General features: G+C 74.5%; 105 protein-coding genes and 1 riboswitch (1 of these 106 only partly in view). Of the genes, 56 read left to right on the top strand and 49 right to left on the bottom strand.

The window, feature by feature from the left end:
• The 5 genes in view from pgl to tkt are tightly spaced (at most 35 nt apart) and all read right to left on the bottom strand, a layout consistent with a single transcriptional unit that may run on beyond the window.
• A protein-coding gene (gene pgl / locus ACFW6A_RS00525; protein ID WP_351842316.1) for a 6-phosphogluconolactonase crosses the window boundary here: on the bottom strand, positions 1–649 show its 5' portion. Its footprint begins 104 nt before the window's first position; the window shows 649 of its 753 coding nt (coding positions 1–649); the start codon lies at positions 647–649; its stop codon lies off the left edge, out of view.
• Entirely contained in the window at positions 646–1704 is a 1059-nt protein-coding gene (gene opcA / locus ACFW6A_RS00520) for a glucose-6-phosphate dehydrogenase assembly protein OpcA (protein WP_351842314.1), read from the bottom strand. Before opcA ends, pgl begins: the two co-directional genes overlap by 4 nt.
• Positions 1701–3233, bottom strand: a complete 1533-nt coding sequence (zwf, locus tag ACFW6A_RS00515; RefSeq protein ID WP_351842312.1) for a glucose-6-phosphate dehydrogenase — start codon at positions 3231–3233, stop codon at positions 1701–1703. The genes opcA and zwf overlap by 4 nt, the downstream gene beginning before the upstream one ends.
• Before the next feature lie 5 nt (positions 3234–3238).
• The gene (tal, locus tag ACFW6A_RS00510; protein WP_386637985.1) at positions 3239–4357 is read right to left on the bottom strand and encodes a transaldolase; all 1119 of its coding nucleotides are present in this window, start codon (positions 4355–4357) and stop codon (positions 3239–3241) included.
• A gap of 35 nt (positions 4358–4392) precedes the next feature.
• Positions 4393–6495 (bottom strand): transketolase, encoded by a 2103-nt coding sequence (gene tkt, locus ACFW6A_RS00505; RefSeq protein ID WP_351842308.1) that lies wholly within the window; start codon positions 6493–6495, stop codon positions 4393–4395.
• Between the two features lie 343 nt (positions 6496–6838).
• Between tkt and ACFW6A_RS00500 the strand changes: the two genes are divergently transcribed.
• From ACFW6A_RS00500 to ACFW6A_RS00490, 3 genes are all read left to right on the top strand, one after another.
• Positions 6839–7792, top strand: a complete 954-nt coding sequence (locus ACFW6A_RS00500; protein WP_351842347.1) for a heme o synthase — start codon at positions 6839–6841, stop codon at positions 7790–7792.
• A gap of 102 nt (positions 7793–7894) precedes the next feature.
• Complete coding sequence (locus ACFW6A_RS00495; protein WP_351842306.1) at positions 7895–8239, top strand: hypothetical protein; 345 nt, start codon at positions 7895–7897, stop codon at positions 8237–8239.
• Between the two features lie 95 nt (positions 8240–8334).
• Entirely contained in the window at positions 8335–9414 is a 1080-nt protein-coding gene (locus tag ACFW6A_RS00490; RefSeq protein ID WP_351842304.1) for an amidohydrolase family protein, read from the top strand.
• 35 nt (positions 9415–9449) lie between these two features.
• Here the strand turns inward: ACFW6A_RS00490 and ACFW6A_RS00485 are convergent, their stop codons facing one another.
• The 3 genes from ACFW6A_RS00485 to ACFW6A_RS00475 are packed head-to-tail and all read right to left on the bottom strand — an operon-like array spanning position 9450 to position 12188.
• Positions 9450–10439: a heme A synthase gene (locus ACFW6A_RS00485; protein ID WP_386480202.1), complete on the bottom strand. Its 990-nt coding sequence runs from the start codon at positions 10437–10439 to the stop codon at positions 9450–9452.
• A 52-nt stretch (positions 10440–10491) separates the two neighbouring features.
• Complete coding sequence (locus ACFW6A_RS00480) at positions 10492–11256, bottom strand: ABC transporter permease (protein WP_386480199.1); 765 nt, start codon at positions 11254–11256, stop codon at positions 10492–10494.
• Positions 11253–12188, bottom strand: a complete 936-nt coding sequence (locus tag ACFW6A_RS00475) for an ABC transporter ATP-binding protein (protein WP_386637982.1) — start codon at positions 12186–12188, stop codon at positions 11253–11255. The genes ACFW6A_RS00480 and ACFW6A_RS00475 overlap by 4 nt, the downstream gene beginning before the upstream one ends.
• 112 nt (positions 12189–12300) lie before the next feature.
• Between ACFW6A_RS00475 and ACFW6A_RS00470 the strand changes: the two genes are divergently transcribed.
• The 9 genes from ACFW6A_RS00470 (at position 12301) to ACFW6A_RS00430 (ending at position 19774) form a co-directional block, all read left to right on the top strand.
• On the top strand, positions 12301–13110 hold the full coding sequence (locus tag ACFW6A_RS00470; RefSeq protein WP_386480196.1) for a DUF72 domain-containing protein: 810 nt from the start codon (positions 12301–12303) through the stop codon (positions 13108–13110).
• Between the two features lie 103 nt (positions 13111–13213).
• Positions 13214–13939 carry a metalloregulator ArsR/SmtB family transcription factor gene (locus tag ACFW6A_RS00465; protein WP_351842296.1) on the top strand — a complete coding sequence of 242 codons (726 nt, stop codon included), beginning with the start codon at positions 13214–13216 and terminating at the stop codon, positions 13937–13939.
• Positions 13936–15351 carry a Fe-S cluster assembly protein SufB gene (gene sufB / locus ACFW6A_RS00460; RefSeq protein ID WP_351842294.1) on the top strand — a complete coding sequence of 472 codons (1416 nt, stop codon included), beginning with the start codon at positions 13936–13938 and terminating at the stop codon, positions 15349–15351. The genes ACFW6A_RS00465 and sufB overlap by 4 nt, the downstream gene beginning before the upstream one ends.
• 66 nt (positions 15352–15417) lie before the next feature.
• Positions 15418–16599 (top strand): Fe-S cluster assembly protein SufD, encoded by a 1182-nt coding sequence (sufD, locus tag ACFW6A_RS00455; protein WP_351842292.1) that lies wholly within the window; start codon positions 15418–15420, stop codon positions 16597–16599.
• Complete coding sequence (locus tag ACFW6A_RS00450; protein WP_030492833.1) at positions 16599–16916, top strand: bifunctional 3-phenylpropionate/cinnamic acid dioxygenase ferredoxin subunit; 318 nt, start codon at positions 16599–16601, stop codon at positions 16914–16916. Before sufD ends, ACFW6A_RS00450 begins: the two co-directional genes overlap by 1 nt.
• A 7-nt stretch (positions 16917–16923) precedes the next feature.
• Positions 16924–17688, top strand: a complete 765-nt coding sequence (sufC, locus tag ACFW6A_RS00445) for a Fe-S cluster assembly ATPase SufC (protein ID WP_200428196.1) — start codon at positions 16924–16926, stop codon at positions 17686–17688.
• Positions 17685–18953 carry a cysteine desulfurase gene (locus tag ACFW6A_RS00440; protein WP_351842289.1) on the top strand — a complete coding sequence of 423 codons (1269 nt, stop codon included), beginning with the start codon at positions 17685–17687 and terminating at the stop codon, positions 18951–18953. Before sufC ends, ACFW6A_RS00440 begins: the two co-directional genes overlap by 4 nt.
• A gap of 12 nt (positions 18954–18965) precedes the next feature.
• Positions 18966–19439, top strand: a complete 474-nt coding sequence (sufU, locus tag ACFW6A_RS00435; RefSeq protein WP_351842287.1) for a Fe-S cluster assembly sulfur transfer protein SufU — start codon at positions 18966–18968, stop codon at positions 19437–19439.
• Positions 19436–19774 (top strand): metal-sulfur cluster assembly factor, encoded by a 339-nt coding sequence (locus ACFW6A_RS00430; RefSeq protein WP_351842284.1) that lies wholly within the window; start codon positions 19436–19438, stop codon positions 19772–19774. Before sufU ends, ACFW6A_RS00430 begins: the two co-directional genes overlap by 4 nt.
• 69 nt (positions 19775–19843) lie before the next feature.
• Here the strand turns inward: ACFW6A_RS00430 and ACFW6A_RS00425 are convergent, their stop codons facing one another.
• Complete coding sequence (locus tag ACFW6A_RS00425; RefSeq protein ID WP_386484980.1) at positions 19844–20905, bottom strand: oxidoreductase; 1062 nt, start codon at positions 20903–20905, stop codon at positions 19844–19846.
• Between the two features lie 63 nt (positions 20906–20968).
• Between ACFW6A_RS00425 and ACFW6A_RS00420 the strand changes: the two genes are divergently transcribed.
• Genes ACFW6A_RS00420 through dapD form a run of 3 tightly spaced genes read left to right on the top strand, consistent with a single transcriptional unit; the run spans position 20969 to position 22901 of the window.
• The gene (locus tag ACFW6A_RS00420) at positions 20969–21289 is read left to right on the top strand and encodes a multidrug efflux SMR transporter (protein WP_351842280.1); all 321 of its coding nucleotides are present in this window, start codon (positions 20969–20971) and stop codon (positions 21287–21289) included.
• On the top strand, positions 21289–21870 hold the full coding sequence (locus ACFW6A_RS00415) for a TetR family transcriptional regulator (protein ID WP_351842278.1): 582 nt from the start codon (positions 21289–21291) through the stop codon (positions 21868–21870). The genes ACFW6A_RS00420 and ACFW6A_RS00415 overlap by 1 nt, the downstream gene beginning before the upstream one ends.
• Before the next feature lie 44 nt (positions 21871–21914).
• The gene (gene dapD, locus ACFW6A_RS00410) at positions 21915–22901 is read left to right on the top strand and encodes a 2,3,4,5-tetrahydropyridine-2,6-dicarboxylate N-succinyltransferase (protein ID WP_351842275.1); all 987 of its coding nucleotides are present in this window, start codon (positions 21915–21917) and stop codon (positions 22899–22901) included.
• 26 nt (positions 22902–22927) lie between these two features.
• Here the strand turns inward: dapD and ACFW6A_RS00405 are convergent, their stop codons facing one another.
• Complete coding sequence (locus ACFW6A_RS00405) at positions 22928–24154, bottom strand: PQQ-binding-like beta-propeller repeat protein (protein ID WP_386637976.1); 1227 nt, start codon at positions 24152–24154, stop codon at positions 22928–22930.
• A 200-nt stretch (positions 24155–24354) separates the two neighbouring features.
• Between ACFW6A_RS00405 and ACFW6A_RS00400 the strand changes: the two genes are divergently transcribed.
• Positions 24355–24573, top strand: coding sequence for a hypothetical protein (locus ACFW6A_RS00400; RefSeq protein ID WP_351842271.1), 219 nt, complete (start codon positions 24355–24357; stop codon positions 24571–24573).
• Here the strand turns inward: ACFW6A_RS00400 and dapA are convergent.
• The gene (dapA, locus tag ACFW6A_RS00395) at positions 24552–25436 is read right to left on the bottom strand and encodes a 4-hydroxy-tetrahydrodipicolinate synthase (protein WP_386484974.1); all 885 of its coding nucleotides are present in this window, start codon (positions 25434–25436) and stop codon (positions 24552–24554) included. The genes ACFW6A_RS00400 and dapA overlap by 22 nt on opposite strands.
• 85 nt (positions 25437–25521) lie before the next feature.
• A complete protein-coding gene (locus tag ACFW6A_RS00390) occupies positions 25522–25965 on the bottom strand; it encodes a GNAT family N-acetyltransferase (RefSeq protein ID WP_386637973.1) in 444 nt (147 codons plus the stop codon).
• Positions 25966–26058: 93 nt separating this feature from the next.
• On the opposite strand from ACFW6A_RS00390, the gene ACFW6A_RS00385 reads away from it, so the two are divergent.
• On the top strand, positions 26059–26772 hold the full coding sequence (locus ACFW6A_RS00385; RefSeq protein WP_351842265.1) for an antibiotic biosynthesis monooxygenase: 714 nt from the start codon (positions 26059–26061) through the stop codon (positions 26770–26772).
• 13 nt (positions 26773–26785) lie between these two features.
• Here ACFW6A_RS00385 and ACFW6A_RS00380 read toward each other — a convergent pair whose 3' ends face one another.
• The gene (locus ACFW6A_RS00380) at positions 26786–28624 is read right to left on the bottom strand and encodes an endonuclease/exonuclease/phosphatase family protein (protein WP_386637969.1); all 1839 of its coding nucleotides are present in this window, start codon (positions 28622–28624) and stop codon (positions 26786–26788) included.
• Between the two features lie 255 nt (positions 28625–28879).
• Here ACFW6A_RS00380 and ACFW6A_RS00375 point away from each other — a divergent pair, with 255 nt between their 5' ends.
• The 4 genes from ACFW6A_RS00375 (at position 28880) to ACFW6A_RS00360 (ending at position 33827) form a co-directional block, all read left to right on the top strand.
• Positions 28880–30328, top strand: coding sequence for a hypothetical protein (locus tag ACFW6A_RS00375; protein WP_386637966.1), 1449 nt, complete (start codon positions 28880–28882; stop codon positions 30326–30328).
• A gap of 152 nt (positions 30329–30480) precedes the next feature.
• On the top strand, positions 30481–31926 hold the full coding sequence (locus ACFW6A_RS00370; RefSeq protein WP_386637963.1) for an alkaline phosphatase PhoX: 1446 nt from the start codon (positions 30481–30483) through the stop codon (positions 31924–31926).
• 115 nt (positions 31927–32041) lie between these two features.
• Positions 32042–32737, top strand: a complete 696-nt coding sequence (locus tag ACFW6A_RS00365) for a GntR family transcriptional regulator (RefSeq protein WP_351842257.1) — start codon at positions 32042–32044, stop codon at positions 32735–32737.
• Between the two features lie 73 nt (positions 32738–32810).
• Positions 32811–33827, top strand: coding sequence for a 1-aminocyclopropane-1-carboxylate deaminase (locus ACFW6A_RS00360; RefSeq protein WP_351842255.1), 1017 nt, complete (start codon positions 32811–32813; stop codon positions 33825–33827).
• Positions 33828–33845: 18 nt separating this feature from the next.
• Here the strand turns inward: ACFW6A_RS00360 and ACFW6A_RS00355 are convergent, their stop codons facing one another.
• Entirely contained in the window at positions 33846–35072 is a 1227-nt protein-coding gene (locus ACFW6A_RS00355; protein ID WP_351842343.1) for a TerD family protein, read from the bottom strand.
• Between the two features lie 45 nt (positions 35073–35117).
• Complete coding sequence (locus tag ACFW6A_RS00350; RefSeq protein ID WP_351842253.1) at positions 35118–35357, bottom strand: hypothetical protein; 240 nt, start codon at positions 35355–35357, stop codon at positions 35118–35120.
• A 55-nt stretch (positions 35358–35412) separates the two neighbouring features.
• On the opposite strand from ACFW6A_RS00350, the gene ACFW6A_RS00345 reads away from it, so the two are divergent.
• Positions 35413–36387 (top strand): AraC family transcriptional regulator, encoded by a 975-nt coding sequence (locus ACFW6A_RS00345; protein WP_386485006.1) that lies wholly within the window; start codon positions 35413–35415, stop codon positions 36385–36387.
• A gap of 276 nt (positions 36388–36663) precedes the next feature.
• Here the strand turns inward: ACFW6A_RS00345 and ACFW6A_RS00340 are convergent, their stop codons facing one another.
• Positions 36664–37485 (bottom strand): NAD(P)-dependent oxidoreductase, encoded by an 822-nt coding sequence (locus ACFW6A_RS00340; protein ID WP_351842249.1) that lies wholly within the window; start codon positions 37483–37485, stop codon positions 36664–36666.
• A gap of 208 nt (positions 37486–37693) precedes the next feature.
• Between ACFW6A_RS00340 and ACFW6A_RS00335 the strand changes: the two genes are divergently transcribed.
• The 3 genes from ACFW6A_RS00335 (at position 37694) to ACFW6A_RS00325 (ending at position 42207) form a co-directional block, all read left to right on the top strand.
• Positions 37694–38845, top strand: a complete 1152-nt coding sequence (locus ACFW6A_RS00335; protein ID WP_351842247.1) for a hypothetical protein — start codon at positions 37694–37696, stop codon at positions 38843–38845.
• Positions 38846–39457: 612 nt separating this feature from the next.
• The gene (locus ACFW6A_RS00330) at positions 39458–40744 is read left to right on the top strand and encodes an amidohydrolase (protein WP_351842245.1); all 1287 of its coding nucleotides are present in this window, start codon (positions 39458–39460) and stop codon (positions 40742–40744) included.
• Positions 40741–42207: an APC family permease gene (locus ACFW6A_RS00325; protein ID WP_351842243.1), complete on the top strand. Its 1467-nt coding sequence runs from the start codon at positions 40741–40743 to the stop codon at positions 42205–42207. The genes ACFW6A_RS00330 and ACFW6A_RS00325 overlap by 4 nt, the downstream gene beginning before the upstream one ends.
• Before the next feature lie 62 nt (positions 42208–42269).
• Here ACFW6A_RS00325 and ACFW6A_RS00320 read toward each other — a convergent pair whose 3' ends face one another.
• From ACFW6A_RS00320 to ACFW6A_RS00290, 7 genes are all read right to left on the bottom strand, one after another.
• Positions 42270–43472 carry an amidohydrolase gene (locus ACFW6A_RS00320; protein ID WP_386637957.1) on the bottom strand — a complete coding sequence of 401 codons (1203 nt, stop codon included), beginning with the start codon at positions 43470–43472 and terminating at the stop codon, positions 42270–42272.
• Positions 43473–43549: 77 nt separating this feature from the next.
• Complete coding sequence (locus ACFW6A_RS00315) at positions 43550–46330, bottom strand: SpoIIE family protein phosphatase (RefSeq protein ID WP_351842239.1); 2781 nt, start codon at positions 46328–46330, stop codon at positions 43550–43552.
• Entirely contained in the window at positions 46327–48339 is a 2013-nt protein-coding gene (locus tag ACFW6A_RS00310; RefSeq protein WP_351842341.1) for a SpoIIE family protein phosphatase, read from the bottom strand. The genes ACFW6A_RS00315 and ACFW6A_RS00310 overlap by 4 nt, the downstream gene beginning before the upstream one ends.
• Before the next feature lie 492 nt (positions 48340–48831).
• A complete protein-coding gene (locus ACFW6A_RS00305; protein WP_386637954.1) occupies positions 48832–50043 on the bottom strand; it encodes an MFS transporter in 1212 nt (403 codons plus the stop codon).
• A gap of 50 nt (positions 50044–50093) precedes the next feature.
• The gene (locus ACFW6A_RS00300) at positions 50094–50480 is read right to left on the bottom strand and encodes a hypothetical protein (protein WP_351842339.1); all 387 of its coding nucleotides are present in this window, start codon (positions 50478–50480) and stop codon (positions 50094–50096) included.
• A 147-nt stretch (positions 50481–50627) separates the two neighbouring features.
• Complete coding sequence (locus ACFW6A_RS00295) at positions 50628–52076, bottom strand: penicillin-binding transpeptidase domain-containing protein (protein ID WP_351842235.1); 1449 nt, start codon at positions 52074–52076, stop codon at positions 50628–50630.
• A gap of 98 nt (positions 52077–52174) precedes the next feature.
• On the bottom strand, positions 52175–52945 hold the full coding sequence (locus tag ACFW6A_RS00290) for an IclR family transcriptional regulator (RefSeq protein ID WP_386478974.1): 771 nt from the start codon (positions 52943–52945) through the stop codon (positions 52175–52177).
• A gap of 122 nt (positions 52946–53067) precedes the next feature.
• Here ACFW6A_RS00290 and ACFW6A_RS00285 point away from each other — a divergent pair, with 122 nt between their 5' ends.
• Positions 53068–54561 carry an aldehyde dehydrogenase (NADP(+)) gene (locus tag ACFW6A_RS00285; protein ID WP_386478972.1) on the top strand — a complete coding sequence of 498 codons (1494 nt, stop codon included), beginning with the start codon at positions 53068–53070 and terminating at the stop codon, positions 54559–54561.
• 67 nt (positions 54562–54628) lie between these two features.
• Here ACFW6A_RS00285 and ACFW6A_RS00280 read toward each other — a convergent pair whose 3' ends face one another.
• Positions 54629–56098 (bottom strand): MFS transporter, encoded by a 1470-nt coding sequence (locus tag ACFW6A_RS00280; protein WP_386637951.1) that lies wholly within the window; start codon positions 56096–56098, stop codon positions 54629–54631.
• 70 nt (positions 56099–56168) lie between these two features.
• Between ACFW6A_RS00280 and ACFW6A_RS00275 the strand changes: the two genes are divergently transcribed.
• From ACFW6A_RS00275 to ACFW6A_RS00265, 3 genes are all read left to right on the top strand, one after another.
• A complete protein-coding gene (locus tag ACFW6A_RS00275) occupies positions 56169–57299 on the top strand; it encodes a GlxA family transcriptional regulator (RefSeq protein ID WP_386478966.1) in 1131 nt (376 codons plus the stop codon).
• A 138-nt stretch (positions 57300–57437) separates the two neighbouring features.
• The gene (locus ACFW6A_RS00270; protein ID WP_351842227.1) at positions 57438–58154 is read left to right on the top strand and encodes a DsbA family oxidoreductase; all 717 of its coding nucleotides are present in this window, start codon (positions 57438–57440) and stop codon (positions 58152–58154) included.
• 383 nt (positions 58155–58537) lie between these two features.
• The gene (locus ACFW6A_RS00265; RefSeq protein ID WP_386637948.1) at positions 58538–59596 is read left to right on the top strand and encodes an aminotransferase class V-fold PLP-dependent enzyme; all 1059 of its coding nucleotides are present in this window, start codon (positions 58538–58540) and stop codon (positions 59594–59596) included.
• A 61-nt stretch (positions 59597–59657) separates the two neighbouring features.
• Here the strand turns inward: ACFW6A_RS00265 and ACFW6A_RS00260 are convergent, their stop codons facing one another.
• A complete protein-coding gene (locus ACFW6A_RS00260; RefSeq protein WP_351842223.1) occupies positions 59658–60161 on the bottom strand; it encodes a MarR family winged helix-turn-helix transcriptional regulator in 504 nt (167 codons plus the stop codon).
• Between the two features lie 133 nt (positions 60162–60294).
• Between ACFW6A_RS00260 and ACFW6A_RS00255 the strand changes: the two genes are divergently transcribed.
• Positions 60295–61362, top strand: a complete 1068-nt coding sequence (locus ACFW6A_RS00255) for an alkene reductase (protein ID WP_386637945.1) — start codon at positions 60295–60297, stop codon at positions 61360–61362.
• A gap of 66 nt (positions 61363–61428) precedes the next feature.
• On the opposite strand, the gene ACFW6A_RS00250 is transcribed toward ACFW6A_RS00255, so the two are convergent.
• Positions 61429–62526, bottom strand: coding sequence for an aminotransferase class V-fold PLP-dependent enzyme (locus ACFW6A_RS00250; protein WP_351842335.1), 1098 nt, complete (start codon positions 62524–62526; stop codon positions 61429–61431).
• 86 nt (positions 62527–62612) lie between these two features.
• Between ACFW6A_RS00250 and ACFW6A_RS00245 the strand changes: the two genes are divergently transcribed.
• Positions 62613–63698: an amidohydrolase family protein gene (locus ACFW6A_RS00245; protein ID WP_351842219.1), complete on the top strand. Its 1086-nt coding sequence runs from the start codon at positions 62613–62615 to the stop codon at positions 63696–63698.
• 78 nt (positions 63699–63776) lie between these two features.
• On the opposite strand, the gene ACFW6A_RS00240 is transcribed toward ACFW6A_RS00245, so the two are convergent.
• Both ACFW6A_RS00240 and ACFW6A_RS00235 read right to left on the bottom strand, forming a co-directional pair.
• A complete protein-coding gene (locus tag ACFW6A_RS00240; RefSeq protein WP_351842217.1) occupies positions 63777–64343 on the bottom strand; it encodes a GNAT family N-acetyltransferase in 567 nt (188 codons plus the stop codon).
• Complete coding sequence (locus ACFW6A_RS00235; protein WP_386637941.1) at positions 64340–66415, bottom strand: penicillin acylase family protein; 2076 nt, start codon at positions 66413–66415, stop codon at positions 64340–64342. The genes ACFW6A_RS00240 and ACFW6A_RS00235 overlap by 4 nt, the downstream gene beginning before the upstream one ends.
• Before the next feature lie 79 nt (positions 66416–66494).
• Here ACFW6A_RS00235 and ACFW6A_RS00230 point away from each other — a divergent pair, with 79 nt between their 5' ends.
• Positions 66495–67238 (top strand): siderophore-interacting protein, encoded by a 744-nt coding sequence (locus tag ACFW6A_RS00230; RefSeq protein WP_386478952.1) that lies wholly within the window; start codon positions 66495–66497, stop codon positions 67236–67238.
• Positions 67239–67557: 319 nt separating this feature from the next.
• Positions 67558–68568: an SCO1860 family LAETG-anchored protein gene (locus ACFW6A_RS00225; protein ID WP_386637937.1), complete on the top strand. Its 1011-nt coding sequence runs from the start codon at positions 67558–67560 to the stop codon at positions 68566–68568.
• A gap of 101 nt (positions 68569–68669) precedes the next feature.
• Here ACFW6A_RS00225 and cobC read toward each other — a convergent pair whose 3' ends face one another.
• Positions 68670–70247, bottom strand: a complete 1578-nt coding sequence (gene cobC / locus ACFW6A_RS00220) for an Rv2231c family pyridoxal phosphate-dependent protein CobC (RefSeq protein WP_386478948.1) — start codon at positions 70245–70247, stop codon at positions 68670–68672.
• A gap of 30 nt (positions 70248–70277) precedes the next feature.
• Between cobC and ACFW6A_RS00215 the strand changes: the two genes are divergently transcribed.
• A complete protein-coding gene (locus ACFW6A_RS00215) occupies positions 70278–71006 on the top strand; it encodes a ZIP family metal transporter (RefSeq protein WP_351842207.1) in 729 nt (242 codons plus the stop codon).
• Between the two features lie 2 nt (positions 71007–71008).
• Here ACFW6A_RS00215 and ACFW6A_RS00210 read toward each other — a convergent pair whose 3' ends face one another.
• From ACFW6A_RS00210 to ACFW6A_RS00180, 7 genes are all read right to left on the bottom strand, one after another.
• Positions 71009–72349, bottom strand: coding sequence for a cobyrinate a,c-diamide synthase (locus tag ACFW6A_RS00210; RefSeq protein ID WP_351842205.1), 1341 nt, complete (start codon positions 72347–72349; stop codon positions 71009–71011).
• Positions 72343–72951: a cob(I)yrinic acid a,c-diamide adenosyltransferase gene (cobO, locus tag ACFW6A_RS00205; protein WP_189950455.1), complete on the bottom strand. Its 609-nt coding sequence runs from the start codon at positions 72949–72951 to the stop codon at positions 72343–72345. Before cobO ends, ACFW6A_RS00210 begins: the two co-directional genes overlap by 7 nt.
• The gene (locus tag ACFW6A_RS00200; protein ID WP_386637933.1) at positions 72951–75020 is read right to left on the bottom strand and encodes a putative cobaltochelatase; all 2070 of its coding nucleotides are present in this window, start codon (positions 75018–75020) and stop codon (positions 72951–72953) included. The genes cobO and ACFW6A_RS00200 overlap by 1 nt, the downstream gene beginning before the upstream one ends.
• 256 nt (positions 75021–75276) lie before the next feature.
• Positions 75277–76785 carry a cobyric acid synthase gene (locus ACFW6A_RS00195; RefSeq protein WP_351842201.1) on the bottom strand — a complete coding sequence of 503 codons (1509 nt, stop codon included), beginning with the start codon at positions 76783–76785 and terminating at the stop codon, positions 75277–75279.
• Positions 76782–77771 (bottom strand): cobalamin biosynthesis protein, encoded by a 990-nt coding sequence (locus ACFW6A_RS00190; RefSeq protein WP_386637928.1) that lies wholly within the window; start codon positions 77769–77771, stop codon positions 76782–76784. Before ACFW6A_RS00190 ends, ACFW6A_RS00195 begins: the two co-directional genes overlap by 4 nt.
• A gap of 54 nt (positions 77772–77825) precedes the next feature.
• A riboswitch (cobalamin riboswitch) is annotated at positions 77826–77908 on the bottom strand.
• Positions 77909–78066: 158 nt separating this feature from the next.
• Positions 78067–78288, bottom strand: coding sequence for a hypothetical protein (locus ACFW6A_RS00185; protein WP_351842197.1), 222 nt, complete (start codon positions 78286–78288; stop codon positions 78067–78069).
• 28 nt (positions 78289–78316) lie between these two features.
• Positions 78317–79594: an inorganic phosphate transporter gene (locus ACFW6A_RS00180; protein WP_351842195.1), complete on the bottom strand. Its 1278-nt coding sequence runs from the start codon at positions 79592–79594 to the stop codon at positions 78317–78319.
• 349 nt (positions 79595–79943) lie between these two features.
• Between ACFW6A_RS00180 and ACFW6A_RS00175 the strand changes: the two genes are divergently transcribed.
• Both ACFW6A_RS00175 and ACFW6A_RS00170 read left to right on the top strand, forming a co-directional pair.
• The gene (locus ACFW6A_RS00175; protein ID WP_386637924.1) at positions 79944–81053 is read left to right on the top strand and encodes an alpha/beta hydrolase; all 1110 of its coding nucleotides are present in this window, start codon (positions 79944–79946) and stop codon (positions 81051–81053) included.
• Between the two features lie 87 nt (positions 81054–81140).
• Positions 81141–82577, top strand: a complete 1437-nt coding sequence (locus ACFW6A_RS00170) for a hypothetical protein (protein WP_386479529.1) — start codon at positions 81141–81143, stop codon at positions 82575–82577.
• Positions 82578–82607: 30 nt separating this feature from the next.
• On the opposite strand, the gene ACFW6A_RS00165 is transcribed toward ACFW6A_RS00170, so the two are convergent.
• On the bottom strand, positions 82608–82868 hold the full coding sequence (locus ACFW6A_RS00165) for a hypothetical protein (protein WP_351842189.1): 261 nt from the start codon (positions 82866–82868) through the stop codon (positions 82608–82610).
• Complete coding sequence (locus ACFW6A_RS00160) at positions 82850–83743, bottom strand: neutral zinc metallopeptidase (RefSeq protein WP_351842187.1); 894 nt, start codon at positions 83741–83743, stop codon at positions 82850–82852. The genes ACFW6A_RS00165 and ACFW6A_RS00160 overlap by 19 nt, the downstream gene beginning before the upstream one ends.
• 279 nt (positions 83744–84022) lie before the next feature.
• Between ACFW6A_RS00160 and ACFW6A_RS00155 the strand changes: the two genes are divergently transcribed.
• The 3 genes from ACFW6A_RS00155 (at position 84023) to ACFW6A_RS00145 (ending at position 87097) form a co-directional block, all read left to right on the top strand.
• Positions 84023–85621 carry an ABC-F family ATP-binding cassette domain-containing protein gene (locus tag ACFW6A_RS00155; protein ID WP_386637921.1) on the top strand — a complete coding sequence of 533 codons (1599 nt, stop codon included), beginning with the start codon at positions 84023–84025 and terminating at the stop codon, positions 85619–85621.
• A 321-nt stretch (positions 85622–85942) separates the two neighbouring features.
• The gene (locus tag ACFW6A_RS00150; RefSeq protein WP_006123601.1) at positions 85943–86164 is read left to right on the top strand and encodes a helix-turn-helix domain-containing protein; all 222 of its coding nucleotides are present in this window, start codon (positions 85943–85945) and stop codon (positions 86162–86164) included.
• Positions 86165–86296: 132 nt separating this feature from the next.
• On the top strand, positions 86297–87097 hold the full coding sequence (locus ACFW6A_RS00145) for an enoyl-CoA hydratase/isomerase family protein (protein WP_386479534.1): 801 nt from the start codon (positions 86297–86299) through the stop codon (positions 87095–87097).
• A gap of 20 nt (positions 87098–87117) precedes the next feature.
• On the opposite strand, the gene ACFW6A_RS00140 is transcribed toward ACFW6A_RS00145, so the two are convergent.
• The gene (locus tag ACFW6A_RS00140) at positions 87118–87789 is read right to left on the bottom strand and encodes a hypothetical protein (RefSeq protein ID WP_386479537.1); all 672 of its coding nucleotides are present in this window, start codon (positions 87787–87789) and stop codon (positions 87118–87120) included.
• Positions 87790–87882: 93 nt separating this feature from the next.
• On the opposite strand from ACFW6A_RS00140, the gene ACFW6A_RS00135 reads away from it, so the two are divergent.
• The 5 genes from ACFW6A_RS00135 to amaP are packed head-to-tail and all read left to right on the top strand — an operon-like array spanning position 87883 to position 90208.
• The gene (locus tag ACFW6A_RS00135) at positions 87883–88338 is read left to right on the top strand and encodes an Asp23/Gls24 family envelope stress response protein (protein WP_351842179.1); all 456 of its coding nucleotides are present in this window, start codon (positions 87883–87885) and stop codon (positions 88336–88338) included.
• Between the two features lie 48 nt (positions 88339–88386).
• Positions 88387–88578: a hypothetical protein gene (locus ACFW6A_RS00130; protein ID WP_190224429.1), complete on the top strand. Its 192-nt coding sequence runs from the start codon at positions 88387–88389 to the stop codon at positions 88576–88578.
• A 6-nt stretch (positions 88579–88584) separates the two neighbouring features.
• Positions 88585–88944, top strand: coding sequence for an Asp23/Gls24 family envelope stress response protein (locus ACFW6A_RS00125; RefSeq protein WP_386637916.1), 360 nt, complete (start codon positions 88585–88587; stop codon positions 88942–88944).
• A complete protein-coding gene (locus ACFW6A_RS00120; protein ID WP_351842175.1) occupies positions 88941–89603 on the top strand; it encodes a DUF6286 domain-containing protein in 663 nt (220 codons plus the stop codon). Before ACFW6A_RS00125 ends, ACFW6A_RS00120 begins: the two co-directional genes overlap by 4 nt.
• A gap of 5 nt (positions 89604–89608) precedes the next feature.
• A complete protein-coding gene (gene amaP, locus ACFW6A_RS00115; protein ID WP_351842173.1) occupies positions 89609–90208 on the top strand; it encodes an alkaline shock response membrane anchor protein AmaP in 600 nt (199 codons plus the stop codon).
• A gap of 12 nt (positions 90209–90220) precedes the next feature.
• On the opposite strand, the gene ACFW6A_RS00110 is transcribed toward amaP, so the two are convergent.
• From ACFW6A_RS00110 to ACFW6A_RS00085, 6 genes are all read right to left on the bottom strand, one after another.
• Positions 90221–90976, bottom strand: a complete 756-nt coding sequence (locus ACFW6A_RS00110; RefSeq protein WP_386637913.1) for an SDR family oxidoreductase — start codon at positions 90974–90976, stop codon at positions 90221–90223.
• Positions 90977–90980: 4 nt separating this feature from the next.
• Positions 90981–92765, bottom strand: a complete 1785-nt coding sequence (locus tag ACFW6A_RS00105) for a glycoside hydrolase family 15 protein (RefSeq protein ID WP_386479548.1) — start codon at positions 92763–92765, stop codon at positions 90981–90983.
• 34 nt (positions 92766–92799) lie between these two features.
• On the bottom strand, positions 92800–93654 hold the full coding sequence (locus tag ACFW6A_RS00100; RefSeq protein ID WP_351842168.1) for an SURF1 family protein: 855 nt from the start codon (positions 93652–93654) through the stop codon (positions 92800–92802).
• Positions 93655–93750: 96 nt separating this feature from the next.
• Positions 93751–93984 (bottom strand): hypothetical protein, encoded by a 234-nt coding sequence (locus ACFW6A_RS00095; protein WP_351664993.1) that lies wholly within the window; start codon positions 93982–93984, stop codon positions 93751–93753.
• A 63-nt stretch (positions 93985–94047) separates the two neighbouring features.
• Positions 94048–95022, bottom strand: a complete 975-nt coding sequence (locus ACFW6A_RS00090) for a DEDDh family exonuclease (protein WP_386637909.1) — start codon at positions 95020–95022, stop codon at positions 94048–94050.
• Positions 95019–95717 (bottom strand): TetR/AcrR family transcriptional regulator, encoded by a 699-nt coding sequence (locus tag ACFW6A_RS00085; RefSeq protein ID WP_386637906.1) that lies wholly within the window; start codon positions 95715–95717, stop codon positions 95019–95021. The genes ACFW6A_RS00090 and ACFW6A_RS00085 overlap by 4 nt, the downstream gene beginning before the upstream one ends.
• Before the next feature lie 153 nt (positions 95718–95870).
• Here ACFW6A_RS00085 and ACFW6A_RS00080 point away from each other — a divergent pair, with 153 nt between their 5' ends.
• The 8 genes from ACFW6A_RS00080 to ACFW6A_RS00045 all read left to right on the top strand — a co-directional run bounded on the left by ACFW6A_RS00080 (position 95871) and on the right by ACFW6A_RS00045 (position 103529).
• Positions 95871–96668 (top strand): acetoacetate decarboxylase family protein, encoded by a 798-nt coding sequence (locus ACFW6A_RS00080; RefSeq protein ID WP_351842164.1) that lies wholly within the window; start codon positions 95871–95873, stop codon positions 96666–96668.
• Entirely contained in the window at positions 96668–97552 is an 885-nt protein-coding gene (locus ACFW6A_RS00075) for an SDR family NAD(P)-dependent oxidoreductase (RefSeq protein ID WP_351842162.1), read from the top strand. Before ACFW6A_RS00080 ends, ACFW6A_RS00075 begins: the two co-directional genes overlap by 1 nt.
• A 20-nt stretch (positions 97553–97572) precedes the next feature.
• The gene (locus tag ACFW6A_RS00070) at positions 97573–98868 is read left to right on the top strand and encodes an amidohydrolase family protein (RefSeq protein WP_351842160.1); all 1296 of its coding nucleotides are present in this window, start codon (positions 97573–97575) and stop codon (positions 98866–98868) included.
• On the top strand, positions 98865–100112 hold the full coding sequence (locus tag ACFW6A_RS00065) for an amidohydrolase family protein (protein ID WP_386637903.1): 1248 nt from the start codon (positions 98865–98867) through the stop codon (positions 100110–100112). Before ACFW6A_RS00070 ends, ACFW6A_RS00065 begins: the two co-directional genes overlap by 4 nt.
• Before the next feature lie 24 nt (positions 100113–100136).
• Positions 100137–100847: a VIT family protein gene (locus ACFW6A_RS00060; protein WP_386637900.1), complete on the top strand. Its 711-nt coding sequence runs from the start codon at positions 100137–100139 to the stop codon at positions 100845–100847.
• A 112-nt stretch (positions 100848–100959) separates the two neighbouring features.
• Positions 100960–101841, top strand: a complete 882-nt coding sequence (locus ACFW6A_RS00055; RefSeq protein ID WP_351842154.1) for a sterol desaturase family protein — start codon at positions 100960–100962, stop codon at positions 101839–101841.
• Entirely contained in the window at positions 101838–102470 is a 633-nt protein-coding gene (locus tag ACFW6A_RS00050; RefSeq protein ID WP_351842152.1) for a lysoplasmalogenase, read from the top strand. Before ACFW6A_RS00055 ends, ACFW6A_RS00050 begins: the two co-directional genes overlap by 4 nt.
• A 15-nt stretch (positions 102471–102485) precedes the next feature.
• The gene (locus ACFW6A_RS00045; protein ID WP_351842150.1) at positions 102486–103529 is read left to right on the top strand and encodes a zinc-dependent alcohol dehydrogenase family protein; all 1044 of its coding nucleotides are present in this window, start codon (positions 102486–102488) and stop codon (positions 103527–103529) included.
• Here the strand turns inward: ACFW6A_RS00045 and ACFW6A_RS00040 are convergent.
• Positions 103519–104817, bottom strand: coding sequence for a CoA transferase (locus ACFW6A_RS00040; RefSeq protein WP_351842148.1), 1299 nt, complete (start codon positions 104815–104817; stop codon positions 103519–103521). The genes ACFW6A_RS00045 and ACFW6A_RS00040 overlap by 11 nt on opposite strands.
• Positions 104818–104907: 90 nt before the next feature.
• Positions 104908–106452, bottom strand: a complete 1545-nt coding sequence (locus ACFW6A_RS00035; RefSeq protein WP_351842146.1) for a S8 family serine peptidase — start codon at positions 106450–106452, stop codon at positions 104908–104910.
• 274 nt (positions 106453–106726) lie between these two features.
• Here ACFW6A_RS00035 and ACFW6A_RS00030 point away from each other — a divergent pair, with 274 nt between their 5' ends.
• The 3 genes from ACFW6A_RS00030 to moaA all read left to right on the top strand — a co-directional run bounded on the left by ACFW6A_RS00030 (position 106727) and on the right by moaA (position 109938).
• Positions 106727–107101, top strand: a complete 375-nt coding sequence (locus tag ACFW6A_RS00030; RefSeq protein ID WP_351842144.1) for a DUF485 domain-containing protein — start codon at positions 106727–106729, stop codon at positions 107099–107101.
• Positions 107098–108750 carry a cation acetate symporter gene (locus tag ACFW6A_RS00025; RefSeq protein ID WP_351842142.1) on the top strand — a complete coding sequence of 551 codons (1653 nt, stop codon included), beginning with the start codon at positions 107098–107100 and terminating at the stop codon, positions 108748–108750. Before ACFW6A_RS00030 ends, ACFW6A_RS00025 begins: the two co-directional genes overlap by 4 nt.
• 186 nt (positions 108751–108936) lie before the next feature.
• The gene (moaA, locus tag ACFW6A_RS00020; protein ID WP_351842140.1) at positions 108937–109938 is read left to right on the top strand and encodes a GTP 3',8-cyclase MoaA; all 1002 of its coding nucleotides are present in this window, start codon (positions 108937–108939) and stop codon (positions 109936–109938) included.
• On the opposite strand, the gene ACFW6A_RS00015 is transcribed toward moaA, so the two are convergent.
• Together ACFW6A_RS00015 and ACFW6A_RS00010 are read right to left on the bottom strand one after the other, a co-directional pair.
• Positions 109921–110151, bottom strand: a complete 231-nt coding sequence (locus ACFW6A_RS00015; protein WP_351842138.1) for a hypothetical protein — start codon at positions 110149–110151, stop codon at positions 109921–109923. The two genes, moaA and ACFW6A_RS00015, sit on opposite strands and share 18 nt — an antisense overlap.
• A gap of 228 nt (positions 110152–110379) precedes the next feature.
• Entirely contained in the window at positions 110380–110724 is a 345-nt protein-coding gene (locus ACFW6A_RS00010) for a DUF3099 domain-containing protein (protein ID WP_351842136.1), read from the bottom strand.
• A 169-nt stretch (positions 110725–110893) separates the two neighbouring features.
• Here ACFW6A_RS00010 and ACFW6A_RS00005 point away from each other — a divergent pair, with 169 nt between their 5' ends.
• Positions 110894–111169 carry a GlsB/YeaQ/YmgE family stress response membrane protein gene (locus ACFW6A_RS00005; protein ID WP_351842134.1) on the top strand — a complete coding sequence of 92 codons (276 nt, stop codon included), beginning with the start codon at positions 110894–110896 and terminating at the stop codon, positions 111167–111169.
• Positions 111170–111303 lie beyond the last annotated feature (134 nt).

The raw sequence follows: 111303 nt of genomic DNA, 5'->3' as shown, positions 1-111303 counted from the left end.
GCGCGAGGGCCGCGGCCTTCGCCTTGTCCTCGCCGGCCGCGAGCAGCCAGACCTCCCGGGCCGCCCGGATCGCCGGGAGGGTCAGGGAGATCCGGGTCGGCGGCGGCTTGGGCGCGTCGTGCACCCCGACCACCGTCCGTCCGGTCTCCCGGACCGCCGGGAGCTCCGGGAAGAGCGAGGCCACGTGGGTGTCCGGGCCGACGCCGAGCATCAGCACGTCGAAGGCCGGCACCCGCGCCCCCGGGCCGGCCGCGGCGGCCAGTTCGGCCGCGTAGGCCGCCGCGGCGGCGTCGGCGTCGTCCCCGTGGGGGCCGTCCGAGGCCGGCATGGCGTGCACCCGGGCCGGGTCCAGCGGGACCCGGTCGAGCAGCGCCTCGCGGGCCTGGGTGACGTTCCGCTCGGGGTCGCCCTCGGGCAGGAACCGCTCGTCGCCCCACCACAGGTCGAGCCGCGACCAGTCGATCGCGTCCCGGGCGGGCGCCGTGCCGAGGGCGGCGAGCAGGCCGTTGCCGTTGCGGCCGCCGGTCAGCACGACCGAGGCGGTGCCCCGGTCGGCCTGGGCGTCCACGACCGCGGTGATCAGCCGGGCCGCGGCGGCCTCGGCCATCAGCTCCTTGGACCCGTGGACCACGAGCCGGGGGGCGCTCATCCGGCCGCCTTCTTCGCCGGGGCCTTCTTGGCGGGAGCCTTCTTCGCGGGCTCGGGGGAGGACTCCGCGGCGGGCTCCGCCGTGACGTCCGGGGCGGGATCCGACGGCGCGGGGGCGGTGACGGCCGCCTCCTCGTCGAGCCGCTCCAGGCCGTACTTCAGCGCGGCCGCGTAGGTGTCGTCCGGGTCGAGCCTGCGCAGCTCCTCGGCGATCAGCTCGGCCGTCTCGCGCCGCTTGAGCGCCACCGCGCGGTGCGGCTGCCCCTCTATGGAGAGGGTCGCGAGCGAACCGTCGGGCCGGTCGAGCACGATCGGCCCGGCGCTGGTCTCCAGCCGTACGGAGGTGAGGCCGGGCCCCGCCGACTTCGAGCGCCGCACCGGCACCTTGAGCCGTTCGGCCAGCCACATGGCGAGCAGTTCGACGCTCGGGTTGAACTCCTCGCCCTCCACGTCGGCCGAGGTCACCTTGCAGTGGACCTGGTCGAGCGCGGCGGCCAGCATCGAGCGCCACGGCGTGATCCGGGTCCACGACAGGTCCGTGTCGCCGGGGGTGTAGGTGTCCGCGCGCGCGGTCAGCTCCTCGATGGGCTGCTCGGCGGCGTACGTGTCGGTCACCCGGCGCTGGGCGAGGGCGCCCAGCGGGTCGTTCGCCGGGTCGGTCGGCGCGTTCACCGGCCACCAGACGACGACGGGGGCGTCCGGGAGGAGCAGCGGCAGCACCACCGACTGGGCCTGGTCGACGACCTCGCCGTACAGCCGGAGGACCACCGTCTCCCCGGAGCCGGCGTCGGCGCCGAGGCGGACCTCGGCGTCGAGCCGGGTGTTGGCCCGGTCCCGCGGCGAGCGCGAGACCCGCTTGATCACCACGAGGGTCCGCGAGGGGTGCTCGCGGGAGGCCTCGCTGGCCGCCTTCAGCGCGTCGTAGGCGTTCTCCTCGTCGGTGACGATCACGAGGGTGAGCACCATGCCGACGGCCGGGGTGCCGATCGCCCGCCGCCCGAGCACCAGCGCCTTGTTGATCTTGGAGGACGTGGTGTCCGTCAGGTCGGTCTTCATGGCCGGCGCCAGCTCCTGCCGTCTCGTGCGAGCATCTCGTCCGCCTCGACGGGACCCCAGGTCCCGGACTCGTACTGGGCGGGCTTGCCGTGCTTGTCCCAGTACTGCTCGATCGGGTCGAGGATCTTCCAGGACAGCTCGACCTCCTCCACGCGCGGGAAGAGGTTGGAGTCGCCGAGGAGGACGTCCAGGATGAGCCGCTCGTAGGCCTCGGGGCTGGACTCGGTGAAGGACTCGCCGTAGGCGAAGTCCATCGACACGTCCCGGATCTCCATCTGGGTGCCCGGCACCTTGGAGCCGAAGCGGACGGTGACGCCCTCGTCCGGCTGGACCCGGATGACGATCGCGTTGCGGCCCAGCTCCTCCGTCGACGTGTGGTCGAAGGGGGAGTGCGGGGCGCGCTGGAAGACCACCGCGATCTCGGTGACCCGGCGGCCCAGGCGCTTGCCGGTGCGCAGGTAGAAGGGGACGCCCGCCCAGCGGCGGTTGTCGATCTCCAGCTTGACCGCCGCGTAGGTGTCGGTCTTCGACTGGGGGTCGATGCCCTCTTCCTGGAGGTAGCCGACGGCCTTGGCGCCGCCCTGCCAGCCGGCCGCGTACTGCCCGCGGACGGTGCTCTTCGCCAGGTCCTTGGGCAGCCGGACGGCGCCCAGCACCTTGGTCTTCTCGGCGGCGAGCGCGTCGGCGTCGAAGGAGGCGGGCTCCTCCATCGCGGTCAGCGCGAGCAGCTGGAGCAGGTGGTTCTGGATGACGTCACGGGCGGCGCCGATGCCGTCGTAGTAGCCGGCGCGGCCGCCGATGCCGATGTCCTCGGCCATGGTGATCTGCACGTGGTCGACGTAGGACCGGTTCCAGATCGGCTCGAAGAGGGTGTTGGCGAAGCGGAGCGCCAGGATGTTCTGGACGGTCTCCTTGCCGAGGTAGTGGTCGATGCGGAAGACCGCCTCGGGCGGGAAGACCTCGTGGACGACCTCGTTGAGCTCCTTGGCGGAGGCCAGGTCGTGGCCGAAGGGCTTCTCGATGACGGCGCGGCGCCAGGAGCCGTTCTTCTGGTCGGCCAGGCCGTGCTTCTTCAGCTGCTGGACGACGAGCGGGAAGAACTTCGGCGGCACGGACAGGTAGAAGGCGAAGTTGCCCCCGGTGCCCTGCGCCTTGTCCAGCTCCTGGATGGTGTCCTTGAGCTGCTCGAAGGCCTCGTCGCTGTCGAAGTCGCCCTGGACGAAGCGCATGCCCTGGATCAGCTGCTGCCAGACCTCCTCGCGGAAGGGGGTGCGGGCGTGCTGCTTGACCGCGTCGTGGACCTCCTGCGCGAAGTCCTCGTCCTGCCACTCCCGGCGGGCGAAGCCGACGAGCGAGAAGCCCGGCGGCAGCAGGCCGCGGTTGGCCAGGTCGTAGACGGCGGGCATCAGCTTCTTACGGGACAAATCGCCCGTGACGCCGAAGATGACCAGGCCCGACGGCCCCGCGATGCGCGGGAGCCGTCGGTCTGCGGCGTCACGGAGCGGGTTGGCTCCGTGGACGGTGCTCACTGTGGTCAGCCCTCCGAGGGGGCGAGGCGCTTGAGCTCCGCCTCGGTCGAACCGAGCAGGTCGTTCCACGCGGCCTCGAACTTCTCGACGCCCTCGTCCTCCAGGAGCTGGACCACGTCGTCGTAGCCGATGCCCAGCTTCGCGACGGCCTCCAGGACCTCGCGGGAGGAGTCGTACGTGCCGCGGACGGTGTCACCGGTGACCTCGCCGTGGTCGGCGGTGGCCTCCAGGGTGGCCTCCGGCATGGTGTTCACCGTGCCGGGGGCGACCAGGTCCACGACGTACAGCGTGTCCTTGTAGGCCGGGTCCTTGACGCCGGTCGAGGCCCACAGCGGACGCTGCTTGTTGGCCTGCGCCTTGTCCAGGGCGGCCCAGCGCTCCGAGGAGAAGACCTCCTCGTACGCCTCGTAGGCCAGGCGCGCGTTGGCGAGCGCGGCCTTGCCCTTGAGCGCCTTGGCCTCGTCGGTGCCGATGCCGTCCAGGCGCTTGTCGATCTCCGTGTCCACGCGGGAGACGAAGAAGGACGCCACCGAGTGGATCTTCGCCAGGTCGAGGCCGCGCTCGCGGGCCTTCTCCAGGCCCGCCAGGTAGGCGTCCATGACCGCGCGGTAGCGCTCCAGCGAGAAGATCAGCGTCACGTTGACGCTGATGCCGAGGCCGATGACCTCGGTGATCGCCGGCAGGCCGGCCTTCGTCGCGGGGATCTTGATGAGGGTGTTGGGCCGGTCCACCAGCCACGCCAGCTGCTTCGCCTCGGCGATCGTGGCGACCGTGTCGTGGGCGAGCCGCGGGTCGACCTCGATCGACACCCGGCCGTCCTGGCCGTCGGTCGCGTCGAAGACCGGACGCAGGATGTCGGCGGCGTCCCGGACGTCCGCCGTCGTGATCATGCGGATGGCCTCGTCCACGGTCACCTTGCGGGCGGCCAGGTCGGCGAGCTGCTGGTCGTAACCGTGTCCCTCGGAGATCGCCTTCTGGAAGATCGAGGGGTTGGTGGTGACGCCGACCACGTGCGACTGGTCGATCAGCTCGGCCAGGTTGCCGGACGTGATCCGCTGACGCGACAGGTCGTCCAGCCAGATCGCGACGCCTTCGTCGGAGAGGCGCTTGAGAGCGTCTGTCATGAGAATTCCATCTCCAAAAGTCGTACGTATCCGCGTCAGCGCGCGGCGGCGGCGATCGATTCCCGGGCGGCGGCGGCGACGGCCTCCGGCGTGAAACCGAACTCACGGAAGAGGACCTTGGCGTCGGCCGAGGCACCGAAGTGCTCCAGCGAGACGATCCGGCCCGCGTCGCCGACGTACCGGTGCCACGTGAGGCCGACACCGGCCTCGACCGCGACGCGCGCCTTCACCGACGGCGGCAGGACCGAGTCCTTGTACGCCTGGTCCTGCTCCTCGAACCACTCCACGGACGGCATCGAGACGACCCGGGTCGGGACGCCCTCCGCCTGGAGGGCCTCACGGGCCTCGACGGCCAGGTGCACCTCGGAACCGGTCGCGATGATCACGACCTCCGGGGCCGTGTTCTGCCCGGAGGGCCCTTCGGCGTCGAAGAGCACGTAGCCGCCCTTGGCCGCGTCCTCGTTCGGCGCGTAGGTCGGCACGCCCTGGCGGGTCAGCGCCAGACCGTGCGGCGCGCCCTCCGGGTACGCGCGGGTGTGCCGCTTCATGATCTCGCGCCAGGCGATCGCCGTCTCGTTGGCGTCGGCCGGGCGGACCACGTTCAGCCCCGGGATCGCGCGCAGCGAGGCCAGGTGCTCCACCGGCTGGTGGGTCGGGCCGTCCTCGCCGAGACCGATCGAGTCGTGCGTCCACACGTAGGTCACCGGCAGGTGCATCAGGGCCGACAGGCGCACCGCGTTGCGCATGTAGTCCGAGAAGACCAGGAAGGTGCCGCCGTAGATGCGGGTGTTGCCGTGCAGCGCGATGCCGTTCATCTCCGCGGCCATGGCGTGCTCGCGGATGCCGAAGTGGATCGTGCGGCCGTACGGGTGGGCCTCCGGCAGCGGGTTGCCCTCGGGGAGGAAGGACGACGCCTTGTCGATCGTCGTGTTGTTCGAGCCCGCGAGGTCGGCCGAGCCGCCCCACAGCTCCGGGACGACCTCGCCCAGCGCCTGGAGCACCTTGCCCGAGGCGGCGCGGGTGGCGACGGACTTGCCCGCCTCGAAGACCGGGAGCTTCTCCTCCCAGCCGGCCGGCAGCTCGTTCGCCTGGATCCGGTCGAACTCGGCGGCGCGCTCCGGGTTGGCCGCACGCCACTCCGAGAGCTGCTTCTCCCAGGCGGAGCGGGCCTCGGCACCGCGGGCGCCCAGCGCGCGGGTGTGGGCGATGACCTCGTCGGAGACCTCGAAGCTCTGCTCCGGGTCGAAGCCCAGGACGCGCTTGGTGGCCGCGACCTCCTCGTCGCCGAGCGCCGAGCCGTGCGCGGCCTCGGTGTTCTGCGCGTTCGGCGCGGGCCAGGCGATGATCGAGCGCATCGCGATGAAGGACGGGCGCTCGGTCTCGGCCTCGGCCGCGCGGATCGCCGCGTACAGCCCGGCCGGGTCCAGGTCGCCGTTCTCCTGAGGCTCCACGCGCTGCACGTGCCAGCCGTACGCCTCGTACCGCTTCAGCGTGTCCTCGGAGACGGCCGTCTCGGTGTCGCCCTCGATCGAGATGTGGTTGTCGTCCCACAGCAGGATCAGGTTGCCGAGCTTCTGGTGGCCCGCGAGCGAGGACGCCTCGGCGGAGATGCCCTCCTGGAGGCAGCCGTCGCCGGCGATCACGTAGACGTTGTGGTCGAAGGGGGAGGTGCCGGGGGCCGCCTCCGGGTCGAACAGGCCGCGCTCGTAGCGGGCGGCCATCGCCATGCCCACCGCGTTCGCCACGCCCTGGCCCAGCGGGCCGGTGGTGGTCTCGACGCCGGCGGTGTGGCCGTACTCCGGGTGGCCCGGGGTCTTCGAGCCCCAGGTGCGGAACGCCTTGAGGTCGTCCAGCTCCAGCCCGAAGCCGCCCAGGTACAGCTGGGTGTACAGGGTCAGGGAGGAGTGGCCCGCGGAGAGCACGAACCGGTCGCGGCCGACCCACTCGGGGTCGGACGGGTCGTGGCGCATCACCTTCTGGAAGAGGGTGTACGCGGCCGGCGCGAGGCTCATCGCCGTACCGGGATGGCCGTTGCCGACCTTCTGTACGGCGTCCGCGGCCAGGATGCGGGCGGTGTCGACGGCCCGCTGGTCCAATTCGGTCCACTGGAGGTCTGTGGTGGTCGGCTTAGTGCTCACCCTGGGTCAGGGCTCCTCTCCACATGTCTGTAGCCGGTGACTGAGGGTGTACCGGCGGTGTCGAGCCTACCCCCGAAAAAGCCCCCTCTTTTCGTGTCCATGCCCCTCAAATGAGCGGACACGCCAAGAGTGCCGGTGGGCGTGGCGCTTCGCCTCCCGAACGGCGCGCCGAACGGTGTCCGTCCCTTGATACGGGAAGGGATTCGCGCTCACGAGTGAGCCCCGCCAACACGACCCCACCCCCGCGAAGACCGGCGTCTGGGCAACGTCTACAGTGGCGTGGTACGCGCAAGTTTCACCCCGTCTTTATCCGGGGAACTTGCTGGGAATTTCTCTGTCAGGGGTGTGCGTGACGGCCGTCGAGTCCCGACCCGCAGGGGTCGTCTTGGCTACCGGCCCGGGGGGCCATCGGCCGTTCGGGGCCCGCGTCAAGGCATTCGTGGCGCTGACCAAGCCGCGGATCATCGAGCTGCTGCTCATCACCACCGTTCCGGTGATGTTCCTCGCCGAGCAGGGCGTGCCGGACCTGTGGCTGGTGCTCGCCACCTGCTTCGGCGGCTACCTCTCGGCGGGCGGCGCCAACGCGCTCAACATGTACATCGACCGCGACATCGACGCGCTGATGGACCGCACCGCGCAGCGCCCGCTGGTCACCGGCATGGTCTCGCCGCGCGAGGGCCTGGTCTTCGGCCTCTCCCTCGCCGTCGTCTCCACCCTCTGGTTCGGCCTGCTGGTCAACTGGCTCTCCGCCTGGCTCTCGCTCGGCGCGCTCCTCTTCTACGTCGTGATCTACACGATGATCCTGAAGCGGCGCACCGCGCAGAACATCGTCTGGGGCGGCATCGCCGGCTGCATGCCCGTCCTCATCGGCTGGTCCTCGGTCACGAACTCGATGTCCTGGGCCGCCGTCATCCTCTTCATGGTCATCTTCTTCTGGACGCCGCCGCACTACTGGCCGCTGTCGATGAAGGTGAAGGAGGACTACGCGCGCGTGGGCGTGCCGATGCTCCCGGTGGTCGCCTCCAACAAGGTCGTCGCCCGGCAGATCGTCCTCTACAGCTGGGTCATGGTGGGGGTCTCGCTGCTGCTCACCCCGCTGGGCTACACCGGCTGGTTCTACACCGCCGTCGCCCTGGCCACCGGCGGCTGGTGGCTGTGGGAGGCGCACGGCCTGCTGAACCGCGCCAAGGCCGAGGTCACCGGGGCGAAGCTCAAGGAGATGCGCCTCTTCCACTGGTCCATCACCTACGTCTCGCTGCTCTTCGTGGCGGTCGCGGTGGACCCCTTCCTGCGCTAGTTCCGGCGCGGCGGTTCTCCGGCTCCGACGGCCGGGTCGTGTGGGCTGTCCCACGCGGCCCGGCCGTCGTCAGTCGATCTACCCCTCGGTAGCATCCTTGTCATGGCAGACACCAAGGAAGACACCACGGCCGCCTCGCCGCGCGAGGCGCGCAAGGCGGCCAAGCTCGCCAAGGAGATCCGCGCCTTCGGCAGGGAGCACGGCGGCGTCGAGGGCCAGCTCGCCCACATCGGCCAGGCCGGCACCCGGATCGTCCTCGTCGGCGAGGACGGCGGCTGGGGCGACCTGGTGGCCCCCACCCACGCGGTCGCCCGGCAGGCCGCCGAGAAGGCCGGGCTGACCCTGCACGACGAGTTCGACGGGGAGTTCGCCGCCAAGGTCGTCACCGGTCCCTACGAGTGGACCCGCATGGCCGGCATCCAGCTCGGCGGCCCCGCCAACGCCTGAACGACCGGCCGACGGCCCGGGCGCAGGCAACAACCTCGCGAGGGGCTCACCCGTTAGGACGTGTGGAGACACGCCCACGCAGGGAGCCCCCCGAGATGATCGACACGCCGCGCCTGGTGGACCAGTACTGCCACGGGGTGCTCCGGACGGAGCTGGGCCTCGGCACCTTCGAGGCCCACCTCGGCCCGGCCGCCGTCCTGCCGGCCTCCGGCACGACCTTCTTCGACACCCAGACGGGCTTCGCCGTACGGCGCTGGTGCCCGCCGCTCCTCGGCCTCGAACCGCACTGCCCGCCCGCCCGCTACCTCGCCCGCCGCCGCGAGCTCGGCGTCGCCGAGACCGGCCGCCGGCTGCTGCGGGCCGCCGGCATCGCCACCTACCTCGTCGACACCGGCCTCCCCGGGGACCTCACCGGGCCCGCCGAGCTGGCCGCCGCCGGTGCGGCCCGCGCCCACGAGATCGTCCGTCTGGAGCCCCTCGCCGAGCAGGTCGCCGACACCTCGGGGACCGTCGACGCCTTCCTCGCCAACCTCACCGAGGCCGTCCAGGAGGCCGCCGTGCGCTCCGTGGCCTTCTCCTCGGTCTCCGCCCCGCGCTGCGGCCTCGCCGCCGACCCCGAGCCCCCCGGGCGCGCCGAGACCCGCCGCGCCGCGGGCCGCTGGCTCGCCGGCCGGCCCGCCGGCGGTCCCCTCGACTCGCCGGTGCTGCTGCGCCGCCTGCTGTGGATCGCGGTGGGCGCGGGCCGCCCGCTCCAGCTCCACACCGGGGACCGGGACCCGGCCGGCCTGCGCGGCTTCGCCGCCGCCACCGCCGGGCTCGGCGCCGACCTCGTCCTGCTGCACGGCCCGCCGCACCACCGGACGGCCGCCCGGATGGCCGGGGCCTTCCCGCACGTCTACGCGGACCTGGGCGCCGCCCTGGCGCACACCGGGGCCCGGGCGGCGGACGTCCTCGCCGAGGTCCTGGAACTGGCCCCCTTCGGCAAGCTGCTCTACTCCAGCGGCGCCCGCGGCCTGCCCGAGCTGCACGTGGTCGCCGCCAGCGCCTTCCGCGCCGCCCTCGGCCGGGTGCTCGGCGCCTGGGTCATGGACGGCGCCTGGTCGCGTACCGACGCCCAGCGGGTCGCCGCGATGATCGCCGCGGACAACGCGACGCGGGTCTACCGGCTGGCATGAGCCGGTGGACCCGCGCCGGGAGTGCGGGAGGGGCGTCAGGCCTTCGCCAGCTCCGGGTTCGCCTGGGCCGGGAGGTCGGCCGCCGGCAGGGGGCGCTCGCGCAGGCTCAGGGCCAGGCGCAGCACCGCGATCCACATCAGCGAGGAGCCGAGCATGTGGGCGGCCACCAGGAGTTCCGGGACGCCGGTGAAGTACTGGACGTAACCGATGCCGCCCTGGAGCAGCAGCACGATCAGCAGGTCGCGGGCGCGGGCGCGGGTGTCGTCCGGGGCGTCGACCACGCGCAGGACCAGCCACATGGCGACGGCGAGGGCGCAGACGGCCCAGGCGGCGATGGCGTGCAGATGGGCGGCGGCCGTCCAGTCCCAGGGCATGCGGGGCACGTCGCTGCTGTCGCCCGCGTGCTTGCCGGCGCCGGTCACCGTGGTGCCGAGCGCGATCAGCAGGCCCGAGACGACGGCGATCGCCCAGGACAGCTTCCGCACCGGGCCCGGCACGCGCGGGCGGGGGGCGGTGTCGCCCTCGCCGGTCCGGTGCCAGGTGATCACGGCGACGGTGAGCAGCGCGTTGGCGGCCAGGAAGTGCCCGGCCACGGTCCATGGGTTGAGGCCCATCCAGACGGTGATGCCGCCGAGGACGGCGTTGCTCATCACGATCCAGAACTGCGCCCAGCCCCAGCGGGTGAGGTTCCGGCGCCACGGCTCGGTCGAACGGGCGGCGATGATGGCCCAGCCGACGGCGGCCGACAGGACGTAGGTCAGCATCCGGTTGCCGAACTCGATGGCTCCGTGGAGGCCCTGTTCGGGGGTGGCGAAGAGGCTGTCGTCCGTGCACTTGGGCCACGTGTCGCAGCCGAGTCCGGAACCGGTCAGCCGGACCGCGCCGCCGGTGACGATGATGAGGACGCTCATCACGACGGCGGAGAGCGCGGCGCGCCGGAGGACCCGGGGGGACGGGGTCCAGCGCTGGGCGATGAAGGCGAGGGGGGTCTGCACGGGCCCTATCGTAGGCGCGGGCTTGTGCACGCTTTCACGAGGGGTGCCTTGTCCGGAAACGTCACCCTCTGGTCCTCCGCGGTCACTCCCAGCGGAAGAACCGCGCCGCCGCCCCGAGGCCCAGGACGGCCCAGACGGCGAGGATCCCGGCATCCGCCCACGGCGTGCCCGCGCCGTCCTGGAGGACGTCCCTGAGGCCGTCGGAGAGGGCCGAGATCGGCAGCAGCGCCAGCACGTCGCCGGCCGCGCCGAACTTCTCCAGCGGGACGATCACCCCGCCGCCGACCAGGAGCAGCAGGAAGACCAGGTTGGCCGCGGCGAGGGTCGCCTCGGCCTTGAGCGTGCCGGCCATCAGGAGCCCGAGCCCCGAGAAGGCGGCGGTGCCGAGGACCAGCAGGAGCAGGACGGCGAGCGGGTTGCCGTGCGGGGACCAGCCCAGGCCGAACGCGATGGCGGTCAGCAGGACGATCTGGAGGACCTCGGTGACCAGGACGGCCAGCGTCTTGGCGGTCATGAGGGCCCGGCGGGGCAGCGGGGAGGCCGCGAGCCGCTTGAGGACGCCGTAGCGCCGCTCGAAGCCGGTGGCGATGGCCTGGCCGGTGAAGGCGGTGGACATCACGGCGAGCGCGAGGACGCCGGGGGCGAGGAAGTCGACCGCCTCGCCCTTCCCGGTGTCGACGATGTCGACCGCCGAGAACAGCACGAGCAGGAGGGAGGGGATGATCACCGTGAGGAGGAGCTGCTCGCCGTTGCGGAGCAGCATCCGCGTCTCCAGGGCGGTCTGCGCCGCGATCATCCGTCCGACGGGGGCGGCCCCCGGCTTCGGCGCGTACGTACCGGTGCTCATGCGCGAAGCTCCTTGCCGGTCAGCTCCAGGAAGACGTCTTCGAGGGTGTGGCGTTCGACCGAGATGCGGTCGGGCATCACGCCGTGCTGCGCGCACCAGGTGGTGACGGTGGCGAGCAGCTGGGGGTCGACGGTGCCGGTGATGCGGTACGTGCCCGGCAGCGGCTCGGCGGCCTCGGTGCCGTCCGGGAGCGCGTGGAGCAGGGAGCCGAGGTCGAGGCCGGGGCGGCCGGTGAAGGCGAGGGTGTTCTCGGCTCCGCCGCGGCAGAGCAGCTCGGGGCTGCCCTGGGCGGCGATCCGGCCGCCGTCGACGATGGCGACGTCGTCGGCGAGCTCCTCGGCCTCCTGCATGAAGTGGGTGGTGAGGACGACGGTGACGCCGTCGGCGCGCAGCTCGCGGACCAGGTCCCAGGTGGCGTGGCGGGCCTGCGGGTCGAGGCCGGCGGTGGGCTCGTCGAGGAAGACGAGCTCGGGGCGTCCGACCACGGCCATGGCGAGGGCGAGCCGCTGCTGCTGGCCGCCGGAGAGCCGCCGGTAGGTCGTACGGCCGCAGGAGCCGAGGCCGAGGCGCTCGATCAGGGCGTCGACGTCGAGCGGGTGGGCGTGCAGCTTCGCCATGTGGCGGAGCATCTCGTCGGCGCGGGCGCCGGAGTACACGCCGCCGGACTGGAGCATCACGCCGACACGGGGGCGCAGGTCGGCGGCGTCGGCGAGCGGGTCGAGGCCGAGGACGCGGACGGTGCCGTCGTCCGGCTTCCGGTAGCCCTCGCAGGTCTCGATCGTGGTGGTCTTGCCGGCGCCGTTGGGGCCCAGGACGGCGGTGACGGTGCCGGTCCGCACGTCGAGGTCGAGGCCGTCGACGGCGGTCTTCGTGCCGTACCGCTTGACCAGGCCGCGGACGCGGACGGCGGTGCCGGCGGACTCGTTTTCCATGCCGGGAAGTCTAAGGACCCGCGGGGACGGGCCGGGCCGCGGCCCCGGGGGAGCGGCCGGCAGCCGGGCGGCGGCGCCGGATGGGCGGGCGCGGACGGGGCAGGAGCCTCCCATGACGGTCTTCGTGGGCACCTCGGGGTGGCAGTACCGGGACTGGCGGGGCACCTTCTACCCGGAGGGCGTGCCGCAGCGGCTCTGGCTGGAGGAGTACGCCCGCCGGTTCGCCACCGTGGAGAACAACGGCTCGTTCTACCGGCTGCCGGAGCGGTCGACCTTCGCCGCCTGGCGGAGGCGGACGCCCGACGGCTTCGTCATGGCGGTCAAGGCGACCCGCCGGCTGACGCACGACAAGCGGCTGCGGGAGCCGGAGGAGCTGGTGGCGGAGCTGATGGGACGGGCGGGGGAGCTGGGGGATCGGCTGGGGCCGGTGCTGCTCCAGTTCCCGCCGTCGCTGCGGGCCGACCCGGGGCTGCTGGACGCGGTCCTCGCCTGCTTCCCGGCGGGGGTGCGGGTGGCCGTCGAGCCGCGGCACGCCTCGTGGTGGACGGACCGGACCGAGGCGGTCCTCACTGAGCGCGGGGCCGCGCTGTGCTGGGCGGACCGGAAGTCCCGGCCGGTGACCCCGCTGTGGCGGACGGCCGACTGGGGCTATCTGCGCCTGCACGAGGGCAGGGCCCGGCCGTGGCCGGCGTACGGCAGGCAGGCGCTGGAGAGCTGGGTGGAACGGCTCGTGGAGGGGCGGCCGCCGGGCGCGGACGCGTACGTCTACTTCAACAACGACCCGGGGGTCGAGGCGCCTCGTGACGCGGCCGTCTTCCGGGACCTGATGAGCGCGGCGGGGCGGCCGGTGGCCGTGCCGGCCGACGCCCCGGCGGAGGGGGAACCGGCTGGTCAGGCCACCCTCGATTCGTCCTACGAATGATCGTTTCCGCAGGTCAGGTAAGCCTTACCTGAGTGATGCACGCCATCGCCACCGTTCCGGGCGCGGCTTGTCACTGCCCGATTAATTACGCAACAATGGCGTTGTGAAAAACCTTGGCGCGGCTCCTGCGGAGGAACTCGCGACCGGTGAGCGGTCCACCCGCAACCGGGTCGCGCGCTCCATCCTGGACCACGGGCCGTCCACCGTCGCCGACCTCGCCGAGCGGCTGGGCCTCACCCAGGCCGCCGTCCGCCGGCACCTCGACGCGCTCGTCGCCGAGCAGGTCGTGGAGGCCCGCGAGAAGCGCGTCTACGGCGCCCGCACCCGCGGCCGCCCGGCCAAGGTCTTCGCCCTCACCGACTGCGGCCGGGACGCCTTCGACCAGTCGTACGACGCCCTCGCCGTCGAGGCGCTCCGCTGGATCGAGCGCAACGCCGGCGGAGAGGCCGCCGTGGCGGCCTTCGCCCGCGACCGGATCGAGGCCCAGGCCGAGGCCTACCGGGAGGCCGTCGAATCGGTCGAGCCCGAGCGGCGGGCCGAGGCGCTGGCCAAGGCCCTGACGGCGGACGGGTACGCTGCCACTGCGCGCAACGCGCCGGTCGGCGAGCAGCTCTGCCAGCACCACTGCCCGGTCGCCCACGTCGCCGAGCAGTACCCACAGCTGTGCGAGGCGGAGACGGAGATCTTCTCCCGCCTCCTGGGAACGCACGTCCAGCGCCTGGCCACGATCGCCCACGGCGACGGCGTCTGCACCACGTTCATCCCGCACAGCACCCCGCAGACCACTGAGACAGCATCCGTAAGCACGGCCGGGAGGAAGCCCGCATGACCACCGAGATCAGCCACCCCGAGCTTGAGGGCCTGGGTCGGTACGAGTACGGCTGGGCCGACTCCGACACCGCCGGTGCCACCGCCAAGCGCGGCCTGAACGAGGACGTCGTCCGCGACATCTCCGCGAAGAAGAACGAGCCCGAGTGGATGCTGAAGCTCCGTCTCAAGGGTCTGCGGCTCTTCGACAAGAAGCCCATGCCGACCTGGGGCTCCGACCTCGGCGGGATCGACTTCGACAACATCAAGTACTTCGTGCGGTCCACCGAGAAGCAGGCCGAGTCCTGGGAGGACCTGCCGGAGGACATCAAGAACACGTACGACAAGCTCGGCATCCCGGAGGCGGAGAAGCAGCGCCTCGTCGCCGGTGTCGCGGCCCAGTACGAGTCCGAGGTCGTCTACCACCAGATCCGCGAGGACCTGGAGGAGCAGGGCGTCATCTTCGTCGACACCGACACCGCGCTGAAGGAGCACGAGGAGCTCTTCAAGGAGTACTTCGGCACCGTCATCCCGGTCGGCGACAACAAGTTCGCCTCGCTGAACACGGCCGTGTGGTCCGGCGGCTCGTTCATCTACGTGCCGAAGGGCGTGCACGTCGAGATCCCGCTCCAGGCCTACTTCCGCATCAACACGGAGAACATGGGCCAGTTCGAGCGGACGCTGATCATCGTCGACGAGGACGCCTACGTCCACTACGTCGAGGGCTGCACCGCCCCGATCTACTCCTCCGACTCGCTGCACTCCGCGGTCGTCGAGATCATCGTGAAGAAGGGCGGCCGCTGCCGCTACACGACCATCCAGAACTGGTCGAACAACGTCTACAACCTGGTGACCAAGCGCGCCGTCGCCTACGAGGGCGCCACCATGGAGTGGGTCGACGGCAACATCGGCTCCAAGGTCACCATGAAGTACCCGGCCGTCTACCTCATGGGCGAGCACGCCAAGGGCGAGACGCTCTCCATCGCCTTCGCGGGCGAGGGCCAGCACCAGGACGCCGGCGCCAAGATGGTCCACATGGCCCCGAACACCTCGTCGTCCATCGTCTCCAAGTCGGTGGCGCGCGGCGGCGGCCGCACCTCCTACCGCGGCCTCATCGAGATCGGCGAGGGCGCCCCCGGCTCCAAGTCCAACGTGCTCTGCGACGCCCTGCTCGTCGACACGATCTCCCGCTCCGACACGTACCCCTACGTGGACGTGCGCGAGGACGACGTGACCATGGGCCACGAGGCCACCGTCTCCAAGGTCTCCGAGGACCAGCTCTTCTACCTGATGCAGCGCGGCCTCACCGAGCAGGAGGCCATGGCGATGATCGTCCGCGGCTTCGTCGAGCCGATCGCCAAGGAGCTGCCGATGGAGTACGCGCTGGAGCTGAACCGGCTGATCGAGCTGCAGATGGAAGGCGCGGTCGGCTAGCGGCCCCCGCCCCCTCCGTACCGCAGCGACTGATTTCTTACGCAGGAAGAGAGCAACACGACAGCCATGGCTGAGGCTCAGAACATCCCCGCGGGCTCCACCACCGCGGGCTCGATCGCGGTGGCCGCCGAGTCCACCGTCGCCACGCGCATGAGCGCCCCGCCGTCCTTCGACGTCGCGGACTTCCCCGTCCCGCACGGCCGCGAGGAGGAGTGGCGCTTCACCCCGCTGGCCCGCCTCCGCGGTCTGCACGACGGCACCGCCGTCGCCACCGGCGAGGGCGTCCGGGTCGAGATCGAGGCCCCCGAGGGCGTCACCGTGGAGACCGTCGGCCGCGACGACGAGCGCCTGCGCAAGGCCGGCAAGCCGGTCGACCGCGTCGCCGCCCAGGCGTACTCCTCCTTCGAGAAGGCGTCGGTCGTCACCGTCGCCAAGGAGGCCGTCCTCGCCGAGCCGATCCGCGTCGCCGTGCACGGCCAGGGCGGCGTCGCCTTCGGCCACCAGGTCATCGAGCTCGGAGCCTTCGCCGAGGCCGTCGTCGTCATCGACCACACCGGTGACGCGGTGCTCGCCGCCAACGTCGACTTCGTGCTCGGCGACGGCGCCAAGCTCACCGTCGTCTCCGTGCAGGACTGGGAGAAGGACGCCGTCCACGTCGCGCAGCACAACGCGCTGCTCGGCCGCGACGCCTCCTTCAAGTCGGTCGTCGTCACCTTCGGCGGTGACCTCGTCCGCCTCCACCCGCGCGTCAGCTACTCCGCCCCCGGCGGCTCGGCCGAGCTCTTCGGCCTGTACTTCACCGACGCGGGCCAGCACCAGGAGCACCGCCTCCTGGTCGACCACAACACCCCGCACTGCACCTCCAACGTGGCCTACAAGGGCGCGCTGCAGGGCCAGGACGCGCACGCGGTCTGGATCGGCGACGTCCTCATCCAGGCCGCCGCCGAGGGCACCGACACCTACGAGCTCAACCGGAACCTGGTCCTCACCGACGGCGCCCGGGTCGACTCCGTGCCGAACCTGGAGATCGAGACCGGCGAGATCGCCGGCGCCGGCCACGCCTCCGCCACCGGCCGCTTCGACGACGAGCAGCTCTTCTACCTGATGGCCCGCGGCATCCCGGAGACCGAGGCCCGCCGCCTCGTCGTCCGCGGCTTCTTCGCCGAGCTGGTCCAGCAGATCGGTCTGCCGGACGTCGAGGAGCGCCTGATCGCCAAGGTCGAGGCCGAGCTGGAGGCCTCCGTCTGATGGCCTTCGTCCGAGTCTGCGCGCTGAGCGAGCTGGAGGCCGACACCCCGAAGCGGGTCGAGGTCGACGGCACGCCGGTGTCGGTCGTCCGCACCGAGGGCGAGGTGTTCGCGATCAACGACATCTGCTCGCACGCCAACGTCTCCCTCTCCGAGGGCGAGGTCGAGGACTGCGCCATCGAGTGCTGGCTGCACGGTTCCAGCTTCGACCTCCGCACCGGCAAGCCGTCCGGCCTTCCCGCGACGCGCCCCGTCCCCGTGTACCCCGTAAAGATCGAAGGGGACGATGTGCTCGTCTCCGTCACCCAGGAGTCCTGAGTCACCCATGGCAACGCTCGAAATCCACGACCTGCACGTCTCCGTCGAGGCGGAGAACGGCCCCCGCGAGATCCTCAAGGGCGTCGACCTGACCATCAAGCAGGGCGAGACCCACGCGGTCATGGGCCCCAACGGCTCCGGCAAGTCGACCCTGGCGTACTCCCTGGCGGGCCACCCCAAGTACACGGTCACCGGCGGCACCGTCACCCTCGACGGCGAGGACGTCCTGGAGATGTCCGTCGACGAGCGCGCCCGTGCCGGCGTCTTCCTCGCGATGCAGTACCCGGTCGAGGTCCCCGGCGTCTCGGTCTCCAACTTCCTGCGCACCTCCGCCACCGCCATCCGCGGCGAGGCCCCCAAGCTCCGCACCTGGGTCAAGGAGGTCCGCGAGGCCATGGAGAAGCTCTCCATGGACCCGGCCTTCGCCGAGCGCAACGTGAACGAGGGCTTCTCCGGCGGCGAGAAGAAGCGCCACGAGATCCTCCAGCTGGAGCTCCTCAAGCCGAAGATCGCGATCCTCGACGAGACCGACTCCGGCCTCGACGTCGACGCCCTCCGCATCGTCTCCGAGGGCGTCAACCGCGTCCGCGAGACCGGCGAGGTCGGCACCCTCCTCATCACCCACTACACGCGCATCCTGCGCTACATCAAGCCCGACTTCGTGCACGTGTTCGCGAACGGCCGCATCGTCGAGTCCGGCGGCGCCGAGCTCGCCGACCAGCTGGAGAACGAGGGCTACGACAAGTACGTGAAGGGTGGCGCATCCGCGTGACTTCCGCCCATCAGGGGCTGACCGGCCTCCTCGACACCGAGGCGATCCGCAAGGACTTCCCGCTCCTGGATCGCACGGTCCACGACGGCAAGAAGATCGTGTACCTGGACTCCGCGGCCACCTCGCAGAAGCCGCGGCAGGTCCTCGACGCGCTCAGCGCCTACTACGAGCGTCACAACGCCAACGTCCACCGCGGCGTCTACACGGTCGCAGAGGAGGCCACCGCGCTGTACGAGGGCGCCCGCGACAAGGTCGCCGCCTTCATCAACGCGCCGAGCCGCAACGAGGTGATCTTCACCAAGAACGCCTCCGAGTCGCTCAACCTCGTGGCCAACATGCTCGGCTGGGCCGAGGACCCCTACCGGGTCGACCACGAGACCGAGATCGCCATCACGGAGATGGAGCACCACTCCAACATCGTCCCGTGGCAGCTGCTCTCGCAGCGCACCGGCGCGAAGCTGAAGTGGTTCGGCCTCACCGACGACGGCCGTCTCGACCTGTCGAACATCGACGAGGTCATCACGGAGAAGACGAAGATCGTCTCCTTCACGCTGGTCTCCAACCTGCTCGGCACGCAGAACCCGGTCGAGACCATCGTCCGGCGCGCCCAGGAGGTCGGTGCGCTCGTCTGCGTCGACGCCTCCCAGGCGGCCCCGCACCAGGTCCTGGACGTGCAGGCGCTCCAGGCCGACTTCGTGGCCTTCACCGGCCACAAGATGTGCGGCCCGACCGGCATCGGCGTGCTGTGGGGACGGCAGGAGCTCCTGGAGGACCTCCCGCCCTTCCTCGGCGGCGGCGAGATGATCGAGACCGTCTCGATGCACTCCTCCACCTACGCGCCGGCCCCGCACAAGTTCGAGGCGGGTACGCCCCCGATCGCCCAGGCCGTCGGCCTCGGCGCGGCCGTGGACTACCTGTCGGCGATCGGCATGGAGAACATCGCGCGCCACGAGCACGCGATCACCGAGTACGCCGTCCGCCGCCTCCAGGAGGTGCCGGACCTGCGGATCATCGGCCCCACCACGGCCGAGGACCGCGGCGCGGCGATCTCCTTCACGCTCGGCGACATCCACCCCCACGACGTGGGGCAGGTGCTGGACGAGCAGGGCATCGCGGTGCGGGTCGGCCACCACTGCGCGCGGCCGGTCTGTCTGCGGTACGGAATTCCTGCGACCACGCGGGCGTCGTTCTACCTGTACTCCACTCCGGCCGAGGTCGACGCCCTGGTCGAGGGGCTGGAGCACGTCCGTAACTTCTTCGGATAGGGCGGCTGAGCTGTGAAGCTGGATTCGATGTACCAGGACGTCATCCTGGACCACTACAAGCACCCGCACGGGCGGGGCTTGCGGGACGGCGACGCCGAGGTGCACCACGTCAACCCGACGTGCGGCGACGAGATCACGCTGCGGGTGAAGTACGACGGCGACCGCATCGAGGACGTCTCGTACGAGGGCCAGGGCTGCTCCATCAGCCAGGCCTCGGCCTCCGTCCTCAACGACCTGCTCGTCGGCAAGGAGCTGGCCGAGGCGCAGAAGATCCAGGAGACCTTCCTGGAGCTGATGCAGTCCAAGGGCCAGGTCGAGCCGGACGACGCCATGGAGGAGGTGCTGGAGGACGCGGTCGCGTTCGCCGGCGTCTCCAAGTACCCGGCCCGGGTGAAGTGCGCGCTGCTCAGCTGGATGGCGTGGAAGGACGCGACCGCCCAGGCCCTGGGCGGAGACGACCAGAAGTCTGTGAGGAAGTCGGCATGACCGAGAACGCCGAGGCCACCATGAAGCCGGCCTCCGAAGAAGAAGTCCGCGAGGCGCTGTACGACGTCGTCGACCCCGAGCTGGGCATCGACGTCGTCAACCTCGGCCTGATCTACGGGATCCACATCGACGACTCCAACGTCGCGACGCTGGACATGACGCTGACCTCGGCGGCCTGTCCGCTGACGGACGTCATCGAGGACCAGGCCCGCTCGGCCACCGACGGCATCGTCAACGAGCTGCGGATCAACTGGGTCTGGATGCCCCCGTGGGGCCCGGACAAGATCACCGACGACGGCCGCGAGCAGCTGCGCGCGCTCGGCTTCAACGTCTGAGCGGTCACCGTACGAGGAGAGGCCCCCGGCATCGCGCCGGGGGCCTCTCCTCGTACGCCGGGAGCCGCGTCAGGCGTGCGCCCGGTCCGCCGCCTGGGCCAGGACCGGGGCCAGGTTCTCCCGGCGGATGCGCTGGTCCACGTAGAGCAGGCCGGAGGCCAGGGGCTGGAGGGGGCCCAGGACGGCCTGGGTCAGCAGCATGAGCAGCGTCGAGACCACCGCGGCGGTGCCCATCGAGAAGAAGACCGTGCCGGGGGTGGCGTGCTGGGCGAGCGGGGCGGCGAAGAGGGACGCCTGGGTCGTCAGGGAGACGACCATCTGCATCACGAAGGTGACGCCGCCGACGATCAGCAGCATCACCAGCGTGTAGCCGAAGATCCGCCACCAGGCGCCGCGGACCAGCTGCGCGGACCGGCGCAGGGCGGTCAGGGTGCCGGCCGACTCGACGACGGCGGCCGTCGGGGCGAGGCTGAACTTCACCCAGAGCCAGAGGGCCGGCGGCGTCGCCGCGAGGGCGAGGAGGAAGAAGAGCACGCCGGTGACGGCCCACCCGGCGGCGCCGGTGCCGTCGTCGGCACCGATGCTCGCGATCATCGCGGCCATCACGAGGAAGAGGCCGACCAGGAAGAGCAGGGCCGGCACCACGGCGGCCGCGGCCGACACCAGGACCGTGCCGAGCACCGCGCCGAGCCGGGACCACGCCCGGCGCCACACCGTCCCGAAGCCGACCCGGCGGCCGAGCACCGCCTCCTGGACCACGACCGCGACGGCGGCGTGCAGCAGGCCGGTCGCCAGCAGCATCCCCACCGCGCAGGCCAGCCAGAGGACGCCGAGCAGGGTGAGGAGCGGCATGAGGTCCGAGAGCGAGACGTCCTCGGCGGCGGAGGAGTGCGCCCACTCGTCGGAGAGACCGGCCCAGGCGGCCGTGCCCACCCCGGCGATCACCGCGGCGGCCAGCGCGTAGGCGACCAGGGTGATGCCGAGCAGCGCCTTCCAATGGCGGCGGTACGCGGCGAAGGCGCCCCCCAGGACGTGGTTCAGGTCGAGGGGCGCCAGGGGTATCACGCCGGGCTTGGGCGGGGGCGGCACCGGAGCGTAGCCGTACCCGTACGGCCCAGGGGCATAAGTCATGCGCCATACGGTAACCGCAGCCGTTGCGTACGCCCGTACGCATCACTGGGTACCCTCGTGCGCATGGGTTACGGACTGCTCGCCGGGGCCATCGCGGCCGAGATCATCGCCACCACCTCCATGAAGTACAGCGAGGGCTTCAGCAGGCTCTGGCCCTCGCTGATCACCGGCGCCGGCTACCTCCTCGCCTTCGCGCTGCTCGCCCAGGCCCTCAAGACCCTCCAGGTCGGCACCGCCTACGCGATCTGGTCCGGGGTCGGCACGGCGGCCGTCGCCGGCATCGGGGTCCTCTTCCTCGGCGAGACGCTGAGCCTCGCCAAGGTCGCCGGGATCGTCCTCATCGTCCTCGGGGTCGCCGTGCTCAACCTGGGCGGGGCGCACTGATGGCGCGGGCCCGGCGGTACGACCCCGAGCGGCGGGAGCGGCTGGTCGAGGCCGCCCTGCGGGTGGTGCGGCGGGACGGGATCGGCGCGGTGAGCCACCGCGCGGTCGCCGCCGAGGCCGACGTGCCGCTCGGCTCCACCACGTACCACTTCGCCTCCCTCGACGAACTCCTCGTCGCCGCCCTGCGCCGGATGAACGCGGATCTCGCCGGGGAGCTGCGGAGCCGGCCCGCCGACGCCGACGGGCTCGCCCGGCTCCTGGGGGAGTGGCTCGGCGGCGGCCGGAGCCGGGCGGAGCGGGCGTACGAGCTCTCCCTCGCCGCCCTGCGCCGGCCCGCGCTCCGGCCGGTCGCCGCCGCGTGGACCGAGGAGGTCGTCACCGCCCTCGCCCCCCGCGCCGGCCGGAGCACCGCCCGCGCCCTGGCCGCCCTGATGGACGGGATCGGCCTCCAGACGCTGCTCACCGGCGCGCCGTACGACGAGGCGCACGCGCGCGAGATGTTCGCCCGGATCCTGAACGAAGGCCCGAAAGAGCAGGCCGGGGGCTCGTCGGATGCTCCGGCCCGTCCGACCGGCACCTGAGACCGGTTGGCCCGCGCGCCGCCCCGCCCGTTAGGTTTTCCGTCATGACCACCACTGCTCCTCGCACCACCGGCGCCGTCGCCGCCGGCCTCGCCACCCTCGCCGGTGACGGCACCGTCCTCGACACCTGGTTCCCCGCCCCCGAGCTCACCGAAGAGCCCGGTCCGGCCGGCACCACGCGGCTCTCCCCGGACGAGGCGGTGAACGCCCTCGGGGAGGGCGCCGCCAAGGCCCTCGGCGTGGACGCCCGCCGCGGCGTCGAGGTGGTCGCCGTCCGCACCGTCATCGCCTCCCTCGACGAGAAGCCGGCCGACGCCCACGACGCCTACCTCCGCCTCCACCTGCTCAGCCACCGGCTGGTGAAGCCGCACGGCCAGAGCCTGGACGGCGTCTTCGGCCTGCTCGCCAACGTCGCCTGGACCTCGCTCGGCCCGGTCGCCGTCGACGACATCGAGAAGGTGCGCCTCAACGCCCGCGCCGAGGGCCTGCACCTCCAGGTGACCTCGATCGACAAGTTCCCCCGCATGACCGACTACGTCGTGCCCACCGGCGTCCGCATCGCCGACGCCGACCGGGTGCGCCTCGGCGCCCACCTCGCCGCCGGCACCACCGTCATGCACGAGGGATTCGTCAACTTCAACGCCGGCACCCTCGGCACCTCCATGGTCGAGGGCCGCATCTCCGCCGGCGTCGTCGTCGGCGACGGCTCCGACATCGGCGGCGGCGCCTCCACCATGGGCACCCTCTCCGGCGGCGGCAACGTCGTCATCTCCATCGGCGAGCGCTGCCTGATCGGCGCCGAGGCGGGCGTCGGCATCGCGCTCGGCGACGAGTGCGTCGTCGAGGCCGGCCTCTACGTCACCGCCGGCACCCGGGTCACCCTGCCGGACGGCCAGATCGTCAAGGCGCGCGACCTCTCCGGCAACTCGAACATCCTCTTCCGCCGCAACTCGGTCACCGGCGCCGTCGAGGCCCGCCCGAACAACGCGGTCTGGAACGGCCTCAACGACATCCTGCACAGCCACAACTGACGGTGCGACCGCCCTCCCGGCCCCGCTCAGACGGCCGGGAGGGCGGTCAGCCGCTCGCCGTGCAGCGCGGCCAGCCGGTCGCCCGCCGCCACCACGTGCCACTGGTCCAGGGCCCCGCTGCCGTCGTTGTACCGCCACCGCAGCTTCCCGTCGCGGGCGTCGAAGGCGAGGATCCCGCCCTTGTCGTCCAGCTCCGTCGCCGCGTAGAGCGTGGTGCCCACCTTGGCGAACTGCCCCGGGTACGCCACGTCGAGCAGGGCCTCCGTGCGCCAGCTCTCCTTGCCCGTGGCCGGGTCGACCGCCCGCAGGACGTGGCCCGAGTCGGAGGCGTACAGCACCCCGTCGAGGACCCCGAGCCCGTGGAAACGGGTGAACTCGTCCGACGCCAGCGACCACTTCTCCGTCCCGTCGGCGAGCGCGAAGGCGCGCAGCCGTCCCGCGTCGGCGACGATCACCAGCCCCTCGTGGACCGCGAGCCGGCCGCTGTTGGAGCGCCCGATCTTCTTCGTCCACCGCTGACGGCCGGTGGCCGTGTCACGGACCGTCACGTTCTCCCGGAAGTCCGTGTAGACGAGGTGGCCGCCGACGGCCTCGGCGGTGATGCCGTACTCCTCCGTCCCGGCGTCGCGCAGCTCCTGCCAGGCCACCTTGCCCGTCGAGGCGTCGATCGCGGCGATGACGTTCCTCTTGACGCTGAAGTCCTTCTCCAGGATGCCCGCGAGGACGTACACCCGCCGCTCGTCGGCGGCGATCGTCCGCGGCTGCGAGAAGCGCTTCCCGAGCCGGCTGCGCCAGGTCTCCCGGCCCGTCGCCGGGTCGAGGCCGACGACGTCCCCGTCGTACTGCGCGCTCGCCAGGTAGAGGGTGCCGCCGCGGACCAGCATCTTCGCGCCCGGCACGGCGACCTCCTCGCGCCGCCAGCGCTCCTCGCCGGTGGCGACGTCCCGCCCGACCAGCGGGTCGCCGGAGACGAGGACGACGTCGCCCGCCACGGCGAGCGCGTCCATCCCGAGGCTGCCCTTCGCGGTCCGCCGCTGCCACAGGGGCTTCGGGGCGGTGCCGGGCGGCGGGGTGGTGAAGGCGTCCCCGCCGCCCGGGGCGGGCTCCGAGGCGGACGGGGTGGCGACGGCGCCCGGGTCCTCGACGGGGCCGCAGCCCCACGCGCCCGCGCCGAGCGCGACGAGCCCGAGTCCGGTGCCCGCCAGCCGCAGCATCCCTCTGCGGGAGACCTCGCGTCCCTCGTTCCGTGCCATGCGTCCGCCCCTGTCCCTCACGTGGTCCGTCTTCCTGTTCGACGGCGGGAGCCTAGCGACCGGGCCGGGACGCACCCGGTTCCGGGACGGGACGGGGACAGGACCGTGAAGCTCGTGACGGCACGGCAACCGAAACGGTCACGGAGCGTTGTCAGGAGGGGAGCGCAGCGCTCCCCCGACAGACGAGGCGAGGAGTCGACATGAGGACCAGGCCCATGGTCGCCGGGATGCTCACCGCGGCGGCGGTACTGCTGCCGGCGGGGGTCGCCCGGGCGGACGAGACGCACACCCACAACGGCCCCACCGTGACCAACGGCCCCAGTCTCACCCTGCACACGGGGCAGATCGACGACCCCCTGGAGGACGTCCTGGAGCACGCGGCGATCCTGGGGCGGACCTACACCACCGACTCCGCCTGAACCAGCTCCGCCAGCAGGGCCCGCAGCCCGTCGGCCGTCTCCCGGCCGGCGGGCCGCAGCGGTTCCCGGAGCGCTCCGCCGAGCAGGGCCTTCGCGGTGACGGTGCCCGGCAGGCCCGCGGCCATCATCCGCTCGACGAGGGGGAGCGTCCGGGCGTGCAGCCGGGCGGCCAGGGCGGTGTCGCCCGCGTCGTACGCGTCGAGGACCGCGCGCAGCTGACGGGGCGCCACGTTGGCCACCGTGCTGACGTAGCCGGCGCCGCCGACCGCGTACAGCGGCAGGTTCAGCTCCTCGCTGCCGGAGTAGTAGGCGAGCGGGGTCTCGGCGATCAGCCGGGCCGCCGTCAGCAGGTCGTACGAGCAGTCCTTCACGGCCGTGATCCGCGGGTGCCCGGCGAGCCGGCGCATGGTGTCGGGCTCGACGCGGGTGCCGGTGCGGCCGGGGATGTCGTAGACCATCACGGGGAGCCCGGTGGCGTCCGCGACCTTGAGGAAGTGGGCGGCGACCGCGTCCTGCGGCGGGCGGCTGTAGTACGGGGTGACCACGAGCAGGCCGTCGGCCCCGGCGTCCTCCGCCTGGCGGGCCAGCTCCGCGGTGTGCCGGGTGTCGGCCGTGCCCACGCCCGCGACGAGCGACGGCGCCGGGCCGACGGCCTCCCGGACTGCCCGGATCAGCGCCGCCTTCTCGGCGTCGGTGGTGGTCGGGGACTCGCCGGTGGTGCCGTTGAGGACCAGGCCGTCGCAGCCCTCCCCGACCAGCCGGGCGGCCAGCTTCCCGGCCGCGTCGAGGTCGAGGACGCCGGAGCCGGTGAAGGGGGTGATCATCGCGCAGAGCGCGCGGCCGAAGGGGTGATGGGTGCTCATGCGGGAAGTCTGGGCGCGATCGACCGTGAAGGTCCACTTAGATCTGCTTGGCCGGAACGTTCAGCCCGGGTGAAGAGACCCCGGGTCACAGGGCCAGCTTGAAGCCCTCGTGGCTCCGGGCGTACCCCAGCGAGGCGTAGAAGCGGTGGGCGTCGGTGCGCTCCTTGTCGCTGGTGAGCTGGACGAGGGCGCAGCCGCGCGCGCGGGCCCGGTCCGCCGCCAGTTCCATCAGCCGGCGGCCGAGCCCGCCGCCGCGCCGGTCGGCCCGGACCCGGACCGCCTCGATCAGCGCCCGCTCGGCGCCGCCCTTGCCGAGCCCCGGGATGTAGGTGGCCTGGAGGCAGCCGAGGACGAGGCCGCCGTCCACCAGGACCAGCATCTCGTTGCGGGGATCGGCCTCGATGGCCGCGAAGGCCCGCTCGTACGCCTGGGTGACCGGGACGGTCGCGGGGTCGACGACCCGTTCCTCGTCGGCCAGGAGGGCGAGGACGGCGGGGAGTTCGGCGCGGGTGGCGGGGCGAAGGATCATGACCGGAATTCTCCCCCACCGAACCCCCTTGACCTCGACCAAGGTCGAGGGTGGAGGGTCGAACCGTCCGCACCGAGCAGGAGGAGACGCCCCGTGAACGCCGTCGCACACCCCGATGCCCGACCCGACCTCCACCGCCCCGGAGTCGGCGCCGTCCTCGTCAGCACCTGGCGGGTCGGCACCCCCGAGCGCCAGCGCGCCGCCGTCGAGGCCATCCGGAAGGCGTGGGAGAGCCGCGCGTGGCCGGACCTCGGCCTGCTCTCGTACAGCGTCCTCGCCGGGACCGACGGGGAGACGCTGCTGCACTACTCGCAGTGGACGGAGCAGGAGGCGTACGAGGACTTCGTCCGCACCTACCGCGACGACCGGAACGCCGAGATCGACGCCGCCGTGCCCGGCATCGAGCGGCTGGAGCTCCGCCGCTACGGGCCGGTCCACCGCTCCACCGTCCGCGGCGCGACGGGCACCGGGGAGCTGCCCGGGGTCGTCGTCATCGTCGAGGCCGACTTCGACCCGTCCGGCGCGGACCGCCGGGAGGAGTGGGTGGACCGCGTGTTCGAGGCCCTGGCCGAGGACGCCGCGGCGCGGCCCGCGTCCGGCGGGATCAGCGGTCGGTTCCACCTCTCCGCCGACGGCGGCCGGGTCCTGAACTACGCCGAGTGGGAGAGCGAGCGGGCCCACGCGGACTGGCTGGCGGACGAGGCCCGGACGAGCGAGGCCTGGACGCGGGTGCACCACCACCCGGCGCTCGCCGGCGGCCGCGTACGCAGGTACGCGCCCGCGCTCAGCCTGAGCGCGGGCGCGTAGCGCGGGTTCCCGGTTACGGGCGGAAGCGCAGGACCTGCGGGTCGTGGTCGCTGTCCTGGTCGGCGAACTCGGCGTTGATGTGCACGCTGTCGTACGCGAAGTGGTGCACGCCGGGGCTGGTCAGGATCTGGTCGAGGACCTGGCTGTTGCCCTGGTAGACGTACGAGTAGCGCTCCGAGCGGGGCAGCGACTTCACGGCCGGGTAGAGGGCGTCGCCGTCGGTCAGCGCCTCGGTCGTGCCGGAGAACTCGAAGTCGTTGATGTCGCCGACGACGAGGACGTCCGCCTGCTTGTCGACCGCGACGATCTCCTTCACGAAGGCGTTGACGGCCTGCGCCTGGAGGAGGCGCTTGGCCTCGGAGGAACGGTTCGGCGGCTGGTGGTGGGAGACGATCGACTCGTCGCCGCCCTTCGAGCCGAAGTGGTTGGCGATGACGAAGACCGTGCGGCCGCGGAAGGTGAACTCGCCCGCGAGCGGCTTGCGGCTGGCCTCCCAGGCGGCGTTCGCCGGGTCGATCCGGCCGGGGGAGAGGGTCAGCGCGGCGCGGCCCTTGGTGCCCGTGACACCGGTCGCGGTGGTCGCGTCGCCGCCCGGGCGGTCCACGAAGGAGACCCGCTCGGGGTTGAAGAGGAAGACCTGACGGATGTTGCCGCCGGGCTCGCCGCCGTCCTTGTTGTTCTCCGGGTCGACCGAGCGCCACGCGTACGCCGGGCCGCCGGCCGCCACGATCGCGTCCGTGAACTTCTTCACGGTCTGGCCGGCCGACACCGTGCCGTCGTTCTTGGCGCCGTTGTCGTCCTGGATCTCCTCCAGGGCCAGGATGTCCGGCGAGGCGAGGTTCTCGACGACCGCCTTCGCGAGGGCGTCGAACTTCTCCTGCGGGTCGGTCGGGTCGAGGTTCTCCACGTTGTACGTGGCCACGGCCAGCTCGTTCTTGTGCTGCTTCTCGGTGACCTCGCGCTCCAGGCCCATGTCCTGGAGGGTGCCGAGCGTGCGGGCGGTCAGCGTGTAGCCGCCGAACTGGTTGAAGTCGAGCGGGCCCTCGGTCGTGCCGGTCAGCCAGTCGCCCACGTTCGCCTTCGGGAAGGGCTGCTGGGCGAGCGGGATCAGCGACTGGATCTGGAGCCGGCCGGTGTTCTGGGAGTCGTACGAGCCGTAGACGGTGCCGCCGCGCTCGTTGTCGTTCTCCCACGGCTTCACCGTGACCCACAGCTCGGAGTACGGGTCGGTGGCGCCGACCACCCGGGAGGAGCCGACGCGGACGTTGGTGCCCTCCAGCGACTCGTAGTAGTCCAGGGCGTACGTCCCGGGCTCCAGGGTCAGCCCGTTGATCGAGCCGCCGTTCGCCGGGTCGCCCGCGGGGGCGTACGCGTCCGGCACCGACCAGGGGGCGATGGTGACCGGGGCGGGCAGCTCGTTGCCCTTCGAGACCACGGTGACCTTGGGGCGGGACAGCTGGGTCAGCGACTGGTTGCCGGAGTTCAGGCCGCCGGGGACGTACTCGGTGACCGTGCCGTCGACGCTGACCGCGTCGCCGACCGCGACCGTCGGGTTGGAGCTCGTGAAGACGAACAGGCCCTCGCTGGTGGCGGGGTCGCCGTCGCCCTGCGGGTCCTGCATCCAGAAGCCGCGCGAGGAGCCGTAGGTCCGGACCCCCGTGACGACGCCCGTCACACCGGTGACCTGCTTGCCGGCCAGCGGCGAGACCCGCGTCGTGCCCTGGACGTCGTGGATGCGGACCGCGGCGCTGTCCTCGGCCGCGGCGCTCTGCGAGCCGGCGAGCAGTCCGGCCGCGAGGGCGGCCGCGACCACCGCGGAGACGGCGGCGGTTCTCGGTATGGAGGAAGACATCAGGAGGCTCCGAGGGTGCTTGGAGGAAGGGCAGAGACATCTACGCGCGTCAATCTCTTGTGAGAGCGCCCCACTTGTCAAGGGTCGACGGGTGTACGAAGGCTGACGGTCCCGTGAACCGGCGGGCGGCACCCCGGATGCGTCTACGCTGAGTGCGCCGGTCCTCCCGGCCGCCGCCGGTCGCCACCGGCCGAACGTCCGAGATCCACCCCGCGATCCACACCGATCCACGCACGCGTCGAGGAGATCCCCCACATGGCTGCGGAGCACCCCACCCTTCCCCCCGTTCGGCTCCCCTCGGACGCGGAGCTGGCTCGGGAAGCCCTGGCCGCCCCCCTCCTCGCCCACGCCGTGCGCCTCGCCCGCTGGGCCGGACCCGACACCCGGGTCGGCGCGGGCGGCGAACTCGTCGACGAGCAGCTGCCGGCCGCCGCCGGCGTCCTCGGCCTCGGCGACGACGAGGACGCCGAGTACTGGGCGGGCGACGCCTGGCGGCTCGCCGTCGACACCGGCCTGGTCGACGTCGAGGACGGCGCCGACGACGACACCCCCGGCACCGCCGCCCCCGGCGAGAACCTCGGCGTCGTCACCGGCGGCGCGCCCCGGGACGTGCTCGCCCTCTGGCTCGACGCCTTCGAGGCCGTCTTCGCCGACGCCGTCGCGCCCGTCCTGGACGGCCTGGAGCCGCTCCTCGACGAGGACGGCGGCCTCGACCTCGACACCCTCGACTGGGACCCCGAGGCGGAGGCCGAGTTCCTGGAGGGCGTCCTCGGCAACCTCTACCTGCTGACGGTCAGCGAGGGCGGCCCCGGCGACGGCCCGGTGCCGCTGCCCGCGCTCGCCGCCTCCATGGTCGTCCCCGACGACATGGGCGAGCCCACCGACGACGTCCTGGAGCAGGTCTCCGACGCGATGATGCGGCTCGACGAGCAGTTCCGGCTCCTGGAGCCCATCGGCCTGGTCGAGTACCAGCCCGTCGACGAGGCCCTGATGGCCGAGGAGGGCGAGGAGCCCGCCGAGCCCGTCGACGACGAGGACGTCAGCCGCTACGGCATGGTCCGGCTCACCCCCCTCGGCCTCTTCGGCGTCCGCACCCGCATGGTGGAGGCCGGCGTCGACGCGCCCGCCGTCGGGGACCTCGCCGACAAGGGCGCCGACGCCCTCCTGGCCGGGCTCGCCGGCTACCCCGAGGCCGCCGCCCGCGCCGAGACCGAGGCCTGGCTCGCCGGCCGCGAGCCGGTGCCCGCCGCCGCCGAACTCCTCGCCGCCGCCCGCGGTTCCGACGAGGGGTCCCCGCTCCGCCGCCTCCACTGCCAGCAGGCCCTCGCCCTCGTCGGGCCGGAGGCCGAGCCGGTGGTCCGCGCGGTCCTCGACGACCCCGAGCTGGGCGGCCTCGCCCGGGTCTGGCTCGCCGAGCGCGGCGCCGCGGACGTGCCCGCCCCGCCGGAGTCCATGATCTTCTGGCTCGCCGTGGACACCATCGCCGCCCAGCTCGACGCCGCCGGCGACCTGACGGAGCTCCAGGAGCTCGTCGAGGGGCTGACCAGCCGCCACACCGGCTTCCTGGAGACCGCCTGGCGCGTCGAGCACCCGGCCACGGCCGACGTGCTCGACGCGATGGGCCGGCTCCACCCGGACAAGACGGCCGCCAAGGAGGCCCGCAAGGCCGCCTTCAAGGCCCGCTCGCGCGCCGGCGCGGCCTGATCCCTCCCCTTCCCCGGCGGCCGCCGCGGCGCTCCCTCCCCCGGACCGGGGGAGGCGGTCCGCGGCCGTTCCGCTGGTGTTCAGCCGCCGTTCCCGCGGGCGGGCGATGGTGGGGCGACATCAGGCCATCAGCAGGGGAGAGACCGCACACCATGGCGCTCAACCGCAGAGAGTTCACCCAGAAGTCCGCCGCCGCCGGCTTCGCCCTCACCGGAGCCGTCGGGGTCCTCGCCACCGCCCCCGAGGCCCTCGCGAGCGACGAGCGCGCGCACGGCGGCCCCGGCCACGACGACCACGGGCACGACGGGCACGGCCACGGCCACCACCGACTCGGCTACGGCCCGCTCGTCGCCGACCCCGACGGCATCCTCGCGCTGCCCGAGGGCTTCTCCTACCGCGTCGTCACCCGCACCGGCGTCACCCGCCTGGAGAGCGGCGAGTTCACCCCCTCCAACCACGACGGCGCCGCCACCTTCGCCGGCCCGCGCGGCGCCACGTACATCGTGTACAACCACGAGCTCAAGGGGGCCCGCTCCAAGTGGGAGCACCCCGTCCCGCTCACCGAGGGCCTCGTCTACGACCCTGCCGCGGCCGGCGGCTGCACGGTCGTCGAGGTGCAGCGCGACGGTACCGTCGCCGAGTGGGTCGGCATCGCCGGCACCTCCACCAACTGCGCCGGCGGCCGCACCGCCTGGGGCACCTGGCTGACCTGCGAGGAGAACTCCGACCTCGCCGGCAAGAACGGCATGACCAAGGACCACGGGTACGTCTTCGAGGTCGACCCCCGCGACCGCCGGGCCAACCTCGACCCCAAGCCCCTCAAGTTCTTCGGCCGCTACGACCACGAGGCCGTCGTCGTCGACCCCAAGCGCGGCCACGCCTACCTCACAGAGGACGCCTCCAACCCCAACGGGCTCCTCTTCCGCTGGGTCCCGCCGCAGGGCTTCGAGCACGGCCGCGGCCGCTACCGCCCGCTCGCCGACGACGCCGGCGTCCTCCAGGCCGCCAAGTGCACCGACTCCGCCGGGCGGTTCGTCGACGACCTCTCCCGCGCCACCCGCATCGGCACCGTCTATGGCGTCGACTGGACGGACGTCCCCGACCGCGACGGCCGCACCACGCCGGTCCGCAAGCAGTTCGCCGACGGCCAGGTCACCCGCGCCCGGAAGCTGGAGGGCATGTGGTGGGCCGACGGCGGCGCCTACGTCGTCTCCTCGTACGCCCGGGAGGAGAGCCCCGGAGCGGCCCACGACGGCCAGGTCTGGTTCTACGACCCCAAGCGCCGCACCCTCACCCTCAAGGTGCTGCTCGGCGTGAACGCCGCGCCCGACGAGGACGGCGCCTTCGACGGCCCGGACAACATCACCGTGTCGCCGTACGGCGGGCTTGTCATCGCGGAGGACGGCGAGGGCGTGTCGCACCTCTTCGGCGCCACCGACGCCGGCCGCACCTACCCGATCGCGCGCAACGACCTCAACGACAGCGAGTTCACCGGCGTCGTCTTCTCGCCCGACGGCGACACCCTGTACGCCAGCATCCAGACGCCGGGCATCATGGTCGCGATCACCGGCCCCTGGCGCCGCCAGCCCCGCCGCTGACGCGCCGCCGGCCCGGCCGGCTCCCGCGGGGAAACGGTGAGGATCCGCGTCGGGTTCCCGCCAGGTTCCCCGCTCCCCTGTCGGCTCCATGGACTGACATCTAACCTGTCAGTCCATGGACGACGCTCTGCGGCCCGTGGGCCGGACCCTGTTGCGCGACCGGGCCTACGAGTCGCTGCGCGAGGCGATCGTGCGCGGCGACCTCGCCCCCGGCGCCCTCCTGAAGGACGCCGACCTCGCCGACCGGCTCGGCCTCTCCCGCGCGCCGGTCCGCGACGCCCTCGCCCGGCTCACCGTCGAGGGCCTGGTCGAGACCAAGCCGCAGAGCTACACCCGGGTCACCCGGCCGGTCACCCGGATCGTCCGGGACGCCGCCTCCGTCGTGCGGGTGATGCACGAGCTCGCCGCCCGCACCGCCGTGCCGCTGCTCGGCCCCGAGGCGATCCGCGCGATGCGCGAGGCCAACGAGCGCTTCGCCGCCGCCGTCCGCGCCTCCGACGTCGAGGCCGCCCTCGCCGCCGACGACGAGCTGCACCAGGTCCTCGTCGGCGCCAGCGGCAACCACGCGGCCGCCGCCACCATCGACCGCTACACCCCGCTGATCCGCCGCGTCGAACGCCGGCTCTTCGGGGACTCCGGCAGCTGCGGCTCCGCCGAGCTGCACGCCCGCCTGATCGACGCCTGCGCCGCCGGGGACGCGGAGGAGGCCGTCCGGATCACCAGCGAGATCTGGGCCGCGCTGGAGCAGCTCGCCGACGACGCCACCGAGGTCGCCGAGGTCACCGGGATCCCCGCGCCCGCGGGGCCGTGACCCGCGCCGGTGCCGCGCCACCGCCCTCGGAGCCGTACCCCCGTCCCGTCCGCCACCCCAGGGAGAGCCGCCCGTGCCGATCACCGACTTCGACCGCTATCCGCTCCTCTTCGGACCCTCGCCGGTCCACCCCCTCGAACGGCTCGCCCACCACCTCGGCGGCGCGGCCCTGTGGGCCAAGCGCGAGGACTGCAACTCCGGCGTCGCGTACGGCGGGAACAAGACCCGCAAGCTGGAGTACCTGGTCGCGGACGCCCTCGCGCAGGGCTGCGACACCCTCGTCTCCATCGGCGGCGTGCAGTCCAACCACACCCGTCAGGTCGCCGCCGTCGCCGCCCGCGCCGGGCTCAGGTGCGTGCTGGTGCAGGAGAGCTGGGTCGAGTGGCCCGACTCCGTCTACGACAAGGTCGGCAACATCCTGATCAGCCGGCTGGCCGGCGCCGACGTGCGGCTGGTGCGCGCGGGCTTCGGGATCGGCTTCAAGGAGAGCTGGGAGCAGGCGCTGCGCGAGGTCGAGGAGGGCGGCGGAAAGCCGTACGCGATCCCGGCCGGTGCCTCCGACCACCCGCTCGGCGGCCTCGGCTTCGCGAACTGGGCCTACGAGGTGGCCGAGCAGGAGCGGGAGCTGGGCGTCTTCTTCGACACGGTGGTGGTCTGCTCGGTGACCGGCTCCACCCAGGCCGGCATGGTCGCCGGCTTCGCCGCGCTCGCCGAGGAGGGCGGCAGGCCGCGTCGGATCATCGGGATCGACGCCTCGGCGAAGCCCGCCGAGACCCACGGGCAGATCACCAGGATCGCCCGGAACACCGCCGCGCTCATCGGGGTGGAGCGCGCGCTCACCGGCGCCGACGTGGAGCTGGACGAGCGCTACCACGCCGGCGTCTACGGCATTCCGGACGAGGCCACCCTCGACGCGATGCGGCTGGCCGCCCGCACCGAGGGCATGGTCACCGACCCCGTCTACGAGGGGAAGTCGATGGCCGGGCTGATCGACCTGGTGGACCGGGGCGAGATCGCGTCCGACGCGACCGTGCTCTACGCCCACCTCGGCGGCCAGCCCGCCCTCAACGCCTACAGCGCGCTGTTCTAGCGCGCGGGGGCCGGCCGCTCAGAGCGCCTGGGCGGCCGGCTTCACCATGCCCCGGACGGTCCGGGACTTCACGAAGTCGCCCATCGCCGTCATCTCCCACTCGCCGGAGAACTGCCGGATGAGCTTGGCCATCATCACGCCGGTCTGCGGCTCGGCGGAGGTCAGGTCGAACCGCACCAGCTCCTCGCCGGTCGACGCGTCCAGCAGTCGGCAGTAGGCCTTGGCGACCTCGGTGAACTTCTGTCCGGAGAAGGAGTTCACCGTGAAGACCAGACCGGTGGCGTCGGCCGGCAGCCGGCCCAGGTCGACGGTGATGACCTCGTCGTCGCCGCCGCCCTCGCCCGTCAGGTTGTCGCCCGAGTGCCGGATCGATCCGCCGAGGATGTTCAGCTTGCCGAAGTAGCAGCTGTCCAGGTGGTTGCGCTGGGGGCCGAAGGCGATGACCGAGGCGTCCAGGTCGATGTCCTTGCCCCGGTACGCGGGCTCCCAGCCGAGGCCCATCTTCACCTGGGAGAGCAGCGGGCGGCCGCCCTTGACCAGCGACACCGTCTGGTTCTTCTGGAGGCTGACCCGGCCCTTGTCGAGGTTGATCTTGCCGGTGGGGGCCGGGGCGGCGGGGGCGGCCGGGGCCGCGGCGGCGAGCCGCGGGTCCGCCGGGGGAGCCGGCGGCATCGGCGGGGGAGTGAAGGAGGGCAGCGTCTGCGCGGGCGGCGCGACCGGGGCCGGGGGCGCGGCGGCCGGGGCGGCGGGCTCCTCGTCCACGCTCACGCCGAAGTCGGTCGCGATGCCGGCCAGGCCGTTCGCGTACCCCTGGCCGACGGCGCGGACCTTCCACGCGCCGTTGCGCCGGTAGATCTCGACGACCACCAGGGCCGTCTCGGTGGCCAGTTGCGGCGGGGTGAAGGTGGCGATGACCGCGCCGCTGTCGGCTTCGCGGACGGTCGCGGTGGGCTCGATGCCCTGGAAGGTCTGGCCTGCGGCGTCCGGACTGGCCGTGACCACGATCCTCTCGATGCCGGCGGGCAGGCCGCCGGTGTCCACCAGGATCGCGTCGGGCGCGGTGCCGCCGCCGGAGCGGTAGGTGACGCCGGGGCCGGCGGGCTGGTTGTAGAAGATGAAGTCGTCGTCCGAGCGCACCTTGCCGTCGGCGCCGAGCAGCAGGCCCGAGACGTCGAGCCGCACGGGGGCGGCGACGTCCACCGCCACGCGGGGGGCGGTGAGAGGAAGGTTCGAGCCGGGGGTCATTGCGGTCATGCCAGGCTCAACGATCCGGGTCCCTTTGCCGTTCCCTTACCCGCGGCGGGTTCGGCCACCTTGGTTACGCGGGTGGTTCCGGGCCTGCCGCTCGTTGCCGAAACGGTACGCGCCGGTCCAGCGGGCCATCACCAGCTGGGGGTCGCCGGACTCCGCCTCGGCCAGGAACCTCACCGCCCTGGCGCCGCGCAGCACGCCGGCGGCGCGGCCGTGGTGGGTGAGGACGACGGAGCCGTCCTTGCGCTCCTGGTACGCGAATCCCTGGGGTCGTGGCATGCCGGGCATCCTGCCCGTCCCGGGCAGGTCCGTCATATGAATTATCTTTCGCATCGTGGGTGCTGCGGGTGGGAGCTCTTTCGAGACCGGGGACGTCGACGAGGCGCGCCAGGAACTCGACGCGCGCTACTACGCGAGCCGGATGGACGTCGTCGACGAGCACCGCTCCTTCGCGGCCCGCTTCGACATCGTCGAGTTCGGACCGCTGGTCATCGGCGACCTCAGCTGCGGGGCCGACGTCCGGATGAGCTTCGGCGAACTCGGCGCCTACCACGTCAACGCGCCGCTCAGCGGCACCATGGAGATGCGCCAGGGACGCGGACCCGCCGTGTACGCCTCCGCCCGCGAGGCGCTGCTCCTCGACCCCGCCGGGGACACCTTCCTCGACCGCTGGAGCGGCGACGGGCGGATCCTCTCCGTCAAGGTCGGCGCCGCCGAGCTGCGCGACCGGCTGGAGAGCCTGCTCGGCCGCCCGCCGCACGGCGGCCTCGTCTTCCGCCCCCGCCTCGACATCGCGCGCGGCCCCGGGCTCGGCTGGGTGCGGTTCGCCCGCAGGGTCGCCGCGGAGGCGCTCGCCGGGGAGGGCCTCGCCCACCACGAACTGGTCGCCCGCCCGCTCCAGGAGGCGCTGCTCAACGGGCTGCTGCTGGCCGCCGAGCACCCCTGGCGGGACGAGCTGGCCCACCCCGGCGGGCCGCGCCGGCCGGCGCCGGTCAAGCGGGCCATGGACGCGGTGCGGGAGCGCCCCGAGCACCCCTTCACCACCGGCGAACTCGCCGTCCACGCGCGCGTGAGCGTCCGCCGGCTCCAGGAGTCCTTCCGGGAGTACGTCGGGATGTCGCCGATGGCCTTCGTCCGGGAGGTCCGGCTGGAGCGGGTCCGCGAGGAGCTGCGGGCGGCGGAGCCGGACGAGGTGAGCGTGAGCGAGGTCGCCTGGCGCTGGGGCTTCGCGCACCAGGGGCGGTTCGCCGCGCACTACCGCGAGAAGTTCGGCGAGTCCCCGTCGCGGACGCTGCGGACGGCGCCCTGAGGCGGCTGGCGCCCTGAGGCGGACGGTGCGCCCCGGTGTGCCTCCGTGCCCCCGACGGCCGCGCATTCCGGACAGAGGCCGCGTTACGCGGCTCGCGGCGATCTTGGCGGCGTCCTACGGTGGGGAGGTCCGGCGCTGCCAGCGCGCGCCGTCGAACCGGGCCCGGCCGGCTCCCCCGTATCACCGGCCGGGCCCGCGGACGTCCGCTCCGTCCCCGACCGGCCCCGGCAGCGCCGGCCCCCGCGGCCCCCGGACCCGGCGGCCCGGGCCGCCGGCTCACGCGGTCGGGTGCGGCCAGCGGGGCGGCGTGGGGGTGGTGAAGCCGCCGCCCAGGTAGAGGTCGTCGGGGCTGTCCTTCTCCGGGAGGCCCCGCTCGGCGAGCAGCTTCTCCGCGTACGCCTCCGAGTCGTCCCGCGGGTCGTAGCCGAGGGCGCGGGCGGTCGACAGGTCCCACCACTCGCGGGTGTTGGCGGAGGAGCCGTACACCACGGTGTGCCCGACGGACTCCGCGGTGAGCGCCGCGTGCAGCAGGCGGGCGCAGTCGGCGGGGCTCAGCCAGAGCGAGAGCATCCGGACCGAGGTGGGCTCGGGGAAGCAGGAGCCGATGCGGACGGAGACGGTCTCGACGCCGTGCCGGTCCCAGTAGAGCTGCGCCAGGTCCTCGCCGAAGCACTTGGAGAGGCCGTAGAAGGTGTCGGGGCGGTGCGGGGTGGTGACCGCCACCGGGGGCTCGCCGTCGCGCGGGCGGGGGGTGAAGCCGACGGCGTGGTTGCTGGAGGCGAAGACGACCCGGCGGACGCCCTCCTCGCGGACCGCCTCGTAGAGGTGGTGGAGGCCGGTGACGTTCGCCGCGACGATCGCGTCGAAGTCGGCCTCCAGGGAGATGCCGGCGAGGTGCACGACCGCGTCCACGCCGCGCACCGCCTCGCGCAGGGCCGCGCGGTCGGCGAGGTCGGCGACGATCGCGTCCGGCGCGCCGGGCACGGGGACGGCGTCGAGGAGGCGGAGCGCGTACCCGTGGGCGGGGAGCAGCTCCCGCATGAGGGTGCCGACGCCGCCGGCGGCACCGGTGAGCAGGAGGGTGCGGGGTGCGGGCATCGGGCGGTTCTCCTCGGCTGGGCGCGTCGCCGGTGGGCGGCCATTCACGGACGTGGACACGCTAGGGAGGGGGCGGAGAGGCCGTCAAGGTGCCGTCTCACCGGGTGCGTTCGTCTTGACCGGGGTAGCGGGGGAGAGCTAGCGTGCGAGCGTCGTTCATGGATGTGAACGTCCAGGACCCGTGTGACGCGTACTCCCGGGAGCGCCCGTGACCACCCCCGCCCGCCCCCGTACGGGAGCCTTCCTCTACCCCTGGGACGTCGACGGCGACCCCGCCGCCCCCGCGCTCCTCGCCGGGCTCGGCGTCCAGCAGGTCACCCTCGCCGCCGCGTACCACTCCACCCGGGCGCTCAGCCCCCGCCACCCGGACCGGCGGGTCGTCACCGCCGAGCACGCCGCCGTGCTCTACCCGCCGGACCCCGGCCGCTGGGCCGGCCGCCGGCTCGCCCCGTACCCGGCGGGCGACTGGGCCCCCGGCGACGCCTGGGCGCGGGCCGCGGAGGCGCTCGACGGCACCGGCCTCGCCGTGCACAGCTGGGTCGTCCTCGCCCACAACTCCCGGCTCGGCGCCGACCATCCGGACACCTCCGTCGTCAACGCCCACGGCGACCGCTACCCGTGGGCCCCCTGCATCGCGCACCCCGAGGTCCGTGCCCTCCTGGTGGACCTCGCCGCCGAGGCCGCCGTCCGCCCCGGCGCCACCGGCACCGAGCTGGAGTCCTGCGGCTGGTACGGCTACGCCCACCTGCACGCCCACGACAAGACCGGCGGCGTCCCGTTCGACGACCGCGCCCAGCTGCTGCTGTCGCTCTGCTTCTGCCCGCACTGCCGGCAGGGGTACGCGGACGGGGGCGCCGACCCGGACGCGCTGGCCGCCGCCGTCCGCGCCGCCCTCGCCCCGGTCTGGGCCGGCACCGGACCCGCCGGGGACCTCGGCGCACCGGAGGCGGCCGCCCTCGCCTGGCGGGCCCGGACGGCCCGCTCCCTCCAGGAGGCCGTCGTCGGAGCCGTGCGGGCCGCCGCCCCGCCCGGCTTCCGGATCCTGCTGCACGCCGACCCCGACCCGTACCGCTGCGGCGCCGACGCGGGCACCGACCCCGCGCACGTCCTGGGCCTCGCCGACGGGGTGGTGGCCCGGCCCCACCGGCTCGCCGCCTTCGCCGCGCACCGGCCGGCCGGCGCCGCCCTCGCGGCCAACCTCTCCGTCGTCACCGGCATGGGCGGCACCCCCGGCCGCCTCGCCGAGGACGCCCGGCGCGCCCTCGCCGACGGCGCCACCGAACTCCGGCTCTACCACGCGGGCCTGGCCTCCGACGGCGACCTGGCGGCGGTCCGCACCGCCCTGGCGCGCCTGGGCTAGCCGCTCGCCCCTGTCCCTGCCCCCCCGCCTCCGCTTCCGTCTCCGCCTCCGTTTCCGTCTCCGTGCCCGCCTCCGGCCGTCCGGCGGGGAGGCGGAGGGCCGAGGCGCGGGTGCCGGCCACGCGGGCGCGGGCCGGGGTCTCGTCCGCCGTGCCGTCGCGGACGGTCTCGTGCAGCCGCTCGTGCTCCCCGCGCATCGGGTCGTCGCCGTCCGCCTCGGCGGAGGCGAGCCGCTGAGGGGAGTCGGCGTCGAGCGAGGCCGCCTCGCGCGGCCCGACGCCCGCCACCACCGGGCCCCGGCGCGGCGGGCGGCGCGGAGGCCTTCGCCCCCGGTCGCCGCACGGCCTCGCGCACCGGCGCCCGGGAAACCACCGGTTCCTCGGCGATCTTCCGCTGCGGGGGAGCGCTCCAGCCGGGCGCCCCGGGACGGGGTGGGGTCCTCGCGCTTTGGGGCGGGTGGCGGAATTCCCTGCTCGGAAACCATTGCCTGACATTTGGTATACCAATTATGTTGTCCCGCGTCGCTCTCGCCAGGGCGACCTGAAGGGGTCGGCGGGGGAAGTGACCCTTCTCGTATCCCATCGAGCCGCTCGGAAAACCGCCAAGGAGCCCCATGAACGAGGCCACCGCCCCGCCCCCGACCGCCCGCTGCGCACCGCCCGTCCTCGGCGACGAGCCCACCGCCCTCCTCGGCGCCACCCTCCCCGAGGGGCGCCTCGCCGACGTCCTCCTCCGGGGCGGCCGGATCCACGCCGTCGAGGACCACGACCCCCGCCGCCCCGCCCCGGCCGGTGCCCTCCCGCTCGACGGCGCCCTCCTGCTGCCCGCCCTCGTCGACGGCCACGCCCACCTCGACAAGACCCTCCTCGGCGGCCCCTGGCGTCCCCACCTGGCCACCGCCACCCTCCGCGAGCAGATCGAGGCCGAGCGCGCCGCCCGGCGCGACACCCCCGTGCCGGTACGGGACCGGGCCGCCGCCCTCGCCCGCCGGATGGTCTCCCTCGGCACCGGCCACGTCCGCTCCCACGTCGACGTCGACCCCGACACCGGCCTCGACCACCTGCACGCCGTCCTGGAGGTCCGCGAGGAGTTCCGCGACCGGCTCGGCATCCAGCTCGTCGCCTTCCCGCAGAGCGGGGTCGTCACGGCCCCCGGCGTCGCCGAACTCCTCGACGCCGCCCTGGCCGACGGCGCCGACCTGGTCGGCGGCCTCGACCCGGTCGGCTTCGACGGCGACGCCGCCGGCCAGCTCGACACCGTCTTCTCCCTCGCCGAACGCCACGGCAAGGGCATCGACCTGCACCTCCACGACGGCGGCGAGACCGGCACCGCCCAGCTGAGGGACATCGCCGCCCGCACCGCCGCCGCCGGGCTCGGCGGCCGGGTCGCCGTCAGTCACGCCTACGCCCTCGGAGACGTCGACGACGCCGAACTCGCCCGCACCGCCGCCGCCCTGGCCGCCGCCGGCGTCGCGATCATGACCAACGGGCCCAGCGGCCCCATGCCACCCGTCCCGCGCCTCCACGAGGCGGGCGTCCGGGTCTTCGCCGGCTCCGACAACATCCGCGACACCTGGTGGCCCTACGGCACCGCCGACATGCTGGAGCGGGCCACGATCATCGGCCTGCGCTCCGGCCTGATGACCGACCCCGAACTCCGGCACGCCGCCGCCCTCGTCACCGGCGAGGCCGCCGCCGCCCTCGGCCTGGAGGGGTACGGGCTCCACCCCGGCGCCCGCGCCGACCTCGTCGCCGTCGCCGCCGGCTCCGTCCCCGAGGCCGTCGCCGCCCACCCCCGCCGGCTGCTCGTGCTGCACGCCGGCCGGATCACCGGCCCCGCCCCGGACACCGCCTACGCCGTCCCCGCGCCCCAGCTCCCCCCTGCCGGAGGAACCAGATGACCACCGACACCCTGCCGACCGCGCCGGACGCGGCGGAACCGGCGGGCCGCCTCGCCTCCGGCCGGATCGGCACCTTCGACCTCGTCTTCTTCGTCGTGGCCGCCGCCGCCCCGCTCACCGTCATGGCCGGCGTCGCCCCCTTCGCCATCGGCATCGGCGGCGCGGGCGCCCCGCTCGCCTACCTCGTCTCCGGCATCCTGCTCGCCCTCTTCGCCGCCGGCTTCACCGCGATGAGCCTCTACGTGCGCAACGCCGGCGCCTTCTACGCGTACGTCTCCCACGGCCTCGGGCGCGTCCTCGGCGTCGGCACCGCCTACGTCGCCGTCGTCTCCTACAACCTCGTCACCCCCGGAGTCGCCGCCGCCTTCGGCTACTTCGCCGCCGGATCGGTCAGGGACGCCACCGGCCTCGACGTCCCCTGGTGGCTGCTCTCCGGTGCCTGCGTCCTCGCCGTCGGCGTGCTCGGCTGGCTGAAGGTCACCCTCAGCGCCAAGGTCCTCGGCATCGCCCTCGTCCTGGAGGTGCTCTCCCTCGTCATCATGGACGGCGGCATCCTCGCCGAGCGCGGCACCGCCGCCCTCGACACCGCCTCCTTCGCCCCCTCCACCCTCGCCGCGGGCGGCGCCGCCGGCATGTTCGTCCTGGTCATCGGCGCCTTCACCGGCTTCGAGGCCACCGCGATCTTCGCCGAGGAGGTGCGCGAGCCGCGCCGGACCGTGCCCCGCGCCACCTTCATCGCCATCGGCTTCCTCGCCGTCTTCTACGCCCTCGGCTGCTGGCTGATCATGGGCGCCTTCGGCACCGGCCGGGCCGTCGAACTGGCCCGCGGCGACGGCGGGACGGACCTCACCTTCACGGCCGCCGCGACCTACGCCGGGCCCTGGCTCGCCGACTCCATGCACGCGCTGATCATCGTCAGCGCCTTCGCCGCCACCCTCGCCTTCCACAACGCCGGCGCCCGCTACCTCTACGCCCTCGGCCGCGAGGGCCTGCTGCCCCGCCGGCTCGGCGCGGTCTCCGGGAAGCACGGCTCGCCCGGCGGGGCCGTCGTCGCCCAGACCGGCTTCAACCTGCTGCTGACCGGCGCCGGCGCGCTCCTCGCCGCCGACCCGTACGGCGAGGTCTTCCTCTGGACCAACAGCGTCGGCGTCCTCGGCATCATGGGCATGCAGGCGCTCACCGCGCTCGCCGTCTGGGCCTACTTCCGGCGCGACCGGAAGGGACTCCCGGTGTTCCGGGTGGTCGTGGCGCCGCTCGTCTCCTGCGCCGGACTCGCCCTGCTCACCGTGCTCGCCGTGGTCCACTTCGACCTGCTCACCGGCCGCACCGGTGCCGTGAACACCGCCCTCCTGGTGCCGCTGCCGCTGGTCCTGGCGGCCGGCCTCGCCGTCGCCCTCCGCATCCGGCGCGCCGACCCGGAGCGGTACGCCTCGCTCACCACGGTGGACGTGGAACGCGGCTGAGCGCGCACGCGGGAGGGGGGCGGGTCCTGCCGGAGGACCCGCCCCCCTCCCGTGCGTACGGCTCAGACCAGGCGGCCGTCCCGGGCCACCACCCGGCCCGCCCGGACCACCAGGTCCCGGCGCGGCTGGTCCACCACGACCTGGGGCAGGCACTCGCCCTCGACCAGCATGAAGTCGGCCGGGGAGCCCGGGCGCAGGTCGGCGGCGGGCAGGCCCATCAGCGCCGCGCCGCCGTGGGCGGCGACGTCGAAGCAGGCCTCCAGTTCCTCGTCGAGCCGGGCGTCCAGGGCCCAGCCGGCCAGCCAGGCGCGGTGCAGCATGTCGCCGTTGCCGTACGGGCTCCAGCTGTCGCGGACGCCGTCCGAGCCGAGGCCCACCGTCACCCCGCGCTCGGCGAGCCGCCGGAACGGCAGGACCGTCGTCTCGCCCAGGGCGACCGTGGTCAGCGCGACCCCGGACCCGGCGAGGAGGTCGGCCAGCTCGTCCAGCTCCCGGCCGGCCAGGCCCGCCACGGCGAAGGCGTGCGCCACCGCCACCCTGCCGCCCAGGCCGGCCGCGCGGGTGCGGGCGGCGATGTCCCGGATCACCGCGAGGCCCGGCTCGCCCCGGTCGTGGAGGTGGACGTCGAGCCCGAGGCCGTGCTTCTCGGCGAGGCCGAAGACCAGGCCGAGCTGGTCGCCGTCCCGGTCGCCGGTGGCGTCGAAGCCGGTCGGGTCGATGCCGCCGATGTGGCTGACCAGACCGCTCGCCGCGGCCTCGGCGAGCAGCTCCGCCGCGCCCGGCTCGCGGACCACGCCGTGCTGCGGGAAGGCGACCAGCTCGACGTCGACGATCCCGGCCAGCTTCGCGGCGGCGTCCGCGATGCCCTCGACGCCGGCCAGGCCGTAGGCCGGGGCCACGTCCGCGTGGGCCCGCATCGCGCGGGTGCCCAGGGCCGCCGCGTGGGACATCAGGCGCAGCGCCCGCTCGCCCACCGGGGTGGGCAGGGTGCGGGCCAGGTCCACGTCCCCGGCGACGTACTCCGCGATGCCCTCGGCGGGGCGGCGGCGGTACCAGGGCTCGCCCCAGGAGGTCTTGTCCGGGTGGACGTGCGCGTCGACCAGGGTCGGCAGGGCCAGGCGCCCGCCGCCGTCGACCCGCTCGACGGCGGCGCCCTCGGGGACCTCCGCGACGAGCACCCCGTCGACGGCGATCAGGTCACGGGCGGGGCCGCCGAGGGGCCGTACGTCGTGGAAGAGGGTCGCGGTGCGGGGCGTGGGGCTCACGGAGGTCTCCTTCGGCTCGGGCGGAACCCTTTTGGTATACCATGTGGGGGCCTCGCTCCGAAGCGGCGACGGCCCCCTCACCAGGCCAGCTTCTCCAGCGCGTCCAGGTCGAGCGCCGCCGTCGGCGCGGGCCCCGGACCGGCGACCCCGGGCCCGCCGGGCCCGCCGTCCGGCCCCACCCGCAGCTCCGCCCAGATCGTCTTCCCCCGCCGCCCGTACCGCGTCCCCCAGCGCTCCGCGAACCGCGCCACCAGGTACAGCCCCCGCCCGCCCTCGTCCGTCTCCGCCGCGTGCCGCAGGTGCGGCGAGGTGCTGCTGCCGTCCGACACCTCGCACACCAGCGTCCGGTCGTGGAGCAGCCGCACCCGCACCGGGTCCGCCCCGTACCGCACCGCGTTGGTGACCAGCTCGCTCAGGATCAGCTCCACCGCGAACGCCGCCTCGTCCAGCCCCCACTCGGAGAGCTTGGCCGCCGCCGCGTTCCGCACCGGCGACACCGCCGCCGGGTCCCGCGCCACCTCCCACTCGGCGATCCGGTCCGCCGGCAGCCGCCGGGTCCGCGCCACCAGCAGCGCGATGTCGTCCCGGGGCGCCGGCGACAGCAGGTGGGCGAGCACGTCCGCGCAGATCTGCTCGGGGCTCCGGTCCGGCCGCTCCAGGGAACTGCGCAGCAGCCGCAGCCCCGCCCCCAGGTCCCGCCCGTGGTCCTCCAGCAGGCCGTCCGTGAAGAGCACCAGCGTGCTGCCCTCCGCGAGCCGCAGCTCCGTCGACTCGAACGGCACGTCCCCCAGCCCCAGCCCCAGCGGCAGCCCCGGCGCCAGCGGCGGGAACTCCACCCTCCCCTCCGCGTCCACCACCGCCGGCCCCGGATGCCCGGCGCTCGCCACCGTGCACACCCCGGACGCCGGGTCGTAGATCGCGTACAGGCAGGTCGCGCCGGTGATGGTCTCCTCCCGCCGCCCCCGCCCGCCCTCGCCCGCCGCCGCGGGCTCCCCCTCCTCGTCGATCCGCCCGGTCAGCTCGTCGAGGTGGCCCAGGATCTCGTCGGGCGGCACGTCGAGCGTCGAGAAGTTGTGCACGGCCGTCCGCAGCCGGCCCATCGTCGCCGCCGCGTGCAGCCCGTGCCCCACCACGTCGCCCACCACCAGCGCCACCCGCGCCCCCGGCAGCGGGATCACGTCGAACCAGTCGCCGCCGACCCCTGCCTTCGCCGGCAGGTAGCGGTACGCCACCTCCACCGCGTTCTGCTCGGGCAGCACCCGGGGGAGCAGGCTCCGCTGGAGCGTCACCGCCATCGCGTGCTCCCGGGTGAACCGCCGGGCGTTGTCGATCGCCACCGCCGCCCGCGCCGCCAGCTCCTCCGCGAACTCCCGGTCCTCCTCCCCGAACGGCTCCGGGGTGTCCGACCGCCAGAAGTTCGCCATCCCCAGCACCACGTCCCGGGCCAGCAGCGGCACCGTCACCAGCGAGTGCATCCCGTACGCCAGCGCCCCGGCCGCCCCCTCCGGGTCCTGCGCCCGCCAGCCGTCCGCCGCCGCCAGCTCCGGCTGCACCACCGCGTGCCCCTCGGCCAGCGCCGTCGCCATCGGCGTGCTCGGCACGTGGAAGCGGATCACCTCGCCGACCCCCTGGAGCGGCTGCTCCGCCCGCAGCCCGCTCAGCGCGGTCCTGCGCATCTCCGACAGCGTCGAGTCCTGCGGCGGCTCCTCGCCCCGCAGCACCGGCTCCAGGAGTTCCACCGTCGCGAAGTCCGCGAAGCGCGGCACCGCCACCTCCGCCAGCTCCTCCGCCGTCCGGACCACCTCCAGGGTCGTCCCGATCCGGACCCCCGCCTCGTACAGCAGCTGGAGCCGGCCCCGGGCCACCTCCGCCCGCCCGGAGAGCGCGGCCAGCTCCGTGGTGTCCCGCATCGTCATCACGCTGCCCGAGCCGGAGCCGTCCGGGGTGGTGGGCCGCACGCTGACCGCGAGCAGCCGGTCGCCCGCCCGGTGCACCTCGTCCGTCGCGGTCCGCCCGGACTCCAGGAGCTCGACGGTGCGGGGATCGAGCCCGAGCTCGCCGACCGGCCGCCGCTCGGCGTCCGCCGGCAGGCCGAGCAGCCGCCGCGCCTCGTCGTTGGCGAGCAGCAGCCGCCCGTCCGCGCCGACGATCAGCACGCCCTCGCGGACCGCGTGCAGCACCGCCTCGTGGTGCTCCTTCATCCGGGTCATCTCGGCGGGCCCCAGCCCGTGCGTCTGGCGCCGCAGCCGCCGCGACACCAGCGCCGCGCCGCCCACCGCGAGCAGCAGGGCGCCGCCGCCCGCGGCCAGCAGCACCACCAGCCGGCCCCGCACCGCCTCGCTCAGCGACTGCACCTCGATGCCGCTCGTCACCATGCCGACGATCCGGCCGTCGTCGGCCACCACCGGCACCACGGCCCGCACCGCGTCGTTCGGCGCGCCGCGGAAGGTCTCCGTGTACGACTCGCCGTCCACCACCGCCCGGGAGAGGTCGCCGGTCGCCTTCCGGCCGATCAGCCCGGTCTCCACGTCCGTGTACCGCACCCCGTCGGTGCCGAGCACCGCGACGAAGTCCACGCCGGTCGCCACCCGGGTCTGCTCCGCCCGTTCCTGGAGCGCCGCCGTCGGGTCCGGCGAGGTCAGCGCGTCGTCCACGCCGGGCGCCTTGGCGAAGGCCTCCGCCACCGCCAGCGACCGCACCTCGGCGTCCCGCAGCACGTCCTGCCGGGCCTGCTGGAAGGTGACCAGGACGGCCGCCACGATCACCAGGAGCGCGATCAGCGCCTCCAGGGCGAGGACCTGTCCCGCGAGGCTCCGCAGCCCCGAGCCGCGCCGGGGCCCGCCCCGCCGGGCGCTCATCCGGTGCTCCGGGCGATGAGCAGCGCCACGTCGTCCGGGGCGCCGGGGCGGCGCAGCTCCCGCAGCAGCCGGTCGCAGCTCTCCTCCAGGGACAGCTCCCGGGTCGCGTCGACGAGCGCGACGAGCAGCGCGAGCCGTTCGTCGATGGGGGCGTCCCGGGTCTCGATGAGCCCGTCGGTGTACAGCACCAGCCGGTCGCCGGGCAGGAAGGGCACCCGCGCGGTGCGGAAGGTCCCCCCGCCGACGCCGAGCGGCACCCCGGTGGAGAGGCCGACCAGCTCGGCCGGGCCGTCGGCCGGGAGCCGCACCGGCGGCAGGTGGCCGGCGTTCGAGATCCGGCAGCGGTGCCGCCGCGGGTCGTGCACGGCGAACAGGCAGGTGGCGATGGACTGCTCCAGACCGAGGGTGATCCGGTCCAGGTGCCGCAGCACCTGGCCGGGGGAGAGGTCCAGGTCGGCGAAGGCGCGGGTGGCGGTCCGCAGCCGGCCCATGGTCGCCGCCGCGTCGATGCCGCTGCCCATCACGTCCCCCACCACCAGGGCCGTCTTCCCGCCGGGCACCGCGATCACGTCGTACCAGTCGCCGCCGACCTCGCTGGACGCCTGGGCCGGCTGGTAGCGGGCCGCCGCCTCCAGGCCGGGGCGGACGGGCGGATCGCCCGGCAGCAGGCTGCGCTGGAGCGTGACGGCCGAGTTCCGCACGCTCTGGTACCAGCGGGCGTTGTCGATGCTCACCGCCGCCCGGGCCGCCAGTTCCACGGCGAGCAGCAGGTCCTCCCGGTCGAACGGCAGCGGGTTGTGCCGGTCGCGCTTCAGGTCGAGCGCCCCGAGCACCTCCCCGCGCGCGATCAGCGGCACCGCCAGGTACGAGTGCACCCCGGCCCGCGCCAGCTGCCGGGCGGCTTCGGGGCTCCGCGCGATCCGCGGCAGGTCCTCGGGGCCGACCCGGGCCACCAGGACCGGTCGTCCGGTGCGCACGCAGCGGGTGACCAGCCGGTCCGCGCCGTAGAGCGCGACCGAGCCGGGCGGGTCGGCGGCGGGCAGCGCCTCCGTCTCGTGCCCGGCCTTCACCGCCAGGGCGCGGAAGAGCGCCGGGCCCTGCTCGGGGGTGCCCGGCCGGCGCAGCGCGAGCACCGAGTCGAGGACGTCGACGGCGGCCACGTCGGCGAGGGCCGGCACCACCACCGACGCCAGCTCGTCCGCCGTCCGCTCCACCTCCAGGGTGGTGCCGACCCGGGCGGAGGCGTCCGCGATCAGGGCGAGGCGCCGCCGGGAGCGGTCGGCCTCCGCGTCCGCCCGGTACCGCTCGGTCACGTCGACCACCCAGGCCGCCACCCCGAGGACCCGGCCCCCGGCCGCCTCCAGCCGGTGGAAGGACACCGACCAGGCGTGCTCGCCGCCGCCCGGGTCGGACGGGGTGGTGCCCACCGCCCGGAGGCCGAGCCGGGGTACCCCGCTCTCCAGCACCTGCCGGGCCGCCGCCTCCAGGGGCTCCGCGGCCGCGCAGGGCAGCACCTCGGAGGGCCGGCGCCCCAGGTGCCGGGCGGCCGGGACCCCGTCGAACCGTTCGAGGGCCGGGTTGACCAGGGCGTACCGCAGCTCGGGGTCGAGGACCGCGAGGCCGATCGGGGACTGCTCGACCAGCCGGTCGGAGAGCGCCAGCTCCGTCTCCACCCGGGCGACGGTGGCCCGGTCGGCGGCGATGCCGAGCGCGTACAGGTCGCCCAGGTCGTCGGTCAGCCGCATGTTGCGGAACTCCACCTCGCGGGTCGACCCGTCCTTGTGCCGTACGGGGAAGGTGCCCGCCCAGGTGGTGCCGCGCCCCAGCACCTCGCCGAAGAGCCGCATCGCGTCGGCCCGGTGCTCCTCGCCGACGATCAGCCGGGCCACGTACTGCCCGAGGGCCTCGTCGGCCCGGTAGCCGAAGAGGCTCTCGGCCTGCGGGCTCCACAGCACGATCCGCCCGGCCGCGTCCACCACGACGGCGGCCACCCCGATCACGTCGAGCAGCCCCTGCCCGTCGAAGGAGGCCCCCGTCCCCCGGGAGCCGGGCCCGGAGCCACCGCCCGCCGCCTCCGCGCCACCCGGGGCCCGCGGATCGCCCGGGGCGTCAGGGGCCTGCGGATCGCCCGGGGGCGGCGGGCCGTCCACGGCCTCCGGACCGTCCGTGGCCCGCGGGTCGACCAGGGCGTCCAGGGCATGCGGGCCGCCCGGGGCATGCGGGCCGTCCAGGGCGTCGGGGCCGTCCGCGGCCTGCGCATCGTCCGGGGTCTGCGGGCCGTCGGGGGGCCGCGGGCCGTCCGGGGTCTGCGGGCCGTCGGGGGGCCGCGGGCCGTCCGGGGGCGTCCGGTCGGTCGGGGGGCGCGGGCCGTCGTCGGGCACGGCGGGGCGGCCCTCCTCCGTCCCCGTGCCCGTCTCCGGGAAGGAACCGGCCGTCACACTGCCCTCCTCCCGCCGAGCCCGCCGCCCCTTCCATGCTCCCCGGCCGCCCGCGGGCACGCACTACGAGCGCGTCCGTCCCGGCTCCGCCGGGGCCTCCTCCGGCGCCCCTCCGCCCCCCGCGGGGGCCGGATTCCGGGCCGTGACCGCGGCCCGGACCAGGCCCGCCGCCGCGAGCACGGGCAGCAGCAGCGTCACGTCCACGGCCGTGACCAGGGCCGCGCCCGCCGCCAGCGCCACCGCGTTCGGCACGAAGAGCACGGTGTTCGCGGTCGCCGCGATCCGGCCGACCGCCTCCGCCGGGGCCTCCCGCTGGACCGCCGTCATCGCCGCCACCAGCACCCACGGCATGCCGAGGCCGATCACCGCGCTCGCCGCCAGCGCCACCGCCTCGTACGGCAGCGCCCGCGCCCCGGCCGCCGCCGCGAAGAGGGCGAGCCCGACGGCGGCGAGCAGCCGCTCCGGCATCCGGCGCAGCAGCGGCCCCGCCGTCAGGCCCGCGAGGACCGAACCGGCGCCCTGCACCGCGTAGAGCACCCCGGCGTACGCGGGCGGGCGGCCGAGCCCCTGGTCCACCACCGCGTAGACCGCCGCGCCGTTCACCCCGGCGAGCAGCATGGTGAAGGCCCCGGTGGCGACCAGCGGCCGCAGCACCGGCGAGCCGGCCAGCAGCCGGACGCCCTCGGCGGTCTCCCGCCGCCACGCGCCCCGCCCGCGCGCGGCCGGCGCCGGCCGCGCCTCCCGCACCCGCATCGCGGCGAACGCCGCCGCGGCCAGCGCGAAGGTCGCCGCGTCCAGGAGGGCCACGGGACCGCCCCCGTACCGGGCGAAGAGTCCCGCCGCGACCAGCGGGGCGACCAGCTTCATCGACTCGCCGGCGGTCATCCGCAGGCCGTTGGCCGAACCGAGCCGCTCCTTGGCGAAGCCGGCCGCGAGCAGGGCCTGCTCGGCCGCGTCGTGGACGGCGCCCTGCGCGCCGTACAGCACGAGGACGGCGAAGAGCAGCCACACCCGGTCGGCCGAGGTCACCCAGAGCAGCAGCGGCAGCACCGCGGCCATGGCGAGGTCGAGCGCGATCAGCAGCGGACGGCGGCGCACCCGGTCCGCGAGCGTGCCGAGGAGCGGCCCGAGGAGGGCGGGGGCCCAGAGGGCGAAGGCGGTCAGGGCCGCGAGACCGTCCGAACCCGTCAGCGACTTGACCCAGATCCCGGAGACCAGCCACATCGCCGTGGTCCCGAATCCGGACACGACCACACCCGTCAGATACCAGCGCATGGACGGAGACTCTGGCGTCTGAGGCGGCCCCGGCGGATCGGGCACCTGCCCTATTCCGGCAGCGCGGCCCGCTTCCGCTCGTACCCCAGCGCCGCCCCCGTGACCAGGGCGCCGAGCCCCTCCCACAGGCCCACCCCGAGGAAGCCGGCCGGGGCCCGGCCGGTGACGACGGCGAGGGTGAAGACCGCGCAGGTGAGGAGCCGGAAGGGGACCGTCCAGCGGAAGAAGGCCCGCCAGTCGGCGAGCGCGGCGAGCACGTAGTAGACGCCCATGTTGAGCGCGGCCATGGAGGAGGCGGTGAGGAAGACCAGCGTGTGGTCCCCCTCCGCGCGGCCCCCGTCGGGCACCGGCTCGAAGCCCATCACCGTGAGGAGGGCGTCCGGGGCGACCAGGCCCACCACCCCCAGGGCGGCGGCGAGGAGGCCGAAGACCGCCATGGTCCAGCCGGACAGCGAACGGGGCAGGCGACGCACGACGGTCCTCCGCGGAGCGAGATCGGCAGTTCGAGAAGAGCGCTCTCTGTTCGAGCGTGACCCTGCATATCGCGCGCGAGGCCGCGGGGGCCAATCCGGCCCCCGCGCACGTCACTTCAGCGCGGCCGCCATCATCTTCCGCGCCACCGGCGCCGCCAGGCCGTTGCCGCTGACCTCGGAGCGGGCCGCGCCCGAGTCCTCGATCAGCACGGCCACCGCCACCTGCTTACCGGTCGACGCGTCCTTCGCGTAGGAGGTGAACCAGGCGTACGGCGTCTTGCTGTTGTTCTCGCCGTGCTGCGCCGTGCCCGTCTTGCCGCCGACCTCGGCCCCGGGGACCGCCGCGTTGGAGCCCGTGCCCTGCTCCACGACCGTCACCATCGCGCTGCGCAGCTGCTCGGCGGTGGCGGCGGAGACGACCCGGGTGGCGTCGCCGTCGTCGTGGGTCTCCAGGGCGTCGCCGTCGGCGTCGACCACCTCGGAGACCATGTGCGGGGCGGCCAGCCGCCCGTCGTTGGCGATCACCGCCGAGACCATCGCCATCTGGAGCGGGGTGGCGGTGACGTCGAACTGCCCGATGCCGGTCAGCGCGGTCTGCGCCCGGTCCATCCCGGACGGGTAGACGCTGGGGTAGGCCCGGACCGGCACGTCCAGCTCGTCGTCGTTGAAGCCGAACCTCTCCGCCATCGCCTTCACCTTGTCCTGCCCCAGGTCGGCGGCCATCTTGCCGAAGACGTTGTTGCAGGAGTACCGCAGCGCGGTGCGGATCGTGGCGTTCTCGCAGGGCGCGGAGGCGTTCTCGTTCGGCAGGACGGTCCGGGTGCCGGGCAGGGTGTACGGGTCGGGGCTCTGGGTCCGCACGTCCACCGAGGAGTACAGCCCGTCCTCCAGGGCCGCGGCCGCGACGACCAGCTTGAAGGTGGAGCCGGGCGGCAGCGGCTGCCGCAGCGCCCGGTTGACCAGCGGCTTGTCGGGGTCCTCCGTCAGCCGCTTCCAGGCGTCGCCGTCCGTCGTGCCGGCGATGTCCGAGGGGTCGTAGGAGGGCGTGGAGACCATGCCGAGGATCCGGCCGGAGACCGGGTCGATCGCGACCGCCGCGCCCTTCTTGCTCCCGAGCGCCTCGAAGCCCGCCTTCTGCACGGCCGGGTCGATCGTGGTGACGACCGTGCCCGGGTCCTGCTGCGCGCGGGTGACTGCGTCCACCGGGTTCTTCAGCCGGTCGTCGGTGCCGTCCAGGATCCCGGCGTAGATGCCCTCCAGCTGGGTGGCGCCGTACGCCTGCGAGCTGTAGCCGGTGACCGCCGCGTACAGCTCGCCCTCCGGGTAGGTGCGCGCGTAGTCGAGATCACCGCTCTCGGTGTGCTTCGAGCCGGTGACCGGCGAGCCGGCCACGACGATGTTCCCGAGCGGCTGCGCGTACTGCGCGATGGTCTTCCGCCGGTTCTTGCTGTCGTTCGCGAGCGCCTTGCTCTCGTACGCCTGCACCCAGGTGGCCCGGCCCAGGAGGGCGAGCACGAGGAGCAGCACGAAGACCGAGGTGCGCCTGATGGTCTTGTTCATGGCACCCGGAGGGACGAACGGGGCGGTGGGAGACGTTCCGCTTGTGGCCGGATTCTCAGGAAACGTTCATGCGGCACGCATCCGTTCCGTGGCCCGCCTCACAGTCGCCGGGTGGCCAGCGTCAGCCGGTCGCGCGCGTCGAAGAGGGCGTCCTTGATCAGCTGCTCGTGGCCCGGCGTCAGCCGGGCCGCCGGCACCGAGCAGCTCAGCGCGTCCCTGGCCGGGGTCCGGTAGGGGATCGCCACGGCGAAGCAGCGCAGCCCCAGGGTGTTCTCCTCGCGGTCCACCGCGTACCCCCGCTCGCGCACCTCCGCCAGCTCCTCGATCAGCCGCTCCCGGTCGGTGATCGTGTGCTCGGTCACCGGCGGCAGCGCCTTCGGGAGCAGCTCCCGCACCTGCGCGTCGTCGTGGGTGGCGAGCAGCGCCTTGCCCAGCGCGGTCGAGTGCGCGGGCAGCCGCCGCCCGACCCGGGTGAAGGGCCGCAGGTGGTGCTGGGACTGGCGGGTGGCCAGGTAGACCACGCTGGTGCCGTCGAGCCGGGCCAGGTGGACGGTCTCGGTGGTGTCGTCCGAGAGCCGGTCCAGGGTGACCCGGGAGGCCGCCACGACCTCGTCGCCGTCGATGTACGAGGTCCCCACGAGCAGCGCCCGCACCCCGATGCCGTACCGCGTGCCGGTGGCGTCGGTCTCCACCCAGCCCAGCTCGACCAGGGTGCGCAGCAGCATGTACAGGCTCGACTTGGGGTAGCCCACGGCCTCCTGGACGGCCGCCAGGGTGTGCATCCCCGGCCGGCCGGCGAAGAACTCCAGCAGCTCCACCGTCCGCACCGCGGACTTCACCTGCGCACCGCTCGCGTCGGCACCCGCCATGACCCCGCCCTTCTCCCTGACTTCCGGACGACCTTGTGGGAACGCCCGCGGCGTCAATAGAGTCCACCCCGAAGCGTTCATGCACAAGAACGGCGTTCATCATAGTGAACAGGGGTGTGGCGGTGTCGGCAGCAGCAGTGTGGAGTGTGGACCCCCGGACGGGGAAGCGGCGCGAACAGGTCGCCACGGAGGCCACGGCCGCCGACGTCGACCGCGCGGTCCGCGCGGCCCACGCCACCCGGGAGTCCCTCGCCGACCGCACGGTCCGGGCCGCCTTCCTCAGGGCCGCCGCCGACCTCCTGGAGGCCGCCGCCGACGAGGTCGTCGCCACCGCCGACGCCGAGACCGCCCTCGGCGCCCCCCGGCTCACCGGCGAACTGGCCCGCACCGGCGCCCAGCTGCGCGCCTTCGCCGGGGTCGTCGAGGACGGTGCCTTCCTCGACGTGCGCGTCGACCTGCCCGACCCGTCGGCCGTGCCGCCCCGCCCCGACCTGCGCCGCTGGAAGATCCCGCTCGGCGTCGTCGCCGTCTACGCCGCCAGCAACTTCCCGCTCGCCTTCTCCGTCCCCGGCGGCGACACCGCCAGCGCCCTCGCGGCCGGCTGCCCCGTCGTCGTCAAGGCCCACCCCGACCACCCGGCCACCTCCGAGCTGGCCGCCGGCCTGCTGCGCCGCGCCGCCGCCAAGGCCGGACTCCCCGAGGACGTCGTCGTCCTGGTGCACGGCTTCGACGCGGGCGTCGAGCTGGTACGCCACCCGCTGGTCGCGGCGGCAGGCTTCACCGGCTCCGTGCGCGGCGGCCGGGCGCTCTTCGACGCCGCCGCCGCCCGCCCCGTGCCGATCCCCTTCCACGGCGAACTCGGCTCCCTCAACCCGGTCGTGATCACCCCCGGCGCGGTCGCCGAGCGGGCCGAGGAGACCGGCGCCGGCCTGGCCGGCTCCATGACCCTGGGCGCGGGCCAGTTCTGCACCAAGCCCGGTCTCGTCCTCGCCCCGGCCGGCGCCGACGGCGACCGCTTCCTCGCCGCCCTCGTCGAGGGCGTCGCCCAGGCCGGCCCCGCCGTCCTGCTCGACCACCGGATGCGCGCCGCCTTCGTCGAGGGCGTCACCGCGCGGGCCGCCCTCGACGGCGTCGGCGCCCCCGTCGTCCCCGGCGCGGCCGACGAGCACACCGTCACCGCCGGCGTCCTCACCGTCGATGCGGCCCGGCTCGCCGCCGGCGGCCACGAGCTCCTCCTGGAGGAGTGCTTCGGCCCCGTCACCGTCGTCGCCCGCTACACCGACGAGGCCGAGATCACCGCCGTCCTCGGCCGGCTGCCCGGCAACCTCACCGCCACCCTCCACTGCGACGACGACGACCCCGCCGCCCCCGCCCTGCTGGCCGCGCTCACCCCGCTCGCGGGCCGCGTCCTCGTCGGCGGCTGGCCCACCGGCGTCGCCGTCGCCCCCGCCCAGCACCACGGCGGCCCCTACCCGGCCACCACCTCCACCTCCACCTCGGTCGGCGCCACCGCCATCGAGCGCTGGCTCCGCCCGGTCACCTACCAGTCCACCCCCCAGCACCTCCTCCCGCCGGAGCTGCGCGACGGGAACCCGCTGGGCGTCCCCCGGCACTGACCCTCCGCCGCCGGGGCCCGCCGGGCCCCGCCGGGCCCGGTGGAACCGGCGGGCCCGGCGGGGGAGTTCAGCGGCGGACGCGCGGAAGGCGCAGCGAGGCCAGGCCCGTCAGCGTGAGCAGGGCCGCGCTGATCAGCAGGCTCACGGGCAGCGCCGTGGCGAAGCCCCGGGCCGCCAGCGTGCCGAAGACCGCGACGGCGAGCGCGCCCGCCGTCTGCCGGACCGCGTTCAGCAGGCCCGCCGCCGTCCCGGCCCGCTCCGCCGGCACCGCCTCCATCAGCGCGGCGATCAGCGGCGGCAGCGAGAAGCCCACCCCCAGCGACATCGGCACCAGCAGCAGCGCCTGCGCGGCCGGGGCGGTGTCCGCGTCGACCGCGAGCAGTGCCAGCAGCCCGGCGACGGCGACCGCCTGGCCGAGCAGGGCCGGCACCCGCGCCCCGTACCGCGCCGCCACCTTCGCCGAGAGGAGGTTCACCCCCGCGAGCAGCACCGTCATCGGCAGGAACATCAGCCCCGCCCCCAGCGCCGAGAAGCCCAGCTCCTGCTGGAAGAAGAGCCCGAAGACGAAGACCGTGCCGTAGAAGGCCACGCTGTTCGCGGCGCCCGCCGCCACCGCGACCGCGACCGTCGTGTTCCGGAACAGGCCCAGCGGCACCACCGGATGCCGCCGCCGCGTCTCGACCAGCAGGAAGGCCGCGAAGGACAGCACGGCGAGCCCGAGCGCCCGGCGGCCCTCCGTCCCGCCCTCGATGGCCGCGAAGGCCAGCGCGCCGAGCGCCGTCACCGCCGCCAGCTGGCCGGGCACGTCCAGCGGCGCGGGCCGCCGGGCCGAGGCCGGCACCCGGGCGAGCAGGACCAGCGCGAGCAGCCCGAGCGGCAGGTTGACGAAGAAGACGCCCCGCCAGCTCCACGCCGTCGTCAGCGCCCCGCCCGCCACCGGCCCGAGCGCCACCGCGACCGTGCCGCCCGCCGCCCAGAGCGCCACCGCCCGCGCCCGCCGCCCCGGGTCCGCGTACGCCTCGCGCACCAGGGCCAGCGAGGCCGGCAGCATCACCGCCGCCGCGACCCCCTGCACCGCCCGGGCCGCGAGCAGCCCGGGCAGACCGGGCGCCAGCCCGCACGCGACCGAGGCGAGCGTGAAGACGAGGGCCCCCGCCCCGAAGGCCCGGCTCGCCCCCACCCGGTCGGCCAGGGCGCCGGTGGAGAGCAGCAGCGCCGCGAAGACGAGCGTGTAGGAGTCCACCACCCACTGGAGGCCCGTCATCCCGGTGCCCAGGTCGGCCCCGACGGCCGGCAGCGCCACGTTGACGACGGACGTGTCCAGCGTGATGAGGGCGAAACCGAGCACGGCGGCGCCGAGCGCGGGACCGGGCGAGGCCGGAGCGACCCGCGGGCCGGCGGGGTCGGGGCCGGGGCCGGCGGGAGCGGAGGCGGCGGGTACGGGGCCGTCGGGTGCGGGTGCGGGGGCGGGGGCGGTGGAGGCGGGATCGGTGGGTGCCGGATCGGCGGAGGCGGGATCGGTGCGCGTCGAGGTCATGGCCCCACCCTCGTGACCGGCGGCGCCGTACAGTAGTGGCCCGAATGCCAGATGCCCGGAGGTTCCGGCCATGCCGCCCCAGCAGCCCCCGCCGGAGCCCCCGCACGCCCCGGTGTCCCCGCACCCGGTGGCTCCGGCGGCGCTCTCCTCCCGGCCCACCTGGCCGTCCTCCCGGCAGCCGGCCGGGCCGCCGCCCGCACCGGCCGGGCGGCCCGCCCCCGCCCGGGCCGCCCGCCGGGTCGCCGTCATCGCCGCGCCGCCCGTCTCGATGTTCAACCTCGCCATCCCGGAGATGCTCTTCGACAAGGTCGAGGTCGACGGCGCCCCCGGCTACGAGACCGTCATCTGCGCGCCCGACCCCGGGCCGGTCGCCACCACCGGCGGGCTCGACCTGGTCGTGCCGCACGGCCTCGACGCCGTCGACGCGGCCGACACCGTGGTCCTCGCGGGCAGCGGCTCGTACACCGATCCCGACCCCCGCATCCTCGACGCCCTGCGCCGGGCCGCCGGCCGTGGCGCCCGGATCGCCTCGATCTGCACCGGCGCCTTCGCGCTCGCCGAGGCCGGCCTCCTCGACGGCCGGGCCGCGACCACCTACTGGACCTACCGGCAGCTCCTCGCCGACCGCCACCCCACCGTCGACCTGCGCGGCGACGTGCTCTACGTCCAGGACGGGCCGGTGCTCACCTCCTCCGGCTACGCGGCCGGCATCGACCTCTGCCTGCACGTCATCCGCACCGACCACGGGTCCGCCGTCGCCAACGCGGTGGCCAGGCTCGCCCTCGTCGCGCCGGTCCGCCCCGGTGGCCAGGCCCAGTTCACGGACACCCCGCTGCCGCCGGAGCGCGGGGTCTCCCTCGCCGGCACGCGCGCGTGGGCCATGGAACACCTCGACGCGCCGCTCACCCTCACCGACCTCGCCCGGCACGCCGGCGTCTCGGTCCGCACCCTCTCCCGCCGTTTCCGCGCGGAGACCGGGGTGAGCCCGCTCCAGTGGCTGCTGCACCGGCGGGTCGAGCGCGCCAGGGAGCTCCTGGAGACGACCTCGCTCGGCATGGAGGCGGTCGCCCGGGCGAGCGGCCTCGGGTCGGCGGACTCGCTGCGGCAGCACGTGCACAGCCGTACGGGCCTGACGCCGAGCGCGTACCGGAGCTCCTTCGGCCGGGTGGCCCGGGGCCCCGCGGCGGGCCGCCCGGTCTGATCCGGTCCCGGCCGGCCGCCGCCGGTGCCGTGCTCCGGCTCACACCGGGCGGCCAAACGGAATGAAATCCGGTCCGCCCGGCGTTCGCACGAGGACGGATCATCCCCGACGTCCGTCATCCCCCGGAGAAGGAAACCCATGCGCGTAGAGATCTGGTCGGACATCGCCTGCCCCTGGTGCTACATCGGGAAGGCCCGTTTCGAGAAGGGCCTGGCCGCCTTCGCCCACCGCGACGACGTCGAGGTCGTGCACCGGTCCTTCGAGCTGGACCCGCACCGCGCCAAGGGGGACACCGCCCCCGTCCTGGAGATGCTGGCGAAGAAGTACGGGCGGACGCTCGACGAGGCGCGGGCCATGGAGGCCCACGTGGCGTCCAACGCGCACGCCGAGGGCCTCGACTACCGCGCCGACGGCCGGGACCACGGCAACACCTTCGACATCCACCGGCTGCTGCACCTGGCCAAGGAGCGCGGCCGGCAGAACGAGCTGCTCGACCTCGCCTACCGGGCGAACTTCGCCGAGGAGCGGTCCGTCTTCGACCCCGAGACCCTGGTGACCCTCGCCGTGGAGGCCGGGCTCGACGAGGCGGAGGTCCGGGGCGTCCTCGCCGACGAGACCGCCTATGCCGACGCGGTGCGGGCCGACGAGCGCGAGGCCTCCGAACTCGGCGCCAACGGCGTGCCGTTCTTCGTCCTCGACCGCCGCTACGGCGTCTCCGGCGGGCAGCCCGCCGAGGTCTTCACCCAGGCCCTGGAGCAGGCGTGGCAGGGCCGCGCCCTCCAGCCGGTCGGCGGCGCCGGCCCGGACGCGGAGGCGTGCGGCCCGGACGGCTGCGAAGTCCCGCCGCGCGGCTGACGCCCGTCCGTCCGTCGTGCGGCTGACCCCCGTCCGCCGGTCGGCGGCGCCGGCCCGGACGCGGAGGCGTGCGGCCCGGACGGCTGCGAAGTCCCGCCGCGCGGCTGACCCCCGTCCGCCCGCCGCGTGGCTGACCCCCGTCCGCCCGCCGCGCGGCTGACCCCCGTCCGCCCGCCGCGCGGCTGACGCCCGCCCGGCGCCCGGCCGCGGGAGGCCGGGCGCCGGACCCCCCCGGACGGGAGCCCCGTCTTCCGAGCCTCCCGCCTTCCGCGCGTCCCGTCTCCTCGGCGCACCGCTCCGACCTGCGGCGATAAGCGGCGCTTGGGGATTCCCCATGATCGGCGGGCATTGACGGGGGGTCGAGCGGAGCCCAGGCTGGGGCCATGGACTCCCTCGACCAGCCGCTCGGCGGCGCCGAGTTCGCCCCCGCGCGGACCTACCTGAACACCTCCGCCTGCGGTCTGCTGCCGCGCCGCACCGTCGAGGCGGTCACCCTCCTCGCCGAGGAGACCGCGCAGGGGCGTCCCGGCGGCGCCGGCAGTTTCGACGTCGTCGGCGAGGCCCGTGCCGCCTTCGCCCGGCTCGCCTCCGTCGCGCCCGAGCGGGTCGCGGTCGGCAGTTCGGTCGCCGTGCACTGCGGGATGATCGCCCAGTCGATGCCCTCCGGCGCCGAGATCCTCTTCCCCGAGGGCGACTTCTCCTCCGTCATCACGCCCTTCACGGTCCGCGGCGACCTCAAGACCCGGTTCGTGCCGCTGGAGCGGCTCGCCGAGTCAGTCGGCCCGGAGACCGCGCTGGTCGCCTTCTCCGCCGTGCAGTCGGCGGACGGCCGCACCGCCGACCTCGCCGCCGTACGGGCCGCCGCCGCGGCCCACGGGGCCCGCACCCTCCTCGACGCCACCCAGTCCGCGGGCTGGCTGCCGCTGTCGGCGGGGGAGTGGGACTACACGGTCGCCGGCGCCTACAAGTACCTGCTCTGCCCGCGCGGCGCTTCCTTCCTCACGGTCACCGAGGAGGCCCAGGACAGTCTGTCGCCGATCCACGCGGGCTGGGTCACCGGCGAGGAGCTGTGGGTCAACAGCTACGGCCCGGTGCGCGAACTCGCCTGCTCCGCCCGCCGGTTCGACGAGCCGGCCGCCTTCCTCTCGTACCACGGGGCCGCCCGCTCGCTGGCGCTCCTGGAGGAGGTCGGCATCGAGCGGATCGAGGCCCACGACAAGGGGCTCGCCGCCCGCTTCCGGTCCGGGCTGCTCTCCCTCGGGCACGAGCCGGTCATGGACGACTCCACGGTCGTCGCCGTGCCGGGGCTGGGCCACCGCGCGGACGCCCTGCGGGCCGCGGACGTCCTGCTGTCGGAGCGCGCCGGAAACCTGCGGGCCTCCTTCCACCTGTACAACACGGCGGCGGACGTGGACCGCGCCCTGGACGTCCTCGCGGGCTGACCCCGCCGGACCGGGCCCACCCCGCCGGACCGGCGGCTCAGCGGTTCCGCAGCTCAACAGCTCAACAGTTCAGCGTCGGGCAGTCGCCCGCCTCGCCCGCCTCCGCGCGCAGGTTCTCCGCCAGGACCCCGAGGAGGCGGGCGAGTTCCGTCCGCTCTGCCGGTCCCAGACCGGCGAGCGAGCTCTCCTCCAGGTCGGACCAGGCGTCCTCGACGCCGGCCCGCAGCGCCTGCCCCCGCTCCGTCGCCTCGACGAGCACCGCCCGCCGGTCGGCGGGGTCGGGGGAGCGGCTCACGTATCCGCACTGCTCCAGCCGCTGGAGCATCTTCGTCACGGTCGAGGGGTCCAGGCCGAGGGACTGGATCAGCTCCGACTGGCGGACCGCCCCGCAGTCCCAGAGCCGCATCATCATCAGCTCCTGGCCCGGGTAGAGGCCCAGCTCGCGCAGTCGCCGCCCCATCGCGATCCGGTGCGTCCGGGAGACCCGGGCCAGGGTCAGGCCGACCGGGCCGCCGTGCGCGGCGGACGGCGGCTGCTCGGTACAGGCGGGCTCGACTGTGGTCATCGGGGGCTCCTCGGGGCGGTTCCTCGTCCCCCAGGTTACCGTGACCCGGATTTTTGCTTGGCTGGCCAATCAATGGGTTACAGTGGCGGCGGGCCACATACTTGGCCGACCACATATTTTCCGGGAGACCGCCATGACCACCGCATTCGACCCCGTCGACCTCGCAGGCACCCGGCTCGCCAACCGCATCGCCATGGCCCCCATGACCCGCAGCCGCGCCGACGGCACCCTGCGCACCCCCACGGCGCTGACCGCCGAGTACTACGCCCAGCGCGCCTCCGCCGGCCTGATCATCACCGAGGGCGTCCAGCCGGTCCCCGAGGGCCAGGGCTACCCCGACACCCCCGGCCTGCACAGCCGCGAGCAGATCGCCGCCTGGCGCGAGGTCACCGACGCCGTCCACGAGCGCGGCGGCCGGATCTTCGCCCAGCTCATGCACGCCGGCCGGATCGGCCACCCGGACCTCCTCGACGGCGGCCTCCACCCCGTCGGCCCCTCGCCCGTCGCCGCCGCCGGCCAGGTCTACACCCACGAGGGCCCCAAGGACTTCCCCGCCCCGCGCGAACTCACCGGCGACCAGGTCCACGAGGCGATCGCCGGCTTCGCCGCCGCCGCGCGCAACGCCGTCGAGGCCGGCTTCGACGGCGTCGAGATCCACGGCGCCAACGGCTACCTGATCCAGCAGTTCCTCGCCACCGGCTCCAACCACCGCACCGACGAGTGGGGCGGCCCCGTCGAGAACCGCATCCGCTTCGCCGTCGAGGTCGTCCGCGCCGTCGCCGCCGAGATCGGCCCCGACCGCACCGGCCTGCGCATCTCCCCGGCCAACTCCCTCAACGACATCGCCGAGACCGAGACCGAGGAGCTCTACCTCGCGCTGCTCGCCGCCATCGAGCCCGTCGGCATCGCCTACCTCCACGTCCTGGAGACCGGCCCCGAGCGCCGCCCGCTCGTCCTCGACCTGCGCAAGCGCTTCGCCGGCACCTTCATCCTCAACCCGGCCACCGAGGGCCCGACCGGCGCCGAGTCCCTCGCCCTGATCGAGGACGGCGTCGCCGACCTCGTCGCCTACGGCGCGCTCTTCATCTCCAACCCCGACCTGCCCGCCCGCCTGCGCGCCGGCGGCCCCTTCGCGGAGCCCGACCGCACGACCTTCTTCGGCGGCGACCACCGCGGCTACACCGACTACCCGGCGCTGTAACCGGCCGGGGCGAACGAGGAGGGCGGGGCCCGGCACCCACCGGCCCCCGCCCTCCGCCGCGTCCGCCTACCAGGCCGCGGTGACCGCCCGGCGCGCGCCCTCCAGGTCCACCGTCCGGCCCGCCTCGCCGAGCACCGCGCCCAGCGCGGCCAGCGAGGACTGCACGGCGTTCGGGGTCGCGTCCGCCCCGTAGTGGTTCACCCGGACCATCTCCTTCGCCAGCGCCCCGCCGCCCGCGATCAGCGGCAGCGACGGGTCGGCGGAGAGCGCCTTCGCCACCAGCTCCGAGGCGTCCAGCTCCGCCGGGACCCGCAGCGTCGTCGCCACCGGCGCCGCGTCCGCCGCCTCGTACACGTACGGCTCCAGACCGCCGCCCAGCGCCAGCGCGCCCGCGCGGGTCGCCGCCGCGGCCGAGGCGTGCCGGGCCATCAGCGCGTCCAGGCCCTCGGCCTCGATCCGCTCCACGCACGCCTCCAGGGCCAGCATCTCCAGCTGTGCCGGGGCGTGCAGGAGCGCCTTGCGACCGCCGTCGATCCAGCGCTCCTTCCAGTCGAGGAGGGAGAGGTACGAGCGGCGCGGCGCGGCCGGGTTGGCGGCGAACCGCTCCCAGGCCCGCTCGCTCACCGACACCGCCGAGACGCCGGCCGGGCCGCCCATCGCCTTCTGCGCGCCGATGATGCACATGTCCACGCCCCAGGCGTCCGGCAGCACCGGTTCGGCGCCGATGGAGGCCACCGCGTCCAGGTAGAACAGCGCGCCGTGGGCGCGGACGACCTCGCCGATCTCCGCGACCGGGTTGGTGTTGCCGGTGGCGGCCTCCGCGTGCACCAGCGAGACGAAGTCGATCTCCGGGTGCTCGGCCAGCGCCCGCTCCACCTGCCCGGCGGTGACCGCCGTGTGGAAGGGGACGGCGAGGTCGACCACGGTGGCGCCGCAGTCGCGCAGCCAGTTGCCGAAGGTCTGCCCGTACGGGCCGGTGACCACGTTCAGCGCGGTGGAACCGGCCCGCGCCCCGCTGCGGATGCACCCTTCGAGCGGCAGCAGCGCCTCGCCCTGGGTGATCACCACGTCCTGCTCGGTGGAGAGCAGCGCGGCGACCCGCCGCTCGATGGACGCGAAGTGCGCGGCGGTCATCGGGGCCAGGTCGAGCAGCGGGTGTGTCACGGTCACGGTGGTGCCTTCTCGGGTCGGTGGTACGGGCCCGGCCAGCGTACGCCCACCGCTCCGGCGGCCCCTCGTACAGTGCAGCCATGAGCGATCACGAGGTGTTGCACGTGAAGGGGCGGGTGCTCGTCGGCCCCGAGGACGTACGGGACGAACTCTGGTGCGTGGCCGGGCGGATCACCTTCGAGCGGCCCGCGGGCGAGGCCGTGACGGTGTCGGGGTGGGCGCTGCCCGGACTGGTCGACGCGCACTGCCACGTCGGCCTGGACCGGCACGGGCCGGTGGACGAGGCCACCGCCGAGAAGCAGGCCCTCACCGACCGGGACGCCGGCACCCTGCTGATCCGGGACGCCGGCTCGCCCTCCGACACCCGCTGGATCGACGACCGCGAGGACCTGCCGAAGATCATCCGGGCCGGCCGGCACATCGCCCGCACCCGCCGCTACATCCGCAACTACGCCCATGAGATCGAGCCCGCCGACCTGGTGGAGTACGTGGGCCGGGAGGCGCGGCGGGGTGACGGCTGGGTCAAGCTGGTCGGCGACTGGATCGACCGCGAGGTCGGCGACCTCGCGCCGTCCTGGCCGCGCCCCGAGGTGGAGGCGGCGATCGCGGAGGCGCACCGGCTCGGCGCCCGGGTCACCGCCCACTGCTTCGCCGAGGACTCGCTGCGCGACCTGGTCGAGGCGGGCATCGACTGCGTCGAGCACGCCACGGGCCTGACCGAGGAGACCATCCCGCTCTTCGCGGAGCGCGGGGTCGCCATCGTGCCGACGCTGGTCAACATCGCGACCTTCCCGCACCTCGCGGACGGCGGCGAGGCCAAGTTCCCCCGCTGGTCGGCCCACATGCGCCGGCTGCACGCGCGCCGGTACGACACCGTCCGCGCCGCCTGGGACGCGGGCGTGCCGGTCTTCGTCGGCACCGACGCGGGCGGCTCCCTCCCCCACGGCCTGGTCGCCGAGGAGGTCGAGGAGCTGACGAAGGCCGGCATCCCGCCGCTCGACGCGCTCTCGGCCACCACCTGGGGGGCGAGGGCCTGGCTGGGCCGCCCCGCCCTGGAGGAGGGCGCCCCCGCCGACCTGGTGGTCTACGACCAGGACCCGCGCGCGGACGTCCGCGTCCTCGCGGCGCCGCGCCGGGTCGTGGTCGGCGGCCGGGTCCTGGCCTGACGAGGCCCTCGGACGGCCCGCGCGGAAAGGCCGGCCCGGCGCGGAAGGGCCGGCCCGGCCCTCGCCCGGGAGGGGGGCTCAGACGGCCCGGCGCAGGAAGGCCAGCCGGGCCTTCTTCTCCGGGATGAAGACCTCCGGCAGGTCGACCTCGGGGAGGACGACCTCCGGGCCCAGCTCGAAGCCGGCCCGCGCCATGCGGGCGACGGCCTTCTCGTTCGCCGCGTCCGGCTCGACCACGATCCGCAGGTGGTCGCGGTGGCAGAAGGCGACGAGCGCGGAGAGCAGACCGGCGGTGAAGCCGGGCGCGGGGGCGGTGCTCGGGGCGACGAAGAGGTGGCAGCCGATGTCGCCCTCCTCGACCTCGTAGCACTCGCTCACCCGGTCGGCGGCGGGCTCGTACGTCTGGAAGATCGCGACCGGCTCCCCGTCGAGCTCCACCAGGAAGCCGTGGTGGGTGGTGAGCGAGTCCAGGTGCGCGTAGACGTCCCGGACCTGCTCGACGGTGGTGCCGTTCATGCCCCAGAAGCGTCCCCGCTCCTCGTTGACCCAGGCGTGGATGAGCGGGGCGTCCGCGTCCGGGGCGATGGGCCGGACGGTGACGGTGCCGAGGCCCTCGACGGTCTGGACGTGTACGGGGGTGGTCATCCCTGCTCCTTGGTGAGGCGGTTCCAGTCGGTGGTGACGGGGGCGAGTTCGCCCCGCAGCCACAGGGGGAGTTGGTCTTCGTGGTGCGGGTCCCCGGCCACCCCGGAGGCGCCGAACGGCACGATCCAGCCGCTGCGTTCGCGGTCGGCGAGGTCCCACACGTACCGGGCGGCCGAGGCCCGGGCGCTGCGGTCGGTGTAGCCGGGGGCGCTGGAGGTGGAGAGCACGCAGTCGTGGTCGCCGCCGAGTCCCGGCCACCGGTCGTCGTCGGGGTGGGGGAGGGCCTGCCAGGGCGCGAGCCGGTGGGTGGCGCCCCAGGCGGCGGGCGGCTCGCCCGCACCGGTCTCCTCCAGCGCCTCGCCGACGATCCGCCGCACGTCGGCGGCGGGTACGGGGCCGGTCACCAGCAGCGTCTCCAGGGCGAGGCCGACCCGCGGGCCGAGGTACAGCCAGGGGTGGAACACCTCGGGGTACGGGCCGGGGTCGCGCAGGCCCGCGAAGGCCTCGTGCGCGGCGAGCCGGCGCACCACCGCGCCCCGCACGGCGGCGTAGAGCCCGGCGCCGAGGCTGTCGGCCTCCATCCGCCGGTCCCAGGCGAGCAGCCGCCTCCGGACGTCCGCGGCGGCGGGGGAGAGGTCCCCGGCGGCCCCGACGGCGGCGAGCAGCCGGGCCGCCGCGCGGTTGTCGGTGTCGCGGTGGACGGCGGCGGTCGCCCCGGGGGTCCAGTCGGTGGAGCCGTCCAGGAGGGCGGCGATCCGGTCGGCCCGGTGCGGGGGCGCGAACTCGACGCCGAGCGGGGCGGCGAGCCCCCGGGCGTTGGCCATCACCGCGTACCCGCCCTCCACCTCGGCGCGGGGCAGCGGTGCCGGCTCCGCCGCCCAGGCGTGGGCCGGCTCCCAGGCCGGCACGGGCCGCAGGGAGTTGGCCCGGTCGCGGATCGGGACGTGTCCGGCGACCCGGTGCAGCAGGCCGCCCTCGGTGTCGGCGGCGAGCACCACGTTCACCGGCTCCACCCAGCCGTCGAGCGCCGCGTCGACCTCGCCGGCGGTACGGGCGGCGAGCAGGCGCGGCAGGACCTCGAAGCCCAGCAGGCCGGTGACCCGGGGCACGTACCGCAGGCTCAGCCCCTCCCACTCGGCGCCCGTCTCCTGCGGTCCTTCGCCCACGACGACCGGGCCCCGCGCGGTCTCGACCACCTCGACGACCGCCGGCTCACCGCCCAGGACGCCGACCGTCTCGGTGTGCGCGGCGGCCGGGCGCCAGCCCTCGGGGCCGTACGCCTCCACGCCGCCGTCCCCGGTGCGCCGCAGCCGCTCGCGGTAGAGGTCCTGGTAGTCGGCCATCGCGTTGGTGATGGCCCAGGCGACGTGCCCGGTGTGCCCGAAGTGGGCGAGGCCGGGCACGCCGGGCACGGCGAGGCCGACGACGTCGTACCGCGGGCAGGAGAGCCGGATCTGCTGGTAGACGCCCGGCGCCTCGATGAACCGGTGCGGGTCGCCGGCCACCAGGGCGGCGCCGCTCGCGGTCCGCTCCCCGGCCACCAGCCAGCCGTTGGAGCCGGCCGTGGCCGGTCCGTCGGCGGCGAACAGCTCGGTCCACTCCTCGCCCAGGCCGGTCGCCACCCGCTCGCGCCACAGCTTCGTCGGGAACCCGGCGAAGAGGATGTGGGTGGAGAGCCAGACCGCCAGCGGCGTCCACGCCTCCCAGCGGCCGGCCGCGAGGCCGGTGGCGGCGAACTCGGGGGCGCGGCGGGCCCCTTCGGCCAGGCCGTCGTTCACCCCGTCCACGTACGCCCGCACCCAGTCCGCGGTCTCCGGGTCGCTCTCCTCCAGGCGCTCCAGGCAGCGGCGCGCGGTGTCGGCGAGCCGCGCCCGGCGGACGAAGACGTCCCAGCCGGCCTCGGCCGCGCCGAGGAAGGCGGCCGTGGTGCCCTGCGCCCGGTGGCGCTCGACCTCCAGCTGCCAGGCGCGGTCCCGCGCGGTGGTCCGGCCCTGTGCGAAGGCCAGTTCCGCCGGGTCGGCGGCGCGCAGATGGGGGACGCCGTACACGTCCCGGTAGACCTCGATGCTCACCCGTGCCGATCCCGTCCGTGTGCTTCCAGATGTCGTTAGGTTAGGCTGGCCTAAATTAATCGCCGACCCAAGGTAACCCATGGGTCCGGGGGAGGAGCACGCGGTGGGGCACGGGTGGCAGGGCGCGGTCCTGAAGCTGATGGGCGCCAAGGACTTCACGTTCACCGTCACGGGGGCCGAGCGGGTCACCGACGACTACCGGAGGGTCCACTTCACGGACGGCGGGCTGCTCGCCGCCGCCGGGGTCCACCCGACGATGTGGGTCCGCGTCTGGTTCGCGAACGCGGGCAAGCCGCACCAGCGGGCCTACACCCTGGTCGACCCCGACCGGGAGGCGGGCACCTTCAGCCTGGAGTTCGCCCTCCACGACGGCCCGGCCAGCCACTGGGCGCGCGACTGCTCCCCCGGCGACACCGTCGAGGCCACCCTCCAGGGCACCGGCTTCGAGACCCCCGAACCCCGGCCGGGGCGGCTCCTCGTGGTCGGCGACCCGGCCTCGCTGCCGGCCGTGAACTCGCTGCTCGACGCCCATCCGGACCTCCCGGCCACCATCTGGTTCGAGACCCGGCACGCCTCCGACGAGGAGCTGCCCTTCCGCACCGACCCCGACCGCCACGAGCTGCGCCGGGTGCCCCGGCAGCGCTCCGGCGCCGCCCTCGTGGAGCGGGTCAGGGCCGAACTGCCCGCGCTCGCCGGGCCGGAGGCGTACGTGTGGATCGCCTGCGACACCGCGACCACCCGCGCCCTCGCCGCGTACGTCCGCAAGGAGCTGGCGCTGCCCAGGGAGCGGGTGCACGCGCTCGGCTACTGGCGCCCGAGCTGAACCGTTCCGCCCGGGCGTGACGTTGACGATCCGTGACCCCTCGGGGGCGCGGATCGTTTTCTCTGCCCGCGCGGGTCCTCGCGTGATCGTGCCCCACCCCTTCGGAGGTAACACGCGGGACGAGGGGGAACGGTTGTGCCGAATTAAATCGAATATGAACACGGAAACCCCCCTTTGGAGTGAACTCACGTCAGGCGACTGTCGGTTCACTCTCCGTGCGTAAAGATTCCGGTGTCTCAAGTCGCCGCCGCCGCGCAGACCCACCGTCCCCGTGGTGAGCGGCCGGCGACGCCATGCCTTCTGTGGGGGTTCCACCATCTTGAACAGCAACACCTTCCGCGCGCCCGTCCGCCGCACCGCCGCCGCGGCGGCCGTGGTCGCCCTGGCCGCCGGCCCCGTGCTCCTCGCGGCCCCCGCCGCGCAGGCGACCGACGGAGAGCACCGCGAAGGCCGTGCCACCGCCGCCGTGCTGCGCACCGGACTCGACGTCTCCCTCCTCGGCGAGACCGTGAAGATCCCGGTCCGCGCGAGCCTCAACGAGGTCGAGGCGCCCGAGAGCGAGAGCGAGACCGCGCTCAGCGTGAAGGTGGAGGGGGCGGAGGGCGGCAAGCCCGTCGACATCCTCACCGCCGACGTCGCCACCTCGACCGCCACCGTCGACGAGCGCAAGGCGGAGGGGTACGTCAACCTCGCCAAGGCCCGGGTCCATGTGCCCGGCCTGCCCTCCCTCGCGATCATCGAGGTCGAGGAGGTCACCTCCAAGGCCGTCTGCGAGACCGGGAAGAAGCCGGTCGCCGACTCCAACGTCCTCGGGTACGTCCGCGCCCTCGGCAAGAAGGTCACGCTCACCGCCGGCGGCCGCACCGAGCTCGACGTGCCCGCGGTCGGCCGCGTCACGCTGGACCTCTCCCGCACCGACACCACCAGCCGCACCGCCGCCGCCACGGCCCTGGAACTCGACGTGGAGGTCAACCCGCTCAACCTCGGCGTCGCCAAGGTCAAGGGCACCGTCACCCTCGCCCAGGCCACCTGCGAGACCCCCGACGGCCCGGCCCCGACCGAGAAGCCCACGGAGAAGCCCACCGGGAAGCCGACCCAGGAGCCGACCGGGAAGCCCACCCAGGAGCCGACCGGGAAGCCCTCGCCGCAGCCCACCGAGTCCGGGGACGACGGCGGGATCACGACGAACAACGGCGGCTCCACCCCGACGCAGAACCTCGCCGAGACCGGCGGCAGCTCCGCCACCCCGTACATCGCGGGCGGCGCCCTCGCCCTCGTCCTGGCAGGCGGCGGAGCCGTCGCCCTGACCCGCGCCCGCGCCCGGGGCTGACCGCCCGAGGGCGAAGGCGCGCAGGGGGAACCGGCCCGGGGCGGACGGTGTGACGACACCGCCCGTCCCGGGCCGCCCCGCCTCCCGGGGCGGACGGCGGCTCAGCCGCCCAGCAACAGCGCCTGGTCCAGCGCCTGGAGGAAACGATTCGTCGTCGCCCGGTCCCGGACCGCGAGCCGCAGCCAGTGGCGGTCCAGACCCGGGAACGTGTCCCCGCGCCGCGCCGCGAACCCCAGCAGCCGCAGCCGCTCCCGTATCGCGTCCGCCCCCTCGATCCGGACCAGCACGAACGGCCCCTCGGCCGCCGCCACCGTCCGCACCTCGTCGAACTCCGCCAGCCCCGCCAGCAGGTGCGCCCGCTCCGTCCCGATCCGGTGCGCCGCGTGCTCCGCCTCCGCCAGCGCGGCCCGTGTCATGCACGCCTCCGCCGCCACCAGCGCCGGCGTCGACACCGGCCACAGCGGCTGCGCCCGCTCCAGGAGCCCGATCGTGTCCGGCTCCGCCAGCACGTAGCCGATCCGCAGCCCCGCGAGGCCCCAGGTCTTCGTCAGGCTCCGCAGCACCACCAGGCCCGGCACGTCCGTCCGTCCGGCCAGCGCCTCCCGCTCGCCCGGCACCGCGTCCATGAACGCCTCGTCCACGACCAGGTACCGCCCCGGCCGCGCCAGCGCCGCGATCGTCTCCGCCGGGTGCAGCACCGACGTCGGGTTGGTGGGATTGCCGACCACCACCAGGTCCGCGTCCTCCGGCACCGCCGCCGGATCCAGCCGGAAGCCGTCCTCCTCGCGCAGCAGCACCCGGCCCACCTCGTGCCCGGCGTCCCGCAGCGCCGCCTCCGGCTCGGTGAACTGCGGGTGCACCACCACCGGCCGGCGCACCGGCAGCGCCCGCGCCAGCAGCACGAAGGCCTCCGCCGCGCCCGAGGTCAGCAGCACCCGCCCCGTCGGCAGGTCGTGCCGCTCGGCCACCGCCGCACGGGCCGAGCGCCCGTCCGGGTAGTGCGCCAGGTCCGCCAGGGAATGCGCGATGCGCTCCCGCAGCCAGTCCGGCGGGGTCGCCGTCCGGACATTGACCGCGAGGTCGACGAGTTTCTCGTCCCGGACCTCGGCGTCACCGTGATGACGCAGGTCGTGGGCGTGGGTGCCCGTGTGGGGGCCGTCCGTGTGGGTGTCCATGTCCGCCGTCGTGTGGGGGGTGGGGGTGTGGGGTGAGTCAGGCTCGCCAGCGATGTACCCGCACGTCAAGGGCGACAACCGTGCGACGGACGTCACTTCGTCCGGACAGGAGGCCGCTTTGTCCTGACATGACGGGACGAAACCGGCGATCGCACACGTCACGCGACGCCCCTTCCGCTTCGGCACCAGCAGCACCGCCCCCGGCCCCGCCGCCCGCAGCGCCGCCGCCTCCGCCACCGACGCCGTCCCCGTCGCCGCCAGCGGCACCGCCGAGGGATGCGGCACGGCGACCCCGGCCAGCTCCTCCGCGGGGAACCCCGTCACCGGCACCCCGAGCCGCCGTGCCGCCTCCGCGACGCCCGGCTCCGCCGCGCGCGCCTCCAGCGTCGCCACCCCGCGCACCCGCACGCACCCCGGCCCCGCCGCCTCCGCGAGCGCCGACCGGACCAGCGCCAGGACCTCACCGGCCGTCGCCCCCGACCGGACCCCGACGCCGACGTGCACACCCGGGGCCCGATCCGATAGCAAGGGGCCATGGCTGTGGTCGTCGCGCTCGGCGCGTTCCTGATGACGCTCTTCGGCGGCTGGGTCGCGCAGCGCGTCACCGACCGCCGGCACCTCGTCCTCGGCCTCGCCGGCGGGCTGATGCTCGGCGTCGTCGGACTCGACCTGCTGCCCGAGGCGCTGGAGGCCGCGGGGGCGGAGGTCTTCGGCGTCCCCGAGGCCCTGCTGCTCTTCGTCGGCGGCTTCCTCTTCGCCCACGTGGTGGAGCGGCTCCTCGCCACCCGCCGCGCGGCACACGGCGCCGAGGCGGGGGAGCGCACCCCTCAGGTCGGGCTCGTCGCGGCCGGCGCCATGGTGCTGCACAGCCTCATGGACGGCATCGCGCTCGGCGCCGCCTTCCAGGTCGGCGGCGGCATGGGGGCCACCGTCGCGCTCGCCGTCGTCACCCACGACTTCGCGGACGGCTTCAACACGTACACGCTCACCAGCCTGTACGGGAACGAGCGCCGCAAGGCCCTCGCCATGCTCTTCGCCGACGCCCTCGCGCCGATCGCCGGCGCCGCCCTCGCCACGTTCCTCACCCTTCCGGAGGAACTGCTCGGCGGATATCTCGGCTTCTTCGGCGGCGCCCTGCTCTACCTCGCCGCCGCCGAGATCCTGCCCGAGGCCCACCACGAGCACCCGGCCCGCTCCACCCTGCTCTGCACGGTCGCGGGCGTCGGCTTCATCTGGCTCGTGGTGGGCCTCTCGGGCGGCTGACCTCACGCGCAGTGCCCGACCAGGCGCGCGGCGACCCCGGGGGAGCCCGCCCAGTGCGTGTGCACGTAGCTGGCGTGCACCCCGCCCCGCACGAAGCCCTCCACCCGGGTCTCCGGCTGCCGCAGCCCCCAGGCGGCGAGCGGGCCGGCGCCCGGCTCGATCACCGTCCGGTGGAACTCGTGCCCGCGCATCCGGGTCCCGGCGGGTGCGAGCACGCTGTCGTTCACCGCCACCGCGTCCCGGTACCCGAGCGTCAGCCGCTCCGTCATCCGCGCGTCCGCGTCCAGCACCCCGCACATCGGGGTCCCGTCCAGCGACCGCGCCAGGTACAGCAGCCCGGCGCACTCGGCGGCCACCGGCGCCCCGGACGCCGCCAGTTCGGCCACCGCGGCGCGCAGCGGCTCGTTGGCGGCCAGCTCGGCCGCGTACACCTCGGGGAACCCGCCGCCTATGACCAGCCCGGACGTGCCCTCGGGCAGCGTCTCGTCGCGCAGCGGATCGAAGGTGACGACCTCCGCCCCGGCGGCCCGCAGCAGCTCGGCGTGCTCGGCGTACGAGAACGTGAACGCGGCCCCGCCGGCGACGGCGACCACCGGCCGGCGCCCCGCCGGGGACGGCGCGGCGGGCGGCGCCCACGCCTCGGCGTCCAGCGGCGGCGCCGACCGGGCGAGGGCCAGCAGCCCCTCCAGGTCGCACCCGCTCCGCACCTGCTCCGCCTGCGCGGCCACCGCCTCCACGGCCTGCGCCTGCCGCTCGGCGACCGGGACCAGCCCCAGGTGCCGCGACGGCGTCGCCACGGCGGGCGCCCGCCGCAGCACCCCGAGGACGGGCACCCCGGACTCCTCCAGCGCCTCCCGCAGCAGCTGCTCGTGCCGGTCGCTCGCGACCTTGTTGAGGATCACGCCGCCGAGCCGCACCTCCGGGTCCCAGGAGGCGAAGCCGTGCACCAGCGCCGCCACCGACCGCGACTGCGAGGACGCGTCGACGACCAGCACCACCGGCGCCCGCAGCAGCTTCGCGACCTGCGCCGTGGAGGCCAGTTCGCCCTGGCCCGCGGCGCCGTCGTACAGCCCCATCACGCCCTCGACCACGGCCAGGTCGCAGCCGCGCGAGCCGTGCGCGAAGAGCGGCGCGACCAGCTCCGTCCCGCACATGTACGCGTCGAGGTTGCGGCCCGGGCGGCCGGTGGCGAGCGCGTGGTAGCCCGGGTCGATGTAGTCGGGCCCCACCTTGTGCGGGGAGACGGACAGGCCGCGGGAGGCGAACGCGGCCATCAGGCCGGTCGCCACCGTGGTCTTGCCCGCGCCCGACGACGGCGCCGCGATGACGAGACGTGCTACCACTCGATGCCCCGCTGGCCCTTCTGACCGGCGTCCATCGGGTGCTTCACCTTGGACATGTCGGTGACGAGGTCGGCGAAGTCCACCAGCTCCTGCGGCGCGTTGCGCCCGGTGATGACGACGTGCTGCTGCCCCGGACGGTCCCGCAGCACCTCCACGACCTCCTTCACGTCGATCCAGCCCCAGTGGAGCAGGTACGCGAACTCGTCGAGGACGTAGAACTTGTAGCGCTCCTCGGCCAGGTCCCGCTTGACCTGCTCCCAGCCCTCGCGCGCCTTGTCCTCGTGCGACTGCTCGCCCTCGGCGACCTCGCGCTGGATCCAGGACCAGCCCTCGCCCATCTTGTTCCAGGTGACGGTGCCGCCCTTGCCGGTCTCGCCGAGCGCCTTGAGGGCGTTCTCCTCGCCGACCTTCCACTTGGCGGACTTCACGAACTGGAACACCCCGATCGGCCAGCCCTGGTTCCAGGCGCGCAGCGCCATCCCGAAGGCGGCCGTCGACTTCCCCTTGCCGACGCCCGTGTGCACCATCACCAGTGCCCGGTTGCGGCGCTGACGGGTCGTGAGGCCGTCGTCGGGCACGACGGTCGGCTGTCCCTGCGGCATTAAGCGGCCCTCCTGACAGAGCGGTTGACTTGTGCTTCTCGTACGAGCCCGGCGATCGCGTCGGCGCGCAGTTCGTCCAGGGTGACGGCGGTGCCGCCCAGGTCACGGGCGAGGTCCCCGGCGAGACCGAGCCGCACCGGGCCCGCCTCGCAGTCCACGACGACGCTCGCCGTGCCGTCGGCGGCGTGCAGCCGCGCGGCCCGGGCGGCGAGCCCCACCGGGTCGGGACCGCCGCCGGTCGCCCGCCCGTCGGTCACGACCACGAGCAGCGGCCGGCGCGAGGGGTCCCGCAGCCGCTCCACCCGCAGCACGTCGTGCGCCTTCAGCAGCCCGGCGGCCAGCGGCGTGCGCCCTCCGGTCGGCAGCTCCTCCAGGCGGGCGGCGGCCGCGTCCACGGAGGACGTCGGCGGCAGCGCCAGCTCGGCGGCCCGCCCCCGGAAGGTCACCAGGCCCACCTTGTCCCGCCGCTGGTAGGCGTCGAGCAGCAGCGACAGCACGGCGCCCTTCACGGCGCCCATCCGCCTGCGCGCCGCCATCGACCCGGAGGCGTCCACGACGAACAGCACCAGGTTCCCCTCGCGCCCCTCCCGCACCGCCTGCCGCAGATCGTCCCGGCGCACCACGAGCCCCGGCCCCGACCGCCCGCGCGCCCGCTGGTGCGGCGCGGCGGCCCGTACGGTCGCGGACAGGTGCAGCTTGGTCAGCGCGCCCTCGGGGCGGGTCGCCCCGGTGGTCCGGCCGTTCTGGGTCCGGGCCCGGGAGCGCCGCCCGGCCGCGCCCGCGCCGAGCCCGGGCACGGTGAGCACCTTCGTGCGGAACGGCTCGCCGGCCTTCACGGCGGCCCGCTCGCCGGCCGCGCCCCGGGGCGCGGTCTCGGGCGCGGTCTCGGGTTCGGGCGCCTGCTCGGGCGTCTGGGAGGGCCCCTGTTCCGGTACGCCGCCGGTCTCGGGCGCGGGCCCCTCACCGCCCTGCGGCGGCACCCCGCCGCCACCGCCGGGCCCGCCGTCCCCCGGCCCGTCCGTCCCCGGGTCCGGGTCCGGGTCGTCCTCGGGCTCGTCCCCCTTGAACCGCTCCAGGGTCTCGTCGAGCTTGTCCTCGTCCATCCCCGGCGCGTCGAAGGGATTGCGCCGCCGCCGGTGCGGCAGGGCGAGCAGCGCGGCCTGCCGCACGTCCTCGCCCGTCACCTCCTCCCGGCCCGCCCACGCGGCGAGCGCGGTCGCGGTCCGGGCCATGACGATGTCGGCGCGCATGCCGTCGACCTCGAACGCGGCGCAGGTGGCGGCGATCTGGAGCAGCACGGCGTCCCCGAGGGCCACCTTCGGCAGCAGCTCCCGCGCGGCGACGATCCGCGCGCGCAGCGCGGCCTCCTCGCCGGCCCACCGCTCGGCGAAGCCGGCCGGGTCGTCCTCGAACGCCAGCCTGCGCCGCACCACTTCGACCCGCTCCTCGGGCACCCGCGAGGCGGCCACCTCCACGGTCAGGCCGAACCGGTCGAGCAGCTGCGGCCGCAGCTCGCCCTCCTCGGGGTTCATGGTCCCCACGAGCAGGAAGCGGGCCGCGTGCCGCACGGAGACGCCCTCGCGCTCGACGTGCGAGGCGCCCATGGCGGCGGCGTCGAGGAGGTGGTCGATCAGGTGGTCGGAGAGCAGGTTGACCTCGTCGACGTAGAGGATCCCCCGGTGGGCGGCGGCCAGCAGCCCCGGCTCGAACGCCTTCACGCCGTCGGCGAGCGCCCTCTCGATGTCGAGCGACCCGACCAGCCGGTCCTCGGAGGCCCCGACGGGCAGCTCGACCATCCGCGCGGGCCGCGCCTCGGCCTCGCCGTCCCCGTGCGGCCCGTCCGGGCAGTCCGGGTCGGGCGCGGCCGGGTCGCAGCCGAACCGGCACCCGGCGACGACGGCCACCTCGGGCAGCAGCTCGGCGAGCGCGCGCACGGCGGTGGACTTGGCGGTCCCCTTCTCGCCCCGCACGAGCACGCCGCCCACGCTCGGGCTGACGGCGTTCAGCAGCAGCGCGAGCCGCAGGTCGTCCATGCCGACGACGGCGGTGAACGGAAAGCGGGTGCTCATCGCGTGTTCCTCTCCAGAAGATGACGGTCGGCCGCCGAAGGCGGGCGACCGCCCGCGGGTCGTCGCACGGGGCGCGCACGGCCCCGGAGCCCCACCGGACCGGCGGCCGCCGACGGCGGGCAGGCGCCCGCCCGGGCCGCCCGCGGGCGGCAGCGCCACCCGCACCGGTGGGGCGGGCGGGAACCCCGGACCGGCCGGAGGCCGGGCGCGGCCACCCGCGCGGCCAGCCCGCGCGGCGCCCCCGCCCCGCGCCCGCTCACGGCGCCCCCGGCGGCACGAACGGAAGCCCCTTCGGCGCGCCCTCCTCGACGAGGCGCAGCAGCGCGTCCGTGTCGGCGTGCTCCTCGATCAGGTCGCCGAGGCGGTCCAGCTGCTCCTCGCGCAGGGTGCCGAAGGAGGTGTCGGGCGCGGGCACGAAGGCCCGTCCGGCGGCCGCCGCGACCTCCCGGAGGAAGGCCCGGCGGAAGCCGTCGCTCTCCAGCGAGCCGTGCCAGTGGGTGCCCCAGACGGCGCCGACCCGGCACCCGTCGAGGAACGGCTCCCCGCCGAGCACCTCGGCCACGCCGTGGTGGATCTCGTACCCCTCGACCCGCTCCCCGAGCGCCTCGCCGACCGGCCGCGCCAGGGTCTTCTCGCGGGCGAAGCGGACCCGCACGGGCAGCAGCCCGAGCCCCTCGACGGCGCCCGCCTTCGACTCGACCTCGTCCTCGATGTGCTCGCCGAGCGCCTGGAAGCCGCCGCAGATCCCGAGCACCGGGCGCCCCTCGGCGGCCCGCCGGGCCAGCGCGCCGGCGAGGCCGCGCTCGCGCAGCCACGCCAGCGCCCCGACCGTCCCGCGCGTGCCGGGCACGACCACCAGGTCCGCGTCGGCCAGCTCCTCGGGCCGGTCCACGAACCGCACGATCACGCCCGGTTCGGCGGCCAGCGCGTCGACGTCGGTGAAGTTCGACATCAGCGGGACGGCGCAGACCGCGACCCGCAGCACGTCCGCGCCGACGGGCGGCGCGACGACGGACTCGCGGACGGTGCCCCGCAGGGAGACCCGCAGCCCGTCCTCCTCGTCGATGCCGAGCCCGTGCGCGTACGGCAGCACGCCGTACGTCCGGCGGCCGGTGAGCCCGTGCAGCATGTCCAGGCCCGGTTCCAGGAGCGTCACGTCGCCGCGGAACTTGTTCACCAGGTAGCCCGCGATCAGCTCCTGGTCCTCGGGCGCGAGCAGCGCCGTGGTGCCGAAGAACTGGGCGAAGACCCCGCCCCGGTCGATGTCGCCGACCACCACGACGGGCAGCCGCGCGGCCCGCGCGATGCCCATGTTGACGATGTCGGTCCGGCGCAGGTTGATCTCGGCCGGACTGCCGGCGCCCTCGCAGATCACCGCGTCGTGGGTGGCCCGCAGCTCCTCCAGGCAGGCGAGGACCGGCTCGAAGAGGGTCCGCTGCCGCCCGCCGTGGTAGCCGCGGGCGCTCATCTCGCCGACCGGCCTGCCCATCAGCACGACCTGGCTGGACCGGTCGCCGCCCGGCTTGAGCAGCACCGGGTTCATCAGCGCGGTCGGCTCGACGCGCGCGGCCTGCGCCTGCATGGCCTGCGCGCGCCCGATCTCGGCGCCCTCCCGCGTCACGAAGGAGTTGAGGGACATGTTCTGCCCCTTGAACGGCGCCACCTTGACGCCCTGCCGGACCAGCCAGCGGCAGATGCCCGCCGTGACGACGCTCTTGCCCGCGTCCGAGGTCGTCCCGGCGACGAGCAGCCCCCCACCCCTCACTTCGTCCTCCGCTTCACCGCGTCCTTGGAGACGCCGTCCGTCAGGATCCGGCCGCCCGCGCAGGCGGCCAGGGTCAGCCAGGTCACCCGGCGGGAGAGCCGGACCGCCCGGTCGATGTCGGCGACCTCGACGGGCCGCCCGCCGGCGTTGAGGACGGGCCGGTGCTCGACCCGCCCGCCGTACGAGAGCGTCCCCCCGAGCCGTACCCCGAGCGCGCCCGCGAACGCGGCCTCGACGGGCCCGGCGTTGGGGCTCGGGTGCTTCCCCGCGTCCGCCCGCCAGGCCCGTACGGCTCCGCGCCGGTCGCCGCCCGCGAGGACGGCGAGGGCGGCGGTGAGCCGGGCGCCGGGCCAGCCGGCCAGGTCGTCGAGGCGGGCGGAGGCCCAGCCGTAGCGGCGGTGGCGGGGGGACTTGTGGCCGACCATGGCGTCCAGGGTGTTGACGGCCCGGAAGCCGAGCAGCCCCGGCACGCCCGCGACGGCGCCCCACACGAGGGCGCCGACGACGGCGTCGGAGGTGTTCTCGGCGACGGACTCGACGACCGCGCGGGCCATCGCGGGCCCGTCCAGGGCCTGCGGGTCGCGCCCGACCAGGTGCGGCATCCGCTCCCGGGCGACCTCCAGGTCGCCGGCGGCGAGCGCCCCGCCGATGGCCCGGGCCTCCCGGCCCAGGGTCGTACCGCCGACGACGGCCCACACGGCGGCGGCGGTCAGCGCGACGGAGGCGGTGCGGCTGCCGCGGACCGCGCGGGCCGCCAGCGCCCCGGCGGCGACGGCGCCGCCCGCGCAGACGGCGGTGTGCAGGGCGCCGCGGCCCCGGTGGTCGCGCCAGAGGCGCTTCTCGACGGCGGCGGCGGCGCGTCCGAAGGCGGCGACGGGGTGGCCGCGGCGGGGGTCGCCGAGGACCAGGTCGACGGCGAGGCCGGCGGCCGCTCCGTACGCGAAGACTGCGGTGGCTCGGGAAGCCACGGGGGTGCGGCCGGGCATGGCGGCGTGTCCTCACTCAGGGTCCGCGCCCTGGGTCGACGTGACCGGCGGCGAGAGTTCCTGACTCCCGGATCCGGCGGTTCGCCGGGCCCGGTCACAGTGGCGGGACCGCGCCGGAATCGCACCGGGCTTCCTCTCCATTGCCGCCGTATTGGCCCCGGCAGTCCACCACGCCCCGCGAACGGCCGTCAACTCACCCTTGACCTGCGACGGGTCACTGTGCGGAGCGCCACAGACACGAGGGCCGGGCCCGCCCTCGCGCGAGGTGCGGACCCGGCCCTCCGGGTGCCGTGGGTCAGACGACGATGAGGTAGATGCCGTACGCGACGGCCGCCGCGCACAGCGCGAAGCAGGCGTAGGCGCCGGTGCGGGCGAGGACGGCGGAGCCGCCCGAGGCCGCGGCCCGCTCCTGCTTGCCGAGGCCGACGATCCCGAGGGTGAAGAGGCCCACGAGGGCGACGGTCGCCACGAGGCTGACTCCGAAGACGGAGCCGAGAGCTGCCCAGTCGATCTTCATGGCTTGGGTTCCCGTTTCCTTAGGGGGCTCAGACCGCGGCGGCGGGGGCCGGGGGAGCGGCGGGGTCGTTCGGACCCGGCGCGTGGATGGTGGTCTTGAGGCCGTCGTCCGCGACGGCGGCGACGGAGCCGGCCGGCGGCGGGGTGACGGCCGCGATGGCCGTGGTCACGACGCCGGGGGTGCCGGAGTCGGAGTCGTCGCCCAGGTCGTCGGCGGTGACGTTGTGGTGGTCGACCGGCTGGCGGCGGGAGAGCGCCCAGATCACGGCCGAGCCGCCGATCAGGAGGGCCGCGGTGACGGCGATGCCCCAGGTGCCCTGCTTGGTGAGGAACTCGGCGGCGGCGCCGACGAGGCCGGCGGCCGGGAGGGTCAGGCCCCAGGCGACGAACATCCGGGTGGCGGTCGACCAGCGGACGACGCCGCCCTTGCGGCCGAGGCCGGCGCCCATCACGGCACCCGAGCAGGACTGGGTGGTGGAGAGGGAGAAGCCGAGGTGCGAGGAGGCCAGGATGACCGTCGCGGCGCTGGTCTGGGCGGCGAAGCCCTGCTGCGGCTGGAGGTCGGTGAGGCCCTTGCCCATGGTGCGGATGATGCGCCAGCCGCCGAGGTAGGTGCCGAGCGCGATCGCCAGGCCGGCCGAGACGATGACCCACAGCGGGGGGTTCGAGCCGGGGGCCACGACGCCCTGGGTGACCAGGGCGAGGGTGATGATGCCCATCGTCTTCTGGGCGTCGTTGGTGCCGTGGGCGAGGGAGACGAGACCGGCGGAGGCGATCTGGCCGGCCCGGTAGCCCTTGGCGGTCGCCTTGGCCTCCGGGTTCGCCTTGATCTTGTACGTCAGCTTGGTCGCGGCCATCGCGGCGAGGCCGGCGACGATCGGCGCCGCCACGGCCGGGATGAGGACCTTGGTGACGATGGTCGAGCCGTTCACGGCCGACCAGCCGGCCGACATGACCGCGGCGCCGATGAGGCCGCCGAAGAGGGCGTGGGAGGAGCTGGACGGCAGGCCCAGGAGCCAGGTCAGCAGATTCCACAGGATGGCGCCGACGAGGGCCGCGAAGATCACTTCCGTGCGGATGCCCTCTTCGTTGATGATCCCGCCGGAGATCGTCTTGGCGACCTCGACGGACAGGAACGCGCCGACCAGGTTCAGCACGGCGGACATGGCCACCGCCGTCTTGGGCTTGAGGGCACCGGTCGAGATGGTGGTGGCCATCGCGTTGGCGGTGTCGTGGAAACCGTTCGTGAAATCGAACACGAGAGCTGTCACGACCACAATGGCGAGCAGCAGCGTGATGTGTTCCATTTACCCAGGCAATCGTTTGACGTCAGTGGCTGGACGAACGTAGGCAACCTGAGTGAACGGAAGGTGAACTGGGCAGGGCATCACGGTGTCTCGATCCGGTGCCGTGAGATTCCGCTTGGCCGCCGGGAGCCCCCGTGTCCACCATCCGGTCACCCCGCGACCACGGGTAATCCCGGACCCCACGGGGCGCACCGGACCCCGGTCCCTCCCCGCCCGGCCGGCGCGTTCCACCCCCTGGACGGATTCATCCGCACGGGGACCCGCCGGAGAGACCCTCGTCACCCTCCCGGGGCACCCGCCCGGCTCCGTCCGGTGGCAGTCTCCCCACCCCCGTGACGACACTGGGAGCGTGCGCCCGGCTACAGCGACGGCAGCGGCCGTCACCACCCTGATCGGTGTCGGTGCGGCCGCCGTGGCGGCCGGCCGCCACGCCGGCGGCGTCGCCCTCAAAGCGGCGTCCGGACGGCCCCTCCCCGGCGACCCCAAGCTCACCGTGCACGCCACGGGACCCGAGCGGGTCACCCTCACCCGCAGCCTCGCCTCGCTGCGCCCCGGCACCTACGGGATGACGGCGCCCGGCGTGCACGCGGTCACCGGCCCGGTCCTCGACCGCGTCCCGCACACCGCCGACACCGTCGTCCGCCGCCTCGAACGCGTCGAACTCGGCGCGCTCGGCCCCGGCAGCCGGGTCCGCCTGACCCCGCAGCTGCACACCGGCACCCCGGAGACGGCCCTCGGCCTGCCCCACGAGGACGTCGAGATCCCCGGCGAGCTCGGCCCGCTCCCCGCCTGGCTCGTCACCGGGCCCCGCGCCACCTGGGTCGTCGCCCTGCACGGCCTCGGCGCCGGCCGCGAGCACGCGCTGAACCTCGTCCCCTTCTACGCCCGCCGCCGCGTCCCCGTCCTCGTCCCCGCCTACCGCGGCGACCGGGGCGCCCCCGAACCGGCCGACGGCCTCTCCCAGCTCGGCGACACCGAGTGGCGCGACGTCGACGCCGTCCTGCGCTACGCGGTCCGCCGCGGCGCCTCCAAGATCGTCCTGCACGGCTGGGGCACCGGCGCCACGATGGCGCTGCGCGCCGCGGCGGAGTCCGGCGTGCGCGACCGCATCGCCGGCCTGGTGCTCGACTCGCCGGTCCTCGACTGGGAGGCCACCGTCCGCAACCTCGCCGCCGCCCGGGGCGTGCCCGCCCCGCTGGTCCCGCTCGCCGTCCGCGCGGCCCTCGGCCGCACCGGCCCGCACCCCGACCACACGGCGGGCCTCGGCGTCCCGGTCCTGCTGGCGCACGGCCCCGACGACACCATCTCCCCCTGGGAGCCCTCCGTCGAACTGGCCGCCCGCCGGCCCGACCTGGTCACCCTCCTCCCCGTCCGCCGGGCCCCCCACACCGCCATGTGGAACGCCGACCCCCTCCGCTACGAGGAAGCCCTCCGCCGCTACCTCACCCCCCTGATGTAGCCGCCGCGCGCGGGGGGCCGGGACGCGCCGGGACGGCGTCGCGCATTCCGATTGGGCTTTCGGGCCGTCAGCGGGAAGACTGCCCCCGTGACGTCTCGAAAGCCCGATGAACCATTGGCGCGCAACTCCAGACTCCGACTCGTCCGTCCGCGGTCGCTGGCCACCGCCCGACGGGCCGCGACGACGCGGCGCACCCGGCCTGCCCCGAGGCCGCCCGAGGGCACCCCGCCCCGCGCGGAACTGGCCCGCCAGGCCAGGCTCGTCCTCGCCGACGCCGTGCGGATCGCCCGCTGGGCCGCCACCCCGCAGGGCCCGCGGACGGGCCCGCGCGCGGCCGACCGGCCCGCCTCCGCTTCCGCTCCGCTCGACGGCCCGGCCGCCGTCGAACGGGCCGCCGCCGAGCTCGGCCTGACGCCGGCTCGGGTCCGCGCCGGCTGGGACCGGGCCCGGCTCGCCGGCCTGGTCGAGCTGCACGGCGCCACCGTCCGCCCCGGCTGGCGGCTCCAGGCCTGGGACCGCGACGACTCCGCGGTGCTCCGCGGCTGGGTCGCGCTCCTCGACGCCTGGTCGCTGGTCCACCCGGCCCCCCGGGGCGTGGCGCCCGGCGCGGTCGCCGAGGTCGTGGAGGCGGTGCCGCAGGTCCTGTCGCTGCTCCAGCTCTCCCACGGCCCCGTCCTCGTCCCCGCCCTGCTCGACCTCCTGGGGCAGCGCGTCGACGAACTCCGCGAGGAGCGCTGCGAGGTGCCCGGCGACGGCGTCCCGGCCCAGCCCCCCACCCCCGCCGAGCGCCTGCCCGCCCTCCTCGACTGGGCCCTGGAGGGCCTCGCCGAGGTCGGCGCGCTCACCCTGGACAGGGGGACCGGCCCGGAGGGACGTCACGCGACCCTGACCCCGCTCGGCAACTGGGCGGTGTGGGTCAAGCTGGAGCAGATCTGCGTGGCCGCGCAGAGCCCCGCCGGCAACATCGAGCAGTCCGCCGCCGACATGCTCCGCGGCTGCGCCCGGCTCACCCCGGGCCCGGCCCGTGACGAGTACCGCGCGTGGCTCGCCGCCCGCACGCTGGCCGGCGCGATCGCCGAGCTGCTCGCCGCCGCGCGCGGCGAGGACGCCCTGCTGCGCGGCCTCGCCTTCGAGGCGCTGCGGGTGGTCGGCGCCCCCGCCGAGGCGGAGGTCCGCGCCGCGGTCGCCGAGCCCTCGCTGCGCCCCTACGCGCTGCTGTGGCTCGCCGAGTACGAGGGCACCGACCCCGACGACGCCCCCGAGGTCCTCACCCGCGAGGAGGCGACCTGGCTCTGGGTGGACACCGCGGCCGCCGTCGCCGACCACGGCGAGAGCGAACTGCTGGTGCGGCACCTGGACTCGGCCGTGCAGGGGACCGTGCCCGCGCTGCTGGACGAGGTCAGGGCCGTCGGCCATCCGAGGACGGTGCAGGTGCTGGTCGCGCTGGCCGCCGCCCACCCGGACCCGGCGCTGGCGAAGGCCGTCCGGCGGGCCGCCTTCCAGGTCCACACCGGCGGCGCCTGACCCCGGCCCGCCCGCCCCGGGTCCGCCGCGTCAGTCCGCCGGGCCCGGGGCGTACGCGCCGAAGCCCCCCGCGTCACCCTCGGCGTCCTTCGCCACGGAGCCCCGGGAGCCGTACTCCCGGTCGGCGGACGGCGTCGGGATCTCCCCGCCGTGCGCGACGGCCCGGGCGTGGTGCCCGTCCACGTCCCGGACGCGGACGTGGACGCCCACCGGGCCGCCCGCGCCCATCGCCTTGTCGCGGGCGTCGCCTGAGCCGGAGCGGAGGCCGGGCCTCAGCGGAAGGTGTTGCACCGGGCCATGTCCCCGGTCCGGTAGCCGGTGGAGAACCACTGGCGGCGCTGCTCGGCCGAGCCGTGGGTCCAGCTCTCCGGGGTCACCCGGCCCTGGAAGCGCTCCTGGATCCGGTCGTCGCCCACCGCCGCCGCCGCGTCCAGGCCGTCGCGGATGTCCGCGTCGTCGAGCCGGGTGAGCAGCGGCCGTCCGGTGGCGTCGTCCGGGGCGGTCGTGGCGTGCCGGGCCCACACGCCCGCGTAGCAGTCGGCCTGGAGCTCGACGCGGACGGCGTTGGAGCCGGCCCCGGTCCGCCCGTCCTGGGAGCGGCTGAGCGTCCCCATCAGGTTCTGGATGTGGTGCCCGTACTCGTGGGCCACCACGTACGCCTGGGCGAAGGGGCCGCCGCCGGCGCCGAACGTGGTCCGCAGCTCATCGAAGAAGCCCAGGTCCAGGTAGACCTGCCGGTCGCCGGGGCAGTAGAACGGGCCAACTGCGGAGCTCGCCGCGCCGCAGGCGGTGTTCACCTGCCCGCTGAAGAGGACGGTGGAGGCGGGAGAGTAGGTGCCGCCCCGGCGGCCGTACTCGCTGCGCCAGTAGTCCTGGAGGCTGTTGACCACGGCCACGGTCCGGCAGTCCTCGCGGCTGTTGGCGTCCGCGCCGGTCCGGCACGCCTGGTTCACCTGGGCCGCGGAGGAGGCGCTGGCGGCGGGCTGGTCCTCGCCGCCGGAGGAGAGTCCGAGCTGGTCGGGACCGACGCCGAAGAGGATGCCGAGGACCAGGGCGATGAGGCCGGCGATCCCGCCGCCGACGGTCGCCCTCCCGCCGGGGACGCGGCTGCCGCGGACGTCCTTCACCTCGGAGGTGTCCAGACGGGCGTCGTCGTCGAACTGCACGGTCCACCTCCGCGTCACCGCGGCGGCCCGACCGCCGCCCTCCGCCGAGTATCAGCCGGTCTTCCGTACTCCGCCCCTTTTGTTCCCTCTGTCAAGCACTGAGAGAAACGTCCCTATCCCGCCCGGGCCGCCCGTGTGGCCGAAAACCAGTTGCAGACGCCCGATAGACTGGCCGCATGGACATTCTCCCCTGGGACATCCTCCCCTGGGTGCATTAGCGGCGTCGCAGCCCGTCACCTGTCGTCATCCGCCGTCTTCCCATCGCCCTGGAGTCCGTCCGTGATCACCGCTTCCGGCATCGAGCTGCGCGCCGGCGCCCGCATCCTCATCGAGAACGCTTCCTTCCGCGTCGCCAAGGGCGACCGCATCGGCCTCGTCGGCCGCAACGGAGCGGGCAAGACCACCCTCACCAAGTGCCTGGCCGGCGAGGGCCAGCCCGCCGGCGGCACCATCGCCCGCTCCGGCGAGGTCGGCTACCTCCCGCAGGACCCGCGCACCGGCGACCTCGACGTCCTCGCCCGCGACCGCTTCCTCTCCGCCCGCGGCCTCGACGTGCTGCTGCGCAAGATGCGGATGAACGAGGAGCGGATCGCGACCGGCTCCGGCGCCACCCGCGAGAAGGCCCTCAAGCAGTACGAGCGCCAGGAGACCGAGTTCCTCACCAAGGGCGGGTACGCCGCCGAGGCCGAGGCCGCCACCATCGCGGCCGCCCTCGGGCTGCCCGACCGGGTCCTCGGCCAGCCGCTGCACACCCTCTCCGGCGGTCAGCGCCGCCGGATCGAGCTGGCCCGGATCCTCTTCTCGGACGCCGACACGCTCCTCCTCGACGAGCCGACGAACCACCTCGACGCCGACTCGATCGTCTGGCTGCGCGACTACCTGAAGACCTACCGCGGCGGCTTCATCGTCATCTCCCACGACGTCGACCTGGTCGAGACCGTCGTCAACAAGGTCTTCTACCTGGACGCCAACCGCTCCACGATCGACGTCTACAACATGGGCTGGAAGCTCTACCAGCAGCAGCGCGAGGCCGACGAGAAGCGCCGCAAGCGCGAGCGCCAGAACGCCGAGAAGAAGGCCGCCGCGCTCAACTCGCAGGCCGACAAGATGCGCGCCAAGGCCACCAAGACGGTCGCCGCGCAGAACATGGCCAAGCGCGCCGAGCGCCTGCTCTCCGGCCTGGAGGCGGTCCGCGCCTCCGACAAGGTCGCCAAGCTGCGCTTCCCGGAGCCCGCGCCCTGCGGCAAGACCCCGCTCACCGCGGAGGGCCTGTCCAAGTCGTACGGCTCCCTGGAGATCTTCACCGACGTCGACCTGGCCATCGACAAGGGCTCCCGCGTCGTCATCCTCGGCCTCAACGGCGCCGGCAAGACCACCCTGCTCCGCCTCCTCGGCGGCGTGGAGAAGCCCGACACCGGCGAGGTCACCCCCGGCCACGGCCTCAAGCTCGGCTACTACGCCCAGGAGCACGAGACCCTGGACCCGGAGCGCACGGTCCTGGAGAACATGCGCTCCGCCGCGCCCGACCTCGACCTGGTCGAGGTCCGCAAGACGCTCGGCTCCTTCCTCTTCTCCGGCGACGACGTCGACAAGCCGGCCGGGGTGCTCTCCGGCGGCGAGAAGACCCGCCTGGCGCTCGCGACCCTGGTCGTCTCCTCGGCCAACGTGCTCCTGCTCGACGAGCCCACCAACAACCTCGACCCCGCCAGCCGCGAGGAAATCCTCGGCGCGCTGCGCACCTACAAGGGCGCGGTCGTCCTGGTCACCCACGACGAGGGCGCCGTCGAGGCGCTGGACCCGGAGCGGATCATCCTGCTGCCGGACGGCGTGGAGGACCTGTGGGGCCCGGACTACGCGGACCTGGTCGCCCTGGCCTGAGCCCCGACTGGATCATTCGGCTCATCACCGGATCCGTCATCTGAGTGAGAAGGTCTCGTACCCCCGGCGCGGGCCCCTGCTGAATCCTTCCGGCAGGGCCCGCGTCGCACGTTTGTTCCCGCGGCGTCGCTGACCTGGCGATCCCTTGATCCACTCCCGTGAGGGGCGGGTTCCAGCCGCGCGGAATGACGGCTTCCGATCGTGAGGACGCCGTACTCGTCCGCAAACCCGGCAGGACGGACCTTGTCGAATGGGTGGCCAGGACGACGGGGAGGGGTGATCATGAGAAGTCCAGAGCGCACTTCCCATGAGGAGGCACGGGTGGCCGAGACTCTGAAGAAGGGCAGCCGGGTGACCGGCGCCGCGCGCGACAAGCTCGCGGCAGACCTGAAGAAGAAGTACGACTCCGGTGCGAGCATCCGGGCGCTGGCCGAGGAAACGGGCCGCTCCTACGGATTCGTCCACCGGATGCTCAGCGAATCCGGAGTCACGCTGCGTGGTCGCGGCGGAGCGACACGGGGCAAGAAGGCGGCCTCGGCCTGACGCCGGGGGCGGCTCGACCGGTCCACCGGGACCTTCCCGGTGGGCACCCGGTCGGTCCTGCGACCGCCCGGGTGGTTACTGTGCAGTCACTTAGCATCGGATGCAGTGCTGCATTGGAACCGGAGGCGCCCCATGACCACGCCCGACGACTCCCAGCTCGTCTTCGACAAGGACGGTGTACGGCTCACCGTCGAGGACGCCGTTGCCACGGTGACCCTGACCAACCCGGCGAAGCGCAACGCCCAGTCTCCCGCTCTGTGGCGGGCGTTGACGGAAGCCGGCCGGTCTCTTCCGGGCAGCGTGCGGATCGTCGTCCTGCGCGGTGAGGGCCAGTCCTTCTCCGCCGGACTCGACCGACAGGCCTTCACGCCCGAGGGCTTCGACGGAGAGCCGTCCTTCCTCGACCTCGCCCGGGGTTCCGACGCGGACCTCGACGCGGTCATCGCCGAGTACCAGGAGGCGTTCACCTGGTGGCGCCGCAGCGACCTCGTGTCCATCGCGGCGGTCCAGGGCCACGCCATCGGTGCCGGCTTCCAGCTCGCCCTCGCCTGCGACCTGCGGGTCGTCGCCGAGGACGTGCAGTTCGCCATGCGCGAGACCAGCCTGGGCCTCGTCCCCGACCTCACCGGGACGCACCCGCTCGTCTCCCTCGTGGGCTACGCCCGCGCGCTGGAGATCTGCGCCACCGGCCGCTTCGTCCACGCGGAGGAGGCCGAGCGCATCGGGCTGGCCAACATCGCCGTGCCCGCCGCCGAACTCGACGCCGCGGTACGGGACCTCAGCGCCGCCCTGCTCGCCGCGCCGCGCGACGCGGTCGTCGAGACCAAGGCGCTGCTCCAGGGTGCCGCCGGCCGCTCCTACGAGGAGCAGCGCGTCGCCGAGCGCGCCGCCCAGGCCCGCCGGCTGCGCGACCTCGCGGGCCTCGGCGACTGACACCCGCCCGCGAGGGCCCCTCAGCGCACCTCCGTGACCAGGACGGTGACCGCGGCGCCCGCAGGGGCCGCCGCGGCCGCCGCCGCGTGCGCGGCCCGCGCCACCTCGGCCGGCGGATGCTCCGCCGCCACGGCGAACTCCACCCGCACCTCCTCGCGGACCCGGTGCACCGGCGGACCCAGCGCGTCCGTCACCGCCGCCACGCCCGGCACCAGCAGCACCGCGAGCGCCACCGGATCGTCCGTCGCCGGCGCGGCCCGGCCGGACGGCGCCGGAGCCGGCTCCGGCGCGGGCGCCTCCTCCAGCAGCTCCGTCACCCGCAGGTCGGCCTCCGTCACCGCCAGGCCCAGCTCCGCCGCGGCCGCGAGGAGCACCGCCCGCACCTCCTCCGCCGTCTCCGGCAGCGGCCGCCCGGCCGCCACCACCGCGAACTCCGCGTCGATCCGCAGCGGCCCCGGCGCCAGCCCGCCCGGCGGCACCGGGAACGGCGGATCCGGCACGCTCGCCTCCGCCGCCGCGCCGACCCGCAGCGCGCCCGGCACCACCCCCCGCACTCCCGAGGCCGCGCGGCCCAGCACCTCCCGGGCCGCCCGCTCCGCCAGCCAGGCTCCCGCCACCGTGCCGAGCGGCAGCAGCCTGCCCGGCGCCAGGCGGTCGCGTACCGCCGCTTTCCAACCGTCACTCGTGGTCATTGCCCCAGACTGCCGTATCCCCGGAGCGGCATCGGGTAACCGCCCTTAATGTGGGCGAAGAACCCCGAAATATCCCAGAAGGGGCTGAATCTGATGACGGACAGTGAACGCGCTCCGGAGAGCACGCCGATCACCAAGAAGGGCGGCGGCACGGCCGCCACCCGGGGCCGGACCACCATCGCCGACGGCGTGGTGGAGAAGATCGCCGGCATGGCCGCCCGCGACGTCGTCGGCGTCCACGCCATGGGCAGCGGGTTGTCCCGCACCCTCGGCGCCGTCCGGGACCGCGTCCCCGGCGGGGGCGGCGGCAAGGCGGGCGTCACCCGGGGAGTCAAGGCGGAGGTCGGCGAGGTGCAGACCGCGCTCGACCTGGAGATCGTGGTCGACTACGGCGTCTCCATCGCCGACGTCGCCGGAGCGGTCCGCGAGAACGTGATCGCGGCCGTGGAACGGATGACCGGTCTGGAGGTCGTCGAGGTCAACATCGCGGTCAGCGACGTGAAGCTGCCCGACGAAGAGGAAGACGAGCCCGAGTCCCGGCTCCAGTAGCCGGCCGGCACGGACACACGGACCGCAGGGCCAGGAAAGGGGTTCAGCATGAGCATGGCGGTGGTCGGCCTGCTGGCCGGCATGGGTCTCGGCTTCGCCGGATACTTCGGCGGTTTCGGGGCGTTTCTGCTGGTCGCGGCCTTGGGCGCGGTCGGCTTCGTGGCCGGGCGCTTCCTCGACGGCGATCTCGAACCCGGCGATCTGCTCCGGGGCCGCGACCGCGGCGAACGGCGCCGGTGACGGCGGGTGACCACCGACGTCACGGAACGCCCGCCGGTGCGCGAACGGGGCGCGACCACGATCGCCGACCGGGTCGTCGCCAAGATCTCCGCGCGAGCCGCCCGGGAGGCCCTGGGCGGCGTGCCGGCGGGCGGCAACCGGCCGCACGCCTCGGTCGTCGTCCACCGGGACGCCGCCCGCATCTCCATCAGTCTCGAACTCTGCTATCCCGCCGACGTCGGGCGCCGCTGCGGGGCCGTGCGCGCCCGGGTCCGCAGCCGAGTGGAGGAACTGGTCGGCATGGAGGTCCACGAGGTCTCCGTGCACGTCGAGCGCCTCCACTCCGCGCGCACCGCGCCGGCCGGGAGGAAGGGCCGCCTGGCATGACGACACCCGAACGGCCCACCGTCCCCCCGCAGACCGCCGGGGCCGACGGCGGGGGAGGGACGGACGGAGCGGGCGACGGCGTCCCCGTCCTCGCCGGCTCCACGGCACCCCCGGGGCGGGTCCGCCGCTTCTGGGCCGTCCGGCGGATCCCCGCCGGACTGCTCGCCGCCGTCGTCCTCGGCGGCACCGGACTGCTGCTGTACGACGTGGCCGCCGTCCGGGCCGGCCGGAGCGCCATGAGCTGGCGGCGCGAACTGGCCGACGAGCTCGCGACCCGGCCCCTCGACGACGCCGTGGTCCTCGCGGCGGCCGGACTCGCCGTCCTGCTCGGCGTCTGGCTGCTGGTCCTGGCGTCCACCCCCGGCCTGCGCTCGGTGCTCCCGATGCGCCGCGCCCATCCCGACGTCCGGGCCGGGCTCGACCGGGAGGCCGCCGCCCTCGCCCTGCGCGACCGGGCCATGGAGGTCTCGGGCGTGCAGTCCGTGAAGGTCCGGGTCGGCCGCGCCAAGGTCGCCGCCCGGGCCGTCTCCCACTTCCGCCCGCTCGACGACGTCCGCGCCGACGTCGAGCGCGTCCTCACCGGCGGCGTCGAGGACCTCGGGCTCGCCCGGCCCCTCGCGCTGACCGTCCGGGTGGACCGCCCGTCCAAGAAGGGGTGAAACCCGTGAACGCACCGGTCACCGCCGTCCTCCGGCGCGTCAACCGCACCCTGCTCGGCCTCGCCGGGCTGCTCCTCGTCCTCGCCGGCGGGGCCGTCCTCGCCGCCGGCCTCGACCTGCCCGTGCCGTCCTGGTGGCCCTGGTCGGGCCCCGGCGACGTGCTCCTGTCCGCCGCCCGGCGGCAGCGGTGGCGGGCCGAGGGCTGGTGGTGGCCGACCGTCATCGCCGTCCTCGGCGTCGTCGTCCTGCTCGCCCTCTGGTGGCTGCTCGCCCAGTTCCGCCGGGCCCGGCTCGCCGAACTCCTCGTCGACACCGGCGACGGCGACGCCGCCGTGCTGCGCGGCCGGGCCCTGGAGAGCGTCCTGGAGGCGGACGCCGCCGCGCAGGAGGGCGTGGCCCGGGCGCGCGTCGCCCTCACCGGCCGGCGCACCGCCCCCCGCACCCGCATCGCGCTCCTCCTGGAACCGCACGCCTCCCCGGGCGAGGCCCTGGCCGGGCTCGGCGGCGAGACCCTGGACCGCGCCCGCGCCTCGGCGGGGCTGGCGGAGCTGCCCACCGAGGCCCGGCTGCGGGCGGTCAAGCACCGGGCCCGCCGGGTGACCTGAGGCGGCGTCCGGTCAGAAGCCGTGACGGGCGCCGCCGTCCACCGGCAGCATCAGGCCCGTCAGGTACGACGCGGCCGGGGAGAGCACGAAGGCGGCGGTGCGGCCGAACTCCTCAGGGGTCCCGTAGCGGCGCAGCGGGATCGCCAGCTCGTTGGCGGCCCGGGAGGCCTCCGCGTCGCCGGAGAGGGCGTCGAGCTGCCGCACCCGGTCGGTGTCGATGCGGCTCGGCAGCAGGCCGACCACCCGGATCCCGCGCGGACCCAGGTCGTTGGCGAGGGACTTGGCGAAGCCCGCGAGTCCGGGGCGGAGCCCGTTCGAGATCGTCAGGCCCGCGATCGGCTCGTGCACCGACCCCGACAGGACGAAGCCGATCACCCCGCCCTCGCCCAGCGCCTCGGCCGCCGCCCGGGCGAGCCGCACCGCGCCGAGGAAGACGGTCCCGAAGGCCGCCGCCCACTCCTCGTCGGAGTTGTCCGCCGCGAAGCCCGGCGCCGGGCCGCCGACGCTGATCAGGATGCCGTCGAAGCCGCCGAACCGGGCGCGGGCCTCCGCGATCAGCCGCCCCGGGGTCTCCGGGTCGTCGTTGTCGGCGGCGAGCCCCGCCGCGCCCTCGCCCAGCTCCGCGACCGCCGCGGCGACGGTCGCCTCCTCGCGCCCGGTGACCAGCACCCGGGCGCCCTCGGCGAGCAGCGCCTCCGCGGAGGCCCGGCCGAGCCCCCGGGTCGCGCCCGTGACGACGTACACGCGGTCCTTCAGTCCAAGATCCATGGACCTATCCTGCCGTCTCCTCCCCGCCCAGGGCGAGCGCCGTCCCGACCAGCCCGATGTGGCTGAAGGCCTGCGGGAAGTTGCCCAGCTGCCGGCCCGTCGCCGGGTCGTACTCCTCCGCGAGCAGCCCCACGTCGTTGGTCAGCCCCACGAGCCGCTCGAACAGCGCCCGGGCCTCGTCCGCGCGCCCGGTCATCCGCAGCGCGTCGGCGAGCCAGAAGGAGCAGACGAGGAAGGTGCCCTCCCGTCCGGGCAGCCCGTCGACCGCGCCCGAGTCGGGGGTGTAGCGCCGGACGAAGCCCCGGTGGGTCAGCCCGTCCCGCACCGCGTCCACCGTGCCGACCACCCGGGGGTCGTCCGGCGGCAGGAAGCCCACCCGGGGGATCAGCAGGGTGGCGGCGTCGAGCTCCCGGGAGCCGTACGACTGGGTGAAGGTGTTCCGCCCGGGGTCGTACGCCCGGGCGCACACCTCCGCGTGGATCTCGTCCCGCAGCGCCCGCCAGCGGCCCGGCTCCCCGGGCAGCGAGGGGTCGGCCTCCAGGGCGCGCACCGCGCGGTCGGCCGCGACCCAGGCCATCACCTTGGAGTGGGTGAAGTGGCGGCGGGGGCCGCGGACCTCCCACAGCCCCTCGTCGGGCTCGCGCCAGTGCGACTCCAGGAAGCCGAGCAGGCTCAGCTGGAGGTTCCAGGCGTGCCGCTCGGCCGGGATGCCCGCCTGGCTCGCGAGGTGCAGGGTGTCCATGACCTCGCCGTACACGTCGAGCTGGAACTGCTCGACGGCGGCGTTCCCGGTCCGGACGGGGCGCGAGTCGGCGTAGCCGCGGAGCCAGGGCAGCGCGGTCTCGGCGAGCCGTCGCTCGCCGGCCGGCCCGTACATGATCTGGAGGTCGGCGGGGTCGCCGGCGACCGAGCGGAGCAGCCAGTCGCGCCAGGCGGCGGCCTCGTCGGCGTATCCGGCGGCGAGCAGCGCGCCGAGGGTGAGGGAGGAGTCGCGCAGCCAGCAGGCCCGGTAGTCCCAGTTCCGCACCCCCCCGATCTCCTCCGGCAGCGAGGTGGTGGGGGCGGCGACGATCCCGCCGGTGGGGGCGTAGGTGAGCGCCTTGAGGGTGATGAGGGAGCGGATCACGGCGGAGCGGTACGGCCCCCGGTAGGCGCACCGGGCGGTCCACTCCCGCCAGTCGGCGAGCGACTGTTCCAGGGCCTCGAAGGGGTCGACGAGCGGGGGCCGCCGTTCGTGGGAGGGGTGCCAGGTGAGGACGAAGGCGACGCGCTCCCCGGCGGCCACGGTGAAGGCGGAGCAGGTGGCGAACTGCTGGCCCCAGGTCTTCACGGGCGGCTCGCTGCGCAGCCAGACGGCGTCCGGCCCCGCGACGGCGACCCGGTGCCCCTCGGAGCGCCGCACCCACGGCACGATCGAGCCGTAGTCGAAGCGGAGGCGGAGCACGGAGCTCATCTCGACGCGGCCGCTGACGCCCTCGACGATCCGGACGACGTCCGGCGCGCGGTCCCGCTGGGGCATGAAGTCGGTGACCTTGACGGTGCCGGTGCGGGTCTCCCAGAAGGTCTCCAGGACCAGGGAGTCCTCGGCGTAGCGGCGGGAGGAGCAGCCGGTCGCGCCCTTGGGGGCGATCCGCCAGTGTCCGTTGTCCTCGTCGCCGAGGAGGGCGGCGAAGCACGCGGCGGAGTCGAAGCGGGGCAGGCAGAGCCAGTCGACCGACCCGTCGCGGCCGACGAGGGCGGCGGTCTGGAGATCGCCGATCAGGGCGTAGTCGTCGATGCGTCGGGTCACGCTCTGGGCTGTTCCCGCCGACGGCGGCGGTCAATCAGCGGGGCGAGGTGGTCCGGATCGCGCCACCGTCCTCTTGCGCGGCCTCCGGGGCGGCGTCGCCCGGCCCGCCGGTGCCCCCGCCCTCGCCCCCGTCCTCCGCGGCGGCGGCCGCGCGGTCGCGCCGCTCGCGCCGGACGAGGACGAACCAGCCGACCGGCACGCCGGCCGCGAAGAGCCACCACTGGACCGCGTACGCCATGTGGGCGCCGATCGAGTCGTGGTCGGGCTCGGGGATCTGCTCGGGGGAGCCGCCGGCCGGGGCGGGCTCCGTCTGCTCGACGTAGCCGCCCAGCACCTCGCGGCCGATCAGTTCGGCCTGCTGGCCGCTGCTGATGAGCATCACCTGGCGGTCCGGCAGGCCCTTGAGGTCCTTGATGCCGCTGGCGCCGGTGGTCTCGTCGGCCTTGAGCCGGCCGACGACGGTGACCTCGCCCTTCGGGGCGGGCGGGACGTCGGGGTAGTCGCGCTGGTCGGCCGCGCCGGGCACCCAGCCCCGGTTGACCAGGACGACCTTGCCGTCCTTCAGGACCAGCGGGGTGAGCACGTGCGCCCCGACCCGGTCGTCGGAGGAGGTGCGGCGGCGGACGACGACCTCGTGGGCGGTGTCGAAGGTGCCGGTGGCGGTGACCCGGCGCCAGTAGTCGGCGCGGGGGACGACGTGGCCGGGGGAGGTGAGCTCCTCCACCGGGACCGGCGCGGCCTCCAGGTTGTCCGCGATCAGGGTGTTCTGGGCGACCCGGCGTTCGTGCCGGTGGAACTGCCAGAAGCCCAGCTCGATCATCACGGGGATGAGGACGAGGGCGACGAGGGTGAGGATCACCCACTGCCGGGACAACAGGAAGCGGTACACCCCACGACCGTACGACACGGGCGTGAGGTGTCCGCACACCGGGTCGGGTGACCGGGCCACCCGTTCAGGAATCGTTTCCTCAGGTGTCGGGCCGGGTCACACCCGGTCGACGATGCCCGCCTTCCCCTCGGCGCGGGCGCAGTGGGCGCCGCAGTACCAGTTCCCCTCGACCTCGACGCCCTGTCCGATGATCTGGACCCGGCAGTGCTCGCAGATGGGCGCCATGCGGTGGATGGCGCAGGAGAAGCAGTCGAAGACGTGCACCGCGCCCTGCGCGTGCACCTCGAAGGACATGCCGTAATCGTTTCCGCAGACCTCACAACGTGCCATGCGCCACAGGGTGGGGCCCCGGGCCCGCCCGCGCCGCGCGGCACGCCCGCCGGGAGGCGGGTGTCACCCGTCTGCCGGGGCCACGTCCCGCAGCAGATGGGCGTAGGCGGCCTCGTCGACGACGGGGGTGCCGAAGGCCCTCGCCTTGGCCGTCTTGGAGGTGCCGGCGTCCGGGTCGTTGGTCACCAGCAGGCTGGTGAGCCGGGAGACCGAGGTGGCGACGTGCAGCCCGGCCTCGACCGTGCGGTCCTCCAGGAGCTCCCGGTCGACGGAGGTGTCGCCGGAGAAGGCCACCCGCATGCCCTGCTTGAGCGGCTTGTCGCTCTCGTAGCGGCCGGGGTTGGGGTAGGGGCAGGCCGGCCGCTTCCGGGAGGGGCGCCAGCCGCCCGCCCCGTAGGAGTTCTGCCGGCCGACGAGCGGGCGGGCCGGCGCCGACGCCCACTCGGTGAGCGGGCGGCACTCCAGGAGCGGCAGCCGCACGCCCCGCTCCGCCGCCGCGTGGAGGCTGGGGCGGAAGGCCTCGGCGAGCACGCGCGCGTCGTCGAGCGCGTCGTGCGCCCGCTCCTGCACCACTCCGAAGTGGGCGGCGAGGGAGGCCAGCTTGTGGTTGGGCAGCGGCAGCGCCAGCTCCTTGGAGAGCGCGATGGTGCAGAGCCGGTGCTTCACCGGCGCGGTCCGCTCGGCGCGCGCGTACTCGCGGGCGATCATCTGCCAGTCGAACATGGCGTTGTGCGCGACGAGGACGCGCCCGTCGAGGCGGGCCGAGAACTCCTCGGCGATCTGGGCGAAGAGCGGCGCTCCCGCGAGGACGTCGCTGGTGAGGCCGTGGATCCAGACCGGGCCGGGGTCCCGCTCCGGGTTCACCAGCGTGTACCAGTGGTCCTCCACGTCGCCCTGCGCGTCGAGGCGGTAGACGGCGGCGGACACGATCCGGTCGTCGCGGGCGAGACCGGTGGTCTCCACGTCGACCACCGCGTACCCCTGGGGGTAGGCGGCCGGCCACGTCGCTGCAGTCGTACGGTCGTCGAGCATGGTCATTGAGAATACGGCCCGCGACCGACAGTGCCGCCCTCGGTGCCCCCTATGTCCGTGATGTCCCTCACTGTGGGGGGTGGGGAGCCCGCCAGGAGGCCCTCGACCAGGGCGCGGACGGAGACCGCGAAGAGCCGCTCCGGCTCGGGCGGGGCCGCCAGGGCGCGGGCGAGGAGCGGGTCGGCGCCGCCGGCCCCGGCGCCCCACAGCTCCTCCTCGGCCGGCGACTGGACCGGCGCCCGCTCGCGGTTGCGCTCCAGGAGCACGTACCCGACGACCTGGAAGGTGACCGCCCGGACCAGCTCGGCCGCCCGCTCGCCGCGCAGCCCCGCCGCGTGCGCCTCCCGCACCAGGGCCCGCTGGGCCGGCAGGAACATGCGCTCCGTCAGGCCCCGCTCGTGGACCATCGCCACCAGGTGCGGACGCTCGCGCAGCGCCCGGCGCAGGGCGTGCGCCACCGAGCCGATCCGCTCCACCGGGTCCTTCCCGTGCGGCCGGATCGCGCCGAGGTCGGCCACCGTCCGCTCGGCCAGCGCGTCGAGCAGCGACTCGCGGTTGCCCACGTGCCAGTAGATCGAGGTGACCGCCGTGCCGAGGGCGGCGGCGAGGCCGCGCATGGTGAGCCCGTCCGGCCCGTGCGCCCGCACCAGGGCCGCCGCGGCGTCCAGGACCTCCTCGCGGCTGAGCGCCGGGCGTGCCATGCGGCCCCCCTTTCCTGATGCGCCGTCAATTCACCGTGCGCACGCGTCTTTACCCTTCATCGGCGGCGGTGTAACAGTGTTACAGGCCGCCGGTCCGCTCGTCCGGGACGGCCGGCGGCCGTATCCGTCATCCGTCCGGAAGGGTGGTACGACATGGCACGAGTACGGTACGGGGCGCGCACCGAGGCGGAGGGCGCCGCCGCCCGCGCCGCCGCCGCGAGGCTCCCCGACATCTGGTCCACCGGGGTGGTCGCCCTCTGGGAGACCGATCCCGACGCGGTGGCGGCGGTCCTGCCGCCCCCGCTGAAGCCCACCGGGCGCCCCCTCGTCCGGGTCACCATCAGCAAGGTCGACCTGCCCGGCTACCCGCTGGGCGCCGGCTCGCTCTCCGTGGCCGCCGCCCACGGCGCGGTCGAGGGCTGGTACCCGCTGGTCATGCCGATGACCCACGAGCGGGCCCTGATCGGCGGGCGCGAGGTCTTCGGCGAGCCGAAGAAGCTCGGCGAGGTCGTCGTCGAGCGCGACGGCCTGGTGGTCGGCGCCCGGCTCGCCCGGCACGGCATCGCCTTCGTCGAGGTGCGCGGCGCGGTCTCCGGCCCGCTGCCGCTGCCCGGACCGGTCGAGAAGACCGACTTCTACTTCAAGTTCCTGCCCGGCGTGGACGGCTCCGGCTTCGACGCCGACCCCGTCCTCGTCCACTGCGTCCGCAACGAGAGGGTCCGCAGGCTGGAGCGGGTCACTGGCGACGTCGTCCTGCGCGAGTCGATGTACGACCCGGTCGCCGACCTCCCGGTCCGCCGGCTCGTCGAGATCACCCTCGGCGAGAAGACCTCCGACCAGCGCGGCCGGGTCGCCGAGCGGGTCTCCGCCGAGGCCCTGCTGCCCTACGTCCACCAGCGCTACGACGATCCCGCGCAGATCCTCGACGGCCCCCCGGAAGGAAGCGTCTGATGGAACTCCGGGAGGGGCAGGTCGCCGTCGTCACGGGTGCGGCGAGCGGCATCGGCCGGGCCATGGCCCGCCGCTTCGCCGCCGAGGGGCTCGCGGTCGTCCTCGGCGACGTCGAGGAGGGGCCGCTCGCCGAGGCCGCCGACGAGCTGGCCGCGGACGGGGCGCGGGTCCTCGCCCGCACGGTCGACGTCTCCGACCCGGAGGCGGTGCGGGCCCTCGCCGACGCCGCCTTCGACGCCTTCGGAGCCGTCCACGTCCTCTGCAACAACGCGGGCGTCGGCTCCGGCGCCGAGGGCCGCATGTGGGAGCACGAGCCCAACGACTGGAAGTGGGCCTTCTCCGTCAACGTCTGGGGCGTCTTCCACGGCGTCCAGGCCTTCGTCCCCCGCATGCTCGCGAGCGGCGAACCCGGCCACGTCGTCAACACCTCCTCCGGCGACGGCGGCATCGCCCCGCTGCCCACCGCCTCCGTCTACGCGGTCACCAAGGCGGCCGTCGTCACCCTGACCGAGTCCCTCTACGCCCACCTGCGGGCCGAGCACGCGCGCGTGGGCGCCTCCGTGCTCTTCCCCGGGCCCCACATGCTCCGCACCGGCCTGTGGGAGTCGCACCGCAACCGGCCCGAGCGGTACGCCAAGGAGCGCCCGCGCCGGACCCCGTACCGCTCGCTCGACCAGTGGGAGGCCGCCATGAAGGAGGCCGGCCACGAGATCGCCTTCACCCCGGTGGAGGAGGTCGCCGAGCACGTCGTCGAGGGGATCAGGGCCGACCGGTTCTGGATGCTCCCGGCGAGCGAGCACAGCGACCGGCAGATCAGGGCGCGCGCCCGGTCGATGCTCGACCGCGCGAACCCGTCGTACCTGGAGAGCTTCATCCTCGACTGACCCGACCGAGGGGCATGGCCATGAGCTGTGAGGACCCGTACCTGATCATCTCGTCCGACTGTCACGCCGGGCTCCCCACCGAGGAGTACCGGCCCTATCTGGAGTCCCGCTTCCACGGCGCCTTCGACGACTTCCTCGCCGGACGCCAGGCCCGCCGCGAGGCCATGACCCGCCTCGGGGTCCGCAACGAGGACTTCGCGGCCAAGTGGTTCAGCGACCACGAGGAGGGCCTGCGCGGCGGCTGGGACCACGCGCAGCGGATCAAGGAGCTGGACGGCGACGGCGTCGCCGCCGAGGTCGTCTTCCCCGACGCGGACGCCGTCGACAGCCAGACCGCCGCCCCCTTCGGCGTCGGCCTCGGCCTCTCCGGCGACCAGGACCCCGAGCTGGGCATGGCGGGGGCCAGGGCGCACAACCGCTGGCTCGCCGAGTTCGTCGCCCACGACCCGGCCCGGCACTGCGGCGTCGCCCTCCTCCCCGTCACCGCCGACGTCCGCGAGGTCGTCGCCGAGATCCACCGGGCCAGGGAGTCCGGGCTCGGCGCCCTGATGATCCCGTCCATGTGGGTCGACAAGGCGCCCTACCACGACCGGCGGTACGACCCGGTGTGGGCGGCCGCCGCCGAGACCGGGATGCCCGTCGTCACCCACTCCGGGGCCGCGCCCCGCGAGGAGTACGGCGACCACCTCGGCATCTACGTCTCCGAGGTCACCTGGTGGCCGGCCCGGCCCCTGTGGTTCCTCCTCTGGTCCGGGGTCTTCGAGCGCCACCCCGGGCTGCGGTTCGGCGTCGCCGAGTCCGGCTGCTGGTGGCTGCCGAACCTGCTGTGGTTCATGGACCGGCTCTACCTCGGCGCCCACGGTGGCAAGAAGCTCTCGCCCTTCGCCGAGCTGGGGCGCCCCCCGAGCGAGTACCTGGACCGGCAGGTCTTCGTCTGCGCCACCAACACCAAGCGGCGCGAGCTGGCGCAGCGGTACGAGATCGGCGTCGACAACATCCTGTGGGGCTCGGACTTCCCGCACCCCGAGGGCACCTGGCCGGACACCCGGAACTGGCTGCGGAACACCTTCCACGACATCCCGGTGGGGGAGACCCGGCGGATGCTGGGCCTGGCCGCCGCCGAGGTCTTCGGATTCGATCTCCGGAAGCTGGAGCCGATCGCCCGGCGGATCGGCCCCACCCCCGCGGACCTCGGCCAGCCCGCCGACCAGAGCGCCGTCGAGGCCTCCTGGGCCCGCTCCCGCGAGACCGGCCGGCACTGGCTCACCGGCGGCGACTTCCCGGTCACGGGACCGGCCGCGGAGGTGGCCCCGTGACCGACCCCGCCGCGGCCCCCGCCGACCGCTACACCGTGATCTCCGCCGACTGCCACGCCGGCGCCGACCTCCTCGACTACAGGCCGTACCTGGAGAAGCGCTTCCACGACGACTTCGACGCCTGGGCCGCCACGTACGTCAACCCCTACGAGGACCTCCTGGCCGACACCGCCGACCGCAACTGGAACTCCGGCCGGCGGCTGCGCGAGCTGGAGGAGGACGGCATCGTCGCCGAGGTCGTCTTCCCCAACACCATCCCGCCCTTCTTCCCCTCCGCCTCCCTGATGGCCCCCGCCCCCACCCCGGAGGAGTTCGAGCGGCGCTGGGCGGGCCTGCGCGCCCACAACCGCTGGCTCGCCGACTTCTGCGCCGAGGCCCCCGGCCGGCGGGCGGGCGTCGCGCAGATCCTCCTCAACGACGTCGACGAGGCCGTCCGCGAGATCCGCCGCACCCACGCGGCGGGCCTCACCGGCGGCGTCCTGCTCCCCGGCACCCCGCCGGGCAGCGGCCTGCCGGAGCTGTACGCGGAGGCGTACGACCCGATCTGGGCCGTCTGCGAGGAGCTGGGCGTCCCCGTCAACCACCACGGCGGCTCCGCCTCCCCGCCGCTCGGCGACGAACCCGCCGCCCGGGCCGTCTTCATGGTGGAGACCACCTGGTTCTCCCACCGGGCCCTGTGGCACCTGGTGTTCGGCGGCGCCTTCCGCCGCCACCCGGGCCTCAGGCTGGTCCTCACCGAGCAGGGCTCCGGCTGGATCCCCGGGGTGGTGGAGATGCTGGACTACTACCACGGGCGCCTCGTCGCGGCGGCGAGCCGGGCGGCCACCGCCGAGTCGAAGTTCGGCGCGGGCCTCGCGGACTCCATGGGCCGCAGCCCCGGCGAGGTCTGGCGGGAGAACTGCTTCGTCGGCGCCAGCTTCATGCGCCCGCACGAGGTGCCGCTGCGGGACCGGATCGGCCTCGACAAGATCATGTGGGGCAGCGACTACCCGCACGACGAGGGCACCGCCCCGTACTCCCGCGAAGGGCTCCGCCTCGCCTACGCGGGCCTGCCGCGCGCGGAGGTGGCGGCGATGGTCGGCGGCAACGCGGCCCGCGTCTACGGCTTCGACCTGGCCCTCCTCGACCGGCTCGCGGCCGTCCACGGGCCGTCCGTCGAGGAGATCGCCACCCCCCTGGAGAAGGTCCCGGAGGGCGCCACCAGCCCGGCCTTCGCCCCGGGCGGGTCGGTCCGCGTCTGGTGACCCGGGGGGTGCGACCCTCCTGAGGTGACCGCACCCCCCGCGCCCGAGGCCCACGGCGGGGCCCTCGGGTCCCGCCTCAACTGGCTCCGTGCCGCCGTGCTCGGGGCCAACGACGGCATCGTCTCCACCGCCGGCCTGGTGGTCGGCGTCGCCGGCGCCACCGAGTCCCAGGCCGCCCTGCTCACGGCCGGACTCTCCGGACTCCTGGCGGGCTCCCTCTCCATGGCGGTGGGGGAGTACGTCTCGGTCTCCGTCCAGCGCGACTCCGAGACCGCCGCCCTCGCCACCGAGAAGCAGGAGCTCCACGAGAGCCCCGAGGCCGAACTCGACGAGCTCACCCACCTCCTCACCGCCCGCGGCCTCACCCCGGACGTGGCCCGCGAGGCCGCCGTGCAGCTCACCGAACGCGACGCCCTCAAGGCCCACGCGCGCGTGGAGCTGGGCATCGACCCCGACGACCTCACCAACCCCTGGCACGCCGCCTGGGCCAGCTTCCTCGCCTTCACCGCCGGCGCGCTCCTCCCGCTCCTCGCGATCGTCCTGCCGCCCGCCTCCGTCCGCCTCTGGATCACCGTCGCCTCGGTCCTCGCCGCCCTCACCCTCACCGGCTGGTCGTCCGCCCGCCTCGCCGCGGCCCCCGCCCCCCGGGCCACCCTCCGCACCGTCGCGGGCGGCGCCCTGGCCATGGCCGTCACCTACGCGGCGGGCTCCCTCCTGGACGCGGCCGGGGTGTGACCGGAGGGCGGCGCTTGTCGGAAGCCGCCAAAGGCTGCTGACAAGTCGTCTCGCATACTTGTTGGTAACAACGTCTAGCCGTGCGGCGCGGCCGAGCCCTACCGTCGACGCCATGCCCAACCTGCCCGATGTCGTGCTCTGGTCCATACCGGCGTTCGTGCTGCTCACCGTCGTGGAGGTGGTCGGCGTCCGGCTGCGTCCCGACGAGGACGCCGCCGGATACGAGGCGAAGGACGCCGTCACCAGCGTCGGCATGGGGCTCGGCAGCCTCGCCTTCGACGCCCTGTGGAAGATCCCGATCGTCGCGATCTACACCGCGGTGTACGAGCTGACGCCGCTGCGGGTGCCCGTGCTGTGGTGGACGGTCCCGCTGATGCTGCTCGCGCAGGACTTCCTCTACTACTGGCAGCACCGCGGCCACCACGTCATCCGGATCCTCTGGGCCTGCCACGTCGTCCACCACAGCAGCCGCAGGTTCAACCTCACCACCGCGCTGCGCCAGCCCTGGACCAGCGTCACCGGCTGGCCGTTCTACCTGCCGATGATCGCCCTCGGCGTGCACCCGGCCGCCGTCGCCTTCTGCTACTCGGTCAACCTCGTCTACCAGTTCTGGATCCACACCGAGCGCGTCGGCAAGCTGCCCCGGCCCTTCGAGTACGTCCTCAACACCCCCTCCCACCACCGCGTCCACCACGCCTCCCAGGGCGGCTACCTGGACCGCAACTTCGGCGGGATCCTGATCGTCTGGGACCGGATGTTCGGCTCCTGGGTCGGCGAGACCGAGCGGCCCGTCTACGGCCTCACCAAGAACATCGAGACCTACAACCCGCTCCGCGTCGCCACCCACGAGTACGCCGCCATCGCCCGCGACGTCCGCGCCGCCGGCGACTGGCGCGAGCGCGCCGGACGCGTCTTCCGCGGCCCCGGCTGGCAGCCCCGGCCCCGCACCGCCCCGCACCCCGACGACCGGACCGCCCCGGAGCCCGCCGCGTGAACACCCTGTCCCGGAGCCTGCTCGGCGCCTTCGTCCTCGCCGCCGTCGTCGACCTCGGCTCGCTCCTCGCCGGCGCGGACACCGGCCACCTGGTCGCCAAGCCGCTCCTGATGCCGCTGCTCGCCGCGTACGCCGCCACCCGCGGCGCTCCCCGGCTGCTGGTCGCCGCCCTCCTCCTCGGCTGGGGCGGGGACGTCTTCCTCCTGTTCGACGCCGACTGGGCCTTCCTCGTCGGCATGGGCTCCTTCGCCCTCGGCCACGTCTGCTACCTCACCCTCTTCGGCCGGCGCCGCACCTCCCCGGCCCTCGGCGCGCTCTACGCCCTCGCCCTCGCCGGCACCGTCGTCGCCCTCTGGCCCGACCTCCCCGCCGACCTGCGGATCCCCGTCGCCGGCTACTCCCTGCTGCTCACCGCGATGGCCTACCGGGCGAGCGCGCTCGGCGTCCTCGCCGGCACCGGCGGCGCGCTGTTCCTGCTCTCCGACACCCTCATCGCCACCGGCATCGCCGACTGGCCCCAGCTGCCGGTCCCCGACTTCTGGGTCATGCTGACCTACATCGCCGCCCAGTACCTGCTGACGGCGGGTGCCCTGCAAGCGATGTACGGTGAACGTCGTACGACTAGCTGACCCGGACGAGGAACCATGCGCGCCACCACCATTCACGCCCCCTTCGACATGCGCGTGGAGGAGGTGCCCGACCCGGTCGTGCAGGACCCCACCGACGTCGTCGTGCGGGTCCTGCGCGCCTGCATCTGCGGCAGCGACCTGTGGGCCTACCGCGGCGAGTCCGCCCGGCAGCCCGGCCAGCGCATCGGCCACGAGTTCCTCGGCGTCGTCGAGGCGGCCGGCTCCGAGGTCCGCGGCTTCCGCGCCGGCGACCTCGTCGTCGCCCCCTTCGTCTGGTCCGACGGCACCTGCGACTACTGCGCCGAGGGCCTCCAGACCTCCTGCCCCCGCGGCGGCTTCTGGGGCTCCGCGGGCTCCGACGGCGGCCAGGGCGAGGCCGTCCGCGTCCCCTTCGGCGACGGCACCCTCGTCAAGCTCCCCGCCGACGCCGCCTCCGACGACCGGCTGCTCACCGCCCTGCTCGCCCTCTCCGACGTCATGGGCACCGGCCACCACGCCGCCCTCGGCGCCGGCGTCCGCCCCGGCTCCACCGTCGCCGTCGTCGGCGACGGCGCCGTCGGCCTCTGCGGCGTCCTCGCCGCCAGGCGGCTCGGTGCCGAGCGGATCATCGCCCTCGGCCGCCACACCGCCCGCACCGACATCGCCCGCACCTTCGGCGCCACCGACGTCGTCGCCGAGCGCGGCGAGGCCGCCGAGGCCGCGGTCCGCGAGCTCACCGGCGGCCAGGGCGCCCACGGCGTCATCGAGGCCGTCGGCACCGAGCAGTCCATGCGCACCGCCGTGAACATCACCCGAGACGGCGGCTCCATCGGCTACGTCGGCGTCCCGCACGGCTCCGGCACCGGCCTGGACCTCTCCGTCATGTTCGACCGGAACATCGCCCTGCGCGGCGGCGTCGCCCCCGTCCGCGCCTACCTCCCCGAGCTGCTCGCCGACGTCCTCGACGGCACCATCGACCCCTCCCCGGTCTTCGACCTGACCGTGGGCCTCGACGGCGTTCCCGGCGGCTACAAGGCCATGGACGAGCGCACCGCCCTCAAGGTCCTCGTCAAGCCGTAGCCCACGCCGGGGCGTCCGCCCCCGCGACGCCCGGCGGGCGCGACCAGCCCGCCGGGCCGCCCTCGTACGCCACCGGCGACACCGCGTGCCGCAGCCGCCCGAGCGGGCCCTCCGACTCCGCGAGGTACCGCCCGGGGTCGTACCGGGGGAGCCCGTGCGCCAGCCAGTGCCCGGTCTGCGCCAGCGCGAGCCGGACCAGCCGGCTGCCGCCCTCCCGCTCCTGCTCCGTCAGCGACCGCAGCACCGCCGCCGCCAGCAGGTACCCCGTCCCGTGGTCCAGGGCCTGCGCGGGCAGCGCCCCCGGCTCCTCGGCCGAACCCTCCTCCACCGCGATCCCGGTCGCCACCTGCACCAGGCTGTCGAAGCCCCGCCGGCCGCCCCACGGCCCGTAGTCGCCCCACGCCGACAGCCGCGCCGTCACCAGGCCCGGCCGCTCCAGGGCGTAGCGCTCCAGGGCCCCCGGCCGGTAGCCGGTCACCAGCACGTCCGCCGCGTCCAGCAGCTCGTCGAAGGTCCGCCGGTCCGCGGGCCGCTCCAGGTCCAGGGCCGCCGTCCGCTTCCCGACGTCCGTGTCCGCGTGCTGGTCCGCCAGCTCCGGACTGCCCGGCGGGTCGATCCGCAGCACGTCCGCGCCGAGCAGCGCCAGCGTCCGGGTCGCCACCGGTCCCGCGATCACCCGGGTCAGGTCGAGCACCCGCGGCGGTCCGGTGCGCCGCCGGGGCGGGGCCTCGTCGAGCCGCTCCCGGCTCAGCACCGGCCGCGCCGCCACCTCCCGGCCCTGCTCGTGGGCGGCCCACTCCCGGGGCGTCCGCAGCGCCACCGCGAGGCCCCCGGCGCCGTACACCGCCGTCTCCACGTCGACGGCCCTCCGCGCGCCGATCGCCTCCGCGACCGCCTCCACCGAGTCGGCCGCGCCCAGCGCCGCGAGCAGCGCGGCCCTGTGGTGCGGGTAGTTGGCGTGGGTGCGGACCCAGCCGTCGGACGCCCGCCAGAACCGCGACAGCGGCGCGAAGCTCACCGGCGCCCGCCCGTCCACCCGCAGGTGACGCTCGCTCACGAAGGCGGTGGCCACGGCCCCGTCGTCCACCCGCACCGGCCCCGCCGCGCCCGCGTGTTCCACGGCCGCGAGCCCGCAGACGGCGACCGTCGCCCGGGCCAGGTCCATCACCGGCAGCCGTGCCGGGAGCAGTCCCGACACCCCGCCGTACTCCACCCGGTCGAGCAGGGCGGGATCGCCGCCGAGGACCGACCACAGTGCTTCCGTACCGCTCCGAACCGTGCTCTCCATGCCCGCACTATGGCACCCCGTGCCACCCTGCGGACATGCGAAGGGCCCCGGTGCGGCAGACCGCACCGGGGCCCCGGGAACGCTAGGGCGTCACCACGTGCGGACGGCGTCCAGCGCGTCCACCAGACCGGCTCCGTAGAAGCCGTTCTTCTGCTTGCCGCCCTCGCAGACGGCGTCGATCTTGCCGTCGCCCTCGATGTCGTACGGGTTGGTGCAGGAGCGCTCGTCGGCCTGCGCGTACAGCAGCGCCTTGAGCGCGGCCGGGCTCGCCTTCGGGTGCGTCGACTTCAGCAGCGCGAGCACACCGGCGGCGTGCGGGGACGCCATCGACGTGCCGGCCTTGTAGTTGTAGCCGCCGTTGACCGTGGTCGACAGGATGCGGCCGTTGACCGCCGGGGCGTCCGGGGTCTGGTACTCGGTGCGGTCGCCGCCGGGGGCGGCGATGTCGATGACGCCGAGACCGTAGTTCGAGTAGGACGCCTTCAGGTCCTTCGCGCCGGTCGCGGAGACCGTCACGACGCCCGGCAGCTGGGCCGGGTAGTCGAAGCACTCGCTCGGGTCGATGACCCGGTCGCCCGGCACGGTGTCGTTCGGGCTGGAGTTGTCGACGATCTCGTCGGCGGCGAGGTCGAACTTGGAGTTGCCGGCCGCGGCCACGTTGACCGTGCCCTTCTTCTCCGCGTACCGGGTGGCCCGGGTGACCGCCTCGACGAGGGCCTTCTGGTCCTCGTCCGTCTTGCAGGCGAACATCCACGGGTCGGTGTAGTAGCTGTTGTTGGTGATGTCGACGCCGTGCTCGGCCGCCCACACGAAGCCGCAGACCACGGCCTCGGTGTAGAAGAAGCCGTCCGGGGTGGACACCTTGATGCCGGAGACCTTCACGCCCGGCGCGACGCCGGTGATGCCGACGCCGTTCTTCGCGGCGGCGATCGTGCCGGCCACGTGGGTGCCGTGGTCCGACTCGCCCGGGTTGGGACGCCACGAGCCGGGGGTGGTGTCCGGCTTGCCGGAGACGCAGTTGGCGGAGGCCGCGGCGTCGAAGTTCGGCGCCAGGTCCGGGTGGGTGTCGTCCACGCCGGTGTCGATGACGCCGACGGTGACCCGGCTGCTGCCGAGGGTCTTCTGGTGCGCCTTGTCGGCCTTGATGGCCGGGAGGTCCCACTGCAGGGGCTCCAGCGGGTCCTGCTCGCCGGAGGCGGTCGCCGCGGCGGCGGTGGCCTCGGCCGCGGTCAGCTCCTCGGTGGCACCGCCGACCGAGTCGTCGCCCTGCACGGTCAGCGGGGCGGTGCGGGTCGCACCCGCCGACACCACGCCGCGGGCCTTGCGGATCGTCTCCGCGAACGCGGGGTTCTGCGAGTGGACGACGATGACGCCTATCTGGTCGTACGCGATGACGACCTCGCCGCCGGCGGCGGCTATCGCCTTCTTCACCGAGGAGGCCGTCCAGCGGCCCCCCTCGATGTTGACGACGTACGAGAGCTTCTCGCCCGTCGCCGCGACGGTGGCGGCCGCCGGGGCATCGCTCAGTTCCGCGGCGGAGGCGGCGCCGGAGGGAAGGAAGCCGAGCGAAGCGGTGAGCGCGAGACCAGCAGGCAGAGCGAGTACTCGGCCGCGCCTCGATCCCAGATGAGCCATGGGTTCTCCACATCATCCGTATGTACTGCTCGCGCGCGGGGTTGCGCGCGGGCAGGTGCATGACGAGTGAAGCTATCGCTGATCTTCTCCGCTCATCAATGAGTTGAGAAGACTTGATGAAGATTCCCCCGAAGAATTCCCCTCCGCTGAACCACTTCGCATCGGGCTCCGTGCCGTTGAGCAGGGGAGGGGCTCCGGCAGGCGCCCCGTTCCCGCACCCCCAGGTGAGGCCCCCTTGACCATGCCGTCCGTCCCCGCGTCACGAGGAGATTCCGTGGCTACCGAAGCACCGCCGCCGCCGAGAAAGGGCACCGAGACCGACACCGGTCCCGCCCGGCCCACCACGGAGCAGTTCGTCGAGGTCCAGCAGAGCGAGGAGTTCGGCGAGCTGCGCCGCACCTACCGCTCCTTCGCCTTCCCCCTGACGGTCGCCTTCATCACCTGGTACCTGCTCTACGTCCTGCTCTCGAACTACGCGGGCGGCTTCATGGGCATCCGCCTGTTCGGCAACATCAACGTGGCGCTCGTCCTGGGCCTCGGCCAGTTCGCCACCACCTTCCTCATCGCCTGGCTCTACTCGCGCCACGCCGCCCGCAGCCTCGACCCCAAGGGCGAGGCCATCAAGGCCCGTATGGAGGGCGACGCATGAGCACCCTCGCCACCGCCCCGGTCCTGCTCGCCGCCGACAACGCCACCACCGAGCACCGGCCGCTGATCATCGCCCTCTTCGCGGCCTTCGTGATCGCCACCCTGGCCATCACCGTCTGGGCCGGCCGGCAGACCCGCAGCGCCGCCGACTTCTACGCCGGCGGCGGCCAGTTCACCGGCTTCCAGAACGGCCTCGCGATCTCCGGCGACTACATGTCCGCCGCGTCCTTCCTCGGCATCAGCGGCGCCATCGCCCTCTACGGCTACGACGGCTTCCTGTACTCGATCGGCTTCCTGGTCGCCTGGCTCGTCGCCCTGCTCCTGGTCGCCGAACCGCTGCGCAACTCCGGCCGCTTCACCATGGGCGACGTCCTCGCCTACCGGATGCGCCAGCGGCCGGTCCGCACCGCCGCGGGCACCTCCACCATCGTCGTCTCGATCTTCTACCTGCTCGCGCAGATGGCGGGCGCGGGCGTGCTCGTCTCGCTGCTGCTCGGCATCACCAGCGACGGCGGCAAGATCGCGATCGTCGCCCTGGTCGGCGTCCTGATGATCGTCTACGTGACCATCGGCGGCATGAAGGGCACCACCTGGGTGCAGATGGTGAAGGCGGTGCTGCTCATCGCGGGCACCCTCCTCATCACCTTCCTCATCCTGCTGAAGTTCGACTTCAACCTCTCCGACCTGCTCGGCGCCGCCGCCACCAACAGCGGCAAGGGCGAGGCCTTCCTGGAGCCCGGCCTCAAGTACGGCGTCAGCGCCACCTCGAAGCTCGACTTCCTCTCCCTCGGCATCGCCCTCGTCCTCGGCACCGCCGGCCTGCCGCACATCCTGATCCGCTTCTACACGGTGCCGACCGCCAAGGCCGCCCGGAAGTCGGTCAACTGGGCCATCGGCATCATCGGCGCCTTCTACCTGATGACAATCGTCCTCGGCTTCGGCGCCGCCGCCCTGCTCAGCGGCGACACCATCAAGGCGTCCAACAAGGCGGGCAACACGGCGGCCCCGCTCACCGCCCTGGAGGTCGGCGGCGGCGCCGACTCCACCGCCGGCGCGATCCTCCTCGCCGTCATCTCCGCCGTCGCCTTCGCCACCATCCTGGCCGTCGTCGCCGGTCTGACCCTCGCCTCCTCCTCGTCCTTCGCGCACGACATCTACGCCAACGTGATCAAGCGCGGGAAGGCCACCGAGAAGCAGGAGATGCGGGCCGCCCGCTGGTCCACCGTCTTCATCGGCGTCGTCTCGATCGGCCTCGGCGCGCTCGCCCGCGACCTGAACGTCGCCGGACTGGTGGCCCTCGCCTTCGCGGTCGCCGCCTCGGCCAACCTGCCGACGATCCTCTACTCGCTCTTCTGGAAGCGGTTCACCACCCAGGGCGCCCTCTGGTCGATCTACGGCGGCCTGATCTCCTCCGTCGTCCTCGTCCTCTTCTCCCCGGTCGTCTCCGGCGCGCCGACCTCCATGTTCAAGGGCGTCGACTTCCACTGGTTCCCGCTGGAGAACCCGGGCCTGATCTCCATCCCGCTCGGCTTCCTCCTCGGCTGGCTCGGCTCGCTCCTCTCCAAGGAGGAGCCGGACAAGGGCAAGTACGCCGAGCTGGAGGTCAAGTCCCTCACCGGTGTCGGCACCGCCGCCGCGGTCGAGCACTGACCCCGCCGGGCGCCCGCTGACCGCAGCGCACCCGCTCGTATACGTTCCGCAGCGTTTCCCCGGCCGCGTCGTAGAGTTCTACGACGCGGCCGGTGCCGTCCTCGTGACAATCGGCCCGTGCCCGATGTCCGACCGGTCACGTAGGCTCGAACGAGAAGCCAACCTGGAGAAGGGGAGGGGGGACCGGTGCTCCTCGACACGTACGGCCGAGTCGCCACTGACCTGCGCGTTTCCCTCACCGACCGGTGCAATCTGCGCTGCACCTACTGCATGCCGGAAGAGGGCCTGCAGTGGCTGGCCAAGCCCGACCTCCTCACCGACGACGAGATCGTCCGGCTGATCCGGATCGCCGTCACCGACCTCGGCGTCACCGAGGTCCGCTTCACCGGCGGCGAGCCGCTGCTCCGTCCCGGCCTCGTGGGGATCGTCGAGCGCTGCGCGGCCCTGGAGCCCCGCCCGAAGATGTCCCTGACGACCAACGGCATCGGGCTCAAGCGCACCGCCACCGCCCTCGAGGCGGCGGGCCTGGACCGGGTCAACGTCTCGCTGGACACCCTGCGGCCCGAGGTCTTCAAGACCCTCACCCGCCGCGACCGCCACCGCGACGTCCTCGACGGCATGGCCGCCGCCCGCGAGGCCGGCCTCACCCCGGTGAAGGTCAACGCGGTCCTGATGCCCGGGCTCAACGAGGACGAGGCCCCCGACCTGCTCGCCTGGGCGATCGAGGAGGGGTACGAGCTCCGCTTCATCGAGCAGATGCCGCTCGACGCCCAGCACGGCTGGAAGCGCGACGGCATGATCACCGCCGGGGACATCCTGGAGTCGCTGCGCACCCGCTTCACCCTCACCCCCGAGGGCTCCGAGGAGCGCGGCTCCGCCCCGGCCGAGCGCTGGGTCGTGGACGGCGGGCCGCACACGGTCGGTGTCATCGCCTCCGTGACCCGCCCGTTCTGCCGGGCCTGCGACCGCACCCGGCTCACCGCCGACGGCCAGATCCGCACCTGCCTCTTCGCCACCGAGGAGACCGACCTGCGGGCCGCGCTCCGCGCGGACGCCCCGTCCCCCGCGTCGGACGCGGCGGTCGCGGAGCTGTGGAAGAAGGCGATGTGGGGGAAGAAGGCGGGCTCGGGCCTCGACGACCCGAGCTTCCTCCAGCCGGACCGCCCGATGTCAGCGATCGGCGGCTGACTCCCCGTCCGCGTCCCACTCGGCCAGCGGCACGACGTCCTTCAGGAAGCCCCGCACGCCCAGGAACTGGGAGAGGTGCTCGCGGTGCTCCTCGCAGGCGAGCCAGGTCTTGCGCCGCTCCGGCGTGTGCACCTTGGGGTTGTTCCAGGCGAGCACCCAGACGGCGTCGGCCCGGCAGCCCTTCGCGGAGCAGATCGGCTTCTCGTCACTCACGGGACCATTGATCACCGGAACATTGTCCAGCAAGGGCGATGCCGAGCAGCCACGGGGGGAGCTGCCCGGCATCGGTCCGTCGCTCCGACGGGGGATGCGGAGCGCGTACGCAGTATGTCACGGCACCCCGGGTGCGGTGCACCGGAACTTCATGATTGATCTGAGCTTTTCTTGAGGTTCCCGGCGGCTTTCCCGCCACGTTCCGTGACCGGGGCAGGACCGCCCCGATCAGCCCTGCCCGTACGGGCGTTCCGCTCCGGATTCCGCTCCGTCGCCGCCCGCGCCGAGCGCCGGCCGCACCGGCGCCGTCAGGTACGCCGACGGCAGCGCGGGCGCCGACTCGCGGCCCGCGTTCGCGATCACCACCGCGACGTACGGCAGCAGCACCCCGAGCGCCAGCGCGACGACCGCCACGTGCCGTTCGACGTTCCACAGCACCGCGGCCGCGATCACGGAGAGCGTCCGGACGCCCATGGAGATGACGTACCGCCGCTGCCTGCCCCGGACGTCGTCCGCGAGACCCTGCCGGGCCCCGGTGATCCGGAAGACCTCGGGTCCGCCGCGCTTCCGCATCGCGTTCCACCACCCGCCGCTCGCGCCGGACCCTCCCCGGTCCGGACCTCGGACCACCGTACGCCCCCGGGCCGGGGCCGACGAGACCGGGGCACGTTCGGCGGCGTCCGACATGCGCCGTATGGCCGACGGGCCGAGACTGGGGCCACGTGCGCAGAAGGAGGCGACTATGAGCTGGTTGTGGGCGATCATCGTCGGATTCGTCCTGGGCCTGATCGCGAAGGCGATCCTGCCGGGCAAGCAGCAGATCCCGCTCTGGCTGACGACGATCTTCGGCATCCTGGGCAGCATCCTGGGCAACGCGGTCGCCGGCTGGATCGGCGTCGAGGACACCAAGGGCATCGACTGGACCCGGCACCTGCTCCAGCTCATCGGCGCCGTGCTCGTGGTCGGCGTCGGCGACATGGTCTGGGCCTCGATCAAGGGCAACAGACAGCGCGCCTGACGCGCCCGGAGACCCGGGAGGGCCGGGGGGGCGGGGGGGGGGCGGACCGGGGCGCCCCGGGTGTGTGGGCGGGGGGTGAGCCGGGGGTCAGGAACCCGGGCCGGGGGGTGTTTCCGCGCCGCCGCACCAGCCCC

It is taken from the genome of Streptomyces sp. NPDC058758, assembly GCF_042746075.1.
Taxonomy (GTDB): Bacteria; Actinomycetota; Actinomycetes; order Streptomycetales; family Streptomycetaceae; genus Streptomyces.
The sequence above is the reverse complement of the archived record's forward strand: the minus strand, read 5'-3'. Positions and strand labels throughout refer to the sequence as shown.

What these genes read in the sequence shown, in the direction of transcription:
- ACFW6A_RS00230 (WP_386478952.1), top strand. Translation starts at nt 66,495, where the DNA reads ATGGGTCCGGGGGAGGAGCACGCGGTGGGGCACGGGTGGCAGGGCGCG.
- ACFW6A_RS00140 (WP_386479537.1), bottom strand. Translation starts at nt 87,789, where the DNA reads ATGACCACGAGTGACGGTTGGAAAGCGGCGGTACGCGACCGCCTGGCG.
- ACFW6A_RS00280 (WP_386637951.1), bottom strand. Translation starts at nt 56,098, where the DNA reads ATGACCTCGACGCGCACCGATCCCGCCTCCGCCGATCCGGCACCCACC.
- ACFW6A_RS00495 (WP_351842306.1), top strand. Translation starts at nt 7,895, where the DNA reads ATGGCAGACACCAAGGAAGACACCACGGCCGCCTCGCCGCGCGAGGCG.
- ACFW6A_RS00010 (WP_351842136.1), bottom strand. Translation starts at nt 110,724, where the DNA reads ATGCGGAAGCGCGGCGGACCCGAGGTCTTCCGGATCACCGGGGCCCGG.
- tal (WP_386637985.1), bottom strand. Translation starts at nt 4,357, where the DNA reads ATGACAGACGCTCTCAAGCGCCTCTCCGACGAAGGCGTCGCGATCTGG.
- ACFW6A_RS00400 (WP_351842271.1), top strand. Translation starts at nt 24,355, where the DNA reads ATGAGGACCAGGCCCATGGTCGCCGGGATGCTCACCGCGGCGGCGGTA.
- ACFW6A_RS00025 (WP_351842142.1), top strand. Translation starts at nt 107,098, where the DNA reads ATGAGCACCCTCGCCACCGCCCCGGTCCTGCTCGCCGCCGACAACGCC.
- ACFW6A_RS00420 (WP_351842280.1), top strand. Translation starts at nt 20,969, where the DNA reads ATGGGTTACGGACTGCTCGCCGGGGCCATCGCGGCCGAGATCATCGCC.
- ACFW6A_RS00200 (WP_386637933.1), bottom strand. Translation starts at nt 75,020, where the DNA reads ATGAGCACCCGCTTTCCGTTCACCGCCGTCGTCGGCATGGACGACCTG.
- ACFW6A_RS00255 (WP_386637945.1), top strand. Translation starts at nt 60,295, where the DNA reads ATGACCACCGCATTCGACCCCGTCGACCTCGCAGGCACCCGGCTCGCC.
- ACFW6A_RS00075 (WP_351842162.1), top strand. Translation starts at nt 96,668, where the DNA reads ATGGAACTCCGGGAGGGGCAGGTCGCCGTCGTCACGGGTGCGGCGAGC.
- ACFW6A_RS00330 (WP_351842245.1), top strand. Translation starts at nt 39,458, where the DNA reads ATGAACGAGGCCACCGCCCCGCCCCCGACCGCCCGCTGCGCACCGCCC.
- ACFW6A_RS00185 (WP_351842197.1), bottom strand. Translation starts at nt 78,288, where the DNA reads ATGAAGATCGACTGGGCAGCTCTCGGCTCCGTCTTCGGAGTCAGCCTC.
- ACFW6A_RS00355 (WP_351842343.1), bottom strand. Translation starts at nt 35,072, where the DNA reads ATGACCCCCGGCTCGAACCTTCCTCTCACCGCCCCCCGCGTGGCGGTG.
- ACFW6A_RS00475 (WP_386637982.1), bottom strand. Translation starts at nt 12,188, where the DNA reads ATGGAAAACGAGTCCGCCGGCACCGCCGTCCGCGTCCGCGGCCTGGTC.
- opcA (WP_351842314.1), bottom strand. Translation starts at nt 1,704, where the DNA reads ATGAAGACCGACCTGACGGACACCACGTCCTCCAAGATCAACAAGGCG.
- dapD (WP_351842275.1), top strand. Translation starts at nt 21,915, where the DNA reads ATGACCACCACTGCTCCTCGCACCACCGGCGCCGTCGCCGCCGGCCTC.
- ACFW6A_RS00190 (WP_386637928.1), bottom strand. Translation starts at nt 77,771, where the DNA reads ATGCCCGGCCGCACCCCCGTGGCTTCCCGAGCCACCGCAGTCTTCGCG.
- ACFW6A_RS00425 (WP_386484980.1), bottom strand. Translation starts at nt 20,905, where the DNA reads ATGACTTATGCCCCTGGGCCGTACGGGTACGGCTACGCTCCGGTGCCG.
- ACFW6A_RS00315 (WP_351842239.1), bottom strand. Translation starts at nt 46,330, where the DNA reads ATGAGCGCCCGGCGGGGCGGGCCCCGGCGCGGCTCGGGGCTGCGGAGC.
- ACFW6A_RS00470 (WP_386480196.1), top strand. Translation starts at nt 12,301, where the DNA reads ATGACGGTCTTCGTGGGCACCTCGGGGTGGCAGTACCGGGACTGGCGG.
- ACFW6A_RS00120 (WP_351842175.1), top strand. Translation starts at nt 88,941, where the DNA reads ATGACGACACCCGAACGGCCCACCGTCCCCCCGCAGACCGCCGGGGCC.
- ACFW6A_RS00040 (WP_351842148.1), bottom strand. Translation starts at nt 104,817, where the DNA reads ATGGAGAGCACGGTTCGGAGCGGTACGGAAGCACTGTGGTCGGTCCTC.
- ACFW6A_RS00305 (WP_386637954.1), bottom strand. Translation starts at nt 50,043, where the DNA reads ATGCGCTGGTATCTGACGGGTGTGGTCGTGTCCGGATTCGGGACCACG.
- ACFW6A_RS00135 (WP_351842179.1), top strand. Translation starts at nt 87,883, where the DNA reads ATGACGGACAGTGAACGCGCTCCGGAGAGCACGCCGATCACCAAGAAG.
- ACFW6A_RS00290 (WP_386478974.1), bottom strand. Translation starts at nt 52,945, where the DNA reads ATGGCGGGTGCCGACGCGAGCGGTGCGCAGGTGAAGTCCGCGGTGCGG.
- ACFW6A_RS00370 (WP_386637963.1), top strand. Translation starts at nt 30,481, where the DNA reads ATGGCGCTCAACCGCAGAGAGTTCACCCAGAAGTCCGCCGCCGCCGGC.
- ACFW6A_RS00260 (WP_351842223.1), bottom strand. Translation starts at nt 60,161, where the DNA reads ATGACCACAGTCGAGCCCGCCTGTACCGAGCAGCCGCCGTCCGCCGCG.
- ACFW6A_RS00095 (WP_351664993.1), bottom strand. Translation starts at nt 93,984, where the DNA reads ATGGCACGTTGTGAGGTCTGCGGAAACGATTACGGCATGTCCTTCGAG.
- ACFW6A_RS00340 (WP_351842249.1), bottom strand. Translation starts at nt 37,485, where the DNA reads ATGCCCGCACCCCGCACCCTCCTGCTCACCGGTGCCGCCGGCGGCGTC.
- ACFW6A_RS00490 (WP_351842304.1), top strand. Translation starts at nt 8,335, where the DNA reads ATGATCGACACGCCGCGCCTGGTGGACCAGTACTGCCACGGGGTGCTC.
- ACFW6A_RS00405 (WP_386637976.1), bottom strand. Translation starts at nt 24,154, where the DNA reads ATGGCACGGAACGAGGGACGCGAGGTCTCCCGCAGAGGGATGCTGCGG.
- sufC (WP_200428196.1), top strand. Translation starts at nt 16,924, where the DNA reads ATGGCAACGCTCGAAATCCACGACCTGCACGTCTCCGTCGAGGCGGAG.
- ACFW6A_RS00055 (WP_351842154.1), top strand. Translation starts at nt 100,960, where the DNA reads ATGCCCAACCTGCCCGATGTCGTGCTCTGGTCCATACCGGCGTTCGTG.
- ACFW6A_RS00365 (WP_351842257.1), top strand. Translation starts at nt 32,042, where the DNA reads ATGGACGACGCTCTGCGGCCCGTGGGCCGGACCCTGTTGCGCGACCGG.
- ACFW6A_RS00070 (WP_351842160.1), top strand. Translation starts at nt 97,573, where the DNA reads ATGAGCTGTGAGGACCCGTACCTGATCATCTCGTCCGACTGTCACGCC.
- ACFW6A_RS00325 (WP_351842243.1), top strand. Translation starts at nt 40,741, where the DNA reads ATGACCACCGACACCCTGCCGACCGCGCCGGACGCGGCGGAACCGGCG.
- ACFW6A_RS00390 (WP_386637973.1), bottom strand. Translation starts at nt 25,965, where the DNA reads ATGATCCTTCGCCCCGCCACCCGCGCCGAACTCCCCGCCGTCCTCGCC.
- ACFW6A_RS00265 (WP_386637948.1), top strand. Translation starts at nt 58,538, where the DNA reads ATGGACTCCCTCGACCAGCCGCTCGGCGGCGCCGAGTTCGCCCCCGCG.
- ACFW6A_RS00215 (WP_351842207.1), top strand. Translation starts at nt 70,278, where the DNA reads ATGGCTGTGGTCGTCGCGCTCGGCGCGTTCCTGATGACGCTCTTCGGC.
- ACFW6A_RS00110 (WP_386637913.1), bottom strand. Translation starts at nt 90,976, where the DNA reads ATGGATCTTGGACTGAAGGACCGCGTGTACGTCGTCACGGGCGCGACC.
- ACFW6A_RS00240 (WP_351842217.1), bottom strand. Translation starts at nt 64,343, where the DNA reads ATGACCACCCCCGTACACGTCCAGACCGTCGAGGGCCTCGGCACCGTC.
- ACFW6A_RS00045 (WP_351842150.1), top strand. Translation starts at nt 102,486, where the DNA reads ATGCGCGCCACCACCATTCACGCCCCCTTCGACATGCGCGTGGAGGAG.
- ACFW6A_RS00350 (WP_351842253.1), bottom strand. Translation starts at nt 35,357, where the DNA reads ATGCCACGACCCCAGGGATTCGCGTACCAGGAGCGCAAGGACGGCTCC.
- ACFW6A_RS00300 (WP_351842339.1), bottom strand. Translation starts at nt 50,480, where the DNA reads ATGGCGGTCTTCGGCCTCCTCGCCGCCGCCCTGGGGGTGGTGGGCCTG.
- ACFW6A_RS00270 (WP_351842227.1), top strand. Translation starts at nt 57,438, where the DNA reads ATGCGCGTAGAGATCTGGTCGGACATCGCCTGCCCCTGGTGCTACATC.
- sufD (WP_351842292.1), top strand. Translation starts at nt 15,418, where the DNA reads ATGGCTGAGGCTCAGAACATCCCCGCGGGCTCCACCACCGCGGGCTCG.
- ACFW6A_RS00430 (WP_351842284.1), top strand. Translation starts at nt 19,436, where the DNA reads ATGACCGAGAACGCCGAGGCCACCATGAAGCCGGCCTCCGAAGAAGAA.
- ACFW6A_RS00380 (WP_386637969.1), bottom strand. Translation starts at nt 28,624, where the DNA reads ATGTCTTCCTCCATACCGAGAACCGCCGCCGTCTCCGCGGTGGTCGCG.
- ACFW6A_RS00085 (WP_386637906.1), bottom strand. Translation starts at nt 95,717, where the DNA reads ATGGCACGCCCGGCGCTCAGCCGCGAGGAGGTCCTGGACGCCGCGGCG.
- ACFW6A_RS00375 (WP_386637966.1), top strand. Translation starts at nt 28,880, where the DNA reads ATGGCTGCGGAGCACCCCACCCTTCCCCCCGTTCGGCTCCCCTCGGAC.
- ACFW6A_RS00035 (WP_351842146.1), bottom strand. Translation starts at nt 106,452, where the DNA reads ATGGCTCATCTGGGATCGAGGCGCGGCCGAGTACTCGCTCTGCCTGCT.
- ACFW6A_RS00480 (WP_386480199.1), bottom strand. Translation starts at nt 11,256, where the DNA reads ATGAGCACCGGTACGTACGCGCCGAAGCCGGGGGCCGCCCCCGTCGGA.
- ACFW6A_RS00090 (WP_386637909.1), bottom strand. Translation starts at nt 95,022, where the DNA reads ATGACCATGCTCGACGACCGTACGACTGCAGCGACGTGGCCGGCCGCC.
- ACFW6A_RS00080 (WP_351842164.1), top strand. Translation starts at nt 95,871, where the DNA reads ATGGCACGAGTACGGTACGGGGCGCGCACCGAGGCGGAGGGCGCCGCC.
- sufB (WP_351842294.1), top strand. Translation starts at nt 13,936, where the DNA reads ATGACCACCGAGATCAGCCACCCCGAGCTTGAGGGCCTGGGTCGGTAC.
- ACFW6A_RS00145 (WP_386479534.1), top strand. Translation starts at nt 86,297, where the DNA reads ATGACCACGCCCGACGACTCCCAGCTCGTCTTCGACAAGGACGGTGTA.
- ACFW6A_RS00130 (WP_190224429.1), top strand. Translation starts at nt 88,387, where the DNA reads ATGAGCATGGCGGTGGTCGGCCTGCTGGCCGGCATGGGTCTCGGCTTC.
- ACFW6A_RS00005 (WP_351842134.1), top strand. Translation starts at nt 110,894, where the DNA reads ATGAGCTGGTTGTGGGCGATCATCGTCGGATTCGTCCTGGGCCTGATC.
- ACFW6A_RS00180 (WP_351842195.1), bottom strand. Translation starts at nt 79,594, where the DNA reads ATGGAACACATCACGCTGCTGCTCGCCATTGTGGTCGTGACAGCTCTC.
- ACFW6A_RS00450 (WP_030492833.1), top strand. Translation starts at nt 16,599, where the DNA reads ATGGCCTTCGTCCGAGTCTGCGCGCTGAGCGAGCTGGAGGCCGACACC.
- ACFW6A_RS00275 (WP_386478966.1), top strand. Translation starts at nt 56,169, where the DNA reads ATGCCGCCCCAGCAGCCCCCGCCGGAGCCCCCGCACGCCCCGGTGTCC.
- ACFW6A_RS00245 (WP_351842219.1), top strand. Translation starts at nt 62,613, where the DNA reads ATGAGCGATCACGAGGTGTTGCACGTGAAGGGGCGGGTGCTCGTCGGC.
- cobO (WP_189950455.1), bottom strand. Translation starts at nt 72,951, where the DNA reads ATGCCGCAGGGACAGCCGACCGTCGTGCCCGACGACGGCCTCACGACC.
- ACFW6A_RS00295 (WP_351842235.1), bottom strand. Translation starts at nt 52,076, where the DNA reads ATGAACAAGACCATCAGGCGCACCTCGGTCTTCGTGCTGCTCCTCGTG.
- dapA (WP_386484974.1), bottom strand. Translation starts at nt 25,436, where the DNA reads ATGAGCACCCATCACCCCTTCGGCCGCGCGCTCTGCGCGATGATCACC.
- ACFW6A_RS00415 (WP_351842278.1), top strand. Translation starts at nt 21,289, where the DNA reads ATGGCGCGGGCCCGGCGGTACGACCCCGAGCGGCGGGAGCGGCTGGTC.